The 111,205-nt window shown below is 66.0% G+C and carries 111 protein-coding genes and 3 pseudogenes (2 of these 114 running past the window's edge); 43 read left to right on the top strand and 71 right to left on the bottom strand.

From position 1 onward, the window contains the following. The 5 genes in view from C3942_RS11450 to C3942_RS11430 are tightly spaced (at most 22 nt apart) and all read right to left on the bottom strand, a layout consistent with a single transcriptional unit that may run on beyond the window. Positions 1 to 569, bottom strand: the 5' portion of a protein-coding gene (locus C3942_RS11450; RefSeq protein ID WP_003294217.1) for a PFL_4703 family integrating conjugative element protein. The gene continues 124 nt to the left of window position 1, outside the view; the window shows 569 of its 693 coding nt (coding positions 1-569); it begins with the start codon at positions 567 to 569; its stop codon lies beyond the left edge, outside the window. Beyond that, positions 566 to 976, bottom strand: a complete 411-nt coding sequence (locus tag C3942_RS11445) for a TIGR03750 family conjugal transfer protein (RefSeq protein WP_104230479.1) — start codon at positions 974 to 976, stop codon at positions 566 to 568. Before C3942_RS11445 ends, C3942_RS11450 begins: the two co-directional genes overlap by 4 nt. A 12-nt stretch (positions 977 to 988) precedes the next feature. After that, positions 989 to 1,357 carry a TIGR03745 family integrating conjugative element membrane protein gene (locus C3942_RS11440; RefSeq protein WP_003294215.1) on the bottom strand — a complete coding sequence of 123 codons (369 nt, stop codon included), beginning with the start codon at positions 1,355 to 1,357 and terminating at the stop codon, positions 989 to 991. 22 nt (positions 1,358 to 1,379) lie between these two features. Further along, on the bottom strand, positions 1,380 to 1,619 hold the full coding sequence (locus C3942_RS11435) for a TIGR03758 family integrating conjugative element protein (RefSeq protein ID WP_003140997.1): 240 nt from the start codon (positions 1,617 to 1,619) through the stop codon (positions 1,380 to 1,382). Continuing rightward, entirely contained in the window at positions 1,616 to 1,981 is a 366-nt protein-coding gene (locus C3942_RS11430) for an integrative conjugative element protein, RAQPRD family (RefSeq protein WP_104230478.1), read from the bottom strand. The genes C3942_RS11435 and C3942_RS11430 overlap by 4 nt, the downstream gene beginning before the upstream one ends. Positions 1,982 to 2,204: 223 nt before the next feature. On the opposite strand from C3942_RS11430, the gene mads1 reads away from it, so the two are divergent. The 8 genes from mads1 to C3942_RS11390 all read left to right on the top strand — a co-directional run bounded on the left by mads1 (position 2,205) and on the right by C3942_RS11390 (position 16,806). Further along, positions 2,205 to 2,405: a methylation-associated defense system helix-turn-helix domain-containing protein MAD1 gene (gene mads1 / locus C3942_RS11425; RefSeq protein ID WP_104230477.1), complete on the top strand. Its 201-nt coding sequence runs from the start codon at positions 2,205 to 2,207 to the stop codon at positions 2,403 to 2,405. Positions 2,406 to 2,464: 59 nt separating this feature from the next. Further along, a complete protein-coding gene (locus C3942_RS11420) occupies positions 2,465 to 5,344 on the top strand; it encodes an SNF2-related protein (protein WP_025986382.1) in 2,880 nt (959 codons plus the stop codon). Positions 5,345 to 5,424: 80 nt separating this feature from the next. Further along, positions 5,425 to 6,411, top strand: a complete 987-nt coding sequence (locus C3942_RS11415) for an AAA family ATPase (RefSeq protein WP_003141003.1) — start codon at positions 5,425 to 5,427, stop codon at positions 6,409 to 6,411. 17 nt (positions 6,412 to 6,428) lie between these two features. Beyond that, positions 6,429 to 8,774, top strand: coding sequence for a S8 family peptidase (locus C3942_RS11410; protein ID WP_225319124.1), 2,346 nt, complete (start codon positions 6,429 to 6,431; stop codon positions 8,772 to 8,774). After that, complete coding sequence (locus C3942_RS11405) at positions 8,774 to 10,564, top strand: AIPR family protein (RefSeq protein WP_016851984.1); 1,791 nt, start codon at positions 8,774 to 8,776, stop codon at positions 10,562 to 10,564. Before C3942_RS11410 ends, C3942_RS11405 begins: the two co-directional genes overlap by 1 nt. 10 nt (positions 10,565 to 10,574) lie before the next feature. After that, positions 10,575 to 12,272 (top strand): site-specific DNA-methyltransferase, encoded by a 1,698-nt coding sequence (locus C3942_RS11400; RefSeq protein ID WP_016851985.1) that lies wholly within the window; start codon positions 10,575 to 10,577, stop codon positions 12,270 to 12,272. Then, complete coding sequence (locus C3942_RS11395) at positions 12,272 to 15,007, top strand: DEAD/DEAH box helicase (protein ID WP_016851986.1); 2,736 nt, start codon at positions 12,272 to 12,274, stop codon at positions 15,005 to 15,007. The genes C3942_RS11400 and C3942_RS11395 overlap by 1 nt, the downstream gene beginning before the upstream one ends. A 35-nt stretch (positions 15,008 to 15,042) precedes the next feature. After that, positions 15,043 to 16,806 carry an ATP-binding protein gene (locus C3942_RS11390; protein ID WP_031754992.1) on the top strand — a complete coding sequence of 588 codons (1,764 nt, stop codon included), beginning with the start codon at positions 15,043 to 15,045 and terminating at the stop codon, positions 16,804 to 16,806. Between the two features lie 56 nt (positions 16,807 to 16,862). On the opposite strand, the gene C3942_RS11385 is transcribed toward C3942_RS11390, so the two are convergent. The 35 genes from C3942_RS11385 to C3942_RS11205 form a co-directional block, all read right to left on the bottom strand. Continuing rightward, positions 16,863 to 17,612 carry a TIGR03747 family integrating conjugative element membrane protein gene (locus tag C3942_RS11385; RefSeq protein WP_034050614.1) on the bottom strand — a complete coding sequence of 250 codons (750 nt, stop codon included), beginning with the start codon at positions 17,610 to 17,612 and terminating at the stop codon, positions 16,863 to 16,865. After that, complete coding sequence (traD, locus tag C3942_RS11380) at positions 17,609 to 19,765, bottom strand: type IV conjugative transfer system coupling protein TraD (protein WP_104230476.1); 2,157 nt, start codon at positions 19,763 to 19,765, stop codon at positions 17,609 to 17,611. Before traD ends, C3942_RS11385 begins: the two co-directional genes overlap by 4 nt. A gap of 8 nt (positions 19,766 to 19,773) precedes the next feature. Continuing rightward, positions 19,774 to 20,307: an integrating conjugative element protein gene (locus C3942_RS11375; RefSeq protein ID WP_104230475.1), complete on the bottom strand. Its 534-nt coding sequence runs from the start codon at positions 20,305 to 20,307 to the stop codon at positions 19,774 to 19,776. Next, positions 20,304 to 20,924, bottom strand: coding sequence for a lysozyme family protein (locus C3942_RS11370; protein ID WP_013982131.1), 621 nt, complete (start codon positions 20,922 to 20,924; stop codon positions 20,304 to 20,306). Before C3942_RS11370 ends, C3942_RS11375 begins: the two co-directional genes overlap by 4 nt. After that, a complete protein-coding gene (locus tag C3942_RS11365; RefSeq protein WP_104230474.1) occupies positions 20,909 to 21,628 on the bottom strand; it encodes a TIGR03759 family integrating conjugative element protein in 720 nt (239 codons plus the stop codon). The genes C3942_RS11370 and C3942_RS11365 overlap by 16 nt, the downstream gene beginning before the upstream one ends. Positions 21,629 to 21,637: 9 nt before the next feature. Continuing rightward, positions 21,638 to 22,285, bottom strand: coding sequence for a hypothetical protein (locus C3942_RS11360; protein WP_104230473.1), 648 nt, complete (start codon positions 22,283 to 22,285; stop codon positions 21,638 to 21,640). Next, positions 22,282 to 22,851, bottom strand: coding sequence for a PFGI-1 class ICE element type IV pilus protein PilL2 (gene pilL2 / locus C3942_RS11355; RefSeq protein WP_165797421.1), 570 nt, complete (start codon positions 22,849 to 22,851; stop codon positions 22,282 to 22,284). Before pilL2 ends, C3942_RS11360 begins: the two co-directional genes overlap by 4 nt. A gap of 199 nt (positions 22,852 to 23,050) precedes the next feature. Next, a complete protein-coding gene (locus C3942_RS11350; RefSeq protein WP_165797420.1) occupies positions 23,051 to 25,324 on the bottom strand; it encodes a helicase-related protein in 2,274 nt (757 codons plus the stop codon). Positions 25,325 to 25,423: 99 nt separating this feature from the next. Continuing rightward, the gene (locus C3942_RS11345; RefSeq protein ID WP_024889622.1) at positions 25,424 to 25,729 is read right to left on the bottom strand and encodes a hypothetical protein; all 306 of its coding nucleotides are present in this window, start codon (positions 25,727 to 25,729) and stop codon (positions 25,424 to 25,426) included. Between the two features lie 102 nt (positions 25,730 to 25,831). Further along, positions 25,832 to 26,941, bottom strand: coding sequence for a DUF6094 domain-containing protein (locus tag C3942_RS11340; RefSeq protein ID WP_104230471.1), 1,110 nt, complete (start codon positions 26,939 to 26,941; stop codon positions 25,832 to 25,834). A gap of 65 nt (positions 26,942 to 27,006) precedes the next feature. After that, positions 27,007 to 27,657, bottom strand: a complete 651-nt coding sequence (locus C3942_RS11335) for a hypothetical protein (RefSeq protein ID WP_104230470.1) — start codon at positions 27,655 to 27,657, stop codon at positions 27,007 to 27,009. An 84-nt stretch (positions 27,658 to 27,741) separates the two neighbouring features. Further along, a complete protein-coding gene (locus tag C3942_RS11330) occupies positions 27,742 to 28,107 on the bottom strand; it encodes a hypothetical protein (protein WP_104230469.1) in 366 nt (121 codons plus the stop codon). Positions 28,108 to 28,196: 89 nt separating this feature from the next. Continuing rightward, on the bottom strand, positions 28,197 to 28,808 hold the full coding sequence (locus C3942_RS11325; protein ID WP_104230468.1) for a DUF3275 family protein: 612 nt from the start codon (positions 28,806 to 28,808) through the stop codon (positions 28,197 to 28,199). A gap of 55 nt (positions 28,809 to 28,863) precedes the next feature. Beyond that, positions 28,864 to 29,415, bottom strand: a complete 552-nt coding sequence (locus tag C3942_RS11320; RefSeq protein WP_104230467.1) for an STY4534 family ICE replication protein — start codon at positions 29,413 to 29,415, stop codon at positions 28,864 to 28,866. Positions 29,416 to 29,758: 343 nt separating this feature from the next. Then, positions 29,759 to 30,124, bottom strand: a complete 366-nt coding sequence (locus tag C3942_RS11315; RefSeq protein ID WP_010792167.1) for a DUF3085 domain-containing protein — start codon at positions 30,122 to 30,124, stop codon at positions 29,759 to 29,761. Between the two features lie 65 nt (positions 30,125 to 30,189). Continuing rightward, entirely contained in the window at positions 30,190 to 30,987 is a 798-nt protein-coding gene (locus C3942_RS11310; RefSeq protein ID WP_003141039.1) for a hypothetical protein, read from the bottom strand. A gap of 290 nt (positions 30,988 to 31,277) precedes the next feature. Further along, positions 31,278 to 31,994, bottom strand: coding sequence for a DUF5983 family protein (locus tag C3942_RS11305; RefSeq protein ID WP_104230466.1), 717 nt, complete (start codon positions 31,992 to 31,994; stop codon positions 31,278 to 31,280). Between the two features lie 250 nt (positions 31,995 to 32,244). Next, the gene (locus C3942_RS11300) at positions 32,245 to 32,637 is read right to left on the bottom strand and encodes a hypothetical protein (RefSeq protein ID WP_003141051.1); all 393 of its coding nucleotides are present in this window, start codon (positions 32,635 to 32,637) and stop codon (positions 32,245 to 32,247) included. A gap of 25 nt (positions 32,638 to 32,662) precedes the next feature. Further along, positions 32,663 to 32,899: a hypothetical protein gene (locus C3942_RS11295; protein WP_016446173.1), complete on the bottom strand. Its 237-nt coding sequence runs from the start codon at positions 32,897 to 32,899 to the stop codon at positions 32,663 to 32,665. Between the two features lie 781 nt (positions 32,900 to 33,680). Further along, positions 33,681 to 35,696: a DNA topoisomerase III gene (locus tag C3942_RS11285; protein WP_018076215.1), complete on the bottom strand. Its 2,016-nt coding sequence runs from the start codon at positions 35,694 to 35,696 to the stop codon at positions 33,681 to 33,683. A gap of 294 nt (positions 35,697 to 35,990) precedes the next feature. Then, positions 35,991 to 36,374 carry a single-stranded DNA-binding protein gene (locus C3942_RS11280; protein WP_023083180.1) on the bottom strand — a complete coding sequence of 128 codons (384 nt, stop codon included), beginning with the start codon at positions 36,372 to 36,374 and terminating at the stop codon, positions 35,991 to 35,993. Further along, positions 36,371 to 36,919 carry a DUF3158 family protein gene (locus tag C3942_RS11275; protein ID WP_019486762.1) on the bottom strand — a complete coding sequence of 183 codons (549 nt, stop codon included), beginning with the start codon at positions 36,917 to 36,919 and terminating at the stop codon, positions 36,371 to 36,373. The genes C3942_RS11280 and C3942_RS11275 overlap by 4 nt, the downstream gene beginning before the upstream one ends. Then, a complete protein-coding gene (locus tag C3942_RS11270; protein ID WP_019484524.1) occupies positions 36,916 to 37,704 on the bottom strand; it encodes a PFL_4669 family integrating conjugative element protein in 789 nt (262 codons plus the stop codon). The genes C3942_RS11275 and C3942_RS11270 overlap by 4 nt, the downstream gene beginning before the upstream one ends. A 188-nt stretch (positions 37,705 to 37,892) precedes the next feature. After that, positions 37,893 to 38,645 (bottom strand): OST-HTH/LOTUS domain-containing protein, encoded by a 753-nt coding sequence (locus C3942_RS11265; protein ID WP_041589616.1) that lies wholly within the window; start codon positions 38,643 to 38,645, stop codon positions 37,893 to 37,895. A gap of 238 nt (positions 38,646 to 38,883) precedes the next feature. Next, positions 38,884 to 40,077, bottom strand: coding sequence for an STY4528 family pathogenicity island replication protein (locus tag C3942_RS11260; protein WP_023121162.1), 1,194 nt, complete (start codon positions 40,075 to 40,077; stop codon positions 38,884 to 38,886). Positions 40,078 to 40,080: 3 nt separating this feature from the next. Next, on the bottom strand, positions 40,081 to 40,641 hold the full coding sequence (locus tag C3942_RS11255) for a DUF2857 domain-containing protein (RefSeq protein ID WP_010792177.1): 561 nt from the start codon (positions 40,639 to 40,641) through the stop codon (positions 40,081 to 40,083). Between the two features lie 17 nt (positions 40,642 to 40,658). Then, positions 40,659 to 42,308 carry a ParB family protein gene (locus tag C3942_RS11250; RefSeq protein ID WP_104230464.1) on the bottom strand — a complete coding sequence of 550 codons (1,650 nt, stop codon included), beginning with the start codon at positions 42,306 to 42,308 and terminating at the stop codon, positions 40,659 to 40,661. After that, a complete protein-coding gene (locus tag C3942_RS11245; protein WP_013982111.1) occupies positions 42,301 to 42,537 on the bottom strand; it encodes a type II toxin-antitoxin system HicA family toxin in 237 nt (78 codons plus the stop codon). Before C3942_RS11245 ends, C3942_RS11250 begins: the two co-directional genes overlap by 8 nt. Next, positions 42,521 to 43,387, bottom strand: coding sequence for a ParA family protein (locus tag C3942_RS11240; protein ID WP_104230463.1), 867 nt, complete (start codon positions 43,385 to 43,387; stop codon positions 42,521 to 42,523). Before C3942_RS11240 ends, C3942_RS11245 begins: the two co-directional genes overlap by 17 nt. A gap of 40 nt (positions 43,388 to 43,427) precedes the next feature. Beyond that, positions 43,428 to 43,646 (bottom strand): AlpA family transcriptional regulator, encoded by a 219-nt coding sequence (locus C3942_RS11235; protein WP_018076211.1) that lies wholly within the window; start codon positions 43,644 to 43,646, stop codon positions 43,428 to 43,430. A 118-nt stretch (positions 43,647 to 43,764) separates the two neighbouring features. Then, a complete protein-coding gene (locus C3942_RS11230) occupies positions 43,765 to 44,526 on the bottom strand; it encodes an ATP-binding protein (RefSeq protein ID WP_165797419.1) in 762 nt (253 codons plus the stop codon). Positions 44,527 to 45,055: 529 nt separating this feature from the next. Beyond that, positions 45,056 to 45,967 carry a LysR family transcriptional regulator gene (locus C3942_RS11220; protein WP_104230461.1) on the bottom strand — a complete coding sequence of 304 codons (912 nt, stop codon included), beginning with the start codon at positions 45,965 to 45,967 and terminating at the stop codon, positions 45,056 to 45,058. A 602-nt stretch (positions 45,968 to 46,569) separates the two neighbouring features. Further along, entirely contained in the window at positions 46,570 to 47,229 is a 660-nt protein-coding gene (locus C3942_RS11215) for a hypothetical protein (RefSeq protein WP_058192530.1), read from the bottom strand. 12 nt (positions 47,230 to 47,241) lie between these two features. After that, on the bottom strand, positions 47,242 to 47,976 hold the full coding sequence (locus tag C3942_RS11210; RefSeq protein ID WP_104230460.1) for a HupE/UreJ family protein: 735 nt from the start codon (positions 47,974 to 47,976) through the stop codon (positions 47,242 to 47,244). 47 nt (positions 47,977 to 48,023) lie between these two features. After that, a complete protein-coding gene (locus C3942_RS11205; RefSeq protein ID WP_104230459.1) occupies positions 48,024 to 48,383 on the bottom strand; it encodes a hypothetical protein in 360 nt (119 codons plus the stop codon). Positions 48,384 to 48,499: 116 nt separating this feature from the next. Here C3942_RS11205 and C3942_RS11200 point away from each other — a divergent pair, with 116 nt between their 5' ends. Both C3942_RS11200 and C3942_RS11195 read left to right on the top strand, forming a co-directional pair. Then, positions 48,500 to 48,790, top strand: coding sequence for a metal-sensing transcriptional repressor (locus C3942_RS11200; RefSeq protein ID WP_058192535.1), 291 nt, complete (start codon positions 48,500 to 48,502; stop codon positions 48,788 to 48,790). Between the two features lie 30 nt (positions 48,791 to 48,820). Beyond that, entirely contained in the window at positions 48,821 to 49,171 is a 351-nt protein-coding gene (locus tag C3942_RS11195; protein WP_058192536.1) for a DUF3147 family protein, read from the top strand. 294 nt (positions 49,172 to 49,465) lie between these two features. On the opposite strand, the gene argC is transcribed toward C3942_RS11195, so the two are convergent. Further along, positions 49,466 to 50,395 (bottom strand): N-acetyl-gamma-glutamyl-phosphate reductase, encoded by a 930-nt coding sequence (gene argC, locus C3942_RS11190; RefSeq protein WP_003465021.1) that lies wholly within the window; start codon positions 50,393 to 50,395, stop codon positions 49,466 to 49,468. Between the two features lie 114 nt (positions 50,396 to 50,509). On the opposite strand from argC, the gene C3942_RS11185 reads away from it, so the two are divergent. After that, positions 50,510 to 51,394, top strand: coding sequence for a LysR family transcriptional regulator (locus tag C3942_RS11185; protein WP_003465017.1), 885 nt, complete (start codon positions 50,510 to 50,512; stop codon positions 51,392 to 51,394). 183 nt (positions 51,395 to 51,577) lie between these two features. On the opposite strand, the pseudogene C3942_RS22960 reads toward C3942_RS11185, so the two are convergent. The 3 genes and pseudogenes from C3942_RS22960 to C3942_RS11165 form a co-directional block, all read right to left on the bottom strand. Beyond that, a pseudogene (locus C3942_RS22960) lies at positions 51,578 to 52,178 on the bottom strand (uracil-DNA glycosylase family protein). Between the two features lie 73 nt (positions 52,179 to 52,251). After that, positions 52,252 to 52,800 carry a cytochrome P460 family protein gene (locus tag C3942_RS11170; RefSeq protein WP_003465000.1) on the bottom strand — a complete coding sequence of 183 codons (549 nt, stop codon included), beginning with the start codon at positions 52,798 to 52,800 and terminating at the stop codon, positions 52,252 to 52,254. Between the two features lie 27 nt (positions 52,801 to 52,827). After that, entirely contained in the window at positions 52,828 to 53,361 is a 534-nt protein-coding gene (locus C3942_RS11165; protein WP_020309197.1) for a carboxymuconolactone decarboxylase family protein, read from the bottom strand. 117 nt (positions 53,362 to 53,478) lie between these two features. Between C3942_RS11165 and C3942_RS11160 the strand changes: the two genes are divergently transcribed. After that, the gene (locus C3942_RS11160) at positions 53,479 to 54,321 is read left to right on the top strand and encodes a helix-turn-helix transcriptional regulator (RefSeq protein WP_023444849.1); all 843 of its coding nucleotides are present in this window, start codon (positions 53,479 to 53,481) and stop codon (positions 54,319 to 54,321) included. A gap of 428 nt (positions 54,322 to 54,749) precedes the next feature. Here C3942_RS11160 and C3942_RS11155 read toward each other — a convergent pair. Further along, positions 54,750 to 55,562: pseudogene (locus C3942_RS11155) on the bottom strand (DEAD/DEAH box helicase); the annotation flags it as partial. Positions 55,563 to 55,679: 117 nt separating this feature from the next. Here C3942_RS11155 and C3942_RS22285 point away from each other — a divergent pair. From C3942_RS22285 to istB, 6 genes and pseudogenes are all read left to right on the top strand, one after another. After that, a pseudogene (locus C3942_RS22285) lies at positions 55,680 to 55,793 on the top strand (helix-turn-helix domain-containing protein); the annotation flags it as partial. Positions 55,794 to 55,872: 79 nt separating this feature from the next. Further along, the gene (tnpA, locus tag C3942_RS11150) at positions 55,873 to 56,289 is read left to right on the top strand and encodes an IS66-like element accessory protein TnpA (RefSeq protein ID WP_104230457.1); all 417 of its coding nucleotides are present in this window, start codon (positions 55,873 to 55,875) and stop codon (positions 56,287 to 56,289) included. Continuing rightward, positions 56,286 to 56,633 (top strand): IS66 family insertion sequence element accessory protein TnpB, encoded by a 348-nt coding sequence (gene tnpB, locus C3942_RS11145; RefSeq protein ID WP_104230456.1) that lies wholly within the window; start codon positions 56,286 to 56,288, stop codon positions 56,631 to 56,633. The genes tnpA and tnpB overlap by 4 nt, the downstream gene beginning before the upstream one ends. A 39-nt stretch (positions 56,634 to 56,672) precedes the next feature. Further along, complete coding sequence (gene tnpC, locus C3942_RS11140) at positions 56,673 to 58,211, top strand: IS66 family transposase (RefSeq protein WP_104230455.1); 1,539 nt, start codon at positions 56,673 to 56,675, stop codon at positions 58,209 to 58,211. After that, on the top strand, positions 58,189 to 59,676 hold the full coding sequence (gene istA, locus C3942_RS11135; protein WP_104230525.1) for an IS21 family transposase: 1,488 nt from the start codon (positions 58,189 to 58,191) through the stop codon (positions 59,674 to 59,676). The genes tnpC and istA overlap by 23 nt, the downstream gene beginning before the upstream one ends. Beyond that, positions 59,673 to 60,506: an IS21-like element helper ATPase IstB gene (gene istB, locus C3942_RS11130; RefSeq protein ID WP_104230454.1), complete on the top strand. Its 834-nt coding sequence runs from the start codon at positions 59,673 to 59,675 to the stop codon at positions 60,504 to 60,506. Before istA ends, istB begins: the two co-directional genes overlap by 4 nt. Positions 60,507 to 60,561: 55 nt before the next feature. Here istB and C3942_RS11125 read toward each other — a convergent pair whose 3' ends face one another. Then, entirely contained in the window at positions 60,562 to 61,272 is a 711-nt protein-coding gene (locus tag C3942_RS11125; protein ID WP_243393579.1) for a TnsA endonuclease N-terminal domain-containing protein, read from the bottom strand. Positions 61,273 to 61,574: 302 nt separating this feature from the next. On the opposite strand from C3942_RS11125, the gene C3942_RS22280 reads away from it, so the two are divergent. The 10 genes from C3942_RS22280 (at position 61,575) to C3942_RS11075 (ending at position 71,284) form a co-directional block, all read left to right on the top strand. Next, positions 61,575 to 61,880, top strand: coding sequence for an ExbD/TolR family protein (locus C3942_RS22280; RefSeq protein ID WP_207766056.1), 306 nt, complete (start codon positions 61,575 to 61,577; stop codon positions 61,878 to 61,880). Between the two features lie 191 nt (positions 61,881 to 62,071). Further along, the gene (locus C3942_RS11115; RefSeq protein ID WP_104230453.1) at positions 62,072 to 62,980 is read left to right on the top strand and encodes a LysR family transcriptional regulator; all 909 of its coding nucleotides are present in this window, start codon (positions 62,072 to 62,074) and stop codon (positions 62,978 to 62,980) included. A 268-nt stretch (positions 62,981 to 63,248) separates the two neighbouring features. Further along, positions 63,249 to 64,913, top strand: coding sequence for a group II intron reverse transcriptase/maturase (gene ltrA, locus C3942_RS11110; RefSeq protein ID WP_104230452.1), 1,665 nt, complete (start codon positions 63,249 to 63,251; stop codon positions 64,911 to 64,913). A gap of 747 nt (positions 64,914 to 65,660) precedes the next feature. Beyond that, positions 65,661 to 66,446 carry a thiazole synthase gene (locus C3942_RS11105; RefSeq protein ID WP_104230451.1) on the top strand — a complete coding sequence of 262 codons (786 nt, stop codon included), beginning with the start codon at positions 65,661 to 65,663 and terminating at the stop codon, positions 66,444 to 66,446. A 2-nt stretch (positions 66,447 to 66,448) separates the two neighbouring features. Beyond that, positions 66,449 to 67,174: a tRNA (guanosine(46)-N7)-methyltransferase TrmB gene (gene trmB / locus C3942_RS11100; protein ID WP_104230450.1), complete on the top strand. Its 726-nt coding sequence runs from the start codon at positions 66,449 to 66,451 to the stop codon at positions 67,172 to 67,174. Positions 67,175 to 67,330: 156 nt separating this feature from the next. Further along, the gene (locus tag C3942_RS11095; RefSeq protein ID WP_104230449.1) at positions 67,331 to 68,221 is read left to right on the top strand and encodes a phosphoribulokinase; all 891 of its coding nucleotides are present in this window, start codon (positions 67,331 to 67,333) and stop codon (positions 68,219 to 68,221) included. 44 nt (positions 68,222 to 68,265) lie between these two features. Then, positions 68,266 to 69,300 (top strand): NADP(H)-dependent aldo-keto reductase, encoded by a 1,035-nt coding sequence (locus C3942_RS11090; protein WP_104230448.1) that lies wholly within the window; start codon positions 68,266 to 68,268, stop codon positions 69,298 to 69,300. 220 nt (positions 69,301 to 69,520) lie between these two features. After that, on the top strand, positions 69,521 to 69,820 hold the full coding sequence (locus C3942_RS11085) for a DUF6763 family protein (RefSeq protein WP_104230524.1): 300 nt from the start codon (positions 69,521 to 69,523) through the stop codon (positions 69,818 to 69,820). A 10-nt stretch (positions 69,821 to 69,830) separates the two neighbouring features. Beyond that, positions 69,831 to 70,469 (top strand): GNAT family N-acetyltransferase, encoded by a 639-nt coding sequence (locus tag C3942_RS11080; RefSeq protein ID WP_104230447.1) that lies wholly within the window; start codon positions 69,831 to 69,833, stop codon positions 70,467 to 70,469. Between the two features lie 143 nt (positions 70,470 to 70,612). Continuing rightward, positions 70,613 to 71,284: a GNAT family N-acetyltransferase gene (locus C3942_RS11075; RefSeq protein WP_243393578.1), complete on the top strand. Its 672-nt coding sequence runs from the start codon at positions 70,613 to 70,615 to the stop codon at positions 71,282 to 71,284. Here the strand turns inward: C3942_RS11075 and C3942_RS11070 are convergent. Both C3942_RS11070 and C3942_RS11065 read right to left on the bottom strand, forming a co-directional pair. Then, positions 71,281 to 72,633 (bottom strand): AmpG family muropeptide MFS transporter, encoded by a 1,353-nt coding sequence (locus C3942_RS11070; protein ID WP_104230446.1) that lies wholly within the window; start codon positions 72,631 to 72,633, stop codon positions 71,281 to 71,283. The two genes, C3942_RS11075 and C3942_RS11070, sit on opposite strands and share 4 nt — an antisense overlap. Beyond that, on the bottom strand, positions 72,623 to 73,396 hold the full coding sequence (locus C3942_RS11065; RefSeq protein ID WP_104230445.1) for an exodeoxyribonuclease III: 774 nt from the start codon (positions 73,394 to 73,396) through the stop codon (positions 72,623 to 72,625). Before C3942_RS11065 ends, C3942_RS11070 begins: the two co-directional genes overlap by 11 nt. Before the next feature lie 74 nt (positions 73,397 to 73,470). Here C3942_RS11065 and pyrE point away from each other — a divergent pair, with 74 nt between their 5' ends. Both pyrE and C3942_RS11055 read left to right on the top strand, forming a co-directional pair. Beyond that, positions 73,471 to 74,109: an orotate phosphoribosyltransferase gene (pyrE, locus tag C3942_RS11060; RefSeq protein WP_104230444.1), complete on the top strand. Its 639-nt coding sequence runs from the start codon at positions 73,471 to 73,473 to the stop codon at positions 74,107 to 74,109. A gap of 39 nt (positions 74,110 to 74,148) precedes the next feature. After that, a complete protein-coding gene (locus C3942_RS11055) occupies positions 74,149 to 74,997 on the top strand; it encodes a hypothetical protein (protein ID WP_104230443.1) in 849 nt (282 codons plus the stop codon). Between the two features lie 21 nt (positions 74,998 to 75,018). On the opposite strand, the gene argB is transcribed toward C3942_RS11055, so the two are convergent. From argB to coaBC, 3 genes are all read right to left on the bottom strand, one after another. Continuing rightward, the gene (argB, locus tag C3942_RS11050) at positions 75,019 to 75,885 is read right to left on the bottom strand and encodes an acetylglutamate kinase (RefSeq protein ID WP_104230442.1); all 867 of its coding nucleotides are present in this window, start codon (positions 75,883 to 75,885) and stop codon (positions 75,019 to 75,021) included. A 98-nt stretch (positions 75,886 to 75,983) separates the two neighbouring features. Further along, positions 75,984 to 76,439 (bottom strand): dUTP diphosphatase, encoded by a 456-nt coding sequence (gene dut / locus C3942_RS11045; protein WP_104230441.1) that lies wholly within the window; start codon positions 76,437 to 76,439, stop codon positions 75,984 to 75,986. Between the two features lies 1 nt (position 76,440). Then, complete coding sequence (coaBC, locus tag C3942_RS11040) at positions 76,441 to 77,655, bottom strand: bifunctional phosphopantothenoylcysteine decarboxylase/phosphopantothenate--cysteine ligase CoaBC (protein ID WP_104230440.1); 1,215 nt, start codon at positions 77,653 to 77,655, stop codon at positions 76,441 to 76,443. A gap of 39 nt (positions 77,656 to 77,694) precedes the next feature. Between coaBC and radC the strand changes: the two genes are divergently transcribed. Then, positions 77,695 to 78,369, top strand: coding sequence for a RadC family protein (gene radC, locus C3942_RS11035; RefSeq protein ID WP_104230439.1), 675 nt, complete (start codon positions 77,695 to 77,697; stop codon positions 78,367 to 78,369). 249 nt (positions 78,370 to 78,618) lie between these two features. Here radC and C3942_RS11030 read toward each other — a convergent pair whose 3' ends face one another. After that, on the bottom strand, positions 78,619 to 80,919 hold the full coding sequence (locus tag C3942_RS11030) for an NADP-dependent malic enzyme (protein WP_104230438.1): 2,301 nt from the start codon (positions 80,917 to 80,919) through the stop codon (positions 78,619 to 78,621). Between the two features lie 275 nt (positions 80,920 to 81,194). Between C3942_RS11030 and rpmB the strand changes: the two genes are divergently transcribed. From rpmB to mtnC, 7 genes are all read left to right on the top strand, one after another. Further along, complete coding sequence (gene rpmB / locus C3942_RS11025; protein ID WP_104230437.1) at positions 81,195 to 81,431, top strand: 50S ribosomal protein L28; 237 nt, start codon at positions 81,195 to 81,197, stop codon at positions 81,429 to 81,431. A 3-nt stretch (positions 81,432 to 81,434) separates the two neighbouring features. Beyond that, positions 81,435 to 81,605 carry a 50S ribosomal protein L33 gene (rpmG, locus tag C3942_RS11020; RefSeq protein WP_104230436.1) on the top strand — a complete coding sequence of 57 codons (171 nt, stop codon included), beginning with the start codon at positions 81,435 to 81,437 and terminating at the stop codon, positions 81,603 to 81,605. A gap of 318 nt (positions 81,606 to 81,923) precedes the next feature. Then, a complete protein-coding gene (mgtE, locus tag C3942_RS11015; protein ID WP_104230435.1) occupies positions 81,924 to 83,411 on the top strand; it encodes a magnesium transporter in 1,488 nt (495 codons plus the stop codon). Beyond that, complete coding sequence (locus C3942_RS11010) at positions 83,408 to 84,271, top strand: prohibitin family protein (RefSeq protein ID WP_243393577.1); 864 nt, start codon at positions 83,408 to 83,410, stop codon at positions 84,269 to 84,271. Before mgtE ends, C3942_RS11010 begins: the two co-directional genes overlap by 4 nt. Positions 84,272 to 84,376: 105 nt before the next feature. Continuing rightward, entirely contained in the window at positions 84,377 to 84,994 is a 618-nt protein-coding gene (locus C3942_RS11005) for a methylthioribulose 1-phosphate dehydratase (protein ID WP_104230433.1), read from the top strand. Positions 84,995 to 85,005: 11 nt separating this feature from the next. Further along, on the top strand, positions 85,006 to 85,557 hold the full coding sequence (locus tag C3942_RS11000; protein WP_104230432.1) for a 1,2-dihydroxy-3-keto-5-methylthiopentene dioxygenase: 552 nt from the start codon (positions 85,006 to 85,008) through the stop codon (positions 85,555 to 85,557). 45 nt (positions 85,558 to 85,602) lie between these two features. Next, on the top strand, positions 85,603 to 86,277 hold the full coding sequence (mtnC, locus tag C3942_RS10995; RefSeq protein WP_104230431.1) for an acireductone synthase: 675 nt from the start codon (positions 85,603 to 85,605) through the stop codon (positions 86,275 to 86,277). A 43-nt stretch (positions 86,278 to 86,320) separates the two neighbouring features. On the opposite strand, the gene cysQ is transcribed toward mtnC, so the two are convergent. Further along, positions 86,321 to 87,121 carry a 3'(2'),5'-bisphosphate nucleotidase CysQ gene (gene cysQ / locus C3942_RS10990; protein ID WP_104230430.1) on the bottom strand — a complete coding sequence of 267 codons (801 nt, stop codon included), beginning with the start codon at positions 87,119 to 87,121 and terminating at the stop codon, positions 86,321 to 86,323. Positions 87,122 to 87,162: 41 nt separating this feature from the next. On the opposite strand from cysQ, the gene yrfG reads away from it, so the two are divergent. After that, a complete protein-coding gene (yrfG, locus tag C3942_RS10985) occupies positions 87,163 to 87,837 on the top strand; it encodes a GMP/IMP nucleotidase (protein WP_104230429.1) in 675 nt (224 codons plus the stop codon). 59 nt (positions 87,838 to 87,896) lie between these two features. Here the strand turns inward: yrfG and pbpG are convergent, their stop codons facing one another. Both pbpG and C3942_RS10975 read right to left on the bottom strand, forming a co-directional pair. Then, positions 87,897 to 89,045 (bottom strand): D-alanyl-D-alanine endopeptidase, encoded by a 1,149-nt coding sequence (pbpG, locus tag C3942_RS10980; RefSeq protein ID WP_104230428.1) that lies wholly within the window; start codon positions 89,043 to 89,045, stop codon positions 87,897 to 87,899. A gap of 126 nt (positions 89,046 to 89,171) precedes the next feature. Then, on the bottom strand, positions 89,172 to 90,473 hold the full coding sequence (locus tag C3942_RS10975; RefSeq protein ID WP_104230427.1) for a DEAD/DEAH box helicase: 1,302 nt from the start codon (positions 90,471 to 90,473) through the stop codon (positions 89,172 to 89,174). Between the two features lie 256 nt (positions 90,474 to 90,729). Between C3942_RS10975 and trxA the strand changes: the two genes are divergently transcribed. Both trxA and rho read left to right on the top strand, forming a co-directional pair. Continuing rightward, positions 90,730 to 91,065: a thioredoxin TrxA gene (trxA, locus tag C3942_RS10970; RefSeq protein WP_104230426.1), complete on the top strand. Its 336-nt coding sequence runs from the start codon at positions 90,730 to 90,732 to the stop codon at positions 91,063 to 91,065. A gap of 307 nt (positions 91,066 to 91,372) precedes the next feature. Further along, positions 91,373 to 92,608 (top strand): transcription termination factor Rho, encoded by a 1,236-nt coding sequence (gene rho, locus C3942_RS10965; RefSeq protein WP_436286239.1) that lies wholly within the window; start codon positions 91,373 to 91,375, stop codon positions 92,606 to 92,608. A 539-nt stretch (positions 92,609 to 93,147) separates the two neighbouring features. On the opposite strand, the gene C3942_RS10960 is transcribed toward rho, so the two are convergent. The 7 genes from C3942_RS10960 to C3942_RS10930 form a co-directional block, all read right to left on the bottom strand. Further along, positions 93,148 to 93,660, bottom strand: coding sequence for an ATP-dependent zinc protease family protein (locus C3942_RS10960; protein ID WP_104230425.1), 513 nt, complete (start codon positions 93,658 to 93,660; stop codon positions 93,148 to 93,150). Further along, positions 93,660 to 94,943 carry a phosphoribosylamine--glycine ligase gene (gene purD, locus C3942_RS10955; RefSeq protein ID WP_104230521.1) on the bottom strand — a complete coding sequence of 428 codons (1,284 nt, stop codon included), beginning with the start codon at positions 94,941 to 94,943 and terminating at the stop codon, positions 93,660 to 93,662. Before purD ends, C3942_RS10960 begins: the two co-directional genes overlap by 1 nt. An 89-nt stretch (positions 94,944 to 95,032) precedes the next feature. After that, a complete protein-coding gene (locus tag C3942_RS10950; protein ID WP_104230424.1) occupies positions 95,033 to 95,635 on the bottom strand; it encodes an outer membrane lipoprotein in 603 nt (200 codons plus the stop codon). 45 nt (positions 95,636 to 95,680) lie between these two features. Beyond that, a complete protein-coding gene (locus C3942_RS10945; protein WP_104230423.1) occupies positions 95,681 to 96,358 on the bottom strand; it encodes a DUF6989 domain-containing protein in 678 nt (225 codons plus the stop codon). Between the two features lie 86 nt (positions 96,359 to 96,444). Beyond that, on the bottom strand, positions 96,445 to 97,833 hold the full coding sequence (locus C3942_RS10940; protein WP_243393576.1) for a serine/threonine-protein kinase: 1,389 nt from the start codon (positions 97,831 to 97,833) through the stop codon (positions 96,445 to 96,447). A gap of 147 nt (positions 97,834 to 97,980) precedes the next feature. Next, positions 97,981 to 99,309 carry a serine/threonine-protein kinase gene (locus tag C3942_RS10935; RefSeq protein WP_104230422.1) on the bottom strand — a complete coding sequence of 443 codons (1,329 nt, stop codon included), beginning with the start codon at positions 99,307 to 99,309 and terminating at the stop codon, positions 97,981 to 97,983. Between the two features lie 75 nt (positions 99,310 to 99,384). Then, positions 99,385 to 100,290, bottom strand: a complete 906-nt coding sequence (locus C3942_RS10930; protein ID WP_104230421.1) for an alpha/beta fold hydrolase — start codon at positions 100,288 to 100,290, stop codon at positions 99,385 to 99,387. 109 nt (positions 100,291 to 100,399) lie between these two features. Here C3942_RS10930 and C3942_RS10925 point away from each other — a divergent pair, with 109 nt between their 5' ends. Next, positions 100,400 to 100,738, top strand: coding sequence for a hypothetical protein (locus tag C3942_RS10925; RefSeq protein ID WP_104230420.1), 339 nt, complete (start codon positions 100,400 to 100,402; stop codon positions 100,736 to 100,738). 190 nt (positions 100,739 to 100,928) lie between these two features. Here C3942_RS10925 and C3942_RS10920 read toward each other — a convergent pair whose 3' ends face one another. Both C3942_RS10920 and C3942_RS10915 read right to left on the bottom strand, forming a co-directional pair. Then, on the bottom strand, positions 100,929 to 101,897 hold the full coding sequence (locus tag C3942_RS10920) for an ester cyclase (protein ID WP_104230419.1): 969 nt from the start codon (positions 101,895 to 101,897) through the stop codon (positions 100,929 to 100,931). Further along, the gene (locus C3942_RS10915; protein ID WP_104230418.1) at positions 101,894 to 102,379 is read right to left on the bottom strand and encodes a styrene oxide isomerase; all 486 of its coding nucleotides are present in this window, start codon (positions 102,377 to 102,379) and stop codon (positions 101,894 to 101,896) included. The genes C3942_RS10920 and C3942_RS10915 overlap by 4 nt, the downstream gene beginning before the upstream one ends. An 84-nt stretch (positions 102,380 to 102,463) precedes the next feature. Between C3942_RS10915 and C3942_RS10910 the strand changes: the two genes are divergently transcribed. Next, positions 102,464 to 103,108: a TetR/AcrR family transcriptional regulator gene (locus C3942_RS10910; protein WP_104230417.1), complete on the top strand. Its 645-nt coding sequence runs from the start codon at positions 102,464 to 102,466 to the stop codon at positions 103,106 to 103,108. Positions 103,109 to 103,124: 16 nt separating this feature from the next. Here C3942_RS10910 and C3942_RS10905 read toward each other — a convergent pair whose 3' ends face one another. The 7 genes from C3942_RS10905 to C3942_RS10875 all read right to left on the bottom strand — a co-directional run. Continuing rightward, positions 103,125 to 103,616 (bottom strand): nuclear transport factor 2 family protein, encoded by a 492-nt coding sequence (locus C3942_RS10905; protein WP_104230416.1) that lies wholly within the window; start codon positions 103,614 to 103,616, stop codon positions 103,125 to 103,127. 117 nt (positions 103,617 to 103,733) lie between these two features. After that, positions 103,734 to 104,639, bottom strand: a complete 906-nt coding sequence (locus tag C3942_RS10900) for a bestrophin family protein (protein ID WP_104230415.1) — start codon at positions 104,637 to 104,639, stop codon at positions 103,734 to 103,736. Between the two features lie 149 nt (positions 104,640 to 104,788). Further along, a complete protein-coding gene (locus C3942_RS10895; protein WP_104230414.1) occupies positions 104,789 to 105,304 on the bottom strand; it encodes a DUF2505 domain-containing protein in 516 nt (171 codons plus the stop codon). A gap of 154 nt (positions 105,305 to 105,458) precedes the next feature. Then, the gene (locus C3942_RS10890; RefSeq protein WP_104230413.1) at positions 105,459 to 106,292 is read right to left on the bottom strand and encodes an OmpW/AlkL family protein; all 834 of its coding nucleotides are present in this window, start codon (positions 106,290 to 106,292) and stop codon (positions 105,459 to 105,461) included. Positions 106,293 to 106,386: 94 nt separating this feature from the next. Then, positions 106,387 to 109,449, bottom strand: coding sequence for an efflux RND transporter permease subunit (locus C3942_RS10885; protein WP_104230412.1), 3,063 nt, complete (start codon positions 109,447 to 109,449; stop codon positions 106,387 to 106,389). 10 nt (positions 109,450 to 109,459) lie between these two features. Then, the gene (locus tag C3942_RS10880; RefSeq protein WP_104230411.1) at positions 109,460 to 110,512 is read right to left on the bottom strand and encodes an efflux RND transporter periplasmic adaptor subunit; all 1,053 of its coding nucleotides are present in this window, start codon (positions 110,510 to 110,512) and stop codon (positions 109,460 to 109,462) included. A gap of 5 nt (positions 110,513 to 110,517) precedes the next feature. Continuing rightward, positions 110,518 to 111,205 carry the 3' end of a TolC family protein gene (locus C3942_RS10875; protein WP_104230410.1) on the bottom strand. It continues 749 nt past the right edge of the window, so only the last 688 of its 1,437 coding nucleotides appear in the window; its start codon lies off the right edge, out of view; its stop codon occupies positions 110,518 to 110,520.

Here is a 111,205-nt window from a genome sequence, read left to right as displayed (position 1 = left end):
TTGTGCTCGGGGTCGATGTCCAGCCGGACGACCTTGATGGGGTAGCGCACCAGGGCGCGCTTGACCTGCTCGGAGCCGTAGTATTCGTCCGCGCTCACGTCGAGCGTGACGATCCAATCGCGGTCGGAAACCACCTTGACGCGCGTGGCCGGATCATCGCCGTAGCCGCGGCCGGGAATCTCGTAGATGCCGCGCACGCGCTGACGCAGCTCGCCACTGGCACGCCGGTACTCGTAGTCCTGCTGCAGGAAGGCCCGGCAGCTCGGCGTCAGGTAGGCCGACAGCGCGCGCAGGTTGCGCGGGTAGTCTTCTTCGCCGTTCGTGGGCCAGCGCTGTACCTGCTGCCAGATGTAGAAGGAGAAGGCATACACGCTCTCGGGCGGCACGTCCCACCACTTGCGCGTGCTGCCCGAGCGCAAGTCCGGCGGCACATGGATGGTCAGACTCTTCGGCGCACTCCACCAACCGAAGCCGAGCAGCAGCGCCACCACGAACAACGCGCCGGCCCCCAGACGCAACGTCTTCACGTGCGCCTGCAGGTGCGCAACCTCGTTCTTGAAACGGCTCATGGCGTACCTCGATCGGCATTGCGCCGGGTAGTCCAGTAGCCCGAGCGGGTGATGAGGCGCTGGCCGCCCAGGAGCGCTGCCAGCGCCGGGTGCCGCAATGCCAGCCGCCACAGGAGCTGCCGGTAGAGCCAGGTGTCGGGCCGGCCGCGCTTCTGCGCGCGCAGGAAGCCGCCACCGACGAAGACGCCCAGCGCGATACCGGCGACGATCAGCGTGGGCACCACGGCGATGCTGTGCGTGAGCCAGGCCAGCGGCAGGCCGAGCGCGAACCCGGCGGCGGCCGACAGGCCGGCGCAGATCCACAACTCGTCGGCGGTCAGCCCGCGCACGACCACCGGCTGGCGGTTCAGCCGATGCGGCAGGAAGGTCACCAGCGTGTCTTGCGGGGTCTCCGAAGGGACGGCCATCGCTTGCCGCCCTCACAGCACGCCGGTGGCCTTGGTGAGCAGCCAGATGCCGACCACCAGGAGGATCGCGCCCACGGCGACCGTCAGGCCGAACTGTCCCCAGGTGGCGCGGCCGGTGTGGATCTCCGAGTAGCGCGTGTAGGCGTGATAGCAGACGCCGACGAACATTGAGGCGACCACGAGCAGCGCGATCAGCAGCACGATGTCGTAGCCGTAGTTCTGCAAGGTCTGCAGGATGCCGCTGCCCTGGCCGCGCGATGGGTCTTCCATGGTCGGCAGGCCCTGCGCGAAGGCCGACAGCGGCAGGCCCGCGAGCGCCAGCGGCAGCAGCGGAGCGGCGATGCGGGACGGAATGCGATGGGATGTCGTTGGAGTGTTCATGGCGTATGGCCCTTCGTGACGGTCAGGAGAGGAGAAAGAAGGTCAGCACCAGGTACATCGCCACGAAGCGCACGACGACGGCGAGGAACTGACGTTCAGTGATGCGGTGCTCGGCCCAGCCGACGTAGGCGGTGCGCATGGCCCACACGCCCCACAGCAGCAACACGGCGAACACGAAAGCGAGCACCACGGCAGAGACGGCCGAAGGCGCAAAGCCGCCGTTGGCCTGGAAGGCGGCGACCTGATCGGCAGAGGGCGTCATGGCGACGGCTCCTCGTCGTCGGCGCGGTCGCGGCGGACGTAATCGCCGGCCAGCGGGACGGGATCGCGCGGCTGGGCGCGCTGGGGCACGAGGTAGTCCTGCAGGCCGGCGCGAACGCGCTTCAGGTCGGCACGCAATCGGGCGTAGTCGAAGTGGTAGCGGGCGCGTTCCTGCGGAGCGGTACCGGCGGCGTGCTCGGCGAGGCGGTCGATCAGGTCGAGCTGGCGGGCGAGCACGGCGAGCTGCTCACGCTCCATGGCGACGCCGTCGGCGGCGACGGCAGGCTGCAGCGCCGAGAACGACACAGCCAACACCATGGCAAGCGCAGGCCATGCTGATGTGCGGTGGTTGGTCTGTCCCATCGTGCCATTCCCCGTTAAAGCGGATTGCCAGATGCTGTGGCGCGCTCTCGCTTTGCGCCTCAGGGAATGGGAACTACGGCATGACCGGATTTGTTGGTCGCGCTGGCCGACATTCGCGCAATGCCTAGTGGATTTCTTGCTGGCTAGCGCCTACCACCCTTTGGTAGAATTGGGCAAACCTGGCAATCCAAAGTCACGAAAGACCAAACCAGATGGTTTTCAGATGAATGAAGTCGAAAGCGAGATCCTCACACTGGAGGAAGTCGCGGCCTACCTCAAAGCCGGCAAACGGACGGTCTATCGCCTTGCCCAGAAAGGAGAGATTCCGGCGTTCAAGCTTGGGGGAACCTGGCGCTTTCGCCGCTCGGAGCTGGATCGGTGGATCGCCGAAAGCATCAACAAGAAGAAGCCGGAGGCCGAGTGAGCGCGGACCATGCCAGCCGCCGAATCACGCTCGGGGAAGAACTAAGGGGAGGATCGCCGTTGACGACACAGCAGCTTCTGACGCCGCACCAGAGCCAGTACTTTGCTTGGCTGCTGACCAGGCGTGCAGCAGGCGACTCCGTGGAGTCGCTGGCTTCGACTTTGGTCGATTCGCAGGTCGATCTGAATCCCCATCAGGTCGAGGCCGCGCTCTTCGCTTGCCGCAACCCCCTCTCACGCGGCGTGATCCTCGCCGACGAGGTTGGTCTAGGCAAGACCATCGAAGCCGGCTTGGTCATCTCCCAACGCTGGGCGGAACGGCGGCGGAAGGTGCTCATCATCGTTCCAGCGAACCTGCGCAAGCAATGGCACCAAGAGCTGCAGGACAAGTTCGGCCTGCAAGGGCTGATCCTCGAAGCCAAAAGCTACAACGCGATCCGCAAACAGGAGCAGCGGAACCCGTTCCTGTTCGCCTCCGGTCCGATCATCTGTTCCTACCAGTTCGCGAAGGCCAAGGCTGACGATGTCAAGGGCATCGACTGGGACTTGGTCGTCCTCGACGAAGCGCATCGCCTGCGCAACGTCTACAAAACCAGCAACGTCATCGCCAAGACCCTCAAGGAGGCGTTGTCGCGCGTTCACTCCAAGGCGCTCCTGACCGCGACGCCGTTGCAGAACTCGCTGCTCGAACTCTATGGGCTGGTCAGCTTCATCGATGACCGCGTGTTCGGAGACCTTGATAGCTTCCGCTCGCAGTTCACCGGCAGAGAGCAATCCTTCAGCAGCCTGCGTGACCGGCTGGCGCCCATCTGCAAGCGCACCCTGCGCAAACAGGTTCAGCCCTACGTTTCGTACACAGCACGCAGGGCCATCGTCGAGGAGTTCACGCCATCGAGTGAAGAGCAGGAACTTTCCAGGCTCGTCGCCGATTATCTGCGCCGCCCCAACCTCAAGGCCCTGCCCGACGGGCAGCGCCAACTGATTTCACTCGTGCTGTGGAAGCTGCTTGCCTCCAGCACGCACGCGATTGCGGGTGCGCTGGAGACAATGGCCAAGCGCCTCCAGGGTGTGCTCGACAAAACCACCGAGGTTCCCGATCTGGCCGAGGAACTCGATGAGGACTACGAGTCGCTCGACGAAACCGCCGATGAGTGGAACGACCAAGGCTCAGACGTCGCAGCACCGAGCCGCTTGGAACGCGATGCCATCGCGGAGGAGATCGAGGAGCTTCGCCACTTCAAAACGCTGGCAACCAACATCCGGGACAACGCGAAGGGCAAGGCACTGTTCACCGCGCTGGATCGAGCCTTCGCCGAACTGGATCGGCTAGGCGCGCCCAGGAAGGCCATCATCTTCACCGAGTCCAAGCGCACGCAGGAATACCTCCTCAACTTGCTGGCCGACACGCCATACGGCGACGGCATCGTGCTCTTCAACGGCACCAATAGCGACCAGCGTGCGCAGGCGATTTACAAGGACTGGCTGAAGCGCCACGAAGGCACCGACCGCATCACCGGCTCCAAGACTGCCGACACCCGTGCGGCACTGGTCGAGCACTTCAAGGAGCGTGGCAAGGTCATGATTGCCACCGAGGCCGGAGCCGAAGGCATCAACCTCCAGTTCTGCTCGCTCGTCATCAACTACGACCTGCCGTGGAACCCGCAGCGCATCGAGCAGCGCATCGGGCGCTGCCACCGCTACGGTCAGAAGCACGACGTGGTGGTGGTCAACTTCGTCGACCGCAGCAATGAGGCCGATGCACGGGTGTACGAGCTGCTGTCGCAGAAGTTCCAGCTCTTCGAGGGCGTGTTTGGGGCTAGCGACGAAGTGCTGGGTGCCATCGGCTCCGGTGTCGATTTCGAGCGGCGTATCGCCGAGATCTACCAGAACTGCCGAGAGCCCGAGGAAATCAAGTCCAGCTTCGAGCAACTCCAGCTCGACCTCTCCGGCGAAATCAACGAGGCGATGGTCAAGACGCGCCAGGTACTGCTTGAGAACTTCGATGAGGAGGTGCAGGAGAAGCTGCGCATGCGGGCCGACGACAGCCGCAACGCGCGCAACCGCTTCGAGCGCATGCTGATGGACTTGACCCGCGCCGAACTGGTCCATTGCGCCGCGTTCGATGACGACGGCTTCGATCTCCGCCACATACCGACTGGAGTCGAGCACGGCGGCCTCGCGGGCATCGAGCTGGGGCGCTACGAATTGCCCCGCCGCTCCGGCGACGCGCATCTATACCGCATCAATCATCCGCTGGCGCGATGGGGCATCGAGCAGGCCAAGGCTCGCGCACTCAACGGGGCTCGTCTTGTGTTCGACTACAACGCCCACGGTGCAAAGATCAGCACGCTTGAAGCCTGGCGCGGCAAGGCCGGATGGCTCACCGTGAAGCTAATCTCGGTCGAGACACTCGGCAACCAGGAGCAACATCTGCTGGTTGCGGCGGGCACGACCGACGGCGTCGTGCTCGCGGAAGAAGACCCGGAAAAACTGCTGCGCCTGCCCGCGACCACGCAGGCGGCCAGTCTGTTCAACGCCCCTGATGCCACCCTGCTGGCCGACGTGGAAGCCCGCAAGACCGCACTCCTGCGCGACGTCAACGAGCGCAACCTCGGCTACTTCGAGCAGGAAGTCCAGAAGCTGGATGCCTGGGCGGACGACCTGAAGCTCGGTCTGGAGCAGGAGATCAAGGAGATCGACCGCGAGATCAAGGAGGTGCGCCGAACCGCCGCGACCTCGCCGACGCTGGAAGAAAAGTTGTCATGGCAGAAGAAGCAGCGCGAACTGGAGAGTAAGCGCAGCAAGCTGCGCCGCGAGTTGTTTGCCCGGCAGGACGAAGTCGAAGCGCAGCGCAATGACTTGATCAGCCAGCTTGAAGTGCAACTCCAACAGCAGGTCGAGGAGCGCACGCTGTTCACTGTCGAGTGGGAGCTGGTGTAATGACTAATCAAGTAGCACCGTTAGACCTGCGCATGACCAGGCCGCGGTTGAAGCGTGCCAAGAATTGAGGAGAGCGAGATATGGCTAGCGGAAAATTACTGCGGCAACTCATCAAATCGGGAACGCAAGGCGATGCTTCGGGCTTTCGCGCGGCGTCCGAGGCAGTGATCAAAGAGGAGCGCGAGAAGAACCATCATCTGCTCGCAAATGACCTTGAGCGTTTACTTTACGGCGATCAGGCAACGGTCGGGAAGAGTGCGCGGAAGCTGCAAAGTTTGCCCAGCGTGCCGACAAATAAAGACAACGGCCTTGCGCTACTAGAAGAGCGTGCCGTGATTCGAGAGGAGAAAGACATCATTCTCTCGGATGCTTCGCAGTCGGCACTCGATGAAATCCTGATGGAGCACAACCGGACGGACGTGCTTCGATCCTATGGCCTGCAACCCGCGCAGAAGCTGTTGTTTTGCGGGCCTCCCGGCTGCGGCAAGACGCTGGCCGCCGAAGTCATCGCGCATTCCCTGTCCATGCCGCTCATCCTCGTTCGGCTGGACTCGGTCATCTCGTCGTTTCTGGGAGAGACGGCCGCCAATTTGCGCAAAGTGTTCGATTACGTCGCAACGCATCCCGTGGTCGCATTGTTCGATGAATTCGACGCCCTGACCAAGGATCGTGGCGACAGCGCCGATCATGGTGAGCTCAAACGCTCCGTAAATGCCGTCTTGCAGATGATGGACGGTTATCGAGGCGAGAGCATCCTGATCGCCACCACCAACTACGAAACCTTATTGGACAAGGCGGTTTGGCGACGCTTCGATGAGGTTGTGCGCTTCGAGATGCCGAATCTGGAGCAGATCAAACGCTTGTTAGCTCTGAAACTCTCCGGTGTCCGCCGCAATTTCGAGCCCGACGATGGCCAGGTGGCATCCGTGTTCAAGGGCATGTCGCACGCCGACATCGAGCGGGTTCTTCGGCGCTCCGTCAAGGAAATGATCCTGTCCGGCCGGGAGTTCCTGGAGAAAAGCCACCTCGATACCGCGCTTGCCCGTGAGTATCGTCATAAGAGTTAAGGGATGGAGGGGGAGGCATGGCCTATGAACACTTGCGCTTGGAGCGAGAAGCGCCCTCAACGGAGCGCCATCCGAGGCGTCATCCGGGAATTCGCCCTCCTGCCGATCCGAGAGCGCATGGTGCCGCGTTAGCCGGGCGGCTCGACCAAGCGCGGCAACGTGCGATGGCAGAGGACGTCGGCGGGTTCGACGACCGTAAGCTGCTCAAGATTCGGCTGCGCGCGGGCGACAAGAGCGTGCCCGCCTTCGATGCCATTCCTGGCGTGGAGATTGTCAGCCAGGAAGATGAATCCATCGTGCTGGCATTCGCCACTGATGACGGCTTGAGCGAGTTCGAGAGCCGCCTGGCCACCCTTGCACGTGATGGCGTTGTTACACGCAAGGAACTGTTCTACGTCATCGAAGACTTCGACCACTGGACACCCCAGGACCGTACCGGCGCGGCCTTGCTTGAGCAAGGATTTCCAGCCGCGCCAACCTTCATGCTCGATGTCGAACTATGGCCCCAGGAGCGACAGGACAAGCGCCAGCAAATGGTGCGTGCCTTTCTCGACTGGTTGCATGCACAAGGCATTGAGCGGCTGGACGACATCCAGCAACCCTCGCTCGTCATGGTCCGTGTGCGCTGCAACGGTGCGCAGGCCGAGCAGATCTTGCACCATCGCGATGTGCGCACTGCCGACCTGCCGCCCCGCTTGGGTGTGGCCGTACAACTGCTTCATACCGACATCAACCAATTTCCTCCGATCGATCCCCCTTCTGACGATGCTCCGTCCATTGCCGTGCTGGATTCAGGCTTGACGCGCGGACATTCGTTGCTCGGCGCAGCGGTCGGCGACGCGCAGGGCTACCTCGCACCGCATCGCAGTGCGGATGACACCGATCCCCACTGGCACGGCACCTTCGTCGGCGGGCTTGCGTTGTACGGCGATGTCCATAGCGCTATTCAGCAAGGGCAGTTCGTCCCGCAGCTTCGCCTGTTCTCCGGCAAAGTGTTCGAAGACGACGGACAAGACCAAACTGAGTTCGTCGAAAAGGCGGTCGAGGAAGCCGTGCGCGAACTGCATGCGCAATACGGCTGCCGGGTCTTCAACCTAAGCTATGGCGACCTGAACAAGGTCTACGATGGCCGTCATGTGCGCGGGCTCGCCTACACGCTGGATCGGCTGACGCGTGAGCTGGGAGTCCTGTTCGTAGTACCAGCGGGCAATTTGTTGTCATCCCAGTTGCCAGCCGATACACGCGCGAGTTACCCGGACTACCTGTTCGAAGGCCACGCCCGCCTGCTGGACCCCGCCACATCGCTCAACGCGCTGACCGTTGGCGGCTTGAGCCTGAATGAGGCCACACGCAATGCACAGCGCCATCCCAACACGATTGAAGACCACGTGTTGGCACGGGCGGAGCAGCCGTTTCCATTGACTCGCAGCGGCCCTTCTGCCAGCGGCGCCATCAAGCCCGACGTGGTCGCGCATGCCGGCAACATCGCCTTGCGGCGCACTGGAGGTGGCACAGACCATGCCGGTCTGGGAGTGGTGTCGCTCAACGGCGGCTTTGCCTTGGGGCCGGCGTTCAAGGAAGACATCGGCACTAGCTACGCCGCCCCCCAAGTCGCCCACCAAGCCGCGCGGCTACTGGCCGAAGTGCCCGACGCTTCGCCCAGCCTGCTGCGCGCACTGATCGGCGCCCATGCCCGCTGGCCGCAAGCCTGCGAAGCGCTGTTGAACCCCGGCAACAATGCTGAAGGCCGCGACAAACTCCTGCGCCTCGTCGGGTATGGGCGCGTGGACGATGCGGCGCTGTTCCGCTCGCTTGATCACACCGTCACCCTGCTGGCCGAAGAGCGCGTCGGAAACGACCAGCACCACTTCTTCGAATTACCTCTACCAGACAGCTTCTGGGACGGTGGCCGCCGCACGCGTGAGGTGACCGTCGCGCTCGCCTACAGCCCTGCCGTGCGCACCACGCGGCTGGACTACCGAAGAGCCAAACTGTGGTTCCACCTGGTGACGGCTGGCAGCCTGGATGAGATCACCCAAGCCTACCGGCGCAATCGGGAAGAAGGCATGGGCGAACGCGCCAACGGCCGCTGGCTACCCAACGACACCCGCAAGAACGGCACGTTGCAGGTCTCTCGATGGCGCTTCAAACAGGCGCTGGCCAACGGTCACAAGGTGTTCGTCGTGGTGACCCGGCAAGACAGCCTTTGGTCCGATGGGCGCGATGGGGACGAGCCCTATGCCGTCGCCGTGGTGCTGGCGGATCGGGAGCAGGCCAACGCTCAGCTCTACGCCCAGGTGCAAGCAGCGCTGCAAGCGCGTGCCCAGGCACGTGCGCGCGCTCGGATTGGCGGGAGGGCCTGATGCCGGCGCTCGAACCTCAGTGCTTGGCCATCTTGAAGCAGGTGCTCGCCGCCCGCTTCGTGCCGTTCCTGCCGCCATTGCTCGGCAACGTCAATCCCGCCGATCACGCGGCGAAACAGCTTTCGCGGGCCTTCAGCGCCTTCGTCCTCCACAAACTGCTCGACATTACGCCGCAGGTGGCGGCCGCCTCGGTCGTGGATGATTTCAACGACAAGGGCATCGACGCGATCCACTACCACGCGCCGTCGGAGACTCTGTACCTGCTGCAAACCAAGTTGAAGGAGTCCGAGCAGTTCAAGCAGGAGGATGCGCTGCCGTTCTGCGAGGGCATTCGCCTGTTGCTCAAACAGGACTTCGCCGCGTTCAACGGGAATGTCCAGAATCGGAAGACCGACATCGAGGGCGCACTCGATGTGTGCAGCCACATCAAGCTGGTCGTGCCCTACACGGGCGATGGTGTATCGCAAACGGCTCGCGACGCCTTGCAGGCGCTGCTCGATGACGAAGACCTCGACGAAGAGCGGCTGGCCAAGCAGGTGGAGTATTACACGGCAACCGAGATCGTCTGCGATCTGCTGGCGGAACAAGCCTACCAACCCGTGCACACGGATATCGCGTTGCACAAGCACGCGAAAGTCGAAAGCCCGCGAGCCACGTACTACGGTGTCGCGCGGCTGGCGGACTTGGTGACCCTACACCAGATGCACGGCAAGGCCCTGTACGAACGCAACATCCGCTACTTCCTCGGCAGCAGCAAGTCTGATGTTAACAAGGCCATCAAGACGACCTTGCATGACGCCCCGCTGGACTTCTTCTATCTCAACAACGGCGTCACGGCCGTCTGCGACCTGATCGAGCCGAAGGCTAACAAGAATGGCGTCAAGAAGTTCAAGGTGCGCGGCTTGTCCATCATCAACGGCGCGCAGACGGTGGCGTCGGCTGCCGAGTTCGTGCGCCAGCATCCGGGCAAGAGCATCGATGACGCCAAGGTGATGCTCACTTTGATTAAGGCATCGGCGGACGGCCAGTTTGGGAAGAGCGTGACCAAGGCTCGCAACCACCAGAACCCGGTGCAGACCGCGAACTTCGCCTCGCTGGACGAGAACCAGGAGCGGCTACGGCAGGAGATCGCCCACCTCAGCTTCGATTACCACTATCGCCCCGAGGCCCTCGCGACCGGCCCCAAGGCCATCACGCTCGATGAGGCTCTGCGGGCAATGGCCTCGCAACAGAACGACCCACGCTACGCCGTATGGCTCAAGAGCGAACCGGTGCGGCTCGCCAACCCCGACTCCACCGAGTACCAGGCGCTGTTCACTGCCGCGCTACCAGGCGTGACGCTGATCAATGCGGTCCTGTGCCACCGCGCCATCCGCGCCCTGGTGGTGGATTACGAGCAGAAGGCTCCAGCGCGCAGCCAGGAACGTCTGATCTACCGTCACGGCGTACACGTCATCACAGCCGTCATGATGAAGCGCCTGCGCAGCCGCATTGGCACGGCGGCCGTCATCGACCCGGCAGCGATTCCCGCGCTGATCAGCCAGCCGCTCGATCAGCTCCGGCAGCAGGCTTTCGACCTCGGCCAGCAACGACTCATTCTTGAGGGGCCACTGGCTTACTTCCGCAACCAGGGCAACGTCGTGAACTTCCTGGCCGACCTGATGGAGGCACACTTTGCGCTGGGTGCCGATCCGGCCATAGCGCCACTACGCAATATTCAGAATGCAGCGGACGCGTATCCGCGCAAGCGCCTGATCGACTACTTGTCGAGCCGCGCGCCACAACTATGAGAGTGATGTCATGAGCAAACAAAAACTAGAACTTGCCTGGATCGGGAAGGAGAAGCGGCCCAAGCTGGAGCCGCGCATCCTGCTCGAAGATCCAGAGAAGTCATATCACGCCAAGCATCGCGTGTCGGACAACGACATCTTCGACAACCGGCTGATCTTCGGTGACAACCTGCTTGCGCTGAAAGCATTGGAGCAAGAGTTCTCCGGCAAGGTGAAGTGCGTGTTCATCGACCCACCGTATAACACCGGCAGCGCCTTCACGCACTACGATGACGGGCTAGAGCACTCGATCTGGCTTGGCTTGATGCGCGACCGACTGGAACTTATCAAGCGGTTGCTGGCGGAGGATGGGTCGCTGTGGATCACCATTGATGACAACGAAGCGCATTACCTCAAGGTTCTGTGCGATGAGGTCTTTGGGCGGGCCAACTTTGTCTCGACTGTGATTTGGCAGAAGAAGTACGCACCAAAGTCCGACTCTAAGTACTTTTCTGCGTCCCATGACTTCATTCTTGTCATGGCAAAAAACCTCGATAAGTTCAACTTGGGTCGACTGCCGAAGACAGAAAAGCAAACGGGGAGATATACCAATAGAGACAACGACCCACGCGGCCCATGGAAAGCAAGTGACGTTCTGCGAAATGAAGCGCGGGACTATGCGATTTTTCCAGTGCGTCTCCCTTCAGGTCGCGAGGTACTCCCCCCCGCGGGAACGAGTTGGCGGTATACGAAAGAGAAGTTTGCTGAGCTCATTGCAGACAACAGGATATGGTTTGGTGTTGATGGTGACGCGCGACCAGCGTACAAGCGCTTTCTGTCTGAGGTCACCGACACGATTCCGGCTACAACCATTTGGCCTTATGACGAAGTCGGCCATAACGATGAGTCAAAAAAGGAAATGCGTTCTCTGTTCGGCGAGAACTTATTTGACACACCGAAACCGGAGCGGCTTCTTCAGCGGATATTGACGCTGGCAACCACTGCCGGCGATCTTGTCCTTGATTCATTTTCGGGTTCCGGCACCACCGGCGCGGTCGCGCACAAGATGGGCCGTCGCTGGATCATGGTCGAGTTGGGCGAGCACTGCCACACCCACATCATCCCCCGCCTGCAGAAGGTGATCGACGGTGAAGACAAGGGCGGAATTTCTGAAGCCGTCGGCTGGCAAGGCGGTGGCGGGTTCCGCTACTACCGCGTCGCTCCCAGCCTGATCGTCAACGATCGCTGGGGCAACCAAGTCATCAATCCAGAGTACAACGCGGCAATGCTGGCCGAGGCCTTGGCGAAGCTTGAAGGCTTTACCTACGCGCCCTCGGAGACGCGCTGGTGGCAGCACGGCCACTCCAGCGAGCGCGATTTCATCTGCGTCACGACCCAGAACCTGTCCGCCGAGCAGTTACAGGCGCTGTCCGGTGAAGTCGGCCCGGAGCAGAGCCTGCTGGTGTGCTGCGCCGCTTTCCACGGAGTCACGGCGGCCAAAGCGGCAGAGCGCTGGCCGAACCTGACGCTGAAGAAGATCCCGAAGATGGTGCTGGCCCGCTGCCATTGGGGCCGTGACGACTACAGCCTGAATGTGACCAACCTGCCAATGGCGGAGATTGAGAAGGCCGAGCCTGCGGCCTCTGGCAATGGCGCCAAGAACATCAAGAGCAGAAAAGCGGCCCTCGCTAACGCGGGACAGAGCGGCCTGTTTGGGGAGAACGAATAATGAACGCCCGCGTCCTGCACGCCGTCACCGGTCGCCTGTCCCTTCGTCCGCCCCAGGCGGAATCGCTCATCAAGCTGGTTCGCGCGCTCGATGCCGCGCCCGAACTCTTGGGCCACGAGCGCGATGTCTCGGCGATTCTCTCCACGCTGAAGGCCGAGTTCAGCACGCTGGAGGACTTCGAGCGCGAATTTCCGTCGCTGTGCTTCGCGCTGGCCACGGGCGTGGGCAAGACGCGCCTGATGGGAGCCTTCATCGCCTACCTGCATCTGGCGCACGGCATCAACAACTTCTTCGTTCTCGCGCCCAACCTGACGATCTACAACAAGCTCATCACGGACTTCACGCGCAACACGCCGAAGTACGTGTTCAAGGGCATCGCCGAATTCGCGCAGCAACCGCCGCTGATCATCACCGGCGACAACTACGACCAGACCGGTGCGGCGGTAGATGAGCAGTCAATGGGCTTCGCCCACGACGTGCGCATCAACATCTTCAACATCTCCAAGATCAACTCCGAGGTACGCGGAGGCAAGGAGCCGCGCATCAAGCGGATGAAGGAAGTGCTGGGCGACAGCTACTTCAACCATCTGGCGAACCTGACTGACCTCGTGCTGCTGATGGACGAATCGCACCGTTACCGGGCCAGCGCCGGGGTGCGCTCTATCAACGAGCTCAAGCCACTATTCGGTCTGGAAGTGACGGCGACGCCGTTCGTCGAGTCCAGCCGCGGGCCGGTGCCGTTCAAGAACGTGGTGATGGACTACCCGCTGGCTCGGGCGATGGAGGATGGCTTCGTCAAGGAGCCTGCCGTGGTCACCCAGCGCAACTTCGACGCCAAGGCGCACACGCCCGAGGAGATCGAGAAGACCAAGCTGGAAGACGGCGTGCGCCTGCACGAGACGACCAAGGTCGAATTGCTCACCTACGCCCGAGAGAACGGCGTCAAGCCGGTCAAGCCCTTCATGCTCGTCATCGCCCGCGATACCACGCACGCGGGGCAACTCTTGGCGCTTCTGGAGTCGGAAGCCTTCTACGAGGGGCGTTACCAGGGCAAGGTGATCCAGGTCGATTCCAGCCGTACCGGCGCGGAGGAAGAAGAGATGATCACGCGCCTGCTAGCCGTGGAGAGCGTGGACGAGCCGACCGAGATCGTGATTCACGTCAACATGCTCAAGGAGGGCTGGGACGTAACCAACCTCTATACCATCGTGCCGCTGCGCGCCGCCAATGCCCGCACGTTGATCGAACAGTCCATCGGGCGTGGCCTGCGACTGCCCTACGGCAAACGCACGGGCGTCGCGTCGGTGGATCGCTTGAACATCGTCGCGCACGACAAGTTCCAGGAGATCATCGACGAGGCCAACCGCGGCGACTCGCCGATTCGCCTGAAGCAGGTCATCCTCGATGCGCCGAGCGCCGACGACAAGAAGGTCAGCGTGCAGGTCGAGTCCGGGGCAGCGGCGCGTCTCGGTTTGACGGAAGCACCGGTCGTGATCACAGGGGTTTCAGCCACTGACAGTGGAGCGGAAGTCCCCGCGCCCAAACCGGTGTTCACCACGGAGGCGGAGAAGCAGGCCGCGCGCGTGGTCATGGACGTCATCGGCAAGTACGAGGTCAAGCGCGATCTGGTGCCCACCAGCAGCGCGCTGCTGAAACCAGAAGTGCAGAAGGAAATCCTCGCGGAAGTGGCAGAGCGGCTGAAGCCGCTGCAAGGCGAATTGCTGGCGGACGTGGATGAATCAGTCCCCGCACTTGACTTGTCCGCCGTGGTGGCGAAGACCACCGAGATCGTGGTGCAGCAGACCATCGACATCCCACGCATTGCGGTGGTGCCGACTGGCGAGATCACAACGGGCTTCCACGCCTTCAAGCTGGATGTGAGCCAGCTCCATCTCCAGCCTGGCCAGCGCGAGATCGTCGGTCAGATGCTGCGCACGAACGAGCAGTTCACCCTGGCCGCCGAAGTCGGGCTCAAGGAGCAGCGCCCGGAGGATTACATCGTCCACGCCCTGGTGGACTTCGACGACATCGACTACTTCACCCACGCCGAGCTGCTCTACGACCTCGCGGGCCAGATGGTGCAGCACCTGCGCGGCTATCTGTCCGAGGACGAGGCCATCAGCGTGCTGGATCGTGACCGCCGCCTGATCGCACGGGAAATCCACGCGCAGATGATGGCCCACTTCTGGGAGGAGGCGACCGAGTACGAGGTGCAGGTCAGTCGCGGCTTCACCGAACTCAAGCCGTGCAACTACACCGCCACGGCAGGCCAGACGGCCCACCACTTCCGGGAGACCGTGACCGAGACCAGTCGCATCAAGCAGATGCTCTTCGGTGGCTTCGCGCGTTGTCTGTATCCGCTGCAGAAGTTCGACTCGGATACCGAGCGGCGCTTCGCCATCATCCTGGAGCGCGACGCGACGAAGTGGCTCAAGCCCGCGAAGGGGCAGTTCCAGATCTACTACAAGCTCGGCACCGAGCAGCCGGAATACATCCCCGACTTCGTGGCCGAGACGGACGCGACCATCTTCATGGTGGAAACGAAGGCACGTGCCGACATCAACACGCAGGAGGTTCAGGCCAAGGCCGCTGCCGCCATGCGCTGGTGCAAGCACGCTTCCGATCACGCGGCGAACGTAGGCGCCAAGCCCTGGAAGTACCTCCTGGTGCCCCATGACGAAATCAACGAGTCGAAACGGCTCGCGGACTACCTGCGCTTTGAGGTCAAGGCGTAATTGAGTTCCCGCTGTTGCCAGATGGAGATTCCGATATGAGCCGTGCTCATCTGCGCTTCCAGGTCGATTCCCGTCTCGCGACGTTGTTGAGTCAGGAGTACTCCTCGTCCGAGCGAGCGCTGAAGGAACTCGTGGACAACGCATGGGATGCCGACGCGGAGCGGGTAGCCATCGCGCTCCCGAAACCCCTGAGCGGTGACCCTATAGTCATCCAGGATGACGGCACCGGCATGACGGAGGAGGAGCTGCGCCGTCACTACTTGTCCATCGCATCAGACCGGCGTTCGCGGCGCGGCGACCGCACAAGCGGAAAGAATCGTTTGGTCAAGGGGCGCAAGGGTATCGGCAAGTTCGCCGGGCTCATGGCCGCAGCGGTGATGACGCTTGAAACCCGTGCGCGCGGTCGATTGTGCCGTATCACCTTGCGGCTGGACGATCTGTCCCAAGTCGAAGACATTGAACAGTTGAATATTGGCCTGCAGAGCGAGCCTTGTGGGCCGGAACTGCATGGCACGACAATTACGCTGAGCGATCTGCATCAGGGCCTGGCTTATCCGGATGCCAATCGGCTGCGCCAGATCCTTTTGCAGGACTACGGGCGACAGGATGACTTTGCAATCACGATCGACGGCAAGCGGCTCGACGTCGATGATGTATCCGGTAGCTACTCGGAGCAGGAAGAGGAGCTTCCAAGTGCCGGCAAGGTAAAGCTGCGTTTCTCCATCAGCGACGGCAAGTCCGGGTTGCGTCAGCCAGGCATCACTCTGCGTGTGGACGGCAAGGCCGTTGGGCGGCCTGGGTTCTTCGGCCTGGATCAACGAGATGACTTTCCATCCAAGCTGCTGCGAAAGCTCTACGGCGAGATCGAAGCAGATGGACTGCGCGACCACATCACGGCAGGCTGGGATGCGGCGGTCGAGAACAGTGAGCTTCTGAAAGAGGTTGAAGGCTACGTCCAGCCCATCTTGCGAGAAGCCTATGAGCAGCAGTACCGGCGCGAAATTCAGTTGGCGCAGGCTCGCTTGCAGAGAGCGATCCTCACGCGCTTGTCGGCTCTGCCAGAGCACAAGCGCGTATTCGCCGACCGCGCGATCAAGAAGATTCTCGACAAGTATTACGGCGAGCCGGAGAGCAAAGTCGAACCGGTCGTAAATGTACTGTTGGAAGCGATGGAGCGTTCCGACTACCGTATCCTCCTGGAGCATATCGCGGAAGCAACGCCGGGCGATGTCGCAGGGGTAGCTGAGCGCCTGGATGAATTTGGCTTGGCGGAGATGGCCTTCCTTGTACAGCAAGCGACGGCTCGTCAGGTCTTCCTTGATCAACTGGACGCCCTCGCCCGTGATGCCGCCACGACGGAAGCCGTCTTGCACAAAGCTCTGGAGCGAAACTTGTGGGTATTTGGCCCCGAATACTCGCTATTCAGCTCGAACAGTACGTTGCGGCGACAAGTGGGAGATGTCCTCGGCAAGACCTACACAGGTGACAAGGCCGACAAGCGCCCCGACCTGCTTCTCAACGAGAACCTCGGCGGACAGTACCTGTTGATCGAGTTCAAACGGCCTAGCCATGCACTGAATCATGATGATTATGTGCAGGCGATTGGCTACAGGCACGAACTGGCAAAGTATCTCGGTTCTCCGATTCAGGTCCTGCTCGTCGGCGGCAGTCGATCTCCCGACTTTCCTACAGACAATCGTGAACCGCATGTCGAGGCTCGGATTTTTGGTCAAGTCATTTCCACTGCGCGGCGGCAGATTGAGTGGCTGCTACGCACAGCAGAGACATGTTCAAACTGATCCACATGTCGCTACGCACTTGACGGCGCATACTCAATCGCAACCAAGTACCCAGGTCACAGATACTTCTTGAACGTCGCCGCCGCGATGCACACCGCCACGCCGAGCAGTGCGGCGCTGGGCAGCAGGATCAGCAGCGGGTTCACGCTGACCGGCAGTGCCAGGTAAGTCACCCACGGCACCACGGCCAGCGGGATCAGGCTGGCCCTGGCGCGGTGATAGATGAACCCCGACTCGCGTCCCGCGCCGAAGCGGCGGATGTCCCGGCGCACCAGGCCGTCCACCAGCCCGACGAAGGCGGCCATCAGGAATAGCGGCAGGGTCAGGCACAGCACCAGCAGCCGCACGAGAAAGACCAGCGTCGTGTAGGCCGCCGCGATCAGGTAGCTCTCCACGTTCACGTAGACCAAGCCGATGTAGTAGCGGAAATCCTTGGTCGGGCGGTGGCTGCCGGCGCTGGCCTGCGCTGAGGCGTCGCGTATCCAGTCCAGCAGACCGCTTTTCACGAACAGCCAGTCGTAGCCCTGCTCGACCAGCCGGTGCGCCGTGCGCCCCGGCTCCTGCACGAGTGCGCTGCGCGTGAAATGCGTGGAGAGCTGATCCAGCTCATAGTGCAGCATGCCCTGCGCGTGGCGCCAGCCCTGATCGGGCCAGAAGAAGTGCATGCCGACGCACTCGATCAGGATGCACAGCAGCAGCGCGCCGCAGAGCACGCCGAAGAAGCGGAACGGCAGCGTGACCAGGCCGGCGATCAGGCCTTGCTGTAGTTGCTGCTGGCGTTGGGCCGCGACGGCCGGGTCGCTCATGCTTCGGCCTCTTCAGCGGCGGCCATCTGCTTGAAGTCGTCCAGCAGGTCGTCGGGCAGCGCCTTGTCCTGCAGGCCGGGGATGCCTTGGTTCTCCCACCAGTCTCCTGCCTCGACGTAGTGCTGCCGCATGTAGCCGGCCAGCTCCTGCAGATCCTTCGGCATGGCTTCGTCGGGATCGGGTGCCGGCAGCGGCATGCGGACTTTCCAGAGGTTGCCGCCCTCGATCAGCGCGAAGCATTGCCCCTTGGGCAGCGCCACCACATGCGCGGGCTCGATCAATGGCACGCTGGTCGTGCTGATGCGGTCCTGGGTGTTGGACGTGAACGCGGTATTGCCGTGCGGGTCGGAGCTGTCGGTGGCGCCGCTCATCAGTGCCGTGGCATAGACCTCGACCTTGGGCAGTTGCCGCGTCAGCAGCTCGGCGGTGGCGGTCTCGCGCACGCGCAGCATGAACAGGTTGTTGAAGTTGCCGACCACCTGACCGGCCTTGGCACGATTGCCGATGCGCGCCTCGATGTCGCTCAAGGTCTGCGTGTAGGCCGTCACCTGCACGCCGGCACCGCCGCCCTTGTTGACCATCGGAATGAACTCGTCGCCCATGAGTTCGTTGAATTCGTCGGCGTGGACGTTGATCGGAATCTTGGCGCCCGCCGCGGCGCCGGGCAGCCCGTCGTCGACGCCGAACTTGTAGATGTGGCCGGCGACCGAGACCAGATCGCTGAACATCGAGTTGCCCACCGCCGCCGCGACTTCGGCGTCGGACAGCGCATCCAGCCCCACGTAGACCACCGCGCGTTTGCGGATGACCTGCATCCAGTCGAAGATCGGTCGCGGGTCGGACAGGTCGGAATAGTTCGGTGCGAGCAGTTGCGCGATCTTGCCGGTGGTGAGCTTCTCCAGCAGCGGCAGCAGCGAAGCGACGATCTTGTCGAAGTACGTCCGGTCGTAGCGCACGGCGCTGCGCAGACCGTCGAGCACGGGGTCATAGACGCGCACTTGGGACAGGTACTGTTCGAGGGCCACCACGCGCTTCTCGCGCCCGATCATGTTGCGCGGGATGTTCTTGTCGTTCAGCTTGGCTTCGAGCTGGACGATGACCTCCCAGGCCTTCGGCTCGTTCTTGGCGAAGTAGTGCTGGGCGTACTCGATGAACAGCGCGTCGATGTTGATGACGTGGCGCTGGATCAGCAGGTAGTCCGGCCGCTGTCCCAGTTCCACCAGGGCGCGCGCGATGATGTTGACGAAGCGCCAGGCGAATTCGCGGAACGCGGCGCTGTTGCCTTCGCCGGAGAGCTGCCCGGCGATGCGCGTGGCCACCTCGGAGATCCGTCCGAACCGGCCCACGGCGTTGTAGCGCGCCGAGATGTCCGGCCAGCCCAGATGGAACACGTAGAACTCGCCTTCGCGCCCGGCGCGCTTGGCCTCGACGTACATGCGCTTCAACAGGTCCGCATCGCCCTTGGGGTCGAAGACGATCACTACCTCGTGCTCGCCGCGGACCTTGCGGCGGATGTCCTGGGTGATGAACAGCTCGGCCAGCCGCGTCTTGCCCACGCGCGTGGTGCCCAGCACCAGGGAGTGGCCGACGCGCTCGCCCAGCGGCAGCGTGACGTCGACCTCGTGCGGCTCGATGCCATGCAGGCGTGGCAGTCCGCCGACCGGCGGCAGCGGTCGCGCCGGGTTGAGCGGGCTGTCCCAGGCCAGCGCGCGCGCCAGTGTCGAGACGGGAAACGGCGCGAACTCAAGCCGCTCCTCCAGCCGCCGGGCGGCCCGGTAGATCGCCGTCGGCTCGACATAGCGGCGGAACCCCGGCCGGTAGGTCTGCATCAGCCGGTGCGTGTGCCGCTGCTCCCAGCGAAAGCCTCGGCCGACGAACAGCCGCTGTTGGCTCACCGGCACGTCGCGGCTGGTCATCACGTAGCGCGGCAGGCGGCGGATGTTGCGGCGATAGCGCAGGATCGCCCAGGCATCGCGCAGGCGAATCGCGCCGAAGATCAGGAAGGCCAGTGCCGAGCCCAGGCCGAGCAGCGGGTTCAGCGCGAGCGACCACGGTGCCACCAGGCACAGAATCGCGGCGCCGGTGCAGACCGCCACGGTATGAAGCTCCACCGCTGGCCGCAGCAGAACCTCGACCGCATGCGGTTGGGCCATTTGCGCACCTACTGCTCGACGCCGGTGGACGTGATGAGCACCGGGTAGTGGCGCAGGCCCAGGCGCTGGGCCAGGTCGTCGCCGGAGGCCGGCGAGAGGCTCAGGCCGGGAGCCAGGCTGCGCAGCGCCGTCAGCGCGGCCATCGACTCCACGTTGACCACCAGGCCCACGGCCTGCAGCTCGCGCAGCGCGGTCTGCCGCTGCCGCAGCCAGGCGCGCGAACGCTCGTCGTCGCCGATCAGGAACAGCGCCGTCAGGCCCGGCGCCCGGTTGACGCGGCGCTGCACCTCGCCCGGCGACAGTTGCGTCGAGCGCACCGGCAGCATGGCGGCTTCGACGTCGGCCGCATTGCCCACGCGAGGGGCCGGCATCGGGGCCGGCGGTGTGGCCTGATCCGGCTGAGGATTCAGCGACTGGTAGTACGGCAGCGCGGAGTCGCCGCCGCGGTCTTCGACGACGATCAGCGGCCCGGAGACGGTCTGGGCGAAGATGGTGGTCGTGGACAGCAGCCCGATGGCGGCGATGAGGACGGTGTGGTTCATGGCGTGGTGGCCTGGAGAGTTGGAACGGGAACGCCGGGGTCGAGTACGCGGGTCAGGTGCCGATGCACACTGCGCCGGTATCGCGCCGCGGGTGCCCCGCCGGCGGGCCGGTGGTAGCGGCCGATGGCAAGCAGCCAGTCCTCGCCCGGCGTGTGCTGTTCGCGCAGGATTTCCGCAGCGATGGCGAGGTTGCGGTACGGGTCCAGCAGCTCGCAGGGCTGCGTGTAGCGATGCGTGTGGTAGCCGAGATTGACCTGGCCGAGGCCGGCGTCGATGCGATTGGCCGGCGTGTGGGCGAGCGCACGGTGCAGCCCCGCGCAGGCCTCGACGCGGGTGGCGTAGCGCTGTGGCGAGCCAGCGACGTTGAGCGTCCACGGCCAGGGGATCAGGCGCCCGCGCAGCATGGCGCCGCTCTCCTGCAAGGCCACCGCGTACAGCACGGCCGCCGGCACGTCTGCACGATGCGCCGCCAGTTGATAGGCCGGCGGCGGCACTTCCCGCGCCAGGGCGGCCAGCGCCCAGCCGACGGTGGTGAGCAGCAGCGCGGCGCTGGTGCAGCGGATGGCGACGCGGGACGGCCGGTGCTCCCGGCCCGGAGCACCTATTGCCGCTGCCATTGGCCGTTCACCTCGCGCACCACGGCCGGCAGATCGCCGGGCAGGCCGAGCGACAGCCAGCGTCCCGCATCGTGGTTGAGCGTGATGGTGCGGGCGCGCACCCTGGCCGGGTCGATGCCCGCCTGGGTGGCCCACTGCCGGATGCGCGCGTCGTCCTGACGGCTGCCGACCATGTAGAGATCGAAGGCCGTGCCGGCCGCCTGCAACTGCTGCACGCGCTGCGCGCACGGTGCGCAGTCGGCCTTGATGAAGACGGCTAGGCGCCCCGAGCCGGTGTTGCCGGCACCCTGCGCCTTGGCGCCGGGCAGGCTCACGCGCGGCTGGCCGGGAAACAGGCGCTGCCACGCCGCGTCGTAGGCCCGCTGGTAGGCCAGCGTCTTGCCGACGCGCCGGGCCTCGGCCTGCACCTGCAACTCCGCGTAGCGCCTGCGCTCCTCCTCGCTGCGGGCCTCGATGCCCAGCGCCGTGAGCGGATCGAGCTGGGGCGAATAGACCCCGAGCGGCCCCTGCATCAGTTGCCGGTAACGCGCCCACTCCTCGGGGTGAAGCCCCCACTCCCGCGCCTGCCTCTCGTCGAGCGCGGCATCAGCGCCCGGCTGCACCTGGGCGGGCACCATGCGCGAGTTCGTCACCGGGGCCGGCTGGGCGGATGCGCCGAAAGCGGCGAACAGAACGACAGCAACGAGCAACGACCGCAGGTTCATGGCGACCTCCTACGGCACCGCGACGCGCTGCGTCTGGCCGTTCACCTGAAACACGCCCGCCTGCGCCTCGATGGACTGCAGTTGCCAGCCGCCCTCGGCATCGCCCTCGCGCAGCAGCCGGGCGCCCGCGAGCGAGGCCGCGGCGGTGGAGGTGATCGACAGAAAGCGCTCGCCTCCCCGCAGCTCCACGCCGAGCACCCGGAACGGCGGCTCCGGCACCTTGGGCTTCGTCGCAACCGGAGCGCGCGGGCGAGCGGCGGATGCCACCTGCCGGGTCTTCTCCAGACGGGTCTCGATTCCGTTCACGCGCGCCTGCAGCGTCTGCAGGTCGATCGCCAAGGCCCTCGCCTCATCGGCCTCTTCAAGGCGCGTCATCCGCTCGTCCAGCGCCTGCCGCGCGGTGGCGAATTCGGGCTGGCTGACCGGCACCGGCCGGCGCTTGTCCGCATCGGCCTGTTGTTCGAGATCGGCCACGCGCAGGCCCAGCGCCTTGACCTGCGCATCCTGTGCGCTGCTCTGGGTCTGTTCGGCGAGCCGCGACAGGCCGACGCTGTTGATGAGTGCCACGGCACTGATGAGCAGCAGCCAGAAGGCTGCGGCGACCTTGAGCCAACGCGTGCGGGAATTGCGCTCGGATGGCGCTTGGGGAAAGGTCATGGCTGCATCTCCTCGGGCCGGTCTGCGTCCGGCACGGACGTGGCGGTGCCGGGCGGGTTGGCGGAAAGGAAGGCGGAAGCACCGTGCCGGCTGAAGCAGACCTGGCGGGTCAAGTCATCGACCGACAGCTCCCAGGCGGGGCCGGCAAGGGTCAGCAAGGCATCACGCAGCATCAGCGGACCCAGGCGCAGGTGTGCGGCGGGCAGCGGCAGCGCGTAGAGCGCGGCGGCCTCGGCCGCATCGCAGAGCCGATAGCCGGAGCGCAGCAACACATGGCGCATGGCATCGCCCACGCTGGCATCGAGCGTGGGCGGAATAGAGACCTCCACCGCCTGCTGCAAGAGATCACGCTGCGCAGGTTCCGGCACCAGCTCGACCAGCGTGTAGCGGCCGTAGCGGGCCACCGGAACGAAATCCGGCTCCGGCGCGACGGCGGTCGGCGATGCGGCCGGCACCGCTGGCGCAGACGGCGCGGCGGTCGTGGCGCAGCCGGCGGCCAACAGGCTGCCGGCAAGCAAGCCAGCGGCGAGGGCCAGGCGGTGAACAGCGCGGATGGATGGTTGCATGGAGGGCGCTTCCCTGGAACACGGAGCGCTCACCATCGCCGCCGCTTGGCCTGCGGGCAGCAAACAAAACGCACTGACGCCCGCCCGAATACATGGCGGGCGGCGCCATGGACTGTCTCATACGGCCAAGAAAAACGGCCCCGAAGGGCCGTGGAAAGAAGCCGGCGACCCCGAGGGGCCGCCGGCATGAGCACATGGATCAGACCGTGACAAGCTGCCGTGCCAGTGCCACCTCCACCGAGTCGCCGTCCTGGTTCAGGACATCGAGTCCGGACTCGGGCACGTCGCCCGACGTGCTCTGCGACACCATGATCTTCCGGGCCATCAACCCCAGGCAGGTCATCTGCGAGGAGTTGGCGTAGCCGAGGTAGATCACGCGCACCGGCTGCTTCTGGCCGATGCGCCATGAGCGCCGGGCGGCCTGCTGCAGCGAATACACGTTGTAGCCCGACTGGAGGAACACGATGGTCGGGAACTCCAGCAGGTCCAGGCCGGTTTTCACCAGCTCGGGATTGGTGATGAGCACGTCGATGCCACGGTCCAACTGCTCGGCGATCCAGTCTTCCCGGCGGGAGGCATCCACGCTCGCGCGCAGTACCGCCACCTTGAAGCCCTCCTGCTCCAGCAGCACCTTCAGGCGCGACGTGGTGTCGCGCGTGCCGGTGTAGACCGAATAGACCAGGGTCTTGCGACCTTCCGCCTTCTCCTGCTTGCAGATCTCGATCAGCTCGCGTTCCTTGGGCATCACCTCCAGCTCGTTGAACTGAGCCGGCACGAACGCCAAGGTGTTGCGTGTGCGCGGATGCACCACCGTTTCCGACCGGAAGCAGCAGTCCGGCCAGGCCAGCAGCACATTGAGGACTACACCGAGCAGCGTCGTGTCGCGCTTCGCCAGGGCCTGCTTCAGCTCCTGGGTCAGCCGACCCGCCAGATCGCGGTAGGCTGCGGCCTGCGCCGTGTCCATCGCGACTTCGCGGAACTCCTCGTCATAGGGCGGCAGCACATTGCCGCCGATGTCCTTCAACTTGAGGAAGACCGTGAACGGCAGAACGCAACGCAGCACGCCCTTCGGGCCGAAGCCCGGCGCCTTGACCGTGCGCACCGATACCTTGGTGCCCTTGGCCGTCTTGTGCGCCGTGCCGGTGCTCTCGGAGTAGATGTCCTTCAAGACACCGTGATCGCGCATGAACGCCATCGCGGCCGACGTCATGCTGCCACTCTTCGTCGGCCGGTAGCCGTCTTCGATCATCCGCCCGGGAAGGGCTCGGAACAGCAGGTGGAACAGGTCGTCGCCGTAGCCGCCCATCAGTGTGCCGGTGAGCAGCAGCGTCTTGCGCGCCTTGGCCGCCAACACTCCCATGGCCTGGCCCTGTGCGGAGCCGCCGTTCTTGTACTCGTGCGCCTCGTCGGCGATGAGCAGGTCGAACGTGCCTTGGGGAAGCTGCCGCTTGATGAACTCGGACGGCTGGTAGCCGCCTTCGCCCAAGCCGAACTCCATGTTGGCCATCGCGCGTTCCATCCGGTGGGCTTGCCGATCCGAGAAGACCAGCTCGCCGTTGCCATCCATCAGGTTGATGAACTCGTGGATGTTGTCCCCGAGCATCGACGCGAGGAAGGCGTCACCGAACTTCTGCATCAGCTTCTGCGCGGTGACTTCCCCGATGGTTGGAATACGCTTCAGTGCCTTGAGCACGGTCGAGGACTGGTCGCTGGCGGACAGGCCTCTGGGACGGATCAACGACCACAGCGGTGCACGGCAGTGGCTGCACTTGCGGCGGTACTCCTCGGCTTCCAGCTCGACCGGGTTGATCGGCTCGCCGTCGAGGTCGGTGATGACATGCCCGCAATCCGGGCAGGCGCCCACGTCGCCGTGTGGCGTGCGCCGCCGGGTGAAGACGGGCTTCCAGTGGAACCCCATCCGCATCCGTACGCGGCCCAGGACGAAGAACTCCTGGCCCTGGGCCGGCACGCCCAACTGCTCGCGCAGTTTCAGCAGCTTGACCAGCGTGTCCGGGCCATTGAGCACCCAGACCTTGGCACCGGCCACCGTCTCCTGGATCTCGCGCCGCCACTTGTAGACCAGATGCGGCGGAGACAGAACCAGGGTACGGCGGTAGCCTTCGGCGTTGAGCACGGCGGCGGTGGCAATACCCACCGTCGTCTTGCCGCAGCCCATCTCGCCATTGACGATCGCGGCGCGTTCGCCGCGATCGACCAACAGCTCGGTGACGGCGTGGACCACATCGGCTTGCGCCGGGAACAGCTTGCGCTTGAGCGCGGCGAGGATCAGTTGCCGATGCACCCGCACCTGGCCGGTGTAGACCGGTGGATTGGCGCGGTTGAGCGAGTCGAGCAGCTCGTCGCCGAACTCCGATACGAAGTCCTGCAGGCTGAGCGTGAGAGGTGAAGCGGCCGCTTCGAGCAGGTCGCCCTGCACAGCGGTTTCGGGAACGGTTTCGAGATCGAGGGACATGGTGATGCTCCAAGGAGATGGGGCATGCACCTCCCCCACGGGGCGGTGACATGCCCCTGGGTGGGAAGAAAGAAGCGGCGCGAGGCCGCTGGATGCGGTTCAGTATTCGCTGGGCAACAGCAGCGTGGTGACGCTGCGATCCCACTCGGTGATGATCCATAGCTTCAGGTCGCGCGTGACCTGGTAGGACGAGAACAGACGATCCTCGCCGGACTTCAGCGCGGCATCGTTCTGCCGCCGATCGCTGTCGTCCAGGTCGCCCCAATCGCCATGAAGATGGCGGCGCAGGTACGGCGTGGGGTTGAGCCGACCCTGTCGGACCAGCTCATCGACGCCGGCGGTCATGACCACCTGCCCGGGCGAAAAGCGTGCTTGTGACGCGAGGTTGAGGACTGCGAGTGCCATGGTGGTTTCTCCTTCTGGAAGAAGGGGCCACGGCACCCCCATCGGGGCGACGTGACCCCGGTGGGTGGATGAAAGCGACGGCGAACCGTCAGGGAAAAGCGATCAGCGGATGGTCAGCACTTCGCCCCACGTGGGCGAGCCCAGCGTCAAGTCCCATGCACGAATGACCGGCACGAACTTGTCGGTGAGGATGCGCGTCTCGGCCACGGAGCCGTCGTCGCGCTCGGTGTATTCCGTCTGGAGGGTCTTCTCCTTGTGGGTGTCGCCTTTGACGACAAGCACGCGACCGGTCCTGGACTTCACCACGCCGGAGATCGCGCCTGCGGCCAAGGCCAGGGCGAGATGCCAGTGCGACAAGGCCCGCGCGGGCGGACGCAGCGATTGCTGCGCGGCGCCCAGGTGAGTATCGAGCGCCGGCCAGAGTCCTTGCAGCCGGCCGACTTCATCGGCGAACTGCTCGGGCTCCATCGTCACGCGATAGAAGTGCTCCGGCTCGGCCGGGCTGGCAGGGACGGTGTACGGCAGGAACGGCCATTCGAGCGGCAGTTCCTCGGCTTCGGCGTCACCCTGTCCGATCTGCAGCAGCAGACCGCGCACGGCTTTGACCGACTCCGATGCCTGGTCGCGCTGGCGAACCCGGCGACCGAAGATCACCACCTGCTTGAACTGCGTTTCCACCGCACGGTAGATGCGCAGGTCGGCGAAGTGGCGCGTCAGCCATCCGACCAGCTCGGCGTCGAGCACGTAGGACGGCACGATGAAGATCAGCACGCCGCCGTACTGCAGCAGCGGCAGCGCACGCTGATAGAACAGCTTTTCCAGCCGCGCACGGCCCTGGCCCTGATAGCCGATGTTGCCGTTCACGTCCTTGCTCAGGTCGCCATACGGCGGGTTCAGCCACAGCAGCCCGAAGGACTGGCGCGAGATCAGCGTGTCCATCAGGTCACCGTGGATGCAGCGATCGACCAGTTTCCGTGCGTGGCGGGCACGCTCGGCGTCGTACTCGACGGCGAAGGCCTGGACCTGCTCGCGCCCGAGGGCGTGGGCGGCTTCGGCGATCGCCACGCCTTCGCCGGCGCAGGGATCGAGGATGGACATGGCGCCGGGAGACGGCGCCAGCGCGGACAAGGCCCGCTCCAGCGTCGGCTCGTCGGTGGGGAAGTAGCCGTTACGAATGAAATTGCGCGCCAGGCGCGGAAACATGAGTGCCATGGATTTCTCCTGGTGATGGATGAGGGAAGGCGGGCACGCGCGGCGCGCATGCCCGTGGGGATGGCTCACGCCACACGCCGAAGCGGTGCGTTCGCGGCCAGTTCGTACTGCGTAGCGCCGAGGGTGCCGTTGCGGATCAGCTCGCCCAACTCCTTCGTCAGCGCCGGGACATCGAGGGCCAGCCGATGGCCTTCCAGCGGCCCGAGGGCCAAGGGAAGACCGGTCAGCATCCGCTGTGTCTGCAACAGCTCCAGCACGGTGTCGCGCCAGTGGTCGAGCAGTGGCAGCGGGCAGGTGTCCTGCACCAGCGTCCACAGCCGGTCGAGCCGGTGAGCGGAATCCCTGGGCAGAAGCGCCAGCGCGCTGGCGTTGGCCTTGTCTGGCTTCACGCAGCGACGATCGAACAGCCACACGTTCGTCAGCGAACCGAACCGCGTTCGCCGGTAGGCGCGTGTGATGCGCTTTTCCAGGTTCTCGACGTTGCCGACGAAGACCGGGATGGATGCGCCCTGATCGGTGATGACGTGGAACTGGTCCAGCCCCTGTTCATCCCGGCTGAGGGTCAGGCGGGCGAGGAACTCCTGAACGGCGGTGTCGCGCGCCCAGATCGAGAGAAAGACGAGATTGCCCTGCTCGTCGCCGACGCAACCGTCGGCCATGAGGTCGGGGCATTCGTCGATGCGGTACAGCGGTTTCGCGGAAGAAGGTGCAGGCATGGTGATGTCCTCTTGGAAATGAAGGAGCAACCACAGCCCGCGGGGCAGTGCTCGCCCCGGTTGGGTGAAGGAAGATGCGTGCCGCTAGACAGCGCGCCCTGCGTGGAAGCGGTGAACCCGCTCGCGCCACTCGGGGCTTTGCACCGGCGCCATGTCGAGATAGCGCAGCGGGCACGAGTAGTAGTACGGATGCACGGACTCATCGAGTGACTTGTAGCCCCACTCAAAGCCCGCGCTTTCCAGCAGATGGCAGCCGACGTAGCAGACGGACTCACCGGCCGCGAGGCCCATGACGCCCGCCTGCTTGGCGGTGACGCGAACCACGGTCCACAGAACGTCGCCGTCCAGAGTGTGGTCGATGACTTCGCAGCAAGCGCGTTCGGACGCCTGCGGAGCGAGCAGCTCGCGGATCAACTGATCGCGTTTCTGACGAACGAAGGTCCAGCCCATGAGGGTCTCCTTGAAGAAAAGGCCGGAGCCCTCCCCGTCGGGGGAGAACCCCGGCGGGTGGCGGAATGCCGCGCGAGGCGGCGGATGGATCAGGCAGCTTTGAGATGCCAGTCCTGGGACAACGGAGCGAACTCGTAGCCCAGCTTGTCGAGACGGTCGCGCTGCTGACGCAGCACACGACGATCCACGGTCGCATCGAGCTTCACGGTCTCGCCCAGGGGCCACAAGGAGCCGAACAGCGCCGCGTCGTCTGCCTCGGCCGAGGCCGCAGCGGACACGGGAGCCGGTTCGCTGCCGAACGGCGTGGTATCGACCAGGGGATCGCGCGGACTGCGCGGCTTCGCCTTCGGCTTGGCCGGGGGCGATGCCGGCGCGGGCGCCTGCGCTTCCTCGTCGATCGGATCGACTTCCTGCGGACTCAGCCGGCGGGCTTCGTCACGGCTCAGGGCGTCGATGTTGGACAGCGTCATCCCGCCCAGATGGGCGCGGATCTCGATGACCATGCGGCCGTTGGCGTTGTACGTGGAGGGGCGAATCTCGACGATGACGAAATCACCGTCGTACTTGCCCTCGCGGTACTGATCGAGTTCGGCGTTCTTCACGACGAACTCGCCGATCGAGGTCGCCAGGCGGCCGACGTTGAAGTCGCCGTTCCTGCCGTGGATGGTCTTGATGGCCAGTTGGCCGGGAATGGTGATCATGAAGGTCTCCTGCGGACGAAGAGAAGACAAGGCCCCGGGGATGGGGCCTTGCGGATCAGAACGACTCGGCAACGGCCAATGCGGGGGCATCGGCAGCGTCGTCGGCAGCATCGGCGACGGGCCTGGAAGGCTCCGGTGCCGAGGCTTGCTGCGCGGCGGGCGCGTCGGACATCACAGGGACTTCCGGGTCGCGCTCGTCGGTCTCGGTCGGCTTGGGTTCGGCCTTGTAGACGAGCTTGCCGTCGACCTTGATCCAACTGACGAACAGCAGGCGGGCCTTGAGGCTCACCCCCTGCTCGCCGGCACGCTTGCCCTTGGAGTAGGTGAAGGTGTCGGTCCACAGGTCGCCCAGGCGGAAGCCGATCATCACCTTCTTCTCGGCGTCGACCGCCTGAATGCAGCGGCGCACCAGGTGCTGCGCTTCCGATCCCGATACGCGCGTGTCGAAACGCACGTACGAGACGTCATCGCTGGGACCGTTCAGGGCCGCGATGTCGCAGGCCAGGAACGCATCGCCTTTCTTGGGCTTCACTTCGCGGATGCGATTGAGATACCCGAGGCCGGTGATGTGCAGATCGAAGTAGGACTTGTCGGTGGAAGTGGTCATGGGGAATCTCCTGAGAACAATGAGGCGGAGACACACCCGACCCAGGCGGGGAAGGTGTGGAACCCCCGCGTGGGTTGAAGGAACAGCTTGGTGGCATCGCCATCGAGAACCGATGGCCGTTCGCGCATGGATGCCGGTGCGAACTGGGGTGATCTACACGGTCGGAACCGCGTCGCAGCCTTGAAGATCGTGGCTGCCTGGGCATGTCGCTGACGGACGTCAGCGGAACATGGCCGGAAGCGTCGCGCCGGGACGGCGCGCAGGCGAGCGGCAATCGGCACTCGCGGCTGTCCGCATTGCCGGGAAGAAAGAGGCCCCCGGAGCGGGGGCCAGGGATGGGCGGTCAGTTACCGCTGGGCGTGGGAGGAACCGCCTGCAGCGATAGGTGTGTCGCGGAGGCGGACACGTCGAGGTCGTCCTCGCTGCGCAGGATGCGCGCAAACACGCCCTCCTGCGGATCGAAGAACTCGCCGAAGTCGTCGCCACCGAACTCGGCGCGCGCCAGCTCCCACCAGTCATCGAAGGCATCGACATCCGGGTTGCAGCCAGCGGCATAGGCGATGGTCTTCTGGCGACCATCGGGTCGGCGCTCGCCGCACTCGGCCAGGAAGTACACGCCCTGATCCTTGACCAGGATGACGCGGCATTGATTCGCCACCGCTTCGGCGAGCACGGGCCGCAGCTCCGTGCCTTTGAATCGAACAGTCATGGGTGTGATCTCCAGGGGGCAGGAAAAGAGGCTTCCCGCCGCGAGGGCGGGAAGCTGCTGTGAGATCAGTGCCGGATAGCCTTACGACACGACAGGCACTGCACGCGGATGCGCCGCCAACTCCCGTCGTCGATCAGCCGTTCCAGCGTCTCGCCGAGGGTGTCGAAGAACACCTCATCGACCCGTTCGACCAGCTCGCCGTCGCGGTGCAGCTCCACCGCGTAGAGGTCGAGGCCACGCTCATACAGCACGGTGACGCGACCCTGGAACTTCGTCGTGGCGACGGTGAAGCCGATGGCCGGCGGCGTGCGGATGATGTCGGCGGGCAGCGGATCGACCCAGGTGATGTCCCGCGCGCCGGCATCCACCAGCATGTGGGTGACGCGCCGGAAACCGTCGGGAGCGGGCAACTGCTCCAGTTGGTCGACCAGTTCCTGCAGCTCGGGGCAGCGCGGCTCGGGGATCGGCAGCTTCGCCGGTGCGGACCCGAGCACGAACCGCTTCACCGTGTAGGGCTGGCCGTCGGCGGTGAACTCGGTCTGCTCCTCGGGCGTGTCCGCCCGCTGACCGTCGAAGCGGCGTCTGACATAGGGTTCGACCTGCACCTTGGCGCCCTCGTCGGGCACTTCGGTCACGAGCGTGCGATCGAGCACCGCGAACTCGGCTCGTCCCGTCTTGACGACGATGGCCTCGTCGGTGGTGGCGATGACCTTGCCCTCGAAAGGCTTCGGGTCGATGTGAAAGCCCAGCGTCGAAACCTTGGGCTGGCCGTCGAAGATGTTGAATTTGAACGAACGGACGTTGGAAGGCACATGACCGACAACGAGCGTCGGCATCTGTGCGCGGATGGCTTGGGTATCCATGGGGAGACTCCTTGTGGCAACCAAGGGACTCCCGCCCGCAAGGGAGGTCTGTCCCTTGAGGGTGAGGTGGATGGACGCGGGTGCGCCCGGAGAACGAAGCAACCAGCACGGCGAACCGCGCCGCAGTCTTGAAGGTCTCGACTGCCTGGGCATGCTGCCGGCAACGCCAGCGAACATGCGGCCAGCGTGCGGCACATGGCGGCGACCGTCCGTTGGGAATCGGCAATGCGCCGGCACCGCGTTCCGCGAAAAAGAAGAGCCCCGACGTGGGGGCTCGAATGGGTTGCGGGTTACTCGTCGTCGTAGAGCGTCAGCCCGTCCAGCACTGGCGCGTCGGCATCGAACACCAACATGCGAACGTCGGCGAGCGCAGCCAGGTGCAACACTTCCACGAGGGACTCCGGCACGCCCTTGGCCCGGTGCTCCTGCCGCAGCTCTTCGGCGGTGATGCCCTCGACATGCTGCAGGTTCGCATCCGTCCAGGGCGTGGCGATCAGCTTCACGCCGATCGCGGGGCTGTAGGGAATGCGGAAGGCCACGAACAGAAAACCGCTCGGCGTGGCGATGTCCGCCAGTTCGGCGAGGAAGCGACCGGCCTCCTCGGTGATGTGCGCCGAACTGATTTCCCAGGCACGGCTGTAGAACCCGGTCTCGAAGCGCAGGCGGAGTACCACCTCGCGCGCGGCTTCCTCGGAGTAGGTATCGCCGACGTGCAGCGGCTGGCCGGCTTCTTCTGCCATGACGGCGTAGACGAGGTTTCGGGCGATACCGTGGCTGGGGCACTGCGCGTCCAGCTCGGGCGGCACGTTCTGGCCCTCGGTGATCAGCGCGAAGTCGTCGCAGAAGACGCAGGCATGGCGCTCGACCTGGCTGTCCGGCAGGTGCGACTGCGAGACGTGCAGCGGCAGGTAGCTCAGCGGGCAGTCGTCGTCGTAGGAAATCGCCAGCAGCCGCTGCACGGACAGGCCATCGTAGCCGCGGGCGAAGGGATTGTTGGAATGGGACATGGGATTCCTCCAGCAGAGGATGGCCGAGGCAATCCCCTGCCGGGGATTGAACCCCAGCGAGTGGATGAAGTGGCAACCGGTCAGCCGGCCGCGGCGTCGGGCCGCCCTGGTGGCGGGCGGTGCAGGTCAGTGGAAGATGGTGATTCGGGACATGGCCGCTCCTGCGAAAAGAAGGAGGGACATGGCCCCGAACGAGGACGCATGTCCCTCGTGGGGTGGGATGAAAAGACGGTGGGTTGCCAGGCGCGGCTCACCAGCCGTTGTAGTGCAGCGTGAGGTCAGCGATGACCTGGCGCCGTTCCAGATCGAGGCCGCCGAAGTCGGACAGCCCCTCGAAGCCGCAACGCTTGAGCATCGCGCCGCCCTCGCGGGAGTTGTAGAAGCTCACCATCGCGGACAGGAACATGCGTTGACCGCTGCTCAGCACGCCCAGGGCGTCGTTGAGCATCAGCATGTTGGGCCGCAGGTCCCACTTGGTGGTGGCACGCTGCAGACCTTCGCGTGTGCCGTCGCCGAACCACTCGTGGCCGGCGATCTGCGCGCCGCGCTTCCAGGCCTCGAAGAAGGCCTGCGGTGCAGCGTCGAAGTGCGCCTGTTCCAGCGCCATCTGATCGAGCACGTCTTCGGGTAAAGACAGATTCATGAGAGAACTCCTTGAAGGGTGGGAATCAGGGGTGAGCGCGCTGTGTCCAGGCATGGGTATCCAGGGCGCGCTGTGCTGCGAGGTGGGTCGGGAAATACTCGACGGACTCCCGCGATACCGGTCCTTCGTCGTCTTGTGTGCCGATGTAGTGGCCGGCCGCGCTGCGCAGCACCTGTAGCGGCAAACGCTTGCCGGTCCAGGTCAGCGCCAGCGCACCACTGCGCACTGCGGTTGCAGAGGAAGATGCGGAAGGTTCAGACATGCCGTGCTCCTTGGTGGGTCGGGGAGCACGCATCCCGCAGGGGATGGGGTTCCCCTCGGGTGGTTGAGAAAAGTGCATCGTCGCCAGGCCGGCGAGCGTCCGCGGTGGGCGATGCGAAGCGGACTGGATCGGTCGACGCGGCGAACCGCGTTGCAGTCTTGAAGACCGAGACTGCCAGGGCATGCCGCTGACGACTGTCAGCAACGCATGGCGTGAGGATGGGCGCGAAGCATGGCTGCCGTCGCAGGGAAAACCGAATCGCGGACGGCCCGCTTTAGGGCAATGGCCCGCGTCACGGGACAAGGCAAAGACCAGGGCGCCGAAGGCCACACGGGCCTTCGGCTGAAGAGAATGGAAAACCACCTGTGGGCTGCGTCAGCGCAGGCCGTCGTCAAAGCCGTTCGCTGCGTCAGCAATCGCACCCGGCCCGTTTCGTGGCTGGGGCCGGAAACCTCTGGCGTGCATCCACACACAAAGGGAGCCCGATGTTTCGCCGGCGGGCACCGGCACGGAATACCCTCGGCCCAAGGGGCCTCCTCACGGCTCGCGCGGCGGCAAGGCGTCAGGAAGCCCCTCGTGACCGAGGCAAGGCACACCGATCAAGGGAATGGCGGCGGGCGCGATTCGTGGAGCAATGACCTTCTCGCCCCGTCGCCCGACGGCGGGCAGACGGGGCGCGCACACCGTTGCAGAAGGAGACGCGCGCTTTGGAGTCCCGCGCGGTGCGGGACGTTTGCCTCGCCGCCAGTGAAGTGGCCGGCGCGGCAGGGGGAAGCGAGGATCAGGACGCCTTGGAGGCAGCGCGCCGCTTGCGCGGTGCGCTGCGCCGGCCCGTCGGGGACTCGATCGGCAACGTGCCCTTGCAGTCCGGGTAGCGCGAACAGGACCAGAACGCGCCGCTCTTGCCCGTGCGCTGCTGCATCGGTGCGCCGCACTGCGGGCAGGCCGGCGCCGGCGGCAGCTTGAGCGAGAGCGTTGCGCCGCGGTACTGCTGCACGAGCTGGCCGACCCACACGGACTGCTTCTCGATGAAGGTGTCCAGCGCCATCTGGCCGGCCTCGATCATGTCCAGCGCCTGCTCCCACACCGCCGTGGTGCCGGGGTCGGCGATGGCCGAGGGCACCGCGTCGATGAGCGTGAATGCCGCGTCGGAAGCGCGGACGGCGCGGCCTTTCTTGACCAGGTAGCCGCGACCGATCAGACCGTTGATGATGTTGGCGCGTGTCGCCTCGGTGCCGATGCCTGTGGTATCTCGCAGCTTCTGTTTCAGCCGCGGGTCGGTCACGAACTTGGCGACAGTCTTCATGGCCTTGATCAGCTCGCCCTGCGTGTAGGGCTTGGGCGGCAGCGTCTTCAGCGCCTTGAGATCCACCTTGCCGACCGGGCAGGACAGGCCCGCATGCAGCGCCGGCAGCACCTGGCTGCGCTGCGCATCCTCGCCGTCGGCATCGTCCGGCCCCGGCGTCGCCAGCACCTCGCGCCAGCCGGTGACGGCGATCTGCTTGCCCACGGCCGCCAGCGACTGACTGCCGCACGAGAACTGCGCTACCGTCCGGTCGAACTCATGGTGCGGGAGGAACTGCGCGAGGTAATGAGCGCGGATCAGCCGGTAGACGGCCAGTTCCTTCTCGTTCATGGCCGACAGGTTGGCGGGCTCCAGCGTCGGGATGATGCCGTGGTGAGCCGACACCTTGCCGTCGTTCCAGGCGCGCGAACGCTGGTTGCGGTCGAGCTGGCCGATCAAGGGCCGCAGGCTGGGATCGGTGGCGAGCAGTGCATCGAGCACCGCCGGCACTTCCGCGAGCATGCTTTCGGGCAGATATCCCGAGTCGCTGCGCGGATAGGTCGTCGCCTTGTGCGTCTCGTACAGCGCCTGCGCGATGTCCAGCGTCTCCTGCACATCGAGGCCGAGCTGACGCGAACACACTTCCTGCAAGGTGCCCAGATCGAATGGCAGCGGCGGTGCCTCGCGCACGCGCTCGGTGTCCACCGACACGACCTGCGCATCGCGTGCCGCGCGAATGCGATCCGCAGCCTGCTGCGCCACCGGCTGCTGAAGGCAGCGACCCGCTGCATCCGTGCTGCCTTCGGGCGGTATCCAGCTCGCGGTGAAGGACCGGCCGGCATGGGATAGCAGCACATCCACGGCCCAATACGGCATGGAGACGAATCGCGCGATCTCGCGATCACGATCCACGACCAACTTCAGCGTCGGCGTCTGCACGCGCCCCACCGACAGCACGCCGGTGTAGCCGGCCTGCCGACCTAGAAGCGTAAACAGCCGGCTCAGGTTCATGCCGATCAGCCAGTCGGCGCGCGATCGGGCGAGTGCGGAGAAATACAGCGGCAGCGTCTCGGCGGACGGCTTGAGCGCACCCAGCGCTTTGCGGATCGACGCATCGTTGAGCGCCGACAGCCACAGGCGCTGAATCGGCCCGCGGTAGCCGCACAGGTCGATGATCTCGCGGGCGATCATCTCGCCCTCGCGGTCGGCGTCGGTCGCTATCACCAGCTCGCCCGCCTTGGCGACGAGCTGCTGCACGACCTTGAATTGCGCCGCGGTCGCCGCCTTGGGCTCGACACGCCAACGCTCAGGAAGAATGGGCAGTTGCTCGATGGCCCAGCGCTTGTATTGCTCGCCGTAGCCTTCGGGCGGAACCGCCTCTACCAGATGACCGATGCACCAGGTCACGACGACACCCGCGCCGCTGTAGCAGCCGTTGCCGCGTTGACCGGCACCCAGCACACGGGCGATGTCCTTGCCCTGGGACGGCTTCTCGCACAGGAAAAGGCGCATGAAGCCTCCTTGGAAATGTGCGGTTCATCGGATGGGCGTCAGCTTGGCGGGGCCAGGAGATGCCGGCAGCAAGGAAGTCGATTGATGCAGACACCGCTTTGTGATCGGCAGGCGGTTCGTTGCCGCAGCGGTGTGCATAGATCGTAGGAGCTGGCACAGCAAGAGCGTCGTTTCGGGAGGGCGGCTGGAACTCCGTGGACGACCTTGGATCTATCCCCTTGGGATAGCTCGCTGGTGCATCGCGGGCGTATGACGGTTGCTACAGTCGCCCTCGGGGGAACGGCGATGGGCGAATTACTGTCCGCCGGCCGGCTTGGTGCTGAGCGCCACCGAATCGATGCGGTACGGCAGGATGCCCACGCGCCGCGCCTCGACCTTGAACGTCACGCGCTCGTTCTCGTCGGCGTCCTCCCATTCGTCGCGCACGGTGCGGCCCTCGACCAGCACCCGCATGCCTTTCTGGTATAGCGTCTTCCAGTGCTCGGCGTCGCGGTGCCACAGCTCCACGGGCGCCCAGAAGCCGCCGCGATCTTCGTACTCGCCGTCCTTCTTCGGGATCGGGTTGTCGAAGTAGACGTTCAGGCGAAGCAGCCGGCGTGGCTCGTCGTTGCCGTTCGGAAATTCGCGGTAGTCCGGCGCAGAACCGATGTTGCCCTCGCCGACGAAGTGCGTGCTCATGGAGACTCCTTGGTGGTGGGTGGAACGGATGCGGTATGCCCGTGGACGCGCCGCAGGTAAGCCGCTTCGGCCTGCGCGGCCTTGTTGGCGCATTCCAGGGCTTGGCGGGCGATGCTGTGGGTCAGGCTGATCTGCATGTTCAGCACGATGCGCTGCAGTTCGATCGCGTACAGATCGTCGATCAGCGAGGCCGGCGTCGCGGGGTTGGCCAGCAGGGCCTCCCACAACGCCACGCCCATGGAGGAACGGTCGAGGTTGCGCCAGCGCAGGAAGGTCGTCCCTGCGCCAGTGGCCTGCTGGGCCAGTTGCACGTCGAGCAGACTGAATGGATAGGCGCGCGCCTGGGGCAGCACGCGCCGCTGCGCCAGGCCAATCACGTCGTCGCGCAGCGCTGCGCACTGGCTGGCCCAGGTCTCCAGACTCCCCTTACCCTTAAAAGGCTGTAAAAGGCCTTTTAGGTAGCCTGCGTGTTCCAGCCGCTGGAAGTCCGCCTGTTCCAGCGCCACGAAGCGCGTGGAGTGGCTGATAGGGGGCGATGCTGTCATGCGCCAGCACCCTCATCGCCCGCGGCACCATCGGCTGCGCCACCCGTGGGAGCCTGCGCATCGGGCACGATGGCAGGCGCAGCAGGCGGCGTGCCGGGCTTGTTCGACCGCCGCGCGATGGGTGGCGCGAAGCGCGAGCGGCGCGTGCCTTCCAGCACGTCCTGCGGCAACTCGCCGAACTTCTCCAGCGCCGCTCGCGCCGCCGCGTTCTTCGCCGCGAAGTCGTCGCGCGTCGTGCCCGAGTAGCGGTACTGCTGGGCCAGCGAGAACAGGCTGCGCAGCGCGTGCGCACCATCATTGAGCCAGCGCTCCAAGGTGCTGCGGTCGATCAGCGCCGTGTGGTGCGCCAGGATGAGCTTGCGTGCCAGGTCGTCGTAGTCGGCCAGCAGATACACCGCCATGAAACCGAGCTGGGCGTTCACGAACAGCGGCAGCTTCACCGGCTGCACGTTCATGTTCTCGCCCAGGGACAGCGCCGCTGGCACGTCGGCCAAGGCCTGATCCACCTGTTCGCGCAGGGTCTGCAGACGGGTCTTGGTGTCGGCGAGCTTGTCCTCGATCCGCAACATCCACGAGTCCGAGTACGGGTCGTCCTGCTCGGCGCCGCGCTTCATCTTGTTCATGGCGCCGATGAAGCCGTTGAGACCGATGATGCCGGGGCGCCCCTCGGTCGGCGCACGGCCGTGCCAGATGCGCGAAGCGTGGTGCGTGTGCAGCGTCAGCGACATCGCGCTGCGCAGCGATCCGAGATTCAGTTGCAGGGGTTCTGTGCGTTCGTTGGCCATGAGAGCGACTCGCGGTGAAGGGGCGAGTCGCCAGTATCGGCATCGGCCGGAAGGCTGTCAGTCAACAAACCGCAGCCCATGCGCGCCCGGTTTGTTCCGCACGGAAGGCTGTGTGTGCCGGCTATCCCCTGGGGATAGCTCGGCGGACTTGTTCGCGGCTCGCGCGGAGGTGAGACCGCGTTGCGGGGCTACGCCTCGCGAGGTCTGTACCAAGCGGCCCGTTGCCCCTCCACCTCACGGTAGCGAAGCTCGAACAGGCGGCACTCGTGCACCACCTGCCGCCAACTGCTGCAGCCGTAATTGGCTGGAAGCTGCTCGGGATGCCGGTCCGCGATCCAGCGGCCAGCGGCGGCGATCGGTGTCCAGCCCTCGACGGCCAACTGCGCGGCGGCCTCGCGTAGCGCACGAACGATGCCGGCGGCCGGCCAGTCCACCGTGCCGTCCGGCGCGATGCCATTGACCACCAGGTCGTGGAACACATCCGAGTGGACGAATTCCGCTGCCAGGCGCCGCGCCTGATCCATGTGCTCGGCCCAGCCGCGCAACTGCTCGAAGTGCTGATCGATGCGCGTGTAGGCGGAACCGAGTTCGTCCTGTGCAGCGCGGCACCCGTCCACGGTCCATAGATCGTGCTGGTCGATGAAGTGGTGCACCAGTGTGTTGCGCAGCGATACCAGGTCTTTGAGGTCGGCCTGGGTCTTGGCGTAGTCCTGCGCAGACAGGCTCAATTGCACGCGCGTGCGAAAGGAGATCACGTCGCCGGGAAGATCGTCGTCGCGTTCCTCGCCGCCATTTCCATCGGTGACGACATACGAACCAAACAGTTGTCCGATCAACGTGCCCAGGGTCTTGGTCGCGGCATCTTCAATCCGCGCTGCGCGAATGGCCTCCAGCGAATGCGCCGGGCCTGAAATCTCGTGGTGGGCCACGATGGCTTTCATGAGGCGCTCGTATTGTTGAAGGCGCAACAGGCATCTGCCCAGCAAGCGCTGAACGTCTGGCTGTAGTGGTTGCAGTGCGTTTGTGACGGGGAAAGTCGTCATATCCATCGTTGGCCGGGCTCGTGCGTGGCTGTCCTCGTTTGATTCACAGGCGACAGTTTCGCCTGTCGTTCGGCGGGCAGCAATCGAGCACGGCGGAAGGGTGTTTGTTCCAGCTATCCCCTGGGGATAGTCAACATCAGCGATCACGCAAGGCTTCTCGGAGCTGAGCCAGGTAGGCACGTGCCACCTCGGGATCAGCCGCACGGGATGCTGGCGGTGACGAGGGCGCAGGTGACGGGGGCGCTGGCGGCGTCGATGCACTTTCTCCGGCCCAGGCCTTGAACTCCCCGCGGATCGCCTTCTGGATGATGCCAAACAGGTAGCCGGCCGGGTTGCGTACCGCGCTGTTGTGGCAGCGTGCCGCCCACTCGTCGAGAACGGCCTGCCTCTGCGCCTCGTCCACCTGCTGCAGCGCCACCAGCGCGCCGGCCTGCTGCTCGTCCTTCAAGCGCAGGAAACGCTCGGGCAGCCGCAGGTTCTGCAAGGCCCTCGCGCGCGGTACTGTACGTACTTCATTTATACGATCATTACGTACTGTACGGTCCTCCTTCGGAATCCAAAGAGAGCCGTCCGGCGCGGGTTTCGGTCCTGCTTCGGATTCCGAAGACGGGCGCGCAGCATTCCGAAGAAGGGCTTCCTGGCCTTCTTCGGATTCGTGGTCCGCACCCTCCTGTGGATAACCTGGCGTCGTCCAGCCATGCCGCGCCATGCGCTGCGCCAGCACTTGCAGACGGGTCGGCAGCGTGCGCCCGCTGAGCAGCGGGTCTTCGGCGATCTCCCGCAGCGTGTTCATGCCCACGACCTGCACCGCCTTCGCCGCGTGCGTGAGCGCCTGGCTCACCAGGCCCAGGTAGTCCGGGTCGAGCTGCATCGCCTCGAAGGGTGACAGCGGTTCGTCGTGCAGCACGTAGAGGTTGCCTTGGATACGGCCGGTCTTGGGATCGCGCCGCCGCCGCACCAGGCTGAGCCAGCGCGTCAGCCGCAGCAGCGTCAAGGCGCGCGCCACGGTCTCGTGCGAGGCTTGCGCCGCACAGGGCATGGACGCCAGATATGGGCGGAGCTGGTCGTAGGTGGGAAAGGCGGTCACGCCGTCGTCGTTGAGCTGCAGGCGGAACACCTGCCAGGCATTGCGCTCCAGCGGCGTCAGGCGCCGGTCGAAGAACAACGCGCGCGGCACGCTCTCGTGCCGGTTGCCGCTGTAGAGAAAGCCGTCCTGGCTCGGCGCCGTGCCCTGCGCCGGTTCCTTCGGCTCAAGGTGCCGCAGCGCCTCGTCGAACAACGCCGACAGCGCAACCGGGCCATCACGCCGTGGAGCGTCGCCCGTCGTCATGACCTACACCAGCCCCTGGTCGACCCAGTTCCGTATCGCCGACCAGATCACCGACATGGGCAGGGTCATGGCCTCGGCCAGGTCCATGGTCAGCGCCAGCATCGCCATGTCGTCGTTCAGTGCGATGTGCCGCTCCGTGATGCCGGCCTTCCAGCGTTCCCACAGGGCCACGTCCTGCGCCTCGTCGAGCACCGGATGCCGACCCTTACGCTTGGGCAGCCCGAGGATGTCGCGGCGCAGCGCCACTTCCTGATGCGTGAGGCCGTAGAACTTGCTGACCATCTCCGTGCTCGCCCCCAGGCGCAGCATGCGGTCCACCGTGGCGATCTCCCGCTCCACGTCGTGCACCTGGCTCAGCAGCCGCTTCAACACTTCCCGGTTCACCGACACCGAACACCACGACACCGTGGCATTCACCAGCATGCTCACGAGTTCTGGGTGCTTCAGCGCATCCAGCTCCTCCTCACCGAAGCCCATGGCCTTGCAGCGGCGCAACTGGCCGTTGCGCAGGTCATGCAGGGCCTGGGCGATCACGGCCTGGTTGAGCGGGTGCGGTGCCGACATACGGGAGCCTCCTGCGCTCAGGAATCCTGGCTCGCTACGCCGGCTTCCAGATCCAGCAGCCGACGCGCCAGGCGCAGCAGACGGAACAGCTTTACCAGCCCGGCATCGCTCAGGCGCGTGACCAAGCCGCCGTGACCATGCAGCAGCGGCCCAAGGTCATCGGCCAGCCGCGCGCTGTCCAGCCCGGTCGCGGGTGCCGGCGCGGTGCTCAGCGCGTGCAGCAGGGTCAGCATCGCACGCGCGAACGCCGGGAGCGCCTTCGCCTGGCCCACGGCCGGCGTCACGCAGACGAAGCCGATGCCGCCATCGCTGGCTTCGATGTGGTCGCCCACCGCCGCTTCCCCCGCGATCTCGCGAGCGAACTGCGAGATATGCACGCGCAGGCGATCCGGCACGTCCAGGCCCGGCTCGATGTACCAGACATCCGAGATGGGATAGAGCCCGCCGACCTGCACGGGGATCGCACGCAACGCATCGGCCTCGAAGTCGGGCAGCTTGTCGCCGAGCTGGTCCGCGACCATCCGTTGGATGGACTGCAGGCGCTCGGTGGTCGGTGCCGGTGTCACGATGTGCCCTTGCAGGCGCTCGTCGTGTTGCCCGTGCTGTTCCTCCGGCGCTCCGGGCGATGCAGACGGTGTCGCTGCTGGCGCCGGAGGCGTGGCGTCGCGCGGCACAGACGAGGCGGGTGGCTGCTGAGGCGCGGAGACCTGCGGGGGAGGAGCAGCAGGCACGACAGGCGCTGCCGGTGGCGTCGGCACCGCTGGTTCGCTGGTCAGCGCACGCTGGCGGCTTTCGCTGTCGTTGATCTCCAGCGCCAGCGTGTCGTAGTCCGCTTCCAGCAGCTCGGCCATCTGGCCCACCAGCTCGTCCTGCACCCGCTGCGGCGAGAAGTCGTCCGGCTGTGTGTCGAACTGCGTCAGTACGTCCTGAAACAAGGTGGCGAAGTCCACGGCCACGGTGCGGCCCAGCGCACGCCGCTCCCAGGTGCGCTCGCACGCCTTGCGCAGCACCGCGAGCCGGTCCACCTGATGCCGGCCCAAACCGCCGTACAACAGCGTCGGGATCGCCGGCAGCAGATAGCGCACCGCATCGTTCATGCGGCTGATGTGTGACTGCGGCACCGGATAGCCGTCGGCAGTCAGCCGCCGCGCGAGTTCGCTCTGCGACAGCGCCTGGCCGCTTTCCTGCTCGTAGAACTCGCGCGCCTTCTCGATGCCCAAGGCCCGCTCGATGAAGGTCAGCCCGCCGCGCAGCTCGTTCTCGGCCAGATGCCCGGTCAGCGCCACGATTTCGCCGCGCGCCGGCCACGGGCGGAACAGGCACGCAATGCGGAAGAAGCGTTCCTCCTTGGTCTCGCTCCACAACTCGCGCAGGATCGCCAGCCGCGTGTTGCCGCCGTTGCGAATGATGTAGTGCGCCTCGCCCGGCCTGCGCGTGATCGCGGGGGGCGCGTCCAGCCCGCGTTCGCGGATGGACGCCTTGATCTCCGCATAGGCCGGGTTGCGCGTCACGCGCGGGTCGTGGTCGTAGGGCCGCAACTGGTCCAGCGTCACCACCATCGGCGTGTCGGCGATGGGGTCGCTCAAGGTCGCGGCCGAAGGGCCGCTGCGCTCGAAGCCGGTGGCCAGCAGCTTGGCAGCCATGTCCTGCGGCGTCAGCTCAGCCACGGCCGTTCTCCTGCGCCTGCCGGTCGGCGCGGCGAAGTTGCGCGCGGGCATTGCGGTCGGCACGGTGGTCGCTCGCAGTCGAACTGGTGTAGATCGACGCGCAGCCTGGTTTCGTGAATTTCAGGTGCCCGCCGGACGTGCGCACCACGCGCCAGCCTTCGCCCAGCGCGAACTCGATCAGCGCGCGCAGCCGTTCACGGCCGCGCGCCAGTTCATGTGCGCTCGCCATGGCTGGCCCCTCCCGCATCGGCCCGGCCGGTGACCAGCGCGAAGCGCTCCCGCCACGCGGGGAACAGCTCGCCGGCCAGCGTGCGCATGGTGTCCAGCGCCGCGGGCGCCGTGCGCCCAGCCGGCCGCCGGTACTCCACCCGGTGCACCGGCAATCCTCGTGTCGCAGCGCGCGGATAGGCTTCGATGGCCGGCACGTTGGTGTCCAGCACCTGCACGCCGGCCTGTTCCTGGAACACCTGTCGCAGCGCCTGCTGGACCAGCCGCGCGTTCGACGACACCGGATGCACGCGGTTGATGAGCAGGCGCAGCGGCGGTGGCTCGATGCCCAGGTGCCGATACGGCGCGATGTCCTCGATCAGTTGCAGCGTGCCGCGCCGCAGCTCGCGCGCCGCGAGGATCTCCGGCGTCACCGGCGACAGCGCCAGGTCGGACGCCAGCACCGCCATCTCCAGCAGCACGCTGCGCGCGCCCTGGGTGTCGATCAGCAGCAAGTCATAGTGCGTGCGGAAGACGGGCAGCAAATGGCGCAGTCGCAGGCGCCCATCCGGTGCGTGCAGCAGTAGCGTGTTCAGCTCGCCGCGGTCGTCGTTGGAGAGCACCAGGTCCAGGCCCGCGATCGCGGTGCGCGACACCAGTTGCTCGATGCGCCGCTCGTTGAAGGCCAGCATCTCGTAGATGCCGCCGGGCGCGCGCACGTCCAGCGTGAAGTAGCTCGACAGCGTGGGCTGCACGTCCAGATCCAGCAGCAGCACGCGCAGCCCGGCATCGGCGATGAAGCCGCCCAGGTTGGCTGCCGTCGTGGTTTTGCCCACGCCGCCCTTGGTCGAAATGATGGACACCACCTGCATGAGCTTCTCCTCGTCGAATGGCATGAACCGAGAAGAAGCGTCAGGCGCGTTCTTTGAGGCGATCGGCGATCCACTGTTCGATCTCCACCGAGTCCCAGCCCACCGCGCGCACGCCCAGGCGCAGCGCCTTGGGGAACTTGCCTTCCTTCATCAGGCTGTAGATGTGCGCGCGCTTGAAGCCGGTCTTGGCTTCGACCTCGGCGCGGCGCAGGATGCGGTGTTCGGTCGGTGCTGCCGTGGCGGCGGTCTGCGAAGACATGAGGGTCACTCCTTAACGCTCAGTGGCGCTGATTGGCGTGACTCGAATTAAGAACGCCGCGTTGAAGAAAGACACCGCAAATGCGGTATTCGCGACCGCAGATACGGTCTGGCATCGCTCAGGAAGTTGTGCTCTGCAAATTGCGCCGAGCCAGTGCGAACTTGGCCTGCAGGGTGCGCTCGGTGATGCCCATCGCGTTGCCGTGGTGCGCCACCATCGCGCTGATGATGGCCTCCTGCGTCAGGAAGCTGGAATACGGCATGCCGCTGGGCGACTTGCCCAGCAGCAGCGTCAGTAACCCGCCAACGATGTTCAGGTAGGTCGATTCGCTGCGCGGCCCCGGCGTGTTCGCACGCTCCGCGTCGGCCGCGCAGGCGGCGTGCGTTCTGAGCAGCGCCTCATGCTCGGCGCGCAGCGTCTCGTGCACGCCCAAGTGTTCCGCCAGCCGCGCCTTGATCGCTTCCCGCTCGACCAGCAATGCGCCCACTGTGTCCAGGCTGATCGCCGGGTGAAGCGCACGCTCGATCTCATCGAACAGAAACGCCGGTTTCTCGCCGGGGTAGTAGTGCGCCATCCAGGCTTTCAGATCGACGTGCCGCACCGTCAGCGACGAGTCGTCCATCGCCAGGCCTTGCGTGTCCCGCCCCAAGCCCTCCTTGCCATACGGCATCTCGCCGTGAGCCAGCGCATCGAAGATTCTTTCGGCGTTCAACCGCAGCATCGGCCAGCGCGGAAACTCCGTTGCCTCCGGCAGAGGCCGCTGTCCCAAGGTCGCCAGGATGCGCCGCTCGAAGCGCAGCAATCCGCTCCAGCGGATTGCCGCCTCGATCGGGCGGTAGTAGGTCTTGGCGCCATCGGCCAGGCTGCTCGACTTCGGCATATCGCGCGCCTCCATTCGTCATCGCACCGAGTCCAAGCACGCGCACCCGCCGTACAGGCGGCGTGCGTGGCTGTCCAGGAATCTCCGGGCGAAACGAGCAGGTGGCGAAGCGGCGAAGACCGTGGCATCGTTGATGCCGCCGGTTTCGTTGCGAGATGCGCGCCTTGCTGCGCATGGCGCCATCACTCACAATTCGCAAGCCGCGAAACACGCTGTCACCAGCGTCATTCGCGGGCACCATGCTTGACCCGGATAACCAGGCCAAAGTCTTTGCAGGGAAAGAGGCCCAGTAAAGCGCGATCAGCTCAACACGCCAGAGCCGATGCGCATACGGCAAGCACTGTTGCGCCGCGCGTCTTCGCTGTGACGCGCCACGATGGGCATGCGAAGTTGCTCGCAGGATGCCAACGGCAAGCGCGAGCAACGCCTGAGTGCAGCGCGCCCGTGCACCGCCAATGGAATCCCGCTGTGGCAAAACAGGTCTGGCGCTTTGACCAAAATGGAATCGGTCAACCCGCCTGAGGCAGCCTCATGCGAGCCGTTGCGTATCCAACGGCATATGGCCGACACGCTGCGCACGGTCGATGAAGTGGCGCAGCGGCTCTGACATCGCGCCCTCGGGATGTAGCAGGTAGGTCGTCAACGCCGCCGAGTCTTCATCCAGCGGCCGGACGATCACGTCCGCCTGCCGGCATGCCACCACGTGCGCCGCGGTGGAAAACCCCACGCCATAGCCGGCCGCCACCAGGGCCAGCATCAGCGAGTGGGTTGTCACGTACTCGGCCACGACCGGCGGTGTCTCCACCAAGCGCAGAAGGCGCTCGCATTGCCGGCTGCACTCCTGACAAACCTGCGGGTGGCACAGCACCAGCGGGTAGCCCACCACCTCTTCCAGCGGTACCCGCTTGTGCGCCAGCAAGGGGTGCCGCGCGGGTATGGCCACCACCAACGGGTCTTGCCACACCGGCCTGGCGACCACCCCGGCCTCCATCTCGCCGGCCATCGCAAAGGCCGCGTCGTAGAGGTCGTTGCTCAGCCCGCCCACCACCTGCGACAGCGGCGCCTCGAACAACCGGATGCCCACTTCCGGCGCCTCCTCCCGGCACAGCGCGAGCAACGCCGACAGCCGGGTCCGCCCGACGCCGCCGGCCAAGGCGATGCGCAGGGTGCCCCGGTGTCCCGCCGCCACCGCCCGCGCCTTGGTCTGGGCTTGCTCAAAGGCCAGCAGCACGCGCCGGGCCTCCTCCAGGAACACCTGCCCGGCCGGGGTCAGGCGCACGGTGCGCGGCGTGCGCTCCAGCAGCGTCACGCCCAGGTCCGCCTCCAGTTGGCGGATCGTGCGCGACAGGGGCGACTGCTCCACATGCAGGCGCCGTGCCGCCCGGCCAAAGTGCAACTCCTCGGCCACGGCGATGAAACAGCGAAGATGGCGCAAGTTCATGTATTTCCCCCCAGAAAGTGGAGTCCATTCCTCTGGCCGTAGGGAACCGCATGTGTGGGAGGAAAATAAAGTGTCATCCTAACTACAGGACCCTGCAACGTAGCAATTCCTGCAAAAATCCATTTAAAACAATGACTTATTTCAATTCTGCCATCTGCAAGCGTTTTGTGGGGATGGAGGCCGGAATCATTAAAGTATCATCCTAATTTTCGCTCAACCTTGGAAAATGCTGAGAATCGTAAAAATAAAGTTTCATCCTTTCCGCTACTAGTTCAAGGCTTTCTTCCGGCCGCCGGCAACAACGCTGCTTGGCTGAGGCGATCCACTTGCGCTACCGCTCACTGATCAGATCGCACTTGAACTCGACGAGCAGCCAACCATCAGGCCGAGCGTGATCGCCAAAAAAAACGGATCATGCGAAATCCTTCGTTGAGTTTGGCGCGGGTTTTTAGCAAATCAGCTGGCCCGCGATCCGGTTGAGAGTGATCCGAAGCGGTCGTTGACGACCGGCACAAATCGGGCCAGAAGCTGCCTTTTGATACGGAAAAGAATTCTTCATGTGGGACTGGGTTAAGTCCTAACCCAGCCCCGCTTCGCATGACTCAGATTACTCGTTTGATAGCGATGTAATCGCCCTCGGTGCGCAGCGTAACGGTCACAGGTTTGTTGGTGCGATTGCGCCAGAACCAACCGTGATTACCGTCAAAGGCTGCCTCCAGCACACCCTTATCTTCGGGTGTGGCGCGTCCCTTGCCATAGCCATGGTAGAACTCACGCGGTGCATTGTAGGGGTCGCCATGGGTGTCGTAATTCACCACGCCGCCATTAGCCGTCCAGAAGTAGTTGACCTTGGTGCCCTTGAGCATCTCCACTTTGATCTCGGCGCCCTGGCCGGGAGCTAGGGAAAAGCTCATTTCATGCTTCTGTCCCTGCTTTTCAGGCTCCACCACCTCGGCCGCTGCTGGCTCGCTAACCACAACAGTCTCAGCTGCAATCTCCACTGCAGCAGGCGTAACAGGCGCAACGGCAGCGACAGATGTTGCGGCATCCGCAGCGGCCTCTTCGGCCAACTGCAGTTTGACTTCGGCCATCTGGGTCAAGCCCAGCAGTCGGCCGGCTCCAGTCGGATCGATGGCGTATTCCGCCGGCATAACCACAGTCACCAGCAGCACGGCGGCGGCGATCAGCGCCAGTACGGTTGAGCGCAGCAGCTGGCGGCTGGTCGGCAACTCGCTCTGGGTTGGAAGTTGGCTATTGAACATATTGAAAATTCCTTACTGAGAGACGATCAGGCCGGTGAGCTGGTAACCCATCAAGAGGAAACCGGCGCTCATCATGGCAACGTTGGCGGTGTAGGCATGGCGCCAGAAGCTGGCGGTACGCCGCCAGTAGCCCATGACAATCAGAATGGCGCTCAAGGCCAGGAGCTGGCCGATTTCAACGCCGACGTTAAAGGCAATCAGATTGGGAATCAGGCCGTCGGTCGATATTTCGTATTCCTGAATCTTGGTCGCCAGGCCAAAGCCATGCAGCAGACCGAAAATCAGCGTGGCGCCTTTGGTATTGGGCTGATAACCAAACCAGCGCTGAAATGCGCCCAGGTTATCCAGCGCTTTGTACACCACCGAGAAACCGATAATGGCGTCGATCACATAGGCGCTGATGCTGACTTCCGCCAGGACCCCGAACAACAGCGTCACGGTATGGCCCACCGCAAACAGGGTGACGTAGAGGCCCACGTCTTTCAGGCGATAGAGAAAGAAGATCACCCCAAAGAGAAACAGCAGGTGATCGTAGCCGGTGATCATGTGCTTGGCGCCCATATAGATGAACGGCAGCAGCATCACCCCGGAGCTTTCCTGGATAAAGCCCTTGTCGCCCTCGGCAACAGCATGGGCCAGTGCCTCAGGCATACCGAGAAACAGTAATGCCGCGAACAGCAGCAGGAGTAACGAGCGCGTCGGACGCACAACAGATGCGCCCATTGCGCTCATAGATAGCGAATGCATGGTTAAGTCCTAAATTAAAGGGAGCTTGAGCCGCACAGCGGCCTGTATCAGAGAATGAAGCTGGCCCGTGGGGGCCGCTCAATCAGAAAGAGCGGGCCCGTAGGAAAGAAATAGTGCGGAGCTTCAATCGGCAAGCGGCCTTCTGACACGGCATCAAGGCTGAGCAGGCTGCTCAGGTGCGGCGTTTCATGCACATGGTCTGCAGTAAGCGGGGAATGGAAATGATCGGAACAAGCGGCGCAGGCAAAGGCGCCGTCGCCGTGCGCATGGAAATGCGCATGCTCATTGTCGGCCAAGACGGACTGAGAAGCCCCAATAAATAGCGCAGAGGTATGCCCGGCCCAGGCCATCAGAATGGCAAGAGCAAGGGCAAAAATAACCTTGGCACTGATGGGTTTACTGAGCATGCACTGGCTCGGTTGAGGCTTGAATAGTGAATTTTTTGACAGGGCTGCAGGTTTGCCATATCCCCCCCAGGGGGATAGCATGCGAGGGTAATTCATCGACGCACGAGACTCAAGGCATGAGCGAGCAGGCACACGCCCATCAGCACCAAAGTCATAGCGATATCATCAAAAGGTTGAAGCGGGCTGAAGGCCATCTGCGCAGCATCGTCGGCATGATGGAGGACGGTCGTCCTTGTGTTGACCTAGCCCAGCAATTGCATGCGGTGGAGAAAGCAGTCTGCCAGGCCAAGCGCACCCTGATTCAGGATCATATCGATCACTGCCTTGAACATGCCGTAACTGCGGCCAGCGAGCGTGGCGAGAACACCGCGCTGGACGACTTCAAGCTGATCACCAAATACCTTTGAGCGACTGCCGCCAGCCCTGCGGAGCCTGACATGACCTGGATTTTTACCAAGTACCTGATCACGGCTCTGGTCGTGATCCTGGTGTCTGAAGCCGCCAAATACAGTGACCGCATCGGTGGGCTGATCGCGGCCCTACCGATGGTCACTGTCCTGACTCTGATCTGGTTGTATGTCGAGCAACAGCCAGAACTGAAAATCGCCAATCATGCCTGGTACACCTTCTGGTATGTAATTCCTACCCTGCCGGCACTGTTGGTATTTCCGCTCCTTTTATCGCGATTGGGCTTCTGGTTGGCATTGGCAGGCTATGTAGTCGCTACGGGGCTCTGCTTTGCTCTGTTCGCAGTGGTGATGCGACGCTTTGGCGTGCAGCTGCTGTAAGGCTGAAGCGTACTAATTGCTCCGCTTGTCTCACTGTTTTTCCTGATATCCCGCGTGACTGCAACTCCAGAAAGAGATGGATTTATTTCATGGGGCAGACTGTCTGCTTTTGGCCGATTGCTGCCTGTCGTGGACGACCGTTTAACTTCAAAGCCTGACTGGATTGCAAACTGCTGACACGCGTAGATTCTGTTTTCGACTCGTTTAATGCCGTCGATGCCAGGCCATAAACAGAGAGGAAACAACCGCTCGAAAATTCGAGCCATAGACTCTAGAGCCAGTGGGTAGTCGGAGTCATGTTCCTGCAACCATCAAATCCAGATTCTGCACCGCCGCTCCAGCGGCTCCCTTCCCAAGATTGTCAAACACCGCAGCCAACAAAACCTGCCCCGTCTCATCATTTTCACACACCACCAATCGCAAACTATCAGTCCCGTTAAGCGCCTGAGGATCAAGGCACGTCAACCCTTTGGCCTCCTGCATCGACATCACCTGTACATGGTCCGCATCGACGTAGTGCTGCATAAGACACGCATGCAACCGCACCGCATCCACGCCCGGCGCCAACAAGCGAAGTTGCAACGGTATGGTCAGCACGATCCCCTGCCGAAAAGCCCCATAAGCCGGCACAAACATCGGCCGCTCCATCAGACCGCTTTGCTGCTGAATCTCCGGAATATGTTTGTGTGCCAGCCCCAGACCATAAACCTGAAACGCGGGCGCCTGTGATGCGCCCTCTCCCTCATGCTCTTGCACGCCAACGCGCCCTTTTCCGGAATAGCCCGACACAGCATGAATGTTCGTCGGATAGTCCCTGGGCAGCAACCCGGCCTCCAGCAATGGGCGCAGCAGCCCTATCGCCCCCGTGGGATAGCAACCGGGATTGCTGACCCGCCGTGCCGTGGCGATGCGTTGGGCCTGCTGCGAGTTCATCTCCGCGAAACCATAGGTCCAGTCTGGATGGGTGCGGTGCGCCGAACTCGCATCGATCACCCGAACGGCGGGGTTTTCGATGCTCGCTACAGCGTCGCGTGCGGCTTGGTCGGGCAAGCAGAGAATCGCGATGTCGCAGGCGTTGATGATTTCGGCGCGACGTTGCGGATCCTTGCGATGTTCGGGGCTGAGCGTGATAAGCCGCAGATCGGTCCGGTCGCGTAGACGTTGATGGATTTGCAACCCGGTGGTGCCTTGGTCGCCGTCGATGAATATAAGAGGACTTGCCATGGAATGCTCTCGGACATAGGAAATCAGGAGTTCCAATCTTCAGTGAGGGGCTAAGATAGGAAAAGTTGAATTTCTAAACGATGAAATTCAGCTTTTCTGAACAAGGAGTGACTCATGCGCGAAATCAGCCTGGACCGTCTGCGCACGTTGGTGGCCATTGCCGACCTGGGTTCGTTTGCCGAGGCGGCCCGTGTGCTGCACCTCGCGCCACCCACGGTCAGTTTGCATATTGCCGACCTGGAGTCGCGGGTTGGCGGAAAGCTGTTGTCGCGCACACGTGGGCGCATTCAGCCTTCGGCGATTGGAGAAACGCTGGTGGAGCGCGCGCGGCGCCTGTTGGCGGATGCGGAGCAGGCGCTTGAGGACGTGGAGCGTCAGGTGCAGGGCTTGGCCGGGCGTGTGCGGCTGGGTGCCTCCACAGGGGCCATCGCACAGTTGATGCCGCAAGCTTTGGAGACGTTGGGCCAACGCCATCCCGCTATCGATGTGCAGGTCGCGGTGCTCACGTCGCAGGAAACTTTGAAGAAGCTTGCCGAGGGCTCTTTGGAGATCGGTCTGGTCGCGCTGCCACAGACCCCGGTGAAGGAATTGCGGATCGAGCCATGGCGGCGGGACCCGGTCATGGCCTTCTTGCCGGCTCGCTGGGAATGCCCGGATGTTGTGACCCCCGGTTGGCTGGCCGCCCAGCCATTAATTCTGAATGACAAAACTACTCGGCTTTCGCGCTTGACCTCGGAGTGGTTCGCCAGTGATGGACGGCAGCCCACGCCGCGTATTCAACTGAACTACAACGATGCGATCAAAAGCCTAGTGGCGGCCGGTTATGGTGCGACGTTGTTGCCGCATGAAGCCTCCACGCCATTGCCCGATACCAGGATCGTCATGCGGCCATTACAGCCCTTATTGTGGCGTCAACTTGGTATTGCCCACCGTGGTGGGGACGTCGAGCGGCCTACGCAACATGTGCTGGATGTGTTGTGGGGGTTGAGTGCGGGCTAGGGCGATGTTGTCAGAGAAAGGACCGCTTTCGACCCGGTCATACGGTGATTGAGGTCCCAGGCGTCAGCTACCGCACCTGAAGCCGTCGTTCATCGCTCCAAAGCCGGTGCCTGTCTCCGTTCGCCCAGGCCAGGGTGTCGTAGTACTTGTGCAGCAGCTCGGTAATGGCGGCGGTGTCGTCGGTCATGGGGTTTCCTTGGGGTTGGCGGTGAGGACTGCCTGGACGCGTGCTTGCAGCGCGGGCAGCACGTCTTGTTGGAACCAGGGGTTGCGCACCAGCCAGCGATTGTTGCGCGGGCTAGGGTGAGGCAGGGGGAACGCTTGCGGCCAGTGCTCGCGCCAGGCTTCGACCACCCGGGTGAGCGGCGTCTTGCCAGTACCGAGGTGGTAGTCCATGGCGTAGCTGCCCAGCACGATGACCAGCGACAGGCGCTCGAAACGCTGCATGAAGGCTTCGCGCCAGGCGGGGGGCGCACTCCGGGCGTAGCGGCAGGTCACCGCTTTTGCCGGTGCCCGGATAACAGAAGCCCATGGGCAGAATGGCGATGCGGGTAGGGTCGTAGAAGGTGTCGCGGTCCACGCCCAGCCAGGCGCGCAGACGCGCGCCGCTGGCGTCGTCGAAGGGCACGCCTGAGGCATGGACCCGGGCCCCCGGTGCTTGGCCGGCGATGAGGATGGGCGCACTCGGGTGAAACTGGAAGACCGGCTGCACGCCGTGTGGCAGATGCGGTGCGCAGCGCGTGCAGGCGCGGACGTCGGTCAGAAAGGCGTCGAGTGTCGGCATGGCGCGCTTCCGGAAAGGGTGGCTCGCGCAGGACGGAGGTGCCATCCTGCGCGAAGCGTAACCCGGCAGCAAGTCAGTGCTGGGTCAGTGTCGGATAGCCCTGGATGAATACGCGGTCGGTCTTGGCCGCCGGCACATGGCAGCCCATGCAGTCGGCTTCGTAGCTGACGGCGACATTCTTGGCGGGGGCGTCGGCCTTGAACAGCGCCCAGCCCCAGCCGTCGCCCCACAAGGGGTTGCTGGCGAAACGGCCTTTGGCGTCCTTGACCATCACGAACCACACGGCCGCATCGGAACCCCAGACCACAGGGTTGCCAGTGGTCATGGCGCTGGTTTCGAGCTTGCGGATCTCTTTCACCAGCGTGGCGCCGTCCAAGAACTTGCCGGTCTTGCGGTAGTGCTCGGCCGAGGCCTTTTCGGTGTACACATCGTGCAAGCCGCGAGAGGCGGATTTTTCGTCCAACACCGCATATGAGCCCAGGTGGACGAAGTTTGTGCGGAAGTCTGTGGGGCGGCTGATGCCGCCCTGGCTGTCCACATAGGGCGAAAAGTCGCCGGCCGTGACGGCCAGTGGCAGGACGAGGGCGCTGGCGAGCAGAGCGCCGGTGAGTGCGATTTTCATCGTGTTCTCCTTATATGCCTATGGAGATCAGACGGCGACCACGGGGAAATCCACCGTGGTGTCGGCGATGTGGTTGGTGTAGTTGGTGAGCGTGTTCAGCGCGACGTTGGCGATCACTTCCAGTATCAGGCCGTCGTCGAGCCCCGCGCGGCGGTAGTTGGCCATGGCGTCGGCCGACACCACGCCGCGTTGCTCGACCAGCGCGCGGGCAAAGCCGGCGATTGCATCGTCAAGTGCGTTGGCCGCCTGGCCGGTGCGGGCCGCGGCGATGGCCTCTGCCGACAGTCCGGCACCTTTGCCGATCAGGGTGTGTGCGCTCAGGCAATACTGGCAGCGATTGGCTTGACCGGCAGCGAGCGCAACGATCTCGCGCTGGGAGGCATTCAGGCGGCCGGTGCCCAGCGTTTCGGACAAGCCGAGGTAGCCATTGAGCGCCGCCGGCGCGTGGGCCAGCGTGGCGAACAGGTTCGGCACCATGCCAAGCTTGGCTTTGACGGCCTTGAGTGTGGCAGCGGTAGCGGCGTCAGCGGTGTCGATGGTCAGGGGGGCGATTTGGGTCATGTCTATCTCCGTAGTGGGTGAGGTGCAAGAGCACGTGGGCATGATCGCCCTTTGTTTGGTACGATATGGCACGTAAAGTATCAAATACGTAACCTATCGTCTTATATGGAGAGTGGAATGGCGGATCGACTGGCCGGCTTGCTCCGGCACTACTCGCTTTCGGCGCGCGTTTTTCACAGCGGCGCCTTCTGTGGGCAGCATCATTACGCGGCGCCGCATGGCTATATCCATCTGGTGCGGCGCGGCCCGATTACGGCGCGTTCGCCCGTGCATGAAGATCTGCTGGTTACCGAGCCGAGCCTGCTGTTTTATCCGCGCGTGGCGTCGCATCGTTTTGTCGCCGCCCCCGGCGATACCGCTGAGCTGTTGTGTGCGGAGGTCGACCTGGGCGCTTCGACGGGCAATCCGTTGGCCATGGCCTTGCCGTCGATGCTGCTGATTCCGTTGGCGGACTTGCCCGGCCTCGGGCCGACGCTAGAGTTGCTGTTTGCCGAAGCCGAGCGCGACCAGTGCGGTCGGCAGGCCGCCATCGACCGCTTGTGCGAGTTGCTACTGATCCAGTTGCTGCGTTATCTGATGGATGGGCGGCTTGGCGCCACCGGACTGCTGGCGGGCCTGGCCGACCCGAAACTCGCGCGCGCCATAACCGCCATGCACGATGCGCCGCAGACCGCGTGGTCGCTCGAGGCGCTGGCGGCGAAGGCGGGCATGTCACGCGCGCGCTTCGCCGCCGCGTTCAAGGACGCGGTGGGCGTCACGCCGGGCGACTATCTGGCCGACTGGCGGATGAACGTCAGTTGCACCCTGCTCAAGCAGGGGCGGCCGGTGGCGGTGGTGGCCGACCGCGTCGGCTACGGCAGCCCGAACGCTCTGGCGCGCGCCTTCCGCGTGCGCATGGGCTGCGCCCCGCGCGACTGGCTGGCGCAGCAGCGCGGTGACGCGGCGCTCAGCGGTTCGTGAGTTTGAGTTCGATTCGCCGGTTCTTGGCGTAGGCGGCGCCGGTGTTGCGCTCGTCGAGCGGGTGAAATTCGCATCACGCCGGAACAACTGGCGGAACTCCAGGTGGCGATCCGTCAACGGCTGGTCAGTCTGTTCGTGCGGCGCGGCCGGCTGGACAAGGCTGAGTCAGTGGCGCAGGTAGCTGGATGACGCTGTCCCGCCCTGAGCCGACGCTCACAGGCGGGGATTTCCAGTGTCGTCATTGTCGGCTATTGGCCGAAAGCGGACCAGCTATCGGCCAAGAGATGCCTTTCGCGAATAGCTGAACGCCCCGAGAGCGCATTGGGCCGCTCGGCGCGGAATTGGTGAAAGGCTGGTGACTGGCCTGTGTTGGCTCGGTCAGACTTCGGGCAGCCTCACCCTAGTTGGGGCTAACTGCTTACCGACCATCAGAGGCAAGCCAACAACAACTGCCGATAGTGCTGAGAAAAACTGACCTGATAGCTCGGCTCAGCAGCAAAATCCCCCAGCGAGTAGGCACCCGCCAAACCTGCACCAAGACTTTGCCCGGCCTCGCCTCCACCGCAGCCATCGATATCGCAGGTAGCCCCCATCCCACCAGCCATCGAACCAGAAGAGGCAGCGGGCATCTTCACCCGGCTCAGCACTGCCAGGTCATCCGGCAGATCATCCGCAATGCGCTCCGCAAAGCGCCGCAATGTTGGCTCCGCCAGCATGAACAGCCAAGCCTGATCATCGGACTCGCCCATCCGCCGCAGCACGCGCCCCAGGACTTGCCGGTAGTGCAGCTCAGTACGGATGCGGCTGAGGTAGCAGCACACCTGCAGGCGGGGGATATCCGTACCCTCGCTGATCATCCCTACTGCGATGATCCAGCGGCAATCGCTGTGCCTGAATGCATTGATCACCTGTTGAGCATCCGGAGTCCGGTTGGTCACTACGCGGCAACCTTCTCCTCTAGCTTCCAGAGCCTGAGCAATCTGCAGGGCGTGCTCGATATCGGTGGCGACCACTAGACCAGCCGCATCCGGCTTGATCTGACGAAGCTCATCCAGCTTGGCGCATCCCAGACCAAGCAGTTGATCGATTACTTCGTCATGGCGCAGCAGTTCTTCGAAGGTGACGGGGGATTCCCCCAACAGCTTGGCGATGCTGGGGAACAGCCTGACGGTGCTCTCGGTCTCCAGCTCCTCCGTGAGCTTCACCTTCTGGTTGTCGAGAAGGACGATGCGGGGCACGCGGTGTTGACGCTCGTTGAAAACTGACCCACCTACGGGGCTGCTGCTCGCGCAAAACTGACCCACGCAAACACACTGCCCTGCTCGATGAACGAGCGGGGAGAGCCAGGAGTGATGAGCGTGGCGATGTTGGCCAAGATCAGACGGATGCACCTGCGCGATGGTCTGTCCATCCGCGAGGTGAGCCGGCGCACGGGGCTGTCGAGGAACACCGTGCGGCAGTGGTTGCGCAGTAAGCGTCCGGTGAAGGCCGCTATCGTTTGAGCCTGAAGGTCAGAAAGATGGTGTCCACTGGCTGAGGGAGTGGACACCGATGAAGGGAGCGGAAGGAGTACTGGTCGCGGGGCTGGTTTCGTCGTCGGATGCGGACGGCCGGCGGGTGTACAGCGAGTCGGGCAAGCGTGCGCTGGTGGAGCGGGCGCTTGCGCCTGGTGTGTCGGTGTCGCGTCTGGCGCTGGACCATGGGGTGAATTCGAATCTGCTGCGCAAGTGGATCCGGCGCTATCAGGGTGTCAGCATCCGGCCGGCGCGACAGGCGGGGTCACCGCGGCTGCTGCCGGTGGTGACGGTTGAGCCGGAAGCTGTGCCATCGCCCATCGCGCAGGTGACGCCGCCGCCGTCGTTGCCGTCGATCGAGATCACCATGGCGGGCGTCACGGTGCACGTTCGCGGTGCGGTGGATGCGCAGTCGCTGGGCACGGTGCTGGACTGCCTACTGGCGCGACGATGATCGGGCTGCCGGCCGGCACGCGGGTGTGGCTCGCAGCCGGGATCACGGATCTTCGGAAGGGCTTTGATGGCCTGTCGGCGATCGTGCAGGAGGCGCTGCGCGACGATCCGTTCTCCGGCCATGTGTTCGTATTCCGGGGCCGGCGCGGCGACATGATCAAGCTCTTATGGTGGGATGGCGACGGTCTGTGCCTGCTGGCCAAGCGTCTGGAGCGGGGCCGATTTGTCTGGCCGAGGGCGGAATCTGGCCGGATCCATCTGACGGCCGCCCAGTTGTCGATGCTCTTGGAGGGGATCGACTGGCGGCATCCGGAGTGGACCACGAAACCGCTGAAAGCCGCCTGATTTCATTCGGATTTTGCATGTTTCTTGCGTCATCCGGACATGCTCGAAAGTGCGCCTTCTGACCTGCCGGATGATGTCGAAAGCCTTCGTGCGCTGCTGGCGGAAAGCCGTCTGGAGAATCATCGGCTGCGCTCGACACTGGTCTACCGCGACGCCCAGATCGAGAAGCTCCTGCTGCAGTTGGCCCGGCTCAAGCGGATGCAGTTTGGCGCGAAGTCCGAGAAGCTTGATCGGGAGATCGAGCAGCTCGAATTGCTGATCGAGGAGCTGCAGACGCCGAGCACGGTACCGCCGCGCGCCCCGGCCGATGCGGCTGCCGAGAAAGCAGTCCCGGTCCGCCGGCCATTGCCGGCACACCTGCCCCGGGAATCCGTTGTTCATGTCCCGGCCACCGTCTGCCCGAGCTGTGGCGGCACGCTGCGGGCGATCGGCGAGGACATCTCCGAAATGCTCGACTACGTGCCGGCGCATTGGAAGGTGATCCGGCATGTCCGGCCCAAGTGCGCCTGCGATGCCTGCCAGCGGATCGTGCAGGCCGAAGCCCCGTCGCGGCCGATTCCGCGGGGACTGGCCGCACCGGGTCTGCTGGCCCATGTGCTGGTATCCAAGTACTGCGACTCGCTGCCGCTGCACCGGCAATCCGAGATCTATGCCCGCGATGGCATCGAGATCGAGCGCTCGACACTCGCCGACTGGGTCGGCGGCAGTGCCGCGCTGCTCGCCCCGCTCATCGAGCGACTGGGCGCTTACGTCATGAGTGCTACCAAGCTGCATGCCGACGACACGCCGGTCCCGGTGCTGTCACCGGGAAAAGGCCAGACCAAGACCGGGCGCCTGTGGACCTATGTCCGGGATGATCGCCCGGCGGGGAGCAAAGCCCCGCCGGCCGTATTCTTCCAGTACACCCCGGATCGAAAGGGTGAGCATCCGCGGCAGCACCTGAAATCCTTCACCGGCACCCTGCAGGCCGACGGCTATGCCGGCTTCCACCACCTCTACGAAGCGGGACGGATCCGCGAAGCGGCCTGCTGGGCGCATGTCCGGCGGAAATTCTTCGACATCCATCAGGCCAATCAATCGCCGATTGCCAAAGCCGCACTCGACCGGATCGCGGCGCTCTACGGCATCGAGAAGGACATCCGAGGCCAGCCACCGGATGTGCGCCAGCAGCACCGACAATCCCGCGCTGGGCCCCTGCTCACCGAACTGAAAGATTGGCTGACCGCCACGCTGACGACGCTGTCGGCCAAGTCCGAACTCGCCGTCGCCATCCGCTACGCCACCTCGCGCTGGCCGGCGCTGACGCGCTATTGCGACGACGGGAATCTGGAGATCGACAACAACGCAGCCGAGCGCGCGCTGCGCGTCGTCGCCCTCGGCAGGAAGAACTACCTCTTCTGCGGCTCCGACGCCGGCGGCGAACGCGCTGCCGCAATCTACAGCCTGATTGGTACCGCCAAGCTCAACGGCCTCAATCCCGAGGCCTACCTGCGCGACGTCATCGGCCGCATCGCCGACCATCCCGCCAACCGTCTCGACGGACTGCTGCCCTGGAATCATCCCGAAGCAACGCGCTGATACCGATCAGCAAACAGCCTCACGGGCAATAGGCCTTCGCCGGACGCTTACGTTGCGCCAGGAGGGCGTGACCGAACCGAAGTACCCCAGGCGCGAGGCTGCAAGCGCGGTCGATGCGTGGGCCGAGCACCTGACCTCGGCGCTCAAGGCCGATGGCCACCGGCCGGTGCGCGAGCGCCGCACGGTCAAGATGCTCTACGAGCAGATCCGCGCGCTCGGCTACGCGGGCAGCTACGCCCGCGTCACCCGGTGGATTCGTGCCTGGCGCGCCGAGCAGGACGACGCCCCACGCCGGGCAGCCTTCGTACCGATGAGCTTCGAGCTGGGGGATGCCTTCCAATTCGACTGGAGCTGCGAGTACGTCTTCGTCGGCGGCCTGCGCCGCCGGCTCGAGGTCGCCCACACCAAGCTGGCCAGTTCCAGGGCCTTCTGGCTGACGGCTTACCCGGGCCAGAGCCACGAGATGCTGTTCGACGCCCACGCGCGCGCCTTCGAGGCGCTGGGAGGCATCCCCAGGCGCGGCCTGTACGACAACATGAAGACCGCCGTGGACCGGGTGGGTGTGGGCAAGCTGCGCTCGGTCAACGCCCGCTTCCAGGCCATGTGCTCGCACTACCTGTTCGAGCCCGAGTTCTGCAACCCGGCCTCGGGTTGGGAGAAGGGCATCGTCGAGAAGAACGTGCAGGACCGGCGCCGGCAGGTGTGGCGGGAAGCGAGCGAACGCCGCTGGAGCGACCTGGCCGCCCTGAACGCCTGGCTGGGCGAGCGCTGCCGCGCCTGCTGGGCCGAGACCGCCCACCCCGAGTGGCCAGCGCTGACCGTGGCCGAAGTGCTGCAGGACGAGCAGACCCGGTTGATGCCGTGCCCCCGGCCCTTCGACGGCTACGTGGAGCAGACCGTGCGCGTGTCGGCGACGGCGCTGGTGCACTTCCAGCGCAACCGCTACAGCGTGCCGACCCGCCACGTGAACGAGGTGCTGAGCCTGCGCGTGTACCCCAACACCCTGGTGCTGGTGGCCGACAGCGTCGAGGTGGCCCGGCATGCCAGGAGCTTCGAGCGCTACCTCACCTTCTACGACTGGCAGCACTACATCCCGCTGGTGCAGACCAAGCCGGGGGCGCTGCGCAACGGGGCGCCCTTCAAGGCCATGCCCGAGGTCCTGCAGACGCTGCAGCGGCACCTGCTGCGCCATGCGGGAGGCGACCGGGTGATGGCGCAGGTACTGGCCGCCGTGCCGGTGCACGGGCTGGAGGCCGTGCTGGTGGCCGCGGAGATCGCGCTGGAGACCGGGCGGCCCAGCGCCGAGCATGTGCTCAACGTGCTGGCGCGGCTGAAGGACGGCGCCCCTGCGCTGCGCGAGCTGACGCAGCCCACACCGATCTTGCGGGAAGAGCCCCGCGCCGACGTGCAGCGCTACGACGCGCTGCGCGACACACCCAGAAGCCCCCAGGAGGCCCAGCCATGAGCACCGAGATCGTCACGCGCCTGAAGGCGCTCAAGCTGCACGGCATGGCCTCGAACTGGCCGGAGCTGGTGGCGCGCTGCCGGCATGCGGCGCTGGAGCCGGAGCAGCTCGTCGAGCAGTTGCTCGATGCCGAGGGAGCCGAGCGCAACGTGCGCTCGATCGCGTACCAGATGAGCGCAGCCCGGTTCCCGGCGCATCGCGACCTGGCGGGCTTCGACTTCGGCGCCAGCGCGGTCGACGAGGCGCTGGTGCGCAAGCTGCACACCACCGCCTTCACCGAGGCGGCGCACAACGTGGTGCTCATCGGCGGGCCGGGCACGGGCAAGACGCACCTGGCGACGGCACTCGGCATCGAGGCGATCCAGCGGCATGGCAAGCGGGTGCGCTTCCACTCGACGGTGGAGCTGGTCAACGCGCTGGAGGCCGAGAAGGCCGCGGGCCGGGCTGGGCAGATCGCGCACCGGCTGATGTACGTGGACATGCTCGTCCTCGACGAGCTGGGCTACCTGCCGTTCAGCCAGGCTGGAGGTGCCTTGCTGTTCCACCTGCTGAGCAAGCTCTACGAGCACACCAGCGTGGTCATCACGACCAACCTGAGCTTCGGCGAGTGGGCGAGCGTGTTCGGGGACGCCAAGATGACCACGGCGCTGCTGGACCGGCTGACGCACCACTGCCACATCGTCGAGAGCGGCAACGACTCCTGGCGCTTCAAGCACAGCAGCACGACCACGGCCGCGGCTAGAACCCGGTCAACGACTCAACGCAGGAAAGGATCGAACCCAGACCCCAAAACCGCAGAGATATCCACAGACCAGGGCACCCTCGGGTAGCCTTCAGGGGTGGGTCAGTATTGAACGAGCAGACCGGGTCAGTTCACGGCGAGCGTCAACAGCGTAGCCAATAGAGCGCCTGACCGGCCTCCAGCTGGCCGGAGGTATCCAGTCCTTGGGCAATAGCGGTCAGCTTCTGGTCTGGGTGACGCTGAAACTCGAGCATAAACAGCTGCTGGTAATGGGCGAGATCGTCCTGAGCGATGTCGTCTTCAGCATGGGCAGGATAGAGCCATTGGATATTGGCAAATGCCTCCCTGGATACCTCACGTTCCGTGACGATGACCCAGGGAATACCTTTTTCCTGCCAGTAGCGCCTTTCAAGCTCAAGCCTCTCGATGACTTCTGGCTTCTGCAGGTCGGCACTGTACTTGGCCTGAATCGCGATGCTCGGGCGCTGAGGATCTTCGAAATCCACCAGGAAGTCGCTGGTCAGTACCTGCGGAGTACCCTTGTAACGCCCGTGGGGCAGGCCAAGCTCCTCTGCGATGCGCACCGTATCTTCGACCCGCATCGGGAACTGTTCACGGATATCGGTGACATGGGGAGACCGATCCAAGGTCAGGAAGATGGCCAGTTCAAGATCGGATAGAAGATGGTGTAAACGCCGGGTCTTGCTGCCAGGCAGACGGTGGGAGCGCCCCAGCGAGGATACGTCCCTGGTGTAGATGAACGGCTTGTAGTCCGATCCCTGGCCTTGGCCACGCCCGTCCTTGAGCCTTCTATCGATCTGGGCTTGGGTCAGCCCCTTGAATGTTCCAGACATGAGAAAGCCTGCCCCCTGTGTCGATGACCTCAACATAGCGGATGCAGGCTCAGGATGAAACTTTATTTATAAGGATGATACTTTATTTGTACGGATGAAACTTTATTTGCATCCCACAGCATGAGTGCTTCCCGGTGGCGATGCCGGTCACAGAGGCTTTCCAGTTGCCGCCATCCGGCCTTCAGTCGCCGGCGAGGCGGCGAGTGTCCAGGCAAGGCCGGGTTATTCCATCGGTGTTGCCATATCACACAAAACCACGGACAATCAATAATAAGTCTCATTAGCATCTGAATCTGAGTGGAGTGAAGCCGATCAAGCCCGACGTGGCGAACCTGTCCGTCCCCACCCACGGCAGCGTGTTCTGGAACGACGAACGCATGGGCGACGAGCAGCTCGCGCAGCGGCTGCAGGCCTCCGCGCCGCGTCAACCGCAGCCCGAGGACCTCATCCGCGGCGACCGCCTGGTGGGCCTACGAGCGCGTCGCCCAGGTGTTGGCGGCTGCGCAGAAGTCCGGGTGTTGAAACTGAGCTTTGTGACCGACCCTGGCAGCGACCGGGGTGAGCCGAAAGACACCCCCCACGAAACTGCATCGGCACGCCCGCCCTGACGCCGGCGTGACGTCGTCGGCTGCACCGATCGCGGACTCCAGCACACGTGTGCGCCTGCGCGCTCGTGCCCGGCGCACCGAGCGGGCATGAGGTTTTGACGCGATGCCACCGAAGGAGGTGCTGACGGGATGCGGATGGAGGTGTTGGCGCCCGATAGGCCGAACCAGAAGAAGACAGACAGGAGGCGGCCTTGGATTTCAGATTGCTACGTTACTTTGTCGCAGTTGCGGAAGAACTGCATCTGGCCCGTGCAGCCGAGCGTCTGGGCATCGAGCAATCGCCTGTGTCGCGTGCGATGCGCGACCTGGAAAGCCAGCTCGGCGTACAGTTGTTCGACCGCAGCACACGCCTGACGCGGCTGACCTGGGCCGGCCAGGTGTTCCTCGGCGAATGCCGGCGCGTGCAGGCTACCGTGGAGCAGGCAGTCAAGAGCGCCAAGGCGGCTGCACAGGGCTACCAGGGCCATCTGCGCATCGCCATCTGCGACAGCCTGGCGCAGCCCCACATCGCCACCTTGCTGGCACGCAGCCGCGAGGATGAGCCCGAGCTGGAGATTCGCGTCTTCGAGCTGCCGTTCGCGCAGCAGCTCAAGATGCTGCACAACGATCTGCTGGACATCGGCTTTGCGTTGTCAAACGCGGTGCATGCTGGCCTCGTCGCTGAGCCGGTGTGGACCGATCCACTGTCGGTGATCGTGCCCGCACGCCACCCCTTGCTGGCACACATGCAGGTGCCGCTGGCCGAAGCCTTGAAGTTCCCGCTGGTTCTGTGCCATCCCGAATCGGGATCGGGCTGCCGCCATCAGATTCAAGCGATGCTGCAGGACGCGGGCACGCCGCTCAAGCTGGTCGATGAAGTGACCAGCCTCGGCGTGATGCTGACCCTGGTCGGCGCCGGCTACGGCATCGGCTTCGCCATCGCCTCGCAAGTGCAGACCCTACAGCGCCCGGACATCTCCATTCGTCCCCTGGCCGGCACCCCACCGATGCTCTCTACCTACCTGCTGCGCCGCCAGGGCGAACCCTCGGAGCCCATGATGCGGTTCATCGAGCGGGTGAAAGACAAGGCCGCGCCGATCGATGATGAGCCGGTCCTTTGAGGACGCAGCTCGCCTGTCCGTTGCGACCTGTGGCGTGGTGTGCCAGTAGACAGATAGACTTCGGAATGAAATCCGATGCTCTGGCTGTTGGTGGATGTGCTTGGCTCGCTTTGGATCACCCGCAACGGCCTGCGTTGACCAGGCCGAAGACTTGAGTCCACAATCGAGTCCATTCCGTGACGCTTGGATCGGAAAAGACGTTCGTAATAAACGAGTTAGCGAACGGGTGCTGTTCCCATCACCCGCTCCATTCAACCCGGAGGTTGATATGGACGCGCAAGCTGTACTCCCACGCGATGTTGCCTCCGACGTATGGCAGGACTGGACCAGTCTCGATTGGGCCGGTATCCACCAGACGGTTAGGAGGCTACAAACTCGCATAGCGAAGGCGATACGAGAAGGTGACTGGCGCGGCGCAAAACGCCTGCAAAAGTTGCTGACTCGCACGACAAGCGCGAAAGCGCTGGCTGTACGTCGTGTCACTGAGAACCAAGGCCGTAGGACGCCGGGCGTGGACGGGGAAACCTGGTCCGCTCCGGATTCCAAATGGAAGGCGGTTCAATCGCTACACACCACGGGCTATAAGCCCAAACCCCTCAGACGGGTCCACATCCCAAAGGCCAACGGGGAAAAGCGGCCGCTGGGCATTCCGACGATGAAGGACCGAGCTATGCAGGCGCTGTTTCTGCTTGCACTCGACCCCATCGCGGAAAGCACGGCGGACGAGAACTCCTACGGTTTTCGGCCCTTCAGATCCACAGCAGATGCCATCGTCCAGTGCAAGAATTTATTAGCACGGGGGCATTCGTCGAAATGGGTACTCGAAGCGGACATCAAGGGATGCTTTGACAACATCAGCCACGACTGGCTGTTGCAGCACATTCCAACGGATCGGAAGGTGTTGCAGCGCTGGCTCAAGGCGGGTGTGGTTGAAATGGGTCGTCTGTCCCCCACAGAAGCCGGAACGCCCCAGGGTGGCATCATCAGCCCTGTCCTGGCGAACATGACCCTGGATGGGCTCGAATCGCTCCTCGCGGAACGGTTCAAGAGCCGCAAGCACAAAGTCCACATGGTCCGGTATGCGGATGACTTTGTCGTGACCGGTAGCTCGAAGGAGTTGCTGGAAGCACAGGTCAAGCCCGTAATCGAGGAATTCTTGGCTGAGCGCGGTCTATGGCTCTCACCAACGAAAACCAAGATCACCCACATATCAGACGGCTTCGACTTCTTGGGATGGAATGTCAGGTGGGTCCGCAATGGCCTGCAGGTCAAACCATCGAAGAAGAATCGTCTCGCGCACTACGACAAACTCAGGCAGCAGATTCACGAACTGCGCACGGCCAAACAGGAAAACGTGATCCTGTCGCTCAACCCGATCATTCGGGGATGGGCGCGGTATCACATCCCGGTGGCCGTCGCGGCGACGTTCAAGAAGATGGATCACCTGCTATGGGGGAAGTTGTGGGCGTGGGCGAAACGGAGGCATCCAAGCAAGGGTAAGCGCTGGATTAAAAAGCGCTACTTCCGCAGGGAAGGAGCCCGAGATTGGGTGTTCGCCGTCGATGGCATGCGGCTCTTGAGGTACTCGGACTTTCACTTCCGGGAGCACTTCAAGATTAAAGCCGACGCTAACCCTTACGATCCGAAATGGGATGCTTATTTTGACGAATGTCTCACTCGTCTGATGATGGCTACCTTGACGGGACGCAAGAAGCTGGCATGGTTGTGGCGGGAGCAGGGAGGAAAGTGCCCTGTCTGCGGTCAGCCGATCACCAAGCAAACCCGGTGGCATGTCCACCACAAGGTTCGCCGAAGCGACGGAGGCTCGGACAAGCTGACTAATCTGCAATTGCTGCATCCAACATGTCATCGTCAGATTCACTCTCAGCCTGCGGGAAGCCCTCGTAGGAACGGGAGTCCAGAAGCGGGTTAGCAATACAAGCGAATCCGTCTTCTTCTTTTGCACACGGCCTTTTTTTTTTTTTCAACCACTTAGATGTGGAAGGAGAGGGTCGTGGGCGTACGTTTATCAGCTACCGCAGCAGTGTTCGCGGGGATGCTTTTAGGACCCAGCATGGCATCGGCTGAAGCCGACTACATGCTTGCGGACCTGAAGTATCTCTGTGAAGCGCCGGGGACACCCAGCGTTAAATGCGAATGGTATATACGGGGCATAATCGAACAAATAAGGCCTGAACTGGAGAAGAGGTACGCAGAAAACCTCTCGATGAAATCCTGCCTGGCCAGAATGTACGATCAAGTCCCGCGTTTCGACTTTGCACTGGTTGTATGGAAGCACGCGGACGCAGCGTGGAAAGGTGCCCCAAATTCGGGGTTAAACCCAGAAATATGGGGGTTTAACAAACCGGCCGCCAGAGCCATTTCCGCCTCAGTCGACATGTATTGCGTCGATGAAACGGTAAGAAAGGCACTGAAGGACGCAGGGGTCCGTACACGTTAGCAAAAAGAGAAGTTTTTAAAGGCCGTTTCACAGTGATACAGCCGGTCCGGATATAATTCAGTCAGTCCGGACTTAAAGCTGCATGAGCCGTATGAGGGGAAACCCTCACGTACGGTTCTAGGGGGAGGGGGTGGCCGCGAGGCCGCCCCCTTACCCGACTGCTAGCGTGGGTTCGATTCCCATCACCCGCTCCATTTTCTTCCGCTGCGTATCACGCCCATGACCGCCAATGCCGATCCGCTGATCATCGCGGGCAAGACTTACCGTTCCCGCCTGCTGGTGGGCTCCGGCAAGTACAAGGACCTGGAACAGACCCGCGAGGCCACCGAGGCCAGCGGCGCCGAGATCATCACGGTGGCGATCCGCCGCACCAACATCGGGCAGAACCAGGGCGAGCCCAACCTGCTCGACGTGGTTCCGCCCAGCCGCTACACCATCCTGCCCAATACCGCCGGCTGCTACACCGCCGAGGATGCCGTGCGCACCTGCCGCCTGGCCCGCGAGCTGCTGGACGGGCACAAGCTGGTGAAGCTGGAAGTGCTGGGCGATCCGAAGACGCTGTACCCGGACGTGACGGCCACGCTGGAAGCGGCCAGGACCCTGGTCAAGGAAGGCTTCGACGTGATGGTCTACACCAGCGACGATCCCATCCTCTGCAAGCGCCTGGAGGAGATCGGCTGCGTGGCCGTGATGCCGCTGGCGGCGCCCATCGGCTCGGGCCTGGGCATCCAGAACCGCTACAACCTGCTGACCATCATCGAGAATGCCAAGGTGCCCATCATCGTCGATGCCGGCGTGGGCACCGCCTCCGATGCCGCCATCGCCATGGAGCTGGGCTGCGACGGGGTGCTGATGAACACGGCCATCGCCGAGGCGAAGAACCCGGTACTGATGGCCTCGGCGATGCGCAAGGCCATCGAGGCCGGCCGCGAGGCGCGCCTGGCCGGACGCATGCCGCGCCGCCGCTACGCCAGCGCGTCCTCGCCGCTGGAAGGCATCATCTGAGCATGTCGGGTCCCGGGGACCGGCAGGGTGACGCCCCGCAGGACGCGGAAACCCCGCACCTGCGCCGCATCCGCTCCTTCGTGCGCCGCGAAGGACGCATGACCGACGGCCAGGAGCGCTCGCTGGCCGAGCAGTGGCCGCGCTACGGTATCGAGCCTTCCGCAGGGCCGCTGGATCTTGCCGCCGTCTTCGGCCGCGCCGCGCCGGTGATGTTCGAGATCGGCTTCGGCGCCGGCGACCATCTGCTGGCGCGCGCCGCCGCCGAACCCGGCTGGAATTTCATCGGCGTGGAGGTGCATCGCCCGGGCGTGGGCCGCGTGCTGAACCGCGCCGCCGCCGCGGGCCTGACCAACCTGCGCGTGGCCAGCCATGATGCCGTGGAGCTGCTGCGCGACAGCATTCCCGACGCCAGCCTGGACCAGGTGGTGATCCAGTTTCCCGATCCCTGGCACAAGAAGCGCCATCACAAGCGCCGCCTGGTGCAGCCGGAGTTCGCGCAGCTGGTGGTCCGGAAGCTCAAGCCTGGAGGCGAGCTGCAGCTGGCCACCGACTGGGCGCCCTACGCCGAGCACATGCTGGACGTCCTCAATGCCGCGCCCGGCCTGCGCAACCGTGCCGCGGACGGCCGCTACGTGCCGATGCCCGCCACCCGCCTGAAGACGCGCTTCGAGGCCCGCGGCGAACGCCTGGGGCACGAGGTCTTCGACCTGTCCTTCGAGCGCGCCTGATTCTTGCATCCCTTGCCGGTGGGCAAGGAATGCCGTCCCCGGGTGGCCATGGCCGCCGGCGTCCGGCGGTAAATCCAGCCCGGATTCCCAGCTTCCGGTGTTTTCCCCTATGCTCCCCCGTCACGCGGCGGTAACGGTTCCAGCTTAAGAGGCAGCATGTCCGCGAAACACCCCATCATCGGCGTCACCGGTTCCAGCGGTGCTGGCACCAGCACGGCCACGCGCGTGATGGAGGGTATCTTCGACCAGCTGGGCCTGCGCCCGGCGCTGATCGAGGGTGACGCCTTCCACGCCTACGATCGCAGCCAGGTGCGGCAGTCGCTGGAGCGCGCGCGCATCCGCGGCGAGAATTTCTCGCTGTTCGGGCCGTCCGCCAACCTGCTGGACCGGCTGGAGTCCACGCTGCGCGAGTATGGGGAGAGCGGCAGCGGCTGGACGCGCCACTACCTGCATACCGACGCCGAGGCGATCGAGGCCGGGCAGCCCGCGGGGACCTTCACGCCCTGGGAGCGCCTGCCGCCGGATACCGACGTGCTGTTCTACGAGGGGCTGCACGGCGGCTACGTCAGCGAGGACTGCAACGTCGCCGGCTGCATGGACCTGCTGATCGGCGTAACGCCGGTGATCAACCTGGAGTGGATCCAGAAGATCAGCCGCGACACCGCCGAGCGCGGCTACCGCCCGGAGGAGGTCACCGGCACGATCCTGCGCCGCCTGCCGGACTACGTGAACTACATCACCCCGCAGTTCTCGCGCACCGACATCAACTTCCAGCGCGTGCCGCTGGTGGACACCAGCAATCCCTTCGTGGTGCGGGAGATCCCGCAGCCGGAGGAGACGCTGTTCGTGGTGCACTTCAACGAGCATTCGCGCATCCAGTCCGACTTCGAGTTCCTCAAGCGCGAGCTGCCCGGCACCTTCCGCAGCCACGAGCAGACCCTGGTGGTGCCGGGTCCCCTGCAGGCACAGGCGATGGAACTGATCCTGCGCCCCGCCATCGAACAGCTGGCTCGCCGCCGGGCCGAGGCCCTGCGCAGCGCCGCCTGAGCCCTGCAGTCCCCGGCGGTCACGCCCTGCCCCACGAGGCCCGCATGAAGAAGAACCCGCTCGGCCGCACCGGCCTGGATGTCACCGAAATCTGCCTGGGCACCATGACCTGGGGCGAGCAGAACAGCGAGGCGCAGGCCCATGAGCAGATGGACTATGCGGTGGCGCAGGGCATCAATTTCTTCGATGCCGCCGAGATGTACCCGGTGCCGCCCAAGCCGGAGACGCAGGGCCGCACCGAGCAGTACATCGGCAGCTGGCTGCGCAAGACCGGCAAGCGCCAGGAGCTGATCCTGGCCACCAAGGTCACCGGGCCGGGCCTGTTCCCCTACCTGCGCGGCGGGACGCGCCTGGACCGCGAGTCGGTCATCCGTGCCTGCGAGGACAACCTGCGGCGCCTGGGCACCGACTACATCGACCTCTACCAGATCCACTGGCCCCAGCGCCCGACGAACTACTTCGGCAAGCTCGGCTACGAGCAGCGCGGCGAGGACGGCGGCGTGCCGCTGGAAGAAACGCTGGAGGCCCTGGGGGAGCTCGTGCGGCAGGGCAAGGTGCGCCACGCCGGCATCTCCAACGAAACGCCCTGGGGCCTGTCCGAGTACCTGCGCCTGTCGCGCGAGAAGGGCCTGCCGCGCGTCGCCAGCATCCAGAACCCCTACAGCCTGCTCAACCGCAGCTTCGAGGTGGGCCTGGCGGAGTTCGCGATGCGCGAGGACGTCAGCCTGCTGGCCTATTCGCCGCTGGCCTTCGGCGTGCTCAGCGGCAAATACCTGCACGGCGCCCGCCCGGCCGACGGCCGCATCACGCTGTTCTCGCGCTTCACGCGCTACACCAACGAGCAGGTGGAGCTGGCCACGCGCGAGTACGTGGCGCTGGCAGGTCGGCACGGCCTGGATCCGGCGCAGATGGCGCTGGCCTACGTGCGCACGAGGCCCTTCATGACGTCCACCATCATCGGCGCCACCACGATGGAGCAGCTGCGCAGCAACATCGCCAGCGTGGAACTGAAGCTGGGCAAGGATGTGATGCGGGGAATCGAGGAGATTCACGCGAGGTTCACGATTCCGGCACCGTAGGCGTATCCGCGCCGCGCATGTGCCTCGGTACGCGAGGCTGCGCGGCGCTACCCGGCATGAACGGTTCGTGGATGCTCCCATGGGCATGCCCAAGGCAACCCAAGAGTTTCCTTGCTTTCAGCCGCTTGCCGGCCCTCCCTCGTGCAGCGCCTTGAACCCCTCGCCCAACAGGCGTAAAACAAACTCACTCCCATCTGCGAGCGGCATGCAGGAGGCGGTCATGGCGGAGTGGTTGCGAGAGATGTCCGTCGGCCAGTGGTTCCAGACCGACGGCGAACCGTTCGAAATCGTCGGCCTCGATGCCGCGGCCGAGGTGGTGCTGGTGCAGCACTTCGACGGCACGCTGGAGGAAGTCGACTTCGACGCCTGGATGGAACTGGCCGCCCGGCCCTGCGCCCCGCCCGAGGATTATTCCGGCGCGCTGGACATCGGGCGTGACGACTACGGCCTCAACGACGACAGCCTTTCCCCCGGACGCTGGGACAACCCGGCGGACTTCATCGACCAGATGAACCTGTAGGGGGGGCGCGATGGGCGTGCTTTCCGGCTTCTTCCCGCCCACGCTGCCGCCGGCCTTCGAGTATCCGCTGGACGACGGCCTGCGCGTGCTGCTGCGGCCGATCCGCCGCGAGGATGCGCCGCGACTGCAGGAGGGCTTCCGCGGCCTGTCGAAGCTGGCGCGGCGCCGGCGCTTCCTGGATCACGTCGACGAACTCAGCGAGGAGCAGCTGGCGGCCTTCACATCCACCGACGATGCCGACCACGTCGCCTGGGGTGCGCTGAACCTGGAGAGGCCGGACGAGCCCGGCATCGGCGTGGCGCGCTACGTGCGCCTGGCCGACGATCCGCAGGCGGCGGACGTGGCCATCGTCATCGCCGACGAGTACCAGGGGCGCGGCACCGGCTTCGTGCTGCAGGCCTGCCTGCACCTCTGCGCGCACCGTGCCGGCATCCGTACCTTCTACTACGACGTGCTCTCCGACAACGAGCGCATCATCAAGCACCTGAAACTGATGGGCGCAGAGCACGCCGGCCGCGCCGACAACATCGACCGGCTGCGCCTGCCGGTCTACAGCCGCGCCTGGGACGTGCCGGACGGCAACGAGATCGGCCGGCGCTTTGCCGCCACCTTCCGCCGGCTGCGGAGCGTCACGCCGGCTTCCCCCTGAGCCGCCGTCCGGCGGCAGGCTTCTTGCTCGGTCCGTTTCTTGCAACGTCCGTGGGTGATCATCGCGGTCGCCGGATTGTTGTCGCGCGCGTTTCTGGTGCGTGCGGGCAACGGCAGGTAGGCTGAGCACCGTTCGGGGGAATCATGCTGATCGACAGCTTCACATCACCGCCACTACCTACGGCGTTCAAGTACCTGCTGGACGACGGCACCCCGGCGCTGATCCGCCCGGTCTACCCGGAGGATCTGCCGCGCCTGCGGGCCGGCATGGAATCCCTGCTGAGATTGCCGCATCGCCGCCGGACGGTGGCAGGCTTCGAGCAGCTCAGCGACGAGGAGTTCGGCCAGCTGATGCTGCCGGACCAGAAGACCCAGGTGATCTGGGGGGCGCTCAACCTCGACAAGCCCGAGGAGCCGGGCATCGGCGTGGCCCGCTTTGCCGTGATCCCCGGCGAGCCGGCCGCGGCCGACGTGGCCATCGCCATCGGCGAGCCCTACCGCCGCCAGGGCGCCGGGCAGGTCCTGCACGCCTGCCTGCACCTCACCGCCCGTCTCTACGGGATCAAGCGCTTCTACTACGACGTGCATGCCGACAACCAGCGCTTCATCCGCCTGCTGCATGCCCTGGGGGCCCGGCAGGAGGGGTCGGCCCACCACATCGAGCGGCTGTCCCTGCCGGTCTACCAGCGTGCCGTCAGCGTGCCCTCCGCCAATCCGCTGGGCATGCGCTTCGCCGACGTGTTCCGCCGCCTGCACCGCGCGGAGCCGATGCCGGTGGAAGACTTCGTGCTGCCGCTGGCCGGGCAGAAGGCCTAGGCCCGCTGCAGCCGCCGGTTGAGCTGCAGCAGGATCCACAGCGCCGGCAGGCCCAGCGCCGAGGTATAGAGGAAGAAGCCGACGAAGCCCACCTGGTCCACCACCCAGCCCGAGGCGCCGCCCAGCAGCTTGCCCGGCAGCGTGAACAGCGAGCTGAACAGTGCGTACTGCGTCGCGGTGTAGGCGGTGTTCGTGAGACCCGACAGGTAGGCGATGAAGGCGGAGCCCGCCAGGCCGGCGGCGAGATTGTCGGCGCTGATCACCAGCGCCAGGCCTTCCAGGCTCGGCGCTCCGTGGATCGCCAGCGCGGCGAAGCAGAGGTTGCTCAGGATCACCGCCACGCCACCGATCACCAGTGCCCGCAGCGCGCCCCAGCGGGCGACGGCGAGGCCGCCGAGGAAGGCGCCGAGGATCGACATCACCACGCCATAGCCCTTGGCGATGGCGGCGATCTGCTTCAGCGTGTAGCCCAGGCTGAGATAGAAGGGGTTGGCCATCACGCCCATGGTGATGTCGGTGAGGCGGAACAGGCCGACGAAGCACAGGATCAGGGCGCCCAGCTTCAGGCCGTTGCGCTCGAAGAAATCGATGAAGGGACAGACCACCGCGCCCACGAACCAGGCGCCGGCATGGCGCAGCCCTTCCGGCCAGTGCCGGCGCTGCTCGATGAAGCGCGTGACGCGCTCTTCCTGCAGCAGCGTATCGCGGCTGATCTTCTGCTCGGGTTCGGCGATCAGCAGCGTGGTCAGCAGGCCCACGCCGACCAGCGCGGCCATCGTCAGGTAGGCCGTGTGCCAGCTCTGCTCGGCGGCGAGGTACAGCGCCCCGGCGCCGGCCACGATCAGGGCGATGCGGTAGCCCAGCTGGTAGGCGGCGGACATGTTGCCCTGCATGGCCTGCTCGGCGGCCTCGATCCGCCAGGCGTCGATCGCGATGTCCTGCGTGGCCGAGGAGAAGGCCACCAGCAGGGCGCAGCCGATCATCGTGCGCAGCTGCGTCGCCGGGTCGTGCAGCGCCAGGCCGGCAAGGCCGCAGGCCAGGCCGATCTGCGCCAGCAGCATCCAGCTGCGCCGGCGTCCGAGCAGGCGCGTGAGCCCCGGCAGCGGCAGGCGGTCCACCACCGGTGCCCAGAAGAACTTGATGGAGTAGGTGATGCCCACCCAACTCAGCATGCCGATGGTGGCGCGCTCGATGCCGGCCTGCGCCAGCCAGGCCGAGAGCGTGGAGAACACCAGCAGGAAGGGCAGGCCGGCGGAGAAGCCCAGGAACAGCATGCTGGCCACCCGGGGGTGGCCGTACATGCGCAGGGAGTCGAGCCAGCCGCGGGGGGCGGCCGCTTCAGAGGCCATAGTCGAGCGTCAGCGGGGCGTGGTCGGAGAAGCGCTCGGCCTTGTAGACGCTGCCCTTCTTCAGCTTGTCCTTCAGGCCCGGCGTGACGATCTGGTAGTCGATGCGCCACCCCACGTTGTTGGCCCAGGCCTGGCCGCGGTTGCTCCACCAGGTGTAGGCCTCGCCCTCCTGTTCCGGGTACAGCGTGCGGTAGGCATCGACCCAGCCCACGGCGCCCAGCACCAGGTCCAGCCATTCGCGCTCGTGCGGCAGGAAGCCCGAGTTCTTCTGGTTGGAGCGCCAGTTCTTCAGGTCGATGTTGCGGTGGGCGATATTCCAGTCGCCGCAGACGATGTACTGGCGGCCGCTGCCCATCCACTCGCGCATGCGGGGCAGGAAGAATTCCAGGAAGCGGTCCTTGCTGGCCTGGCGCTCCGGGCCGGCCGAGCCGGAGGGCAGGTACAGGGACACCACGGACAGGTCGCCGAAGCGCATTTCCAGATACCGTCCCTCGGCGTCGAATTCCTCGTTGCCGAGCGTGCTCAGCACGGCGTCCGGCTTGCGGCGCGAGTAGATCGCGACCCCGGAGTAGCCCTTGCGCAGGGCGCTGTTGAACTGTACGTGCCAGCCCTCCGGGTGGAACAGCGGGTCGGCCAGGTCGTCCGGCTGGGCCTTGGTCTCCTGCACGCAAAGGATGTCGGCCTTCTGCTTCGGTAGCCAGTCGAACAGGTTCTTGCGGGCGGCCGAGCGCAGGCCGTTGGCATTCAGGGAGATGACGCGCATCGGTGGGCTTCGTTCTTGGGCGATAATGCGCATGTTATCCGGTGAGCACGCCTCACGCCGAAATCCTGAAATCCATGCACGCCTACCAGTCCGCCTTCCTCAAGCTGGCCCTCGAACACGAGGTGCTCAAGTTCGGTTCCTTCACCTTGAAGTCCGGCCGCACCAGCCCCTATTTCTTCAACCTGGGCAAGATTTCCAGCGGCGGCGCCATGCGCGAGTTGGGCAAGGCCTATGCCCAGGCCCTGCAGCAGGCCGGCATCGGCTACGACATGCTGTTCGGCCCGGCCTACAAGGGCATCCCCCTGGTCACGGCGGTGGCCCTGGCCCTGGCCGAGCAGGGCCGGGACGTTCCCTACGCCTACAACCGCAAGGAAGCCAAGGACCACGGCGAGGGCGGCACCCTGGTCGGCGCCGCCCCCAAGGGCCGCGTGGTGATCGTGGACGATGTGCTGACCGCCGGTACCGCCCTGCGCGAGGCGGTGCGCCTGCTGCGCGCCGCCGGCGCCGAGCCGGTGGCCGCGGTGATCGCCCTGGACCGCCAGGAGAAGGGCCCCAGCGGCGCGTCCGCCGTGCAGGAGATGGAACGGGATTCCGGCATCCGCGTGCTGCCGCTGGTCAATGTCCGCAGCCTGCTGGACTACCTGAGCCAGGGCGCCGCCGATCCGGCCACCATCGACGCCATTCGGGCGTATCAGGCGCAGTACGGGGTTTAGCGTAAACTCGAAGGCTGTTGAGATGGAGAGGATACGTCGATGATCAAGACGACTGCCCCCCTGCTGGCGGCCGCCCTGCTGGCGGCGCTGTCCCTGCCGGTACAGTCTGCTACCGAGCCGACGAAGCCTGCGAAGGCGCAGGCCAAGTCAGGGACTTACGGCAAGATCCAGTGCTGGACCGACGATCAGGGCAATCGTGCCTGCGGCGACCGTGTGCCGCCCGAGTATGCCAGCAAGGAACTGGAAACCGTGGATCGGCAGGGGCGCGTGGTGAATACGCGGTCCAGGGAGAAGACGGCCGAGGAAATCGCGGCCGAGGAAAAGGCGGCGGCGGAAGCTGCGGCGGCCAAGGTCAAGGCTGAAAAGCAGGCGGCCTACGACAAGTTCCTCACCGACAGCTACTCCAGCGTCAAGGATCTGGAACGGGCGCGCAACGAGCGCCTGGCGACGCTGGACGGACGCGTGAACCTGGCCAACCAGTCGATCGAGGGCTCCGAGGCATCGAAGGCGGACTTGCAGAAGCGCATCGACGGCATGCTCAAGAAGGGCCGCCCGGCGGCGGAGCAGCAGAAGCAGTTGCGCGATGTGGAGAAAGCCCTGCGCGACAACCGGGCGGCGATCGCCCAGATGCAGAAGGATCGCGAAAGCGTCTGCAGCGACTTCCTGCGCGACATCCAGCGTTACCAGGAGCTGAAGATGGGCGCCGCCGCCTACGCCGGCGAGTGCCCCAAGCCGGGATCGCCGGTGCTGGCAGCGGTCATCGAGAAACCGCTCCCGGCCGCTCCGAAGAAGAAGACCGACCAGGACAAGAAGAAGGACAAGAAGAAGGACGCCAAGAAGGACAAGAAGAACAAGGACGCCAAGAAGGACAAGAAGCCGGAGGAGTAAACCTCCGGCCGCGACGTCCTTCTAGCCCCGGATCAGCGTGCCGATGCCGGCGTCGGTGAACAGTTCCAGCAGCACGGAGTGCTCGACGCGGCCGTCGATGATGTGGGCGGACTTCACGCCGCTGTTCACCGCGTCCAGCGCGTAGCGCACCTTGGGCACCATGCCGCCGTGGATGGTGCCGTCCAGGATCAGGTCTTCCACCTGCGGTACGGTCAGGCCGGTGAGGATCTTGTCTTCCTTGTCCAGCACGCCCGGCGCGTTGGTCAGGAAGATGATCTTCTCGGCCTGCAGCACGGCGGCGATCTTGCCTGCCGCGACGTCGGCGTTGATGTTGTAGGCCTCGCCCTGCTCGCCCACGCCCACCGGCGCGATCACCGGGATGAAGCCGCCGGCTTCCAGGTGGCTGATGATGCGCGGGTCGATCTTTTCCACCTCGCCGACCTGGCCGATGTCCTGGCCGCTCTTGAGCAGCATCTTGCGCGCGCGGATCAGCGAGCCGTCCTTGCCGGTGAGCCCCACGGCGCGGCCGCCCTGCTGGTTGAGCGCGCTGACCACCGCCTTGTTGACCAGGCCGCCGAGCATCATCTCGACGACGTCCATGGTCTCCTCGTCGGTGACGCGCATGCCCTCGATGAATTCGCTCTTCTTGCCCAGGCGTTCCAGGTGCGAGCCGATCTGCGGGCCGCCGCCGTGCACCACCACCGGGTTCATGCCGACCAGCTTCATCAGCACGATGTCGCGCGCGAAGGACGCGATCATGTTGTCGTCCTTCATCGCGTTGCCGCCGTACTTGACCACGATGGTCTTGCCGGCGAAGCGGCGGATGTAGGGCAGCGCCTCCGTCAGGACGCGGGCGATGTTGTGGGCATTGATCAGATCTATCGGCATGGCTCTATCTCAGTGCTAAGTGCTAAGTGCTGAGGACTAAGTGCCAAGTGGGGGCGGTGCTTTTACTCAGCACTCAGTCCTCAGCACTCGGCACTGCTTTACTGTTTCCCAGTGCTACCGAAACCACCGGTCCCGCGCGCCGTCGCGTGAAAGTCGGCGACGGTCTCGAAGTTCGCGCGCACCACCGGCAGGAACACCAGCTGCGCGATGCGCTCGCCCGGGTTGATCGTGAAGCTGTCGCGCCCGCGGTTCCAGCAGGACACCATCAGCTCGCCCTGGTAGTCGGAGTCGATCAGGCCCACGAGGTTGCCGAGCACGATGCCATGCTTGTGGCCCAGTCCGGAACGCGGAAGGATCACGGCGGCGAGGTTCGGGTCGGCGATGTAGATCGCAAGGCCGGTCTTCAGCAGCGTGGTGTCGCCGGGGGCGAGCGTCAGCGGCGCGTCGAGCACGGCGCGCAGGTCCAGGCCGGCGGAGCCGTCGGTGGCATAGGCCGGCAAGGGAAGTTCCGACCCGACCCGCGGGTCGAGGATCTTGATCTGGATCGTGTGCATGTCAGGCCGTGGTGGCGGTATAGCGGTCGGCGATCAGCCGGGCAAGGTCGCGTGCGAGATCGTGCTTGTGGGCCGGCGCCAGTTCCTGGCCGCCGCCCTTCCAGTAGACGCTGAGCTGGTTGTCGTCCCGGTCGAAGGCCTTGCCGTTGCCGACCAGGTTGGCCGCGATCAGGTCCAGCTGCTTGCGCTCCAGCTTGCCGCGGGCGTGTTCTTCCAGCTTCTCGGTCTCGGCCGCGAAGCCGACGATGAAGAGCTTCGGGTTCTCCTGGCGCAGCGTGGCGAGGATGTCCGGGTTCTTCACCAGGCGCAGTTCCATCGCGTCGCTGGATTTCTTGATCTTCTGTTCGGCGACCGTGTCCATGCGGTAGTCGGCCACCGCGGCGGCGCCCACGAAGAGCTGTGCGCCGGCCACCGCCTCGCGGCTGGCGGCGAGCATTTCGGCAGCGGTTTCCACGGACGCCCGCTGCACGCCGGCCGGCGCCGCGAGCTGCGTCGGGCCGCTGACCAGGGTGACGCTGGCGCCCAGGCGGGCGAGGGCGGCGGCGACCGCGTAGCCCATCTTGCCGGAAGAGCGGTTGGTGATGAAGCGCACCGGGTCGATGGCCTCGCGCGTCGGGCCGGCGGTGACCACGGCCTTCACGCCGCGCAGCGGGCCGTCGCCGAACAGGCGCAGGACCGCCTCGCGGATGTCCAGCGGCTCGCTCATGCGGCCTTCGCCGGTCTCGCCGCAGGCCTGGAAGCCGGCGCCGGGGCCGACGGTGCGGATGCCGCGCTGGCGCAGCGTCGCGATATTGGCTTGCGTGGCGGGATTGGCCCACATCAGCCGGTTCATCGCCGGCGCCACCAGGATCGGCCGGTCGGTGGCCAGGCACAGCGTGGTCAGCAGGTCGTTGGCCATGCCGGAGGCCAGGCGCGCCAGGAAATCCGCGCTGGCGGGGGCCACGACGATGGCATCGGGCCAGCGCGCCAGTTCGATGTGCCCCATGGCCGCCTCGGCGGCCGGGTCGAACAGCTCGGTGCGGACGTCGCGGCCGGACAGGGCCTGGAAGGTCAGCGGGCGCACGAACTCGGTGGCGGAGGCGGTCATCGCCACCTGCACCTCCGCCCCGGCGTCCATCAGCCGGCGCACGAGGTCGGCCGCCTTGTAGGCGGCAATACCGCCGGTCACACCCAGGAGAATGCGGCGCCCGTCGAGCCGTGGTTCATTCGTTTGCATCGCAATATTCTATCCCCATCAACCAGGGGGCGACGCCGGATGGCGATCACGGATTGGCCGGAGGGCGAGCGCCCCCGGGAGAAGGCGCTGGCGCGGGGGGCGGCCAGCCTGTCGGACGCCGAATTGCTGGCGATCTTCCTGCGGACGGGGGTTCCCGGCACCAGCGCCGTGGACCTGGCCCGGGAGCTTCTGGGCCGCTTCGGCGGCCTGCGCGGCCTGCTGAAGGCCTCGCGGGAGGAGTTCTGCACCGGCCGGGGCCTGGGCGATGCCAAGTACGTGCAGCTGCAGGCCTGCGTGGAGATGGCCCGGCGCTACCTGGCGGAGGAGCTGAAGGCCAGGCCGGCCCTGAGCAGCCCCGAGGGCGCCCGCGACTACCTGGTGGCCCGCCTGCGCGACCTGGACCGGGAGGTCTTCGGGGCGCTGTTCCTGGACGCCCAGCACCAGGTGCTGGCCTTCGAGGAGCTGGCCCTGGGCACGCTGGATTCCGCGGCGGTCTACCCGCGCGAGGTGCTGAAGGCGGCGCTGCGGCACAACGCGGCGGCGGTGATCTTTGCCCACAACCACCCGTCCGGCGTGTCCGAGCCCAGCGCGGCGGACCGGGCGCTGACCGAGCGGCTCAAGGCGGTGCTGGGGCAGGTGGATATCCGGGTGCTGGATCACTTCGTGATCGGGGAGGGGCGGCCGGCTTCGTTTGCGGAGAGGGGGTGGTTGTGAAGCCCGAGCAGCGTGGAGGCCCCTGGCGCAAAGCGCCGGGGATCCTAGCGTCGCGAGTGGGCCGCGGGAGTTGGCCGGCCCTGCAATCACCCTAAGGGTTTAGGAATCGAAAATCGGAGCCCCCTCTCCCTCCGGGAGAGGGGAAGGGGGTGAGGGACGAGCGTGGAGCAACCACTACCGTCAGTTCATTCCCCTGACCTGTGTCCCTCACCCCTGCCCCTCTCCCGGAGGGAGAGGGGAACGCGGTGCTCAACTCTGAGCCTGACGCTGCAGGTTCGCATCCACCACCGTCAGCGCCGTCATGTTGACGATGCGGCGCACGGTGGCCGAGGGCGTCAGGATGTTCACCGGGGCGGCGCAGCCCAGCAGCATCGGGCCGATGGCGACGTTGCCGCCGGCGGTGGTCTTCAGCAGGTTGTAGGCGATGTTGGCCGAGTCCAGGTTGGGCAGCACCAGCAGGTTGGCCTCGCCCTGCAGCGTGGAGCGGGCGATGATCGACTTGCGGTGCGACTCGGACAGGGCGCAGTCGCCGTGCATCTCGCCGTCCACTTCCAGTTCCGGGGCCTGCTCGCGCAGCAGCGCCAGGGTCTGGCGCATCTTCAGCGCCGAGGGCGCATCGCTGCTGCCGAAGTTGGAATGCGACAGCAGCGCCACCTTGGGCTTGATGCCGAAGCGGCAGACTTCCTCGGCGGCCATGCGCGTGATCTCGGCGAGCTGCTCGGCGCTCGGGTCCAGGTTCACGTGCGTGTCCACCAGGAACAGCTGGCGGCCGGGCAGGATCAGCGCGTTCATCGCGGCGTAGACGCTGTGGCCGGGCTTCTTGCCCAGCACGCGGTCGATGTACTGCAGGTGGCGCGCAGTGGTGCTGATGGTGCCGCAGATCATGCCGTCACCCTCGCCCTTGCGCAGCAGCATGGCGGCGATCAGCGTGGTGCGGCGGCGCATCTCCAGGCGGGCATAGGGCTCGGTGACGCCGCGGCGTTCCATCAGCTCCAGGTATTCCTGCCAGTACTCGCGGTAGCGCGGGTCGTGCTCGGTGTTGACCACGGTCAGGTGCTCGCCCAGCTTCAGGCGCAGGCCGTAGCGGCGGATGCGCTCCTCGATCACGCTGGGCCGGCCGACCAGCACCGGGCGGGCGAGCTTGTCGTCCACGATGATCTGGGCGGCGCGCAGCACGCGCTCGTCCTCGCCCTCGGCGAAGATGATGCGCGAGCGCTCCGGCGCGACCTTGCGCGCGGCGGAGTACACGGGCTTCATCATCGTGCCGCTCTGGTAGACGAACTGCTGCAGCTGCTGGCGGTAGGCGTCGAAGTCCGCGATCGGGCGCGTGGCCACGCCGGAGTCCATCGCCGCCTGCGCCACGGCGGGCGCGATCTGCACGATCAGGCGCGGGTCGAAGGGCTTGGGGATCAGGTACTCGGGGCCGAAGGACAGGTCCTCGATGCCGTAGGCGCTGGCGACGATGTCGCTCTGCTCGCGCCGCGCCAGCGCGGCGATGGCGTGGACGGTGGCGATCTCCATCTCGCGCGTGATCGTGGTGGCGCCGGCATCCAGCGCGCCGCGGAAGATGAAGGGGAAGCACAGGACGTTGTTGACCTGGTTCGGGTAGTCCGTGCGGCCGGTGGCGATCACCGCGTCGCCGCGCACGGCCTTGACCTCCTCCGGCAGGATTTCCGGCGTGGGGTTGGCCAGCGCGAAGATCAGCGGGCGGGCGGCCATGGTCTTGACCATGTCGGGCTTCAGCACGCCGGCGGCGGACAGGCCCAGGAAGATGTCGGCGTCCGGGATCACCTCGGCCAGCCTGCGCTTGTCGGTGGGCTGGGCGAAGCGGGCCTTGTCCGGGTCCATCAGCTCGGTGCGGCCCTGGTACACCACCCCGGCCAGGTCGGTGAGCCAGATGTTCTCGATCGGCAGGCCCAGGTCCACCAGCAGGTCGACGCAGGCCAGGGCGGCCGCACCGGCGCCGCTGACCACCAGCTTGACCGCCCTGATGTCCTTACCGACCACCTGCAGGCCGTTGAGCACCGCGGCGCCGACGATGATGGCTGTGCCGTGCTGGTCGTCGTGGAACACCGGGATCTTCATGCGGGCGCGCAGGCGGCGCTCGATCTCGAAGCATTCCGGGGCCTTGATGTCCTCCAGGTTGATGCCGCCGAAGGTCGGCTCCAGGGCGGCGATGATGTCCACCAGCTTGTCCGGGTCGCGTTCGTTGAGCTCGATGTCGAAGACGTCGATGCCGGCGAACTTCTTGAACAGGACCGCCTTGCCCTCCATCACCGGCTTGGCCGCCAGGGGGCCGATGGCGCCCAGGCCCAGCACGGCGGTGCCGTTGGTGACCACGGCCACCAGGTTGCCGCGGGCGGTGTAGCGCGAGGCGGTGGCGGGGTCGGCGGCGATCTCCTCGCAGGCGGCGGCGACGCCGGGTGAGTAGGCCAGGGCCAGGTCGCGCTGGTTGCTCAGCTGCTTGGTGGCGGTGACGGACAGCTTTCCGGGCACCGGGAACTCGTGGTATTCGAGGGCGGCGCGGCGCAGTTCTTCTTGGATTTTCATGGGACGCGGTCAACGCTGGGGCGGTCGCCGGGCCTTGGGGCGGGGCCGGGGGCGGCGCGGGGGATCAGGGCCCCTATAGAGTATCCGAAGCCACCCTCCGGGGGCTTTGGCCGGGCGGACGCTGCCCGGCAGGGGCTGGAACGAACCTCCCCGGGGGCCTTGCCTTGCCGGCCGGCTGCTGGCACAATCGCGCCCCTTCTGCATGGCCCCGTGGCCCTGTAAGCGCCTGGCGTAAAGCCATGCCAATTCGATAATTCCTGACCAAGGTTTGTGTCATGTCCAAAGTCTGCCAGGTGACCGGCAAGCGTCCGCTGACGGGTAACACCGTTTCGCACGCCAACAACAAGCGTCGTCGCCGTTTTGAGCCGAATCTGCACTCGCACCGCTTCTGGCTCGAGTCCGAGAAGCGCTTCGTGGCGCTCCGCGTGTCCTCCAAGGGCATGCGCATCATCGACAAGAAGGGCGTCGAGGCCGTGGTGGCCGAACTGCGCGCCCGCGGCGAGAAGGTGTAAGCCATGGCAAAGAAGAAGGAAGTAGAGAAGATCAAGCTCGTGTCGACCGCTGACACCGGCTACTACTACACCACCAAGAAGAACCGTAAGAACACGCCGGACAAGTTCGAGTTCAAGAAGTACGACCCGATCGTCCGCAAGCACGTGGTCTTCAAGGAAGCGAAGGTCAAGTAAAGGATTTTCGCACCCGGCGGAGCGAAGCAAGCCGGCAGTGAAAATCCGCAGGTTCCAGTGGGCCGCCCCAGGGGCGGCCTTGCTGTTTCTTGGAGCGGGCGTTTGGCTGTGCCAGGACTTCCGCACCTGGCCAGGCGAAGCCGGCCAGCAGCGAAATTTCGCGTTCCAGTGGGCCGCCCTAGAGGCGGCCTTGCTGTTTTCTGGAGCGAGCTTCTCGCGGCTTCAGGCCGCCTTCAAACCGCCCCCTCCCGGGCGGCGGTCCTGTTTCCGGGGACATGGCCTCACAAACAGTCACAGCCAGCCCGTAATATCCCGGCCATGTCCCAGCTCCTGCCGCCCGACGACCCGGAAACCGATGCCGACGCCGACGGTGCCGCCCGCCCGCACCACCACCACCTGGAGCAGGCCCGGGCCCAGGTGATCCAGCTGCTGTCGCGCCAGTCGGTGGAGAAGGAGCTGCTGTCGCGCTCGGAGAGCCGCAACAGCGACGTGGTGGCGCAGCTGGTGGCGCGGCAGCACCAGGCGGCGCTGGAGCAGCGCCTGTCGCATTTCCACCCGGCGGACATCGCCTTCGTGCTGGAGGCCCTGGCGCCGGAGGCGCGGGACCTGGCCTGGACGCTGGTGCGGCCGGCGCGGCGTGGCGCGGTGCTGCTGGAGACCTCGGACACGGTGCGCCGGGCCCTGGTGATGAGCATGCCGCCGGAGGAGGTGGTGGCGCTGGCCGGCTCGCTGGATACCGACGACCTGGCCGACCTGGTGTCCTCCCTGCCCGAGGAGGCCCGCCAGCAGGTGCTGGAGCGCCTGGACAGCGCCGACCAGGCCGAGGTGCGCTCGATGCTCTCCTTCCCGGAGGGCACGGTCGGCTCGATGATGGACCTGGACTTCATCGCCGTGCGCGAGGACACCACGCTGGAGGCGGTGCAGCGCCTGCTGCGGCGGCGCAAGCTGCTGCCGGCGCATACCAACCAGCTGTTCGTGGTGGACCGCGGCAACCAGCTGCGCGGCCTGCTGCCGCTGGCCAGGCTGCTGCTGGGCGATCCGGAGGGCCAGGTGGCGGAGGTCATGAATCCCCGCCCGGTCTATTTCTACACCGACGATCCCTCGCGCGAGGCCGTGGCGGCCTTCGAGAAATACGACCTGATCTCGGCACCGGTGCTGAACCTGCACCGCCAGGTGGTGGGGCGGGTGACGGTGGATGCGGTGCTCGACGAGATCTCCGAGCGGGCCCAGACCGAGGGCCTGCGCCAGGTGGGCCTGACCGAGGAGGACGAGGACCTGTTCGCCCCGGTGGTGGCCAGTGCCCAGCGCCGCTGGCCCTGGCTGGCCATCAACCTGGCCACGGCCTTCTTCGCCTCGCGGGTGATCGGCGCCTTCGAGCCGATCATCGAGGCCCTGGTGGCGCTGGCGGCGCTGATGCCGATCGTCGCCAGCATCGGCGGCAACACCGGCAACCAGTCGGCGGCCCTGGTGATCCGCGGCCTGGCCCTGGGCCAGCTCGGCAGCGACCAGCTGCGCCGTATCCTGCGCCGCGAGCTTTCGATCAGCGCCCTCAACGGCGCCCTCTGGGGCGTGGTGCTGGGCTTTGCTACGCTGCTGCTCTACCACCAGCTGCCGCTGTCGGTGGTGATCGCGGTGGCGCTGATGCTGAACATGTCCGTGGCGGCCCTGGTGGGGGTGCTGGCGCCGGTGCTGCTGCACCGGCTGGGGCGCGATCCGGCGATGGGCTCCAGCATCATCCTGACGGCGACCACCGACAGCATGGGGTTCTTCATCTTCCTGGGGCTGGCGGCGGTATTCCTGGTATGAAGACGTACGAAATGAAGCTGGAAGAAGGGGGCAGGAAAATGGGGTCAACGGGGAAGCTGGTCCTGGGTGTCATCGTGGCCGTCGTCGGCCTGGCCGTCCTGGCGCGCATGTCGCCGCTCACGGTGGTGCCGGCCGGCCATCGCGGCGTGGTGACCCTGTTCGGCAAGGTCGATCCGCAGCCGCTGGGGGAGGGCCTGCATCTGGTCAACCCGCTGTGCAACGTGGTGAAGATCGACGTGCGCGTGGCGCGCGCCGATTCCGAGGGCGAGGCGGCCAGCCGCGACCTGCAGATCGTGCATACGGCGATCACCCTGAACTACCGCATCAATCCGGAACTCACCGCCAAGCTGTACCAGGAGGTGGGGCCGGGCTTCGAGCAGAAGGTGATCGAGCCGGCGGTGCAGGAGGCCTTCAAGGCGGTGACGGCGAAGTACACCGCCGAGGAGCTGATCACCAAGCGCGAGGACGTGCGCCACAACATCCGGCTGCTGCTGAACGAGAAGATCAACGCCCGCGCGGTCAACGCCCTGGCGCTGGACGAGGTGTCGATCACCAATTTCCGCTTCTCGCAGCAGTTCTCCCAGGCCATCGAGTCCAAGCAGGAGGCCGAGCAGCTGGCCCTGAAGGCGCAGCGCGACCTGGAGCGCATCCAGATCGAGGCCAAGCAGCGCATCGCCCAGGCGGAGGCCGAGGCGGCGGCCCTGCGGGTGCAGAAGCAGGAGATCACCCCGGACCTGATCAAGCTGCGCGAGATCGACGCCCAGATCAAGGCGATCGACAAATGGAACGGCGTACTGCCCCAGACCATGGCGGGCGGCGCCGTGCCTTTCCTGGGCCTGAACGGCCAGCCGGCACGCTGACGGCGATCGCCGGCCGCGGCCGGGAGGGGCCAGGCCCCGGGTCCTCCGGGGTTTGGCAGGGCCTCTATCGGCTGTCACACGCCATGCCGTAAAGTGCGCGATCCCATGACCGAAACCGCCCCTACCGTCCCCGAGCTGAGCCGCGCCCTGATCGGCGCCGGCCAGCTGTTCCACGCCCGTGGCTGGGTGCCCGCTACCGGCGGCAACTTCTCGGCCCGCCTGTCGCCGGAGCGCATGCTGATCACCGCCTCCGGTTGCCACAAGGGCGAGCTGACCGAGGCGGACTTCCTGGTCGCCGACCTGGAGGGGCAGCCGATCGGCACCTGCCGCAAGGCCTCCTACGAGACCCTGCTGCATTGCCAGCTGTACCAGCACGATCCGGCCATCGGCGGCGCCCTGCACACCCATTCGGTGGCCAATACACTGCTGTCGCGCCGCTACGAGCGCATCCGCCTGGCCGGCTACGAGCTGCTGAAGCTGTTGCCGGGGATCAAGACGCACGATGCCGTGGTCGAAGTGCCGGTGTTCGAGAACGACCAGGACATCGCCCGGCTGGCGGCGCGCGTGGATGCCCACATGAAGCAGGATCCGGCCACGCCGGGCTATGTCATCGCCGGCCACGGCCTGTATGCCTGGGGCGCCACGGTGGCCGAGGCGCGCTGGCGCGTCGAGGCCCTGGAATTCATGTTCGAGTGCGAGCTGCGTTCGCAGCTCCTGAAGTAAGGAGAAGTACCATGACCACCCTCACGATCTATGCCGACAGCGATGCCCGCACGCCGCTGCAGACGCTGACGCGCTTCGAGGACATCCGCGATGCCCTGGCCGGCATCGGCGTGGAATTCGAGCGCTGGGACGCCTCCAAGCCGCTGAAGCCCGAGGACGGCGCCGAGGAAGTGATCGCCGCCTACCAGGATGCGATCGACAAGCTCAACAGGAAGTACGGCTTCGTCACCATCGACGTGGTGGCGATGCACCCGGAGAACCCGCAGGCCGAGGCGGCGCGCGGCAAGTTCCTGGCCGAGCACACGCACGACGACTTCGAGACGCGCTTCTTCGTCGATGGCTCCGGCATGTTCTACATCCGCTCCGGCGGCAAGGTGTACATGACCGAGTGCACCCGTGGCGACCTGATCAACCTGCCGGCCAACACCACGCACTGGTTCGACATGGGGCCGAAGCCCTTCTTCAAGGCGATCCGCTTCTTCCGCATCGCGGAAGGCTGGGTCGGCAAGTTCACCGGCGACACCATCGCGGATCGCTTCCCGCGCTTCGAACGCGCGGCCTAGGAACATCGGCCGCTCCTGAAGGCAGGACGCGGTGCGGACAGGAAAATGATCAAAGCCATAATTACGGATATCGAGGGAACGACCTCCTCGATCGATTTCGTGCACCAGTCGCTGTTCCCCTATGCGAAGCAGCACATGCGCGCCTTCCTGCGGGCCCAGGCCGGCAACGACGCGGTGCAGCGCGAGCTGGCCGAGGTGGAACGCCAGGAAAACCGCGACCTGTCGCTGAACGAGGCGGCCGACGTGCTGGAGCAGTGGATCGCCGAGGACCGCAAGTACACGCCGCTCAAGGCCCTGCAGGGCATGATCTGGCGCCAGGGCTACGAGGCCGGTGAACTGAAGGGCCACGTCTACGCCGACACGCCGGAAGCGCTGCGCCGCTGGCAGGGCCAGGGCCTGCGCCTCTACGTCTATTCTTCGGGCTCCGAGGAAGCGCAGCGACTGATCTTCGGCTACAGCGACGCGGGCGACCTGACGCCGCTGTTCTCCGGTTACTTCGACACGCGCGTCGGCGGCAAGCGCGAGGCGGCCTCCTACCGCAACATCCTCAAGCAGATCGGACTGCCCGGCGAGCAGGTTCTGTTCCTGTCCGATATCGGTGAGGAACTGGACGCCGCCCAGGCTGCGGGCCTGAAGACCTGCCAGCTGCTGCGCGACGAACGCACCCGGCCGGCGGCCGGGCACCAGCAGGTGCAGAAACTCACCGAGGTGGTGGTGTAGGACGGAACGGGCCCCAAGGGCCCGTTCTTCGTTGCCGGTACGCTTACGCCTTCGGCAGGCGATCCGCCCAGCCGTAGGACGGATCGCCGATCACCACGAACAGCGGGTTCAGCAGCGATTCCTTCTGGTTGTAGCGCAGCGGCTGCAGACCCGGCATCACCAGCACCTGGGCTCCGGCCTGCTCGGCCACGCACTGGCCGGCGGCGGTGTCCCATTCGCTGGTGGGGCCGGTGCGCGGGTAGAGGTCGGCGACGCCATCGGCCACCAGGCAGAACTTCAGCGAGGAGCCGCGGCTGACCGCCTCGTGTTCCGGCATCTTTTCCAGGAAGGCTTCCAGCGCGGCGTCGCGGTGCGACTTGCTCACCACCAGCGCCGGGCGGGCCGGCGACTTGCGTGTGCGGATGGCGCTGCGCTGTCCATTCTCGATGCGCCAGGCGCCCAGGCCCTGCGCGGCGATCCAGCTGGTCTCCAGCACCGGGCCGTGCACCACGCCCAGCACCGGCGCGCCGTGGTCGACCAGGGCGATGTTGACGGTGAACTCGCCGTTGCGCTTGATGAATTCCTTGGTGCCGTCCAGGGGGTCCACCAGCCAGTAGCGCGACCACTGGCGGCGGGTCTCGTAGGGGATGCCGGCATCCTCTTCCGACAGCACCGGGATGTCCGGCGCCAGGGCCTTGAGGCCGGCGACGATGTGGTGGTGCGCGGCGAGGTCGGCCTGGGTCAGCGGGGAATCGTCGTCCTTCTTCGTGACGGCGATGTCCGACTGGTAGATGGCCAGGATCTTCTCGCCGGCCCCGAGGGCGATGGCCAGCACCTGGTCCAGGGTTTCCTGCGATACCTTCACGTGACGCCTCCTGGGAATCAGGCGGCTATCATAAGCCCCTGATGAGCGAGAACCTCCTTCAAGTGGACTGGTCCCGGGCCGATTGGGTCATCCTGGACATGGACGGCACGATCCTGGACCTGGCCTACGACAACTACTTCTGGCGCGAGCTGATCCCGGAGCGCTATGCCTGGGCCAGGGGACTGAGCCTGGAGGATGCGCGCGCGGAACTGCTGCCGCGCTTCGTCGAGGTGCAGCATACGCTGCCCTGGTACTGCACCGACTACTGGAGCGGCATCACCGGGCTCGACGTGGCCGGACTCAAGCGGGAGATCCGCCAGCACATCCGCGCGCTGGACGGCGCCGAGGATTTCCTGCGGCATGTGCGCGATTCCGGCCGGCAGCTGTGGCTGGCCACCAATGCCCACCGCGACAGCTGGACGCTGAAGATGGAGCAGACCGGGCTGGGGCACTACTTCCACCACATCGTCAGCTCCCATGACTACGGCGCGCCCAAGGAGGATCCGCTGTTCTGGCAGCGCTTCCTGGCGGACAAGCCCTTCGAGCGGGAGCGGGCGCTGTTCGTGGACGACAGCCTGCCGGTGCTGCAGGCGGCGCGCCGCTTCGGCGTGGGGCAGGTGGTGGGCCTGCGCCATCCGGACTCCACGCAGCCATGCCGGGCGGATTTCGACTGGGATCCCGCGGCGGACCGCATCGAGCAGCTGATTCCCCGCTAGGTGGGCGCGGACACGAAAAAGGCCCGCATCGCGGGCCTTTTTCGTGTCTGGCAGAACCGCTACAGGTTGCTCGGCGGCGGGGGCACCGAGGCCGGCATCAGGCCGCCCTGCGACGGGCTGGCGATGTGCTCGCGCGGGCGGGTTTCCAGCCAGGTGCGCACGCGCTGGGCGTCGGCGAAGCGGGTCAGCTTTCCGGCGGAATCGAGGAACACCATGATCACCGGGCGGTCCTGGATGCGGGCCTGCATCACCAGGCAGCGGCCGGCCTCGCTGATGTAGCCGGTCTTCTGCAGGCCGATCTGCCAGTCGTCGCCGCGGTAGCGCACCAGGCGGTTGCTGCTGACGAACTGCATGTTCTGGCGGCCCAGCGCCACGGTGTGCTCGGACTGCGTCGAGAAGCGGCGGATCAGCGGATCGCGATAGGCGGCGTTGACCATGCGCACGAGGTCGTTCGCGCTGGACACGTTGGAACTGGACAGGCCGGTGGAGTCGACGAAGCGCGAGTCGCGCATGCCCAGCTCGCGCGCCTTGCGGTTCATGGCGCCGACGAAGGCGGTGATGCCGCCCGGGTAGTTGCGGCCCAGCGCGGAGGCGGCGCGGTTCTCGGAGGACATCAGCGCCAGCAGCAGCAGGTCCTCGCGGCTCAGCTCCGCGCCGACGCGCAGGCGCGAGTGGCTGTTCTTCTCGGTGTCGATGTCCTGGCTGGTGATGGTCAGGATCTCGGTCAGCGGCAGGCGCGCTTCCATCACCACCAGGGCCGTCATCAGCTTGGTGATCGAGGCGATCGGCAGCACCGCGTCGGGATTCTTGGAGAACAGCACCTCGTGGGTGCGCTGGTCCACCACCATCGCCACGCTGGAGCCCAGGTTGAGTTCGTCGCGCGTGTGGTGCAGGCCCAGGGCCTGGCCCATGGTGGGAACGGCCGGGGCCACCGCGACGACGCGGCGCACCGAGCGCTTGGTGGTCTTGCGCGAGACGCGCTTCTTGCTGGAGGCCTTGCCCTTGGACTTGGCCGTGCTCTTCTTCTTGCTGACCGTGCTCTTGCGCTTGGTCGTGGACTTGGTGCCGGCGGCGTCCTTCTTGGCGCCGGCGCTGCTGGCCTTGGCGGCCTTGTCCTTGGCCGGCGTGGCGGCCAGGGCCGGGGTGGTGCCGGCGGTCAGGCCGGCCAAGGCGAGGGCCAGCAGCAGCTGGCGCCAGCCGGCAAGCATTCCGCCTGTCTTGGTTTTCTTCATTCCTGCCCCGTAGCCGTTGGCGGCATCCGTCCGTACAAGGACGGAAAATATATCAACGGCAACGACTTGTGAAGAAGTTTTAATGCAAACCTGACAGGCGGTTCAGCGGCGCCGACCGGGGCCGCCGCGTCCGCCGCCCGGACGACCGCCCCCAGGACGGCCTCCGCCGGAGCGTCCGCCGCCGCGTCCGCCGAAATGGCGCCGCGGCTGGCGCGGCGGGGCGACGAAATCGGTGGCCAGCCAGTCGTGCGCTTCCGGCATCAGCGGGATCTTGGCGCCGATGTACTTCTCGATCGGCGGCAGGGAGTAGACCCAGGTCTCGCAGCAGAAGGAGATGGCGTCGCCGGTGGCGCCGGCGCGCGCGGTGCGGCCGATGCGGTGGACGTAGTCCTCCGGGTCCTGCGGCAGGTCGTAGTTGATCACGTGCGACACGCCGGGGATGTGCAGGCCGCGGGCCGCCACGTCGGTGGCGACCAGGATCGGCAGGCGGCCTTCCTTGAAGTCGTCCAGCAGCTTGATGCGCTTGGTCTGGGCGACGTCGCCGGACAGGGTCGCGGCCTCGAAGCCGTTGAGCTTGAGGGCGGCCTCCACCTCCTCGGCGCCGCGCTTGGTGTTGAGGAACACCAGGGTGCGGAAGGGGTCGTGGTGGCGCAGCAGGCCGACCAGCATGGCCAGCTTCTCGTCGTTGGCGACATGGATCAGGCCCTGGCGCACGCGCTCGGCCGTGACCTGCTCGGGCTCGATCTCGACCTTCTTCGGCGAGTTCATGTGCTCGTAGGCAAGCTCGAGTACGCGCTGGGACAAGGTGGCCGAGAACAGGTAGTTGCTGCGCTGGTCGGCCGGCGGCAGCTTGCGCAGCATGTAGCGGATGTCGGCGATGAAGCCGAGGTCGAACATGCGGTCGGCCTCGTCCAGGACCAGGACCTCGATCTGGTCGAGCTTGTAGGTGCCCTGCTTGTAGTAGTCGATCAGGCGGCCCGGGGTGCCGATCAGGATGTCGATGCCGGCCTCGATCGCCGCGCGCTGGGTCTCGTAGCCGGCGCCGCCGTAGCAGACCACCATGCGCAGGCCGGTCTCGGCGCCCAGCTGCTCGGCATCCTTGAGGATCTGGATGGCCAGCTCGCGGGTGGGCGCCATCATCAGCGCGCGCGGCTGCCGGGGGTCGGCCCCCTCCCGGCGGGGGCGGGTCAGCAGCCGGTGCATGGCCGCCAGCAGGAAGGCCGCGGACTTGCCGGTGCCGGTCTGGGCCTGGCCGGCCAGGTCGCCGCCCTCCAGGGCCAGGGGCAGGGTCTGCGCCTGGATGGGGGTGCAGTGCGTAAAGCCCAACTTGGCCAGCCCCGCTTTCAGCAGGGGGTGCAGGGGCAGGGACTCGAAACTGACTTCGCTGAGGTGCTGGGGCTGCATGAATGGTATCTATTGTCGGGACCAGCGCTCTTGCAAGCGGCGGTCGGATGGGATGAAATAGAGCCATCACACAGGCTGCGCGGCGTCTTTTGGATCACCGGCCGCGACCTAAACAGCCCGCTATTTCCCCGTTTCAAAAATTAATCATAACGATCTGACTGTTTTTTTGCGCGTCTTGTGCGCTTTGGCTGTACCCCCCATTTACTGGTATGCGGGGCCTGTCACCCCCGCATTGGCCCACTAACCGAGGTATCCCATGAGCGAACACATCTCCGCCGTCACCGACGCCACGTTCGAGCAGGACGTGCTCAAGTCGGACCTGCCCGTCCTGGTTGATTTCTGGGCGGAATGGTGCGGCCCCTGCCGGATGATCGCCCCGATCCTGGAGCAGGTTGCCCAGGAAAACGCCGGCAAGCTCAAGGTCGTGAAACTCAACGTGGATGAGAATCCGGGGACCCCCCCGAAGTTCGGCATCCGCGGCATCCCGACGCTGATCCTGTTCAAGAACGGCCAGGCGGCCGCGACCCAGGTTGGCGCCGTCCACAAGGCCCAGTTGGCCGCTTTTGTCACTCCCCACGTAAATGCCGCCTAATAACCAGCGCATGAAACGCCACCGCCGCCACGGCGGTGGTGGCCGCAACAACAACCCCAACCAGCAGGGCGGCGGCAACAATCTCGCCAACCAGGGGTTCCCCGAAGACGATTTCGACCTGCAGCCGGAAGATCCCGCGCTGGTGGTCGACGGGCCGATGGCGCCCGGCGGCGAGGCCCTGGATGCCTCCCGCCCGCCGCCGCAGATGGCCGACGACGACGAGGGCGGCAACGGCAACGGCAATGGCGGCTACCAGCAGCAGCCGGCCCAGCCGCCCAAGGTCATCCACGTCCCCGACCTGAAGAAGATGACGGCGGCGGCGCTGCTCGAGCTTGCCGAGCAGCAGGGCCTGGAGAACATCGCCCGCGTCAAGAAGCAGGATCTGATCTTCACGATCCTGAAGGCCGCCGCGCGCCGCGGCGAGCACATCTACATCGAGGGCGTGCTGGAGATCATGCCGGACGGCTACGGCTTCCTGCGCGGTCCCGATGCGTCCTACCTGGCCGGCCCGGACGACGTCTACATCTCGCCCAGCCAGATCCGCCGCTTTGCGCTGCGCACCGGCGACACCATCGCGGGGCGCGTGCGCTCCCCGAAGGACAACGAGCGCTACTTCGCGCTGCTCAAGGTCGACTCGATCAACTTCGAGCCCTTCGAGGTCAGCCGCAAGAAGGTGTCCTTCGAGAACCTGACGCCGCTGTTCGCGGACGAGCAGTTCAAGATGGAGCGCGGCAACGGCACCACCGAAGACATCACCGCCCGCATCATCGACCTGGTCGCGCCCTTCGGCAAGGGCCAGCGCGGCCTGATCGTCTCGCCGCCCAAGGCCGGCAAGACGATCATGATGCAGAACATCGCGCAGTCGATCGCGGCGAACTACCCGGACGTCTACCTGATCATCCTGCTCGTCGACGAGCGCCCGGAAGAAGTCACCGACATGCAGCGCACCGTGCGCGCCGAGGTGATCTCCTCCACCTTCGACGAGCCGGCCACGCGCCACGTGCAGGTCGCCGAGATGGTGATCGAGAAGGCCAAGCGCCTGGTCGAGCACAAGCGCGACGTGGTGATCCTGCTGGACTCCATCACCCGCCTGGCCCGCGCCTACAACACCGTGGCCCCGAGCTCCGGCAAGGTGCTGACCGGCGGCGTCGACGCCAACGCCCTGCAGAAGCCCAAGCGCTTCTTCGGTGCCGCGCGCAACGTCGAGGAAGGCGGCTCGCTGACCATCATCGCCACCGCGCTGATCGACACCGGCTCGAAGATGGACGAGGTGATCTACGAGGAATTCAAGGGCACCGGCAACATGGAGCTCCACCTGGAGCGCCGCATCGCCGAGAAGCGCGTGTTCCCCGCGATCAACATCAACCGCTCCGGTACCCGCAAGGAAGAGCTGATGATGGATCCGGGCGACCTCAACAAGGTCTGGATCCTGCGCAAGGTGCTGCACGACATGGACGAGCTGGCCGCCATGGAAATGCTGATCGACCGCATGAAGCACACCAAGACGAACCAGGCGTTCTTCGATTCGATGAAGAGGAATTAAAGCTCCGAGCAGCGTGGATGTGATGGCCCGGTCGCGGACTGACTCAATGTCAGTCCGCGATAAGCCATCACACCCAACGAAGTCGGGGATCCTGGCCTCGCCAGTGAGCGTATGAAACCCATGAAGGGCCACTGGAAGCAGTGGCCCTTTTTCTTTTGTTCGTTTGCGAAGCGTGGTAGGGCACCTCGTTACGCCTGCTTCGCGGGCTACTCGGTGTGAACGGGCGGTGGGGCGTGATAGTTTCGCGGCTTCGCGGCGCGAAGCCGGGCTGCGATGCTGCAAGCGCAGGGGCCGCGAGAGATTGCGGCCCTTTTGTTTGTTGAGCCAACCACCCACCCGTGCCGCCGAGTACTGCATAGCGGTGTATCAAGGGTGCGCCGCCGGTGGGGCACCTCGATACGCCTGCTTCGCGGGCTACTCGGTGTGAACGGGCGGTGCGGTGTATGGCTTCCCGGCAACGGCTCCAAGCGTTGCCCTGCCTCGGGCATCCGTGCCCTCGCCAACCCTCTCCCCGCAAGCGGTGAGAGGGAGGCAAGAAGTCACGGCGGTGCCGCACACCTCGGCTCCGCGGTGAACGTCTTCTCCGTATCCACCGGCCCCAGGTGCTGCAGCACGTCGCGGCCCAGCAGGGCGGGGGTGCTGAAGTTGCCGCGGTCCACCAGGCTGAAGTCGGCGGGCATGAAGACCCGGCCGACGCAGAGGTCCAGGCGCACGACCCAGCGCTCCTGCGCGGGCTCGCCGTTCTTCTGCTTGATGCGCACGCGGCGCGCCACCGGCTGCTCCAGCGGCTGGCCCTCGACGGTGAAGCGCACCCAGTTCTGGCCCTCGCGCTCGAACAGCTCGATGTCCGTGGCATGCAGCGAGGACGAGGCGGCGCCGGTGTCGAGCTTGGCTTCCAGCTCGAAGTAGCGCGTCAGTGTCTCGACGCGCACGCGCTCGGTCCAGCCGTAGGTCGCGGACGGAGCCTCGACGAGTTCCCAGGGATCGGCTTCCTGCGCCAGGGCGGTCAGCGGCAGCCATGCCGCGAGCATCAGACCCGCGGCGGCGCGCATCAGGAGCGTTCGCGCGCGATGGCGCGGTAGCCGATGTCGTTGCGGAACTGCACGCCCTTCCAGCCGATCTTGCGCACGGCGGCATAGGCCTGCGCCTGGGCCTCGCCCACGGTGTCGCCGCGGGCGACGACGCAGAGCACGCGGCCGCCGCTGGTGACGACCTGGCCGCCTTGCAGCGTGGTGCCGGCGTGGAAGACCTTGGCGGTGCCCAGCGCGGCGTCCAGGCCGACGATGGCGTCGCCCTTGGCGATGGGGCCGGGGTAGCCGGCGGCGGCCATCACCACGCCCAGGGCGGGCTGCGGGCTCCAGCGGGGCTGGGCGGCTTCGAGCTGGCTGTCGACGGCGGCTTCGAGCAGGTCCAGCAGGTCGGAGTCGAGGCGAAACAGGATGGGCTGGGTTTCCGGGTCGCCCATGCGCACGTTGAACTCCAGCACGCGCGGTGCGCCCTGGCTGTTGATCATCAGGCCGGCGTAGAGGAAGCCGGTGAAGGGCGCGCCCTCGGCGGCCATGCCGCGCAGGGTGGGCTCGATCACCTCGCGGCAGGCGCGGGCGTGCACTTCCTGGGTCACGACCGGGGCGGGGGAGTAGGCGCCCATGCCGCCGGTATTGGGGCCGGTGTCGGCGTCGCCGATGCGCTTGTGGTCCTGGCTGGTGGCCATGGCGACGTAGCTCGTGCCGCTGGCCACGACGATGAAGCTGGCCTCTTCGCCATCGAGGAAATCCTCGACGACGATGCGGGCGCCGGCCTGGCCCAGCATTTCGCCGCCGAGCATGTCGCGCGCGGCGGTCTGGGCCTCTTCCACCGTGGTGGCCACGACCACGCCCTTGCCGGCGGCCAGGCCGTCGGCCTTCACGACGATGGGCGCGCCGCGCTGGGCGATGTAGGCCACGGCGGGGTCGATCTCGGTGAAGACGCGGTACTGCGCGGTGGGGATGGCGTGGCGCTCGAGGAAGTCCTTGGTGAAGGCCTTGGAGGCCTCCAGCTGCGCGGCAGCCTTGCTGGGCCCGAAGATGCGCAGGCCGGCGGCCTGGAAGGCATCGACCACGCCCAGCGACAGCGGCGCCTCGGGCCCGACGACGGTGAAGCCCACGCCCTCGGCCTGGGCCAGCTTCAGCAGCCCGGGGATGTCGTCCACGGCCACGGCGGCATTGCGGCAGCGGCCTTCCGTGGCGGTGCCGGCGTTGCCCGGCGCCACGATCACCTCGCTCACCCGCGGCGATTGCGCCAGCTTCCAGGCCAGCGCGTGCTCGCGCCCGCCGGAACCGATCACCAGTACCTTCATCGCCTGCGTCATGACTGCCTCTTCTCGCTTCGGAAATAAAAAAGGCCAGGCCTTGCGGCCTGGCCTCTCTATTTTACCCTTTGCCCGGCTTAGCGCGGCATCAGGTTGTTGCCGTCGACGCGGACCCGCGAACCCACCTGCAGGCCGGCAGGGTCGTTGACGGTGACGGTGCGGGAGCTGCCGTCCTCCATCGACACGCCGATCTGGTAGACCGTGGTGCTGCGGGCACGCTTCTCGATCTCGCGGCCGGCCATGGCGCCGAGCACGGCACCGGCTACGGTGGCCACGTCCTTGCCGCGGCCGCCACCGAACTGGTGACCGGCCACGCCGCCGGCGGCGGCGCCGCCAAGCGTGCCGAGCGCGCCGGCCTCACCCTTCTGCGTCACCGGGGTGATGGAGCTGACCGTGCCGCAGTCGTAGCAGACCTGGGGCGGCGGCGGGCTCACCGGCTCGGCCGGCTTCGGAGTGGGCTTGGGCTTGGGCTTCGGCTTGGGGGCCGGAGCCGGGGCGGGTTCGGGTTCCGCCACGGGCTCGGCCGGGGGCGGCGCCGGCTCGGCCGGGACCTCGGTGGTGGGCACGGTGGACGGCGGCGGCGGGGTCTGGGCCGGGTCCGCAGGCTTGTTGCAGCCTGCCAGCAGGACCGCGGACGCCAGCAGAGCGGCGCCGAGGGTGGTGAGGCGGGATTGGTTCATTGGCTGATTCTCCATTTGTCTTGCCGTCCTTGCGGGACGGTCTGGCTACAGAATACCCAGCAAAGCTGAACGGTAGATGTACTCGATGCCCAGCAGCGACAGGAAGCAGGCCCCGGTATAGAACACGTTGACGCCCAGCGCGGCAAACAGGCGTCCGGCGATGCTGCCGCGGCCGAAGTGACGATAGGCCCATAGCGCCGTGAGCGCCAGCAGCATTTCCGGGACCAGGGGGTAGAGCGCCATGCCGTCGATGGCGAGCACGTCGCGGTTGTACCAGATCTGCAGCGGACGGGCGGCCCACTCCCAGAAGGCGAACAGGGCCAGGGCCAGCAGGCCGGTCACCAGGTAGGGACTGCGGCTGGAGTGGCCGATCAGCAGCACCGGGAACAGCAGCATCATCCACAGGCCGAGGAAGTAGATGGGCACGTCGCCGCCGATGCGCGGCTGGCCCAGGTCCGGGAAGACCAGCACGCCGGCCACCCGCACCAGGGCCCAGTCCGGCAGCACCTGCCCGGCCGCCAGGGGCAGCAGGAACAGCCACAGGAACAGCCATTCGTGGTGGCGGCGGACCAGGCTGACCAGGGGCAGGGCGCAGTGGTAGCCGAGGGTGAGCCAGAGCAGGTGCTCGCCGCGGGCGGTGCCCTCGGACAGCGCCACCAGCGGCAGGGCGGCCGCCAGGAACAGGATATGGAACCAGAGGGCGTCGCGCGTGGAGGGACTCATGGCCGCGTTCTCATCCTTGAGAGCCGGCGCTGGCCGGACTTGTTGTTTTTTTATTTACAAAAACAGCTTTTGCGTATTGATTGACACTAGCTGTTGTTCATCGCCGAGATGCGCGCGCTGGCCATGGACAGGCGGTAGATCAGGGTTTCGGTGAAGACCTTGTAGAAGCGCAGCTGGCAGCGTTCGGAGATGCGGCCGATGGCGCTGGCGTTGAGCTTGAGGGCCAGCACCTGGTTGAGCGCGACGACGTTGCCGGTACGCTTGGCGCCGGAGACGAAACCGATCTCGCCCATGCAGTCGCCCTTTTCCAGGCGGTAGATCGCGCGCCCGCCCTTCTGCACCTCGGCGGTGCCCAGGGCGATGATGAAGAAGGCTGCGTCGATGCCGTTCTCGGTGATCAGCGCCTCGCCCGGCTGGTAGGTGGCCATGGAGCTGACGTTGAGGATCTCGTTGATGTCCTCGTCGGAGAAGCCGTCGAAGAAGTGCAGGCGGCGCAGCGAGTCGCGCGATTCGCGGCGGCCCACCGTGTGGCCGGCGAGCTTGAACTGGTCGTAGAGGCGGGCCAGGGCGCCGGCGAGGTCGCCGCCCTTCTGGTAGCGCTCTTCCGGGGTCTTCAGCAGCAGGCGCGAGACCAGGTTGGAGATCTCGGCCGGCACGTCGGGGCGCAGGTCGCGGACGCGCGGCGCCGGCTCGGTGGCGATGGCCTGCAGCAGCTCCTTCATGTCCTTCATCGGGAACGGCGGCCGGCCGGTGAGCAGCTGGAACATCACGGCGCCCAGCGAGTAGAGGTCGCTGGTGCCGTCGAGCTGTTCGTTGCGCGACTGCTCCGGCGACATGTACAGCGGCGAGCCCAGCAGGCCGGTGCCGCCGCCGGTGTGGCGCGTGCTGCTCACCTCATGGCCGATCTCGGCGATGGAGAAGTCCATGAGCTTGGGCACGCCGTCGCGCGTCAGCATGATGTTGCTGGGCTTGATGTCGCGGTGGAGGATGCCCTTGTGATGGGCATAGTCCAGCGCCTTGGCGCACTTGAAGACGATGTCGATGACCTGGTCCAGCGGCAAGCGCTGGCCGCCGGGGCGGCAGAACGGCTGCAGGGTCTCGCCGTCGATGTACTCCATCACCAGGTAGCTGAGGTCGCCCTCCACGCCGGCGTCGTAGAGCGAGACGATGTGCTTGTGCGACAGCATGCCGGCGGCGCGGGCCTCGGCGAAGAAGGTGCGCTCGTGTGCGACGTCGGCCTTGAACTCGGGGTCCTGCAGGGCGACCTTGATGGCGACGTCGCGCTGCACGAAGGGATCGAAGGCCTTGTAGACGACGCCGCAGGCGCCGCGGCCGATCTCGCCGCGGATCTCGTACTTGGCGATGGTCTGCGGCGGCGAGTCGGGCAGGTCGGCCGGGCGCCGGATGGCGCTGACCTCCGTGTCTCCCGCGCGCCGGCGCGACTTGGTCGCCGGGTTGCTCTTGTCTAACTGCACGTGATCCCCACGGCCGCGTGGAATCCCGCGGCTCCTATATGTCCCGCAGGATACCTGACGTGACGCTCAGCTTGCCACGAAGGCGGCCCGTGCAGGTCGCCCGGAATCCATGCAAACCCTTGATTTGCCTGGACTGGGAACATCAGCCTAACTGGTCAGGGCCGACAGCCGCGCGCTGGTGACCGACAGGCGATAGATCAGGGTTTGTGTGAAAACCTTGTAAAATCTGAGCTGGCAGTCGCGCGATACCTTTTCCATCAGGGTGGCGTTGATCTTCAGGGCCAGGACCTTGTTCAGCGCCACCACCGTGGCGGTGCGCTTGGTGGCGGAGAGGAAGCCGATCTCGCCGACGCAGTCGCCCTTCTCCAGGCGGTAGATCGCCTTGCCGCCCTTGCGCACCTCGGCGCTGCCCAGGGCGAGGATGTAGAAGGAGTCGTCGATGTCGCCCTCGGCGATGATGGTCTCGCCGGCCTGGTAGGTGGCCATGCTGCTGGCGTTGAGGATCTCGTCGATCTCCTCGTCGGAGAAGCCGTCGAAGAAATGCAGGCGGCGCAGGGAGTCGCGCGATTCGCGGCGGCTGATCACCAGGCCCTGCTGGCGCAGCTGGTCGAACAGGCGCGTCAGCGTGACAGCCAGCTCGCCGCCGCTCTGGAAGCGCTCCCCCGGGGTCTTCAGCAGCAGGCGCGAGACCACCTCCGACACCGCTTCCGGCACGTCCGGCCGCAGCTCGCGCACGCGCGGCGCCGGCTGGGTCTTGATGGCGGTGAACAGGCGCGGAATCTCGGGGATCGGGAACGGCGGCAGGCCGGTGAGCAGCTGGTACATCACCGCGCCCAGGGCGTAGAGGTCGGTGGCCGGCGTCAGCGGCTCGCGGCGGATCTGCTCGGGGGCCATGTACAGCGGCGAGCCCTGCACGCCCTGCTGCTCGGCTTCCTTCGCCTCGCCGGAGTTGATCTCGGCGATGGAGAAGTCCATCAGCTTGGGGATGCCCTCGCGCGTCAGCATGATGTTGCTGGGCTTGATGTCGCGGTGGAGCACGCCCTTGCCGTGGGCATAGTCCAGGGCCTTGGCGCACTTGAAGACGATGTCGATGACCTGGTCCAGCGGCGCGCGCGCGCCCTTGGCGCGGCACAGCGGCTGCAGGGTCTCGCCGTCGATGTACTCCATCACCAGGTAGCTGAGGTCGCCCTCCACGCCGGCGTCGTGCAGCGAGACGATGTGCGGGTGGGCCAGCATGCCGGCGGCGCGGGCCTCGGCGAAGAAGGCGCGCTCGTGGGCCGCGTCGGACTTGAACTCGGCATCGTGCAGGGCGACCTTGATGGCGACGTCGCGCTGCACGAAGGGATCGAAACCCTTGTAGACGACGCCGCAGGCACCGCGGCCGATTTCGCCGCGAACCTCGTACTTGCCGATCTGCTCCGGTATCCCTTCCGGAAGGCGGCGCTCCTGGCCTTCGGTGACCTGGGTGTCGCTCATGTCCCTGGCGAACCCCGCGACCTGTTGTGATCTGTCCGCAAAACTGCTTCCCCCGTCCGCAAATCGCGGCTGGGGTCAGGATAGCGAGCGGGGGCGGTTTCCACTAGGCCCGGACAGGCGGTCGTGGAACTCGTGGAAGGCGCGCAGGACGCGGTCGGGCGCCTCGACCTGGGGATAGTGGCCGATGCCGGGAATGCTGACCGTGTCCGGTTCGGGGACCAGCTCACGGTAGCGCTCCAGCAGGTGGGCTCCGGAAACCGGGTCTTCCGGGCCGTTGATCAGGCGCAGCGGCACCGGCGAGCGCTGCAGCGCGGCGACCCAGCGCTCGCGGTTCATGCGTCGCTCGCGGATGTAGCGGATCAGGCGGTGCGAGAGACGGTGGCCGTCCTGGTGCGAGATCAGCTGCCAGAAGTCGTGCAGCTCGATCATGCCGGGGCGGGTTTCCGGGCCGAAGACGCGGCCGAAGGTTTCGCCGAAGCGCTTTTCGTTCATCAGCTGCGCCAGCAGCGGCCCCAGGGGGCCGTTGAGCCAGCGCTGCTGCCAGATGGCGCGGTGTGTTTCCGGGAACAGCCCGCCGTTGAGGAACACCACCGAGAGCAGTTGCGCGCGGCGCTGCGGCTGGCTGATCTCGCGCGCCAGCAGCTCCTGCGCCACGCTGACGCCGTAGTCGTGGGCCAGCACGTGGACGCGCTCGATGCCGCGCTCGGCCAGCAGGGCATCGCAGAGGTCGGCCTGTTCGATCAGCGAGTAATGGTGGCGGCGCGGCTTGGCGGACCAGCCGAAGCCCAGCAGGTCGGGCGCCACGACGTGGCCGAAGCGCTGGCGCAGCGAGGGCCAGACCGGCTCCCAGTCCCAGGATGCGGTGGGGAAGCCGTGGATGCACAGCAGGGCCTCGCGGCCGCGGCCTTCGGCACGGTAGAAGATGTCGTGCCCGCCAAAGCGGAACTGCGAGCCGGCTTCTTTCCAGGTGCGGAGGGTCATGGCGGTAGTGTGAGCGCAGCGCTCCGGAGCGACAAGGATGTGAGGGCGGCGTCAGGTCGCTTCCGGGCCGGATCGCAGGCACCATCGCCGGCCTGAGCCGGAGAGACACGTGAGACGACCGACCATCATCATCCTGCTGCTGGGGTCCAATGCCTGGTGGGCCGCACGGCTGCTGGATGCGGGCATTTCGTATGCCTACCGGGGCGATTCGCTGCAGCAGACGACCGAAGCACTGCGGCAGTCGCTGGCCATCATCCGCGCGGCGGTGCCGCCGGAGGCGACGCGCGAGTCGGTGCTGGCGGCGGCCGCCGCCGCGGCGCCCGGCGCCCATCCCTTCGAGAAGGAGGGCTATGTCTGGGTGGGGAGCCTGGGCCTGCGCTTTGCGGAGAACGGCAGGCTTGCCCAAGCGGTGCCGGCGTGGTCGCCTCTCGGCGATGAGGGGGAGTAGCGATGGACGTGCGGATCGGGTGGTCTACCTGTACCGGGAATGGCTGTCGCGCAGCGGCGGGGCGCCGGGGCATTTCCGGTCTTCTTCCACTACGTCAACGTCGGACCGGATGTGCGGGAGGACGGGATGATCACGGACGTGTACCTGCCGCTGAACTGGGGTACCGCGGCCGTCCATGGCCCGCGCCTGCTCACCAGTAGGCTGGAGCCGGTTCCAGCGCGGCGCCGCAGGCCGAGCAGGCATGGACCTTCTTGTGCGCGTTGTTCTTCTTGCCGCAGGCGGGGCAGGCGATCATCACCGGCTTGGCCCGCACCAGCTGGTACACGCGGGAATGCGTGCCGTAGGCCAGGCCTTCCTTCATGAATTGCTGGACCACCTGCTGGTGATCGGGATTGGGCAGCAGGTTGGCTTCCAGCGCCTCCAGTGATTCCCAGGCGGACAGGGTGAAGCCGGAGGAACGGCCGTCCGCGTCGGGCGGGCGGGCGCCGATGATGCCGGTGACGAAGCCGGGCTTGCCGGCGAAGCTTTCCAGCACGGCGTTGGTGACCTGCGCGGCCTGGTCGAACGGCGCCCGGCCGCCGCGCACCTGCAGCCAGGTGATGCCGATGGCTTCCGGCGGGGTGGGGTTGCCCTTGTGCAGACGGTAGTAGGCGCCGAACTGGTAGTCGCCCTGCTGGCGCGGCATCAGCAGCGCGAGGAAGTCGAGCTGGCCGGCGAGCTCCTGCAGGTCGAAGTGGTTTTCCACCCGTACGGTTCCGTCCCCGTCGAAGGCGATGAACAGCGTTGCCTCCAGCGACAGCGCGCGGCCGGTGGGCGTGACGGTGTCGATGCCCATGTCGCCGGGCAGCGGGCCGGTGTGGTGGCCGGACAGCCGGTAGCGCGCGGAGACGGCGTTGCGCCCGGTCATGACCGGGCCGGTGAGGCCGAGCTGCAGGTCGGGGAAGGCGGTGAACAGCGCCTGCACGTGGCGCTGCAGGGCCTCGCCGGCGAGATGGGTCTGCGTCAGCGGATCGCGGTAGCGGCCTCCGCGCATGGAAGTGCAGATGCCGGCGACGTCATGCGCGTTCCACTGGCCGAGGAAGCGTTGCGCGAAGCCCAGGTGCCGCGGGGCCTGCAGCAGCCCGCGCAGCAGGCCGGAGATCACCGCCAGGGCGTTCATGCGGCGGATTCCCGCCGGGCGCGGGCGCCCTGCCAGAGCAGCCAGGACTGGGCGAAGGCGGTGGGTACGGCGGCCAGGAACAGCAGGTAGTTGAGCGCATTGGCCCAGGGCGCGCCGAATTCCAGGCCGCGCACCCCGAACAGCGCGCCGACGAGGAAGCCGAGCGTGTTGGCCCAGCCGGTGATGCAGACACTGAGGATGTAGAGGCCGCGGGCCCTGGCGCCGAGCAGGATGCTGCCGCCGGCCACGGCGAAGGCGATCATCGCCAGGGCATTGATGAGCGCGCCCAGGTGGGCGCGCCGCCAGGCGGCCTCGGTGCCGGGCATCTGGAAGTCCAGCGCCGGCAACAGCGGCCAGGCGGCGACGTGGCCGATGGCCTCGAAGGTGAAGACCAGGCCGATCACCAGGCCGAAGGCGAACAGGGCGGCGGCGGGCGCCAGGATGCGGGCCCGCTCCGGGGCGCTCAGGCTGTCTCTTGTCATGGGTCTCCCTCCCGATGCGCAGGCGATCCATACGCCTGTCGCCGAAAGGTTGACACTATTAAATTAATACTGTCAACTTTATCCATGGCAAGACAATCCTTCAGCGAACACGAGGTGGAGCAACGGCGCGCCGGGATCCTGGAGGCGGCGATGACGCTGTTCGAGTCCGGGGGGCTGGAGGCGGTGAGCTTCCGCAAGGTGGCGGCGGTGCTGGGCTGCAGCTACGCGGCGCCGTACCGCTACTTTCCGGGCAAGGACGCGCTGCTGGTGGCGATGCGGGCGCAGGCCTTCCGCTGGATGGAGCGGGAGATGCTGGCGGCGATCCGGCCCCAGGACCCGCCGCGGCAGCGTCTGCGTTCGCTGGCCGAGGCCTTCATCCGCGCGGGTGTCGGGCGGCCGCAGCGCTACGCGCTGATGTTCTTCGGGCTGACGGAAGGTGCCGGCGGCCCGCGCTCGCTGGAACTCGCCGCGGCGAAGCGCGACGCGCTGGATGTCTGCACGCGCACGGTGGAGGCGGCTCAGGCGGCCGGAGAGCTGAAGCTGGCGGTGGATCCCCTGACCGCCAGCCACCTGTTCTGGGCGGGCGCCCACGGCCTGGTGTCGCTGGAGGTGGCTGGCCAGCTCGTGATGGGGCGCTCGCTGGACGAACTGGTGCCGCCGATGGTGCGCACGCTGATGCAGGGCTTGGAGGATCCGCAGGGACTCCTGCTCCGGCAGGGGCGCTCCTGAGTGGATTCCGGCGGGCTCAGAGGAGCCGGTCGTAAAACCCCGGCGTGCGGTCCACGCGCAGGCGGGTGAGCTTGCGGTAGCAGATCAGCCAGCGGCCTTCGACCTTGCGGTAGTGCTCGTGGTAATGGCCGTAGCCGTGCAGGAATTCCCGGCGTTCTCCTTCTTCCCACCAGAGGTGATCCTCCATCGGCCAGATGCCGGAGGCGGTGGTGTCGGAGGTGATGTCGATCTCCGGCGTGTGCGCATGGTGCACGGAGGTGATCGGCGTGCGGTGCTCCATGAAGTGCCGGATCGCATCCGCCAGCGCCTGCGGGCCCACGACCTTGTTGCGCACGCCGCCGGACTGCGGCTGCAGTGCGGCGGGCAGGTCGCCGTAGGTTTCCGACCAGGCGTCATCGGTGTGCACGCTGCCGTACAGGTCCCACTGCTTGAGATCCATGTAGCGCAGGCGGCGGGCGAAGACGTTGCGGATCTCCTCGATGGCCAGCAGTTTCTCGGTCGCGTTCATGGCGGGCTCCGGACGGCGGTGATGCGGGAAGCCTGGGGCAGGCGGAGCGGGTGCGCCTCCGCCGGATGAAGGAGACGGATCTCTCGGTGAGCGGTCCGGGAATCCGGGTGCCGCCATTCAGCGCAGGAGGAAGTGGTCCGCGGCGACCGGATCGGGCAGCCGGGTTTCGCCGAGCATCTCGAGCACCGTGGTCTCGATCATCACCGACATGGCGTCCAGCGCCAGGTCGTTGTGCTCCATGCCGAAGGGGTCCTGGATTTCCTCGGCCAGCGCTTCCAGCGCGAAGAAGGTGTAGGACACGAAGGCGACGATCAGCGGGGTGGGAGCGCCGACCGTGCCGACCAGGCCGAAGGGCAGCAGGAAGCTGTACAGGTAGGCGGTGCGATGCAGGATCACCGAGTAGGCGAAGGGAATGGGCGTGGAGGCGATGCGCTCGCAGCCGCCCAGCGATTCATTGAGCCGCCCCAGGTGGCCGTCCATGGCGAGGATGCGCACCGGCTCCTCGAAGCGCAGCCCGCGCAGCAGCCCGCCGAGCATCACCAGGATCACCGCCGGCTTGTAGCGCGCGGCCGCCACCCGGGGCAGCCATTCCGGCGGCAGCAGGCGGGCGAGGTCGGTCTCGGCCGGGGTTTCGCGCAGCTGGTGCTTCAGCGCATGGACGAAGGCGATGACGCCGAGGGCAAAGCGCCGCCGCGTGGCCTCGTCGGTGTCGGCCAGGCTCTGGACCTGCCGCGCCAGGCTGCGGGCATCGTTGAGCACGGCGCCCCAGAGCTTGCGGGCTTCCCACCAGCGGTCGTAGCTGACGCTGTTGCGGAAGCCCAGGAAGATGGCCAGGGCGATGCCCAGCAGGGTGAACGGGGCGACCGTCAGGTTGATCCGGAAGCCGAAGACGACGCCGTCCACGGCCGTGACCGCGGCGGCCAGGCCGGTGGTGAGCGCGAGCTGGGGAAGGATGCGGCCGAGCACGGAGCCGCGCCAGACGAACAGCATGCGCAGCCAGTGCAGGCGGGGACGGACGATCATCGGAGGCCCGCGGGGTGGCGCCCGTCGTGGCCGCTATGGCGGTTCGGCATGGCGGATGGCGCCGGCGCTCCAGCGCCGTCGTGGGGGGAAGAGGTCTTTACATACTTGGCCAGCTTGCCGGGAGCGTCAACTCCGGTGCCTGCCGCCGCTCAGGCGGGGCGCGGTGCCGCTTCGGCTCCTTGCGCCAGAAGCCGCGCCGTCACGGCCTGGTCCTGCTCCGCCATGCGCAGCATCATTTCCTGGGCGAGCGATTCGATCCGGGGCCCCACGAGGGGCAGAGGGCAATGCACTTCCCAGGCGACCGAGGCGACGCATCCCCCGGCGCAGTCGGAAAGGCGCAGTTCGCCCTCGACCTTCATGGGCACGCCCCGGGCGTCGATCACGATGCGTCCCCTGCGCTGGCGGTGGTTCCATTCCAGGCTTTGCAGGATCTGCGTGCGCTTCTTGACGAGGCGCCGCGCAAAGGCCGGCAGGCCGGCCTGGGTGACCTGCATGAAGCTCAGCCGGACACGCAGCCGCGCTCCCTCGGCGGAGTGTTCGAGAACGGCGACATCCTGATGGCCGAGAGCCCCGTGCCTGGAGGCCAGGAAGCGGGGATCGCAGTACTGCTTCAGGACATGGTCTGCGCTGTGGGGAAAGCGCTGCTGGTGCTTGAAGCTGCGCATGGCGCGGGAATCCTTCCTCTAGGCAGGGTGGCCATCGGCTTCTGCCACACAAGCGGCGTGCCAGCGATAAGTCCCTGTTTTACCGGAGCAGTGCCCCGCGTCTGTCCTGCGGCTTGCATGACTGACCCGCGCCGCCCTCCAGCTTGCAGGCCCCTCAGAGCCTGAAGCGGTAGCCGACCAGTACCGACATCGCCAGCGGATTCAGGTCCAGGGCGGTGCGGCTGCGCGCCAGCCGCGCGCCGTCGGCGGCGAGGATGTCGATGGTCGATTCGGTGGACAGCATCAGGTAGGACACCGAGGCCGAGACGTTCCAGCGCTCGCTGAGCGACATGGCGATGCCGGCATTGAAGGCGGGCGCGAAGGAAGGCGAGGCATCGGCCCTGGCCCTCGTGGCTCCGGGCTTGCCGGCGGCCAGCGCCAGCGCGCGGCCGAACTGGTCGTTCAGCGCGGCATCGAAGTCCTCGTCCAGCTCCACATCGGTGAACCAGGTATAGGTAAGGCCGACGCCGACGTATGGGCGCACCGCATCGCGGGGGCGGCCGAAGCTGTATTGCAGCATCGCCACCGGACTCCACTGCGTGGCACTGGCCAGGGGATTGTTGACCGGCGCGCCGAGGTCGACGCTGATGACGGAGCCGGCGATGCCGGTGGGGCGCACCACGCCCTCGCCGGCGATGTCGAAGCGCGCGGGGATGCCGCCCTCCAGCTTCAGCGACCAGCGGTCGGTGAAATAGTAGGAATAGATGAACAGCAGGGTTTCCGAACTGCCCACCCTGGCGGCGGTGCCCTCGGAAACGAAGTCGCTGTCGATGCCGAGCACGCCGCCGAGCAGGCTCGGCCGCAGCTGCGTGCGCAGCGGCGTGCTGCTGTCCAGCGTATTGACGTGGACCAGTCCCAACTGGAGGTGGTGGTCCCCGGCCTCGCGGGCCTGCGCCGCGCCGGCGCACAGGCCGAAGGCAAGGACCAGCAGGCGGGGGATGCTCTCCATGCCGCTTTATCGGGGAAGAAAGCTGACTGTCCGCTGAAGCCTTCCGAAGGCCGGCTCAGCATGCCTGAGCCGGCCTGGCCGCCAGGCTTCCCGCCTAGAGGCTCCCCACTTCCACGCGGCGGTGCCGCAGCTCCGGCGGCAGCAGCTTGTACATCACCGGGGTCACCAGCCGGCCGATCATGGTCGAGGTGATCAGGCCGCCGATCAGCACCCAGGCCATCGGCGAGTACAGGGCCGACTGCTGGAAGGCCAGCGGACTGAGGCCGCCGATGGCGGTGACGGAGGTCAGCAGGATCGGCAGGAAGCGGATCTCGCCGGCCTGGGCGATGGCTTCGTCGAGGGGGACGCCTTCCTCGCGCAACTGGTTGGTGAAGTCGACCAGCAGGATCGAGTTCTTGATCTCGATGCCGGTGAGCGCGATGAAGCCGACCATGGCGGTGAAGCTCAGGTTGTATCCGGTGAGGAACAACGCCAGAAGCCCTCCCATGATACCCAGCGGCACCACGGTGGCGACGATCAGGGTGGACTTGAAGCCGCCGAATTCCAGGACCAGGATCGCCATGATGCCGAACACGGTCACCAGGATCGCGGTGCCGAAGCCGGCGAAGCTCTCGCCGCGCGCCTTGACCTCTCCCGCGACGACATAGCGGTAGCCTTCGGGCCAATCGTAGGCGTCGAGTTTCTTCAGGATCTCGCGCGTCAGCTTCTCGGTGTTGTAGCCCTTCTGCGGATGCGCGGTGAGCAGCACGCAGCGCTCGCGCTGATACCGGTAGATCGCGTTGGGCGCATCGATCAGCCTGGGGCTTGTGAGCTGCGCCAGCGGCACCTGCGCCCCGGTAGCGGTGCCCACATGGAGGCCTTGCATGGCCTCGACAGTGGGGCGTGCCTGCAGCGGCCCGCGGACCACGATGGGGTAGGTGTCGCCGTCCTCTTCGCGGAATTCGCCAGCTGTAAGACCCGCGAATGCGGCGCGGACGGACTGGTTCAGTTCCAGCGGAGAGATGCCCAGAAGGCCAGCCTTGACGGTGTCGATGCCGAGATCCATGTCGACGCGCGAGCGGCGCAGGGGGTTGCCGATATCGCGGGTTCCCTGGGTCTCGGCGAATATCCGCTCGACATCCGCGGCAACCTTGCGCAGCTGGGGTATGTCATCACCCACCACACGGATGGCGATGGGGGCATCCATCGGCGGGCCGTTCTCGAACTCGCGCAGGACGATCTCGGCGCCGGGGATCTTGTCGAACTCATGGCGCAGCCTGTCGAACAGGGCGTTGGTCTCCCCGGCGCGGTAGCGCTTGAGCTGCACGAACAGCTCGGCGTAGCTGGAGTCGAACTCCCTCGGGAAGAGGTTGTAGTAGATCTTGGGATTGCCATGGCCCAGGTTGGCCATGACATGATCGACTTCCGCCTGGCCGAGCAGCAGGGCCTCGACCTGGCGCATGACGCTTTCGGTCTTCGCGAGGCTGGATCCGTTGGGCAACTCCACTTCCACCAGGAACTGCGGCGTATTGGCCTTGGGGAACACGCTGAAGCCGATGGCCGGGACCAGCATGAAGCTGCCCACCACCAGTACGGCCGAGAGCGCGACGGTGGTCTTCGGACGGCCCAGGGCACGGCGCAGCCAGGGGGAGTAGACGCGATGGATCAGGCCCATCAGTGCGCGGAGCACGGCGTTGCCCTCGGCATGCTCATGCAGCGGCAGTACGCGGCTTGCCAGGAAGGGGATGATCGTCAGCGCCACGAACAGCGATGCCAGCACGGTGAAGATCACCGAGAGCGGCAGCGAGCGGATGAAGTTGCCGGCATTGCCGGGCAGTGCCATCAGCGGCAGGAAGGCGAACAGCAGGGTCGCGGTGCAGCCCAGAACAGCCAGTGAAATCTGACGCGTGGCGAGCATGGCGGCTTCCTCGCGTGGATGACCCATGCGCAGGTAGCGGGCGATGTTCTCCACCACCACGATGGAGTCGTCCACCAGCAGGCCCAGGGCGACGACGAAGCCGGCGATGGACAACTGATTGAGGGAGAATCCGGCGAAGTGCAGCGCCGCAAGGCCGGTTGCCAGCGAAAGCGGGATGGATACCATGACGATGCCGGCAGCGCGCAGGCCCAGCGGCAGCAGGGTGATCAACACCAGCACGATGGCGATGGCGAAGTCGGCACCCAGTCGCTTGAGCCGGTGATCGACATTGCGGGACTGGTCGAAGCCGAGCTCCAGCTTCACCTCGGCCGGCAGCGTGCGCTGGAATTCATCCAGAACCTTGCCGATGGCCTCCCGGGTCACGAAGATGTTGCGGCCGTCCTTCTGGTTGGCCGTGACGAAGACGGCGCGCTGGCCGTCGAAGCGTGCGGTGTATTCGTCGGGTCCGTAGTCCCACCGCACGTCGGCCACGTCGCGCACGCGCAGCAGGCGGCTGCCGTCGCCGGCCAGCACGGTGTTGCGCACCTCGTCCAATGTTTCGTAGTTGCCGCTGGTCTGTACATTGAAGCGGCGGCTGCCGTACTCCACCGAGCCGCCGGGGATGTTGGTGTTGCGGCCGCTGACGGCGTTGAGCAGCTGGCCGAGTCGTACATTGAGACTGGCCATGCGCTTGAAGTCGGCTTCGACGCGCAGCTCGCGCTGCGGGAAGGCCCAGACCTCGGAGTCGCGCACGCCCGGCAGGCGCTCGATACGGTCCTGCAGGTCGTCGGCCAGATCGCCCAGGGTCTTCCACGACACGGTGTCGGAGACCAGCGCCATCTGCACGATGTTGGTGTAGCCCGGGTTGATGCGCTTGACCTCCAGGCGGGTGATGCCGCCGGGCAACTCGGCTCGCACGCTGTCGAGTTCGCGGTTGATGTCGTCGAATTTCTTGTCGACGTCAACGCCCGCGTCAAACTCGATGAACACCACGCCGACGCTGTCGCGGGACGTGGACATCATGTCCTTGACGTCGTCCAGGCGGTTCAGGGCGTCTTCGATCGGCTCGGATATCTCGCGCTCGATTTCGTAAGGATCGGCGCCCGGGTAGATGGTGATGATCTGGAAGGCGGTGATCGGGAAGTGCGGATCCTCGGTGCGGGGCATGTCGCGCCAGGCATTGAGGCCCAGTGCGCAGAGCAGCAGGAAGATCAGGACCGTGAACTGAGGGTTGCGGACCGAGAAATCGGAGATCTTCATCGGCGGCTCCTCAGGGCTTGGCGGCAGCTTCCGCGGTCACGACGACCTTGTCGCCATCGCGCAGGTAGACCGCACCCTCGGTCACCACGGCGTGCCCGGCCGGCAGCGGCTGAGCCAGCGCGGCCCGGTCGGCGGCGATGAAGGCGACCGGCACGCGGTGGGCCTTCACCTGGCTGCCGCCCTTGGGCAGCAGGTAGACCAGCATGTTGCGCTGGTCGCCCTCCACCAGGGCGGACAGCGGGATGTACTGCAGGGCTTCGCCCCCGGCGCTGCTGCGGATCTCGGCGCGGCCGATCAGGCCGCTGACGAAGGGCGTCTGGCCGGGGTCGAAGGCGATGTCGACGCGGTAGGTGCCCATGCGCGGGTCGGCGGCGCGGCTGACTTCCTGCACCTTGCCGGCGAATTCCTTGCCCGGGAAGGCGTCGAAGCGCAGCACGGCGGCGTCGCCATTCTTCAGGCGCACCACCTCACGGTCGGCCAGGCCCAGGCGCAGCACCATGCCGCTGCCAGCGTCGCCGACGGTGAGCACCGGCTGGCCAGCGGCGACCATCTCGCGCGATTCGGCCAGGCGGCGCAGCACGGTGCCGCCGGACGGTGCGACGATGCGGGCGTTGTTGCGGGCGAAGTCGGCGCTGGACAGGCCGGCGCGGGCGACGCGCTCGGCGGTGGTCAGGTCGTCGAGCTGTTCGCGGGTCAGCACGTCGTCGCGGAACAGCTTCTCGCCGCGCTCCAGGTCACGCTTGGCCTTGAGCCAGCCCTCGCGGGCCTGGGTGGAGCCGGCATCGACCTGCGTCAGCTCCAGCGTGGCCAGCGGCTCGCCGGCCTTGATCGTGTCGCCCTCGCGCACGGCGATGTCGCGGATGATGCCGGGCACCATGAAGGACAGGCGCGTTTCGTCGCGATAGGCGACCACGCCGCTGGTTTCCACCGGCGGCGTGGCGGGCCCGTTTTCGGGCAGTGCGGTGTGAACGCTGCGCGGCGGCGCTTCCGGCGCGGCCTGGGGCTCGCTGGAGCCGCAGGCGGCGAGGAACAGGGCGGGCAGCAGGATCAGGAGGGGGCGCATGGGCGTTACTCCGCGAGGTGTTGTGCCGGCAGCGGGTAGGCGGCCGTGGCGTATTCGAGTTCCGCGGCGCGCGACAGCGCGGCCTGGCGGGCGATGACGAGGTTGAGGCGGGCGTCGGTCTGGGCGCGTTCGGCGTCGAAGAACTCCACCTGCGAGAGCTGGCCGGCGTCGCGCTTGCGCGAGGAGATGCGGAAGCTTTCGTCGGCGGCGTCCTGGCGCGCGGAGGCGCTCTCCACGGCGCGCAGCGCCACGGCGAGGTCCTCGCGCGCGGCCTGCTCGGCCAGCGCCAGCTTCTGGCGCAGGTCTTCGCGCTGCGCCTGCAGGCCGGCGGCCTCGGCGGCGGCCTGGGCCTGCTGCGCGCGGCGCAGGCCAAAGTCGAACACCGACCAGTTCAGCACCAGGGAGGCCAGCGAGAAGTCATGGTCGCGGTCGAAGTGGTAGCGCTCGCCCTCGATGCCGTAGTCGGCGCCCAGCGCCAGCGTCGGCCAGCGGCCGGCGCGGGCGGCGCGGCGCCTGGCCTCGGCGGCATCCACGGCGTGCTCGATCTGGCGCAGTTCCGGGCGGCCGCGGCCGGCGGCCGCGGCCTCCGCGATGCGGCCCTCGGCCTGGGGCAGTTCCACCGGCGTATCCAGCGGCTGGCCGCGCAGGAAGTTGAGATAGCGCTGCGCCTGCTGGGCCTGCGCGCGCGCCTGG

It is taken from the genome of Solimonas fluminis, from assembly GCF_002930645.1.
In the GTDB taxonomy this organism is placed as follows: domain Bacteria; phylum Pseudomonadota; class Gammaproteobacteria; order Nevskiales; family Nevskiaceae; genus Solimonas_A; species Solimonas_A fluminis.
This window is presented reverse-complemented; position numbering and strand designations above follow the sequence as displayed.

Bases quoted from the DNA above. Each gene is read 5' to 3' on its own strand.
- C3942_RS11195 (WP_058192536.1), top strand. From the start codon at position 48,821: ATGACCTGGATTTTTACCAAGTACCTGATCACGGCTCTGGTCGTGATC.
- yrfG (WP_104230429.1), top strand. From the start codon at position 87,163: ATGAGCGAGAACCTCCTTCAAGTGGACTGGTCCCGGGCCGATTGGGTC.
- C3942_RS10920 (WP_104230419.1), bottom strand. From the start codon at position 101,897: ATGAACGCCCTGGCGGTGATCTCCGGCCTGCTGCGCGGGCTGCTGCAG.
- argC (WP_003465021.1), bottom strand. From the start codon at position 50,395: ATGGCAAGTCCTCTTATATTCATCGACGGCGACCAAGGCACCACCGGG.
- C3942_RS10910 (WP_104230417.1), top strand. From the start codon at position 102,464: ATGGCAAGACAATCCTTCAGCGAACACGAGGTGGAGCAACGGCGCGCC.
- C3942_RS11125 (WP_243393579.1), bottom strand. From the start codon at position 61,272: ATGTCTGGAACATTCAAGGGGCTGACCCAAGCCCAGATCGATAGAAGG.
- C3942_RS10935 (WP_104230422.1), bottom strand. From the start codon at position 99,309: ATGAGCGACACCCAGGTCACCGAAGGCCAGGAGCGCCGCCTTCCGGAA.
- C3942_RS11255 (WP_010792177.1), bottom strand. From the start codon at position 40,641: ATGTCGGCACCGCACCCGCTCAACCAGGCCGTGATCGCCCAGGCCCTG.
- C3942_RS11160 (WP_023444849.1), top strand. From the start codon at position 53,479: ATGGCGGATCGACTGGCCGGCTTGCTCCGGCACTACTCGCTTTCGGCG.
- dut (WP_104230441.1), bottom strand. From the start codon at position 76,439: ATGCACACGATCCAGATCAAGATCCTCGACCCGCGGGTCGGGTCGGAA.
- C3942_RS11275 (WP_019486762.1), bottom strand. From the start codon at position 36,919: ATGACAGCATCGCCCCCTATCAGCCACTCCACGCGCTTCGTGGCGCTG.
- mgtE (WP_104230435.1), top strand. From the start codon at position 81,924: ATGTCCCAGCTCCTGCCGCCCGACGACCCGGAAACCGATGCCGACGCC.
- C3942_RS10945 (WP_104230423.1), bottom strand. From the start codon at position 96,358: ATGAGTCCCTCCACGCGCGACGCCCTCTGGTTCCATATCCTGTTCCTG.
- rpmB (WP_104230437.1), top strand. From the start codon at position 81,195: ATGTCCAAAGTCTGCCAGGTGACCGGCAAGCGTCCGCTGACGGGTAAC.
- rpmG (WP_104230436.1), top strand. From the start codon at position 81,435: ATGGCAAAGAAGAAGGAAGTAGAGAAGATCAAGCTCGTGTCGACCGCT.
- C3942_RS10895 (WP_104230414.1), bottom strand. From the start codon at position 105,304: ATGCGCAGCTTCAAGCACCAGCAGCGCTTTCCCCACAGCGCAGACCAT.
- C3942_RS11010 (WP_243393577.1), top strand. From the start codon at position 83,408: ATGAAGACGTACGAAATGAAGCTGGAAGAAGGGGGCAGGAAAATGGGG.
- C3942_RS11365 (WP_104230474.1), bottom strand. From the start codon at position 21,628: ATGAACCTGCGGTCGTTGCTCGTTGCTGTCGTTCTGTTCGCCGCTTTC.
- C3942_RS10880 (WP_104230411.1), bottom strand. From the start codon at position 110,512: ATGCGCCCCCTCCTGATCCTGCTGCCCGCCCTGTTCCTCGCCGCCTGC.
- C3942_RS11070 (WP_104230446.1), bottom strand. From the start codon at position 72,633: ATGGCCTCTGAAGCGGCCGCCCCCCGCGGCTGGCTCGACTCCCTGCGC.
- C3942_RS11340 (WP_104230471.1), bottom strand. From the start codon at position 26,941: ATGGCACTCATGTTTCCGCGCCTGGCGCGCAATTTCATTCGTAACGGC.
- C3942_RS11260 (WP_023121162.1), bottom strand. From the start codon at position 40,077: ATGACGACGGGCGACGCTCCACGGCGTGATGGCCCGGTTGCGCTGTCG.
- coaBC (WP_104230440.1), bottom strand. From the start codon at position 77,655: ATGCAAACGAATGAACCACGGCTCGACGGGCGCCGCATTCTCCTGGGT.
- C3942_RS11415 (WP_003141003.1), top strand. From the start codon at position 5,425: ATGGCTAGCGGAAAATTACTGCGGCAACTCATCAAATCGGGAACGCAA.
- C3942_RS11285 (WP_018076215.1), bottom strand. From the start codon at position 35,696: ATGCGCCTTTTCCTGTGCGAGAAGCCGTCCCAGGGCAAGGACATCGCC.
- C3942_RS11245 (WP_013982111.1), bottom strand. From the start codon at position 42,537: ATGGCGAGCGCACATGAACTGGCGCGCGGCCGTGAACGGCTGCGCGCG.
- C3942_RS10885 (WP_104230412.1), bottom strand. From the start codon at position 109,449: ATGAAGATCTCCGATTTCTCGGTCCGCAACCCTCAGTTCACGGTCCTG.
- purD (WP_104230521.1), bottom strand. From the start codon at position 94,943: ATGAAGGTACTGGTGATCGGTTCCGGCGGGCGCGAGCACGCGCTGGCC.
- C3942_RS11210 (WP_104230460.1), bottom strand. From the start codon at position 47,976: ATGCATTCGCTATCTATGAGCGCAATGGGCGCATCTGTTGTGCGTCCG.
- C3942_RS11240 (WP_104230463.1), bottom strand. From the start codon at position 43,387: ATGCAGGTGGTGTCCATCATTTCGACCAAGGGCGGCGTGGGCAAAACC.
- C3942_RS11320 (WP_104230467.1), bottom strand. From the start codon at position 29,415: ATGACCACTTCCACCGACAAGTCCTACTTCGATCTGCACATCACCGGC.
- C3942_RS11055 (WP_104230443.1), top strand. From the start codon at position 74,149: ATGATCAAGACGACTGCCCCCCTGCTGGCGGCCGCCCTGCTGGCGGCG.
- C3942_RS11230 (WP_165797419.1), bottom strand. From the start codon at position 44,526: ATGCCGAAGTCGAGCAGCCTGGCCGATGGCGCCAAGACCTACTACCGC.
- tnpC (WP_104230455.1), top strand. From the start codon at position 56,673: ATGCTCGAAAGTGCGCCTTCTGACCTGCCGGATGATGTCGAAAGCCTT.
- istB (WP_104230454.1), top strand. From the start codon at position 59,673: ATGAGCACCGAGATCGTCACGCGCCTGAAGGCGCTCAAGCTGCACGGC.
- C3942_RS11075 (WP_243393578.1), top strand. From the start codon at position 70,613: ATGCTGATCGACAGCTTCACATCACCGCCACTACCTACGGCGTTCAAG.
- C3942_RS11445 (WP_104230479.1), bottom strand. From the start codon at position 976: ATGGCCGTCCCTTCGGAGACCCCGCAAGACACGCTGGTGACCTTCCTG.
- argB (WP_104230442.1), bottom strand. From the start codon at position 75,885: ATGCCGATAGATCTGATCAATGCCCACAACATCGCCCGCGTCCTGACG.
- C3942_RS11435 (WP_003140997.1), bottom strand. From the start codon at position 1,619: ATGACGCCCTCTGCCGATCAGGTCGCCGCCTTCCAGGCCAACGGCGGC.
- mads1 (WP_104230477.1), top strand. From the start codon at position 2,205: ATGAATGAAGTCGAAAGCGAGATCCTCACACTGGAGGAAGTCGCGGCC.
- C3942_RS11265 (WP_041589616.1), bottom strand. From the start codon at position 38,645: ATGAAAGCCATCGTGGCCCACCACGAGATTTCAGGCCCGGCGCATTCG.
- traD (WP_104230476.1), bottom strand. From the start codon at position 19,765: ATGGCCCAACCGCATGCGGTCGAGGTTCTGCTGCGGCCAGCGGTGGAG.
- C3942_RS11385 (WP_034050614.1), bottom strand. From the start codon at position 17,612: ATGAGCGACCCGGCCGTCGCGGCCCAACGCCAGCAGCAACTACAGCAA.
- C3942_RS11330 (WP_104230469.1), bottom strand. From the start codon at position 28,107: ATGGGCTGGACCTTCGTTCGTCAGAAACGCGATCAGTTGATCCGCGAG.
- C3942_RS11375 (WP_104230475.1), bottom strand. From the start codon at position 20,307: ATGAACCACACCGTCCTCATCGCCGCCATCGGGCTGCTGTCCACGACC.
- C3942_RS11090 (WP_104230448.1), top strand. From the start codon at position 68,266: ATGAAGAAGAACCCGCTCGGCCGCACCGGCCTGGATGTCACCGAAATC.
- mtnC (WP_104230431.1), top strand. From the start codon at position 85,603: ATGATCAAAGCCATAATTACGGATATCGAGGGAACGACCTCCTCGATC.
- C3942_RS11105 (WP_104230451.1), top strand. From the start codon at position 65,661: ATGACCGCCAATGCCGATCCGCTGATCATCGCGGGCAAGACTTACCGT.
- C3942_RS11410 (WP_225319124.1), top strand. From the start codon at position 6,429: ATGGCCTATGAACACTTGCGCTTGGAGCGAGAAGCGCCCTCAACGGAG.
- C3942_RS11300 (WP_003141051.1), bottom strand. From the start codon at position 32,637: ATGAATCTGTCTTTACCCGAAGACGTGCTCGATCAGATGGCGCTGGAA.
- C3942_RS11395 (WP_016851986.1), top strand. From the start codon at position 12,272: ATGAACGCCCGCGTCCTGCACGCCGTCACCGGTCGCCTGTCCCTTCGT.
- C3942_RS11065 (WP_104230445.1), bottom strand. From the start codon at position 73,396: ATGCGCGTCATCTCCCTGAATGCCAACGGCCTGCGCTCGGCCGCCCGC.
- C3942_RS11345 (WP_024889622.1), bottom strand. From the start codon at position 25,729: ATGGCACTCGCAGTCCTCAACCTCGCGTCACAAGCACGCTTTTCGCCC.
- C3942_RS11235 (WP_018076211.1), bottom strand. From the start codon at position 43,646: ATGTCTTCGCAGACCGCCGCCACGGCAGCACCGACCGAACACCGCATC.
- C3942_RS11095 (WP_104230449.1), top strand. From the start codon at position 67,331: ATGTCCGCGAAACACCCCATCATCGGCGTCACCGGTTCCAGCGGTGCT.
- C3942_RS11315 (WP_010792167.1), bottom strand. From the start codon at position 30,124: ATGACTGTTCGATTCAAAGGCACGGAGCTGCGGCCCGTGCTCGCCGAA.
- tnpA (WP_104230457.1), top strand. From the start codon at position 55,873: ATGAAGGGAGCGGAAGGAGTACTGGTCGCGGGGCTGGTTTCGTCGTCG.
- C3942_RS11310 (WP_003141039.1), bottom strand. From the start codon at position 30,987: ATGGATACCCAAGCCATCCGCGCACAGATGCCGACGCTCGTTGTCGGT.
- C3942_RS10905 (WP_104230416.1), bottom strand. From the start codon at position 103,616: ATGAACGCGACCGAGAAACTGCTGGCCATCGAGGAGATCCGCAACGTC.
- C3942_RS11440 (WP_003294215.1), bottom strand. From the start codon at position 1,357: ATGAACACTCCAACGACATCCCATCGCATTCCGTCCCGCATCGCCGCT.
- C3942_RS10930 (WP_104230421.1), bottom strand. From the start codon at position 100,290: ATGACCCTCCGCACCTGGAAAGAAGCCGGCTCGCAGTTCCGCTTTGGC.
- C3942_RS11390 (WP_031754992.1), top strand. From the start codon at position 15,043: ATGAGCCGTGCTCATCTGCGCTTCCAGGTCGATTCCCGTCTCGCGACG.
- tnpB (WP_104230456.1), top strand. From the start codon at position 56,286: ATGATCGGGCTGCCGGCCGGCACGCGGGTGTGGCTCGCAGCCGGGATC.
- pilL2 (WP_165797421.1), bottom strand. From the start codon at position 22,851: ATGCAACCATCCATCCGCGCTGTTCACCGCCTGGCCCTCGCCGCTGGC.
- C3942_RS11170 (WP_003465000.1), bottom strand. From the start codon at position 52,800: ATGAAAATCGCACTCACCGGCGCTCTGCTCGCCAGCGCCCTCGTCCTG.
- C3942_RS10960 (WP_104230425.1), bottom strand. From the start codon at position 93,660: ATGCGCGCCGCCGCGGGTCTGATGCTCGCGGCATGGCTGCCGCTGACC.
- C3942_RS11270 (WP_019484524.1), bottom strand. From the start codon at position 37,704: ATGGCCAACGAACGCACAGAACCCCTGCAACTGAATCTCGGATCGCTG.
- C3942_RS11000 (WP_104230432.1), top strand. From the start codon at position 85,006: ATGACCACCCTCACGATCTATGCCGACAGCGATGCCCGCACGCCGCTG.
- C3942_RS11205 (WP_104230459.1), bottom strand. From the start codon at position 48,383: ATGCTCAGTAAACCCATCAGTGCCAAGGTTATTTTTGCCCTTGCTCTT.
- C3942_RS10975 (WP_104230427.1), bottom strand. From the start codon at position 90,473: ATGCAGCCCCAGCACCTCAGCGAAGTCAGTTTCGAGTCCCTGCCCCTG.
- C3942_RS11370 (WP_013982131.1), bottom strand. From the start codon at position 20,924: ATGGCAGCGGCAATAGGTGCTCCGGGCCGGGAGCACCGGCCGTCCCGC.
- C3942_RS10915 (WP_104230418.1), bottom strand. From the start codon at position 102,379: ATGACAAGAGACAGCCTGAGCGCCCCGGAGCGGGCCCGCATCCTGGCG.
- trmB (WP_104230450.1), top strand. From the start codon at position 66,449: ATGTCGGGTCCCGGGGACCGGCAGGGTGACGCCCCGCAGGACGCGGAA.
- ltrA (WP_104230452.1), top strand. From the start codon at position 63,249: ATGGACGCGCAAGCTGTACTCCCACGCGATGTTGCCTCCGACGTATGG.
- C3942_RS10950 (WP_104230424.1), bottom strand. From the start codon at position 95,635: ATGAACCAATCCCGCCTCACCACCCTCGGCGCCGCTCTGCTGGCGTCC.
- rho (WP_436286239.1), top strand. From the start codon at position 91,373: ATGACGGCGGCGGCGCTGCTCGAGCTTGCCGAGCAGCAGGGCCTGGAG.
- C3942_RS10890 (WP_104230413.1), bottom strand. From the start codon at position 106,292: ATGGAGAGCATCCCCCGCCTGCTGGTCCTTGCCTTCGGCCTGTGCGCC.
- C3942_RS10900 (WP_104230415.1), bottom strand. From the start codon at position 104,639: ATGATCGTCCGTCCCCGCCTGCACTGGCTGCGCATGCTGTTCGTCTGG.
- C3942_RS11005 (WP_104230433.1), top strand. From the start codon at position 84,377: ATGACCGAAACCGCCCCTACCGTCCCCGAGCTGAGCCGCGCCCTGATC.
- C3942_RS11305 (WP_104230466.1), bottom strand. From the start codon at position 31,994: ATGTCCCATTCCAACAATCCCTTCGCCCGCGGCTACGATGGCCTGTCC.
- trxA (WP_104230426.1), top strand. From the start codon at position 90,730: ATGAGCGAACACATCTCCGCCGTCACCGACGCCACGTTCGAGCAGGAC.
- C3942_RS11335 (WP_104230470.1), bottom strand. From the start codon at position 27,657: ATGCCTGCACCTTCTTCCGCGAAACCGCTGTACCGCATCGACGAATGC.
- C3942_RS11080 (WP_104230447.1), top strand. From the start codon at position 69,831: ATGGGCGTGCTTTCCGGCTTCTTCCCGCCCACGCTGCCGCCGGCCTTC.
- C3942_RS11030 (WP_104230438.1), bottom strand. From the start codon at position 80,919: ATGAAAATCCAAGAAGAACTGCGCCGCGCCGCCCTCGAATACCACGAG.
- C3942_RS11280 (WP_023083180.1), bottom strand. From the start codon at position 36,374: ATGAGCACGCACTTCGTCGGCGAGGGCAACATCGGTTCTGCGCCGGAC.
- C3942_RS11405 (WP_016851984.1), top strand. From the start codon at position 8,774: ATGCCGGCGCTCGAACCTCAGTGCTTGGCCATCTTGAAGCAGGTGCTC.
- C3942_RS11325 (WP_104230468.1), bottom strand. From the start codon at position 28,808: ATGATCACCATTCCCGGCCAACTGGCCATCAAGACCATCCACGGCAGG.
- pbpG (WP_104230428.1), bottom strand. From the start codon at position 89,045: ATGCTTGCCGGCTGGCGCCAGCTGCTGCTGGCCCTCGCCTTGGCCGGC.
- C3942_RS11350 (WP_165797420.1), bottom strand. From the start codon at position 25,324: ATGTCCCTCGATCTCGAAACCGTTCCCGAAACCGCTGTGCAGGGCGAC.
- C3942_RS11220 (WP_104230461.1), bottom strand. From the start codon at position 45,967: ATGAACTTGCGCCATCTTCGCTGTTTCATCGCCGTGGCCGAGGAGTTG.
- C3942_RS11165 (WP_020309197.1), bottom strand. From the start codon at position 53,361: ATGACCCAAATCGCCCCCCTGACCATCGACACCGCTGACGCCGCTACC.
- C3942_RS11360 (WP_104230473.1), bottom strand. From the start codon at position 22,285: ATGACCTTTCCCCAAGCGCCATCCGAGCGCAATTCCCGCACGCGTTGG.
- C3942_RS11400 (WP_016851985.1), top strand. From the start codon at position 10,575: ATGAGCAAACAAAAACTAGAACTTGCCTGGATCGGGAAGGAGAAGCGG.
- C3942_RS11430 (WP_104230478.1), bottom strand. From the start codon at position 1,981: ATGGGACAGACCAACCACCGCACATCAGCATGGCCTGCGCTTGCCATG.
- C3942_RS11200 (WP_058192535.1), top strand. From the start codon at position 48,500: ATGAGCGAGCAGGCACACGCCCATCAGCACCAAAGTCATAGCGATATC.
- pyrE (WP_104230444.1), top strand. From the start codon at position 73,471: ATGCACGCCTACCAGTCCGCCTTCCTCAAGCTGGCCCTCGAACACGAG.
- C3942_RS11295 (WP_016446173.1), bottom strand. From the start codon at position 32,899: ATGTCTGAACCTTCCGCATCTTCCTCTGCAACCGCAGTGCGCAGTGGT.
- C3942_RS11215 (WP_058192530.1), bottom strand. From the start codon at position 47,229: ATGTTCAATAGCCAACTTCCAACCCAGAGCGAGTTGCCGACCAGCCGC.
- C3942_RS11085 (WP_104230524.1), top strand. From the start codon at position 69,521: ATGGCGGAGTGGTTGCGAGAGATGTCCGTCGGCCAGTGGTTCCAGACC.
- C3942_RS11185 (WP_003465017.1), top strand. From the start codon at position 50,510: ATGCGCGAAATCAGCCTGGACCGTCTGCGCACGTTGGTGGCCATTGCC.
- radC (WP_104230439.1), top strand. From the start codon at position 77,695: ATGGCGATCACGGATTGGCCGGAGGGCGAGCGCCCCCGGGAGAAGGCG.